Origin of the sequence: Rhizobium sp. 862_C5_N1_2 (genome assembly GCF_051811205.1) — a bacterium.
Taxonomy (GTDB): domain Bacteria; phylum Pseudomonadota; class Alphaproteobacteria; order Rhizobiales; family Rhizobiaceae; genus Rhizobium; species Rhizobium leguminosarum.
Genome location: NZ_JBPWPT010000002.1, coordinates 460,806 through 576,148 on the forward strand (window position 1 = coordinate 460,806; position 115,343 = coordinate 576,148).

The window sequence follows — 115,343 nt, forward strand, 5'->3', positions numbered from 1 at the left end:
CCTGCACGATCGGCGGAGCCTGGTCTACTGGACGCAGGATGCCGGCAAGCTCGAGCGCAGCGAGATAACCGCTCTCCCATGCCTTCCCGTCGGCTGCGAGATTGAGCAGCGCAGCGTTGGCGCTTTGATCGGCGAGAATCTTCGTCCTCAGTTTTCCCGCATCAAGCCTCTGCTGCGCGATGAATTCGTCGCGCGTCATCGGTGTTGCCGCGGCAACGACGTTGAACCGGAAGGGGATGAAGAGCTCCCGGCATTCGTCCGGAATTGCGCCAAGCTTCATGTAGAGATCGTAGAGCCCCTGATACAGCGCATCGAGGGCCTGTGGACCGGCGTCGAGCTTTCCCCGCATCTCCGGCATTGCGCTGTAGACCCGCTCCTTGAAGGCCTCCCACGCGCGGTCATGCATCTCACGCAGGCCCGGGTAGGTCGCCACATTGAAGCTGAGTCCGGTGAACGAGCCAGCCGGCATGTCATAGACATAGCCAGGCGCCAGGATCGTGCCCGTGACATTGGCCTGCGATTCCAGACTTGCCCACGGCACGTCCTCGCCATTGCCGGGCTGGGTGCCGCCACGCAGGTTGGTTTGGAAAGTCACATAGGGTAGGTTGTAGATAACGGCATTCGTCTGGAGTTCCGGAATGCCGTAGGTGAAGTAAACATAGGGCGTGTCGACATTGGTCAGCGACTGGAACGAGATTCCGTAGGTTCCCGTGTCGCCGGCGAGCAGAACCCGGGGGCCGCCAAGCCCAATGGTGACGTCTGGCTCCAGCGCTCGCTCGATCAGATAGCGATAGGGCTCGATCGCGCTTGCTCCGTCGGGATTGATGACCTTGACGTCGTAGAGGCCGTGCGGCGCGCCGGTAAAATCGAAGGTCGCCCTGATATGGGTCGAATCAATGACCTCGTAACGTGCGGGTTCGTACTCCGCGATGCCGGGTCGAACGAGCTTAACGATGGCGGTCTTTGAGAACTTGGCGCCGTAGACGTCAAAGGTGACCCAGCGGCTGTCACCGCCTCTGTCGACCTCGACGCGGCTGATCGCGAAGGGTGCGATCTCGGCGAGCAGCGTGACCGCCGTGTCATTCTGCGGCTCGCTATGGCCACGAACCACGACATAGTATTCGCCGGCTTTGGTCGACGCGATGACTGCCGTCTGGTCGGCACGCAACGGATCCTGGTACATGGCATCGAAGAGGCTGCCGGTCGGCACGTCGCCGTAGCGAATGAACAGTTCGTTCGACGAGTTCGGATCGGATCCGGTCAATCGGACCTTCAGGGTTTCTCCCTGCGGAACGACGACGCGGAAGACGCGCACCTGATCTGTGCTGAGCGTCGTCTGCAAAGGCACGCCGACATGCATTTCATCAACGGTGACGGACAATGCATTGAGGGAGGGTGCGGTGTTGTTTTTCTCGGCGGCTGCGTTGAAGGGCCCTTCATAGACTTCGTTGTAGATGTCCGTGCGGACGATCAGCCGATATTGCCCGACTTTGCTCGCGGGCAGGGTGACTGGGAGGCTCGATGGGTAGCTCTCGTTGGTCAGAAGCGATCCGGTAAATCGCTTGGTTCCGAGAAGCCGGTCGTTGATATCCCACACCGCGTCCTCGGACAGATAGACGGCGTCCGTCCAGGATCCTTGCGCCGGATTGGCGCCCGGGTTGCGAACGCTCCAGCTGATCTCCACCGTTTCTCCCGCCTTCGCGGTCGACGGTGTCACGACATTATTGTCGACGACGAGATCCGACGGCGGGGGCAGCTCGAAGATGACCGGCTGGGCGCTGGCCCTTGCATTGTTTGTTTCGAGCTTTCCTTCGAACACGGCGCTTCGGCCCGTGGCGCTCGTCGGATCGGTGACGACAAACACGTAATATGTGCCTTCGAGACCGGCAGGCGCCTTGAGATCTTTCGAAAGCGTATAGCGCTGGCCGGCAGGAAGGCCGCCGGAATGGTCAAAGGCAGCGATGAAAAGATCGGCATCGAGGTCCAGATGCTGGTCGCGGGAGAGATAGACAAGGTCTGACCATTGGCCCTGGGAAGCACGCACGTCGCCCCGACCGGCGTTTTCGACCGTGAAGCTCACCGTGAAGGACTGTCCGACCGTGGCATGTTCAGGTGCCGAGACCGCTGAGACGATCAGGTCGGGCGGATCCCGAAGGTCGATGACGAGCGGCTTTCCGGTGGCATTGTTGCCTTCGCCCTGAAACTCGGGGACTGACCCGCCGTCCGGAACGAGGCCTGGCAGGTCGGGCGCGATCGTGCTTGGAAACGCGAATGAAAGATCCTGCGTGGACCGGGCGTCGGTTTCGACGATGATGTGGAAACCGCCCTCGATGAACTCCGGCAGGTCAACGTCCAGGAACGCGCTGTAACTGGCGCCGATGCTAAGCTTCCCTCTCCGCTCGAACGAGCCTAGCTCATAGTCTCCAGTGTCGAGCGAGCCGTCGCGTGACAGGAAAACACGATCGATCCATCCACCCTGCCGGGTTTCGCGCGTCCCGGCATTTTCGACCTGCCAGGAAATTCTGACCGTATCGCCTGAGATCGCCGAAGCAGGGATCAAGAGGTTGCTGACCTTCAGGTCCGGTTCGCGATAGGTGACGGCAATGTCCTGCCGCGTAATGTTATTGGTATTATTGGTCCCTTCGAACACCGATTCGAGATAATGGACCCGCACCTGGTCATCACCGGCCTTTGCCTCATCGAACTCTTGACTGACGGCTGTTCCTGCAGGCTCCGCATCGGTCAGCACGTAGATATAGTAGGGTCCCTCTGTGCCGGGCGGCAGGACAACGTCCGCACTTTCAGTGTAGCTTGCACCCGAACGCAACCCGCTTGCGTTGCTGTGGACATAGGTTGTCAGCAACTCCGCGCGCGGCGATGTATTGGCGCCGGAGCCGTTCTGGAAGGTCGGATTCCAGACCGGATCGCGCGAGAACCAGACCGAATCGATCCAGTAGGCGGTATCCGGCCAGACATCTGCGCCCTCATTCGTGACGGTCCACTTGATAGTAGTCTTTTCCCCCGAGAAATTCTCTGCCGGCACTTCGATCCGCGTCACCTTCAAATCGGCCGGATTGCGCGTGATCGTTGAGGAGGTGACGGCGCTGTTGTTGAGTTCGTTCGTCTCCGCGATGTGGCCGGTCCCGTCGGGATAGCGGGCATCGACTTCGACGATCAGATACATGCCCTGGATGGCAGGCGACAGGTTGTAGGTGCGCTCGGACGTTGCCGTTGCGCCGACCGCCAGTCCTCCGCTGCGCTCGAACGTTTCCAGCAGCCATTCCTTGGCGCCCGTCTCGCCGAGCGTCGGGCGGTCCGAAATCCAGACCCGTTCGCTCCAGCTCACTTCGCCGGTATCGCCCGGGCCGGCGTTTCCGACCGTCCATTTGACGGTATACTGGCCGCCGGCCTCAATCTGCGTCGGTCCTTCGAGCGATATCACCTTGAGGTCGGGCCGCTTGGCGATCGTCTCGGGACCGAGGACCTGGATCTGGCGCGCCTTATAATTGTTGTTGTCGAATTCGAAGGGATCGTCGGGATTGGTGTTGGTGGCGAGCGTGTCCTCGAGGACAACGTCGTAGGCGTCGCTCCAGGGCGTGATGAAGTAGAGGCCGGACGCAAGATCATCAGGGAGCTTGACCTTGATGATCTGATCGTAGCCTTGCCCGACGGGCAGCGCGCCGGTGTGCGCCACCGTTCCGAGCAGAATGCCGCCATTCTTCGACGGGTTCGGGCGGGTGCGATCCTTGGTCAGCCACACCGTATCGACCCAGCTGGCCTTGTCGGTCATGGCCGAGCCATTGTTGTTGACGGTGAACCTGACCTCGATTTCCGAACCGGCGACGGCCTGAACAGGAGCAACGACGCTGCCTGTCACCAGATCCGAAAGCGGCTTTGGTTCGACAAAAAACGCAAAGGCGCGCTCGTTGTTTGCGTCGTTGGGATATTCCTCGACCTGGTCCGTCGCATCGGTGCGGATGATCAGATAGGCGTCGCGCCGGAAGCGGATCGGTATTTCGATCGGTCCGGTGCTTGTCGTGTAGCGACCGCCTGGATCAAGCGCCAGCCCGTTGTCATAGGTGCCGACCAGCGTGTCGCCGGCGTCGATCTTGTTATCCAGGGACAGATAGACCTGATCCTTCCACTGGCCCGCCGTCGGCACGGTTCCCTGGTTGATGATGGTGAATTGAATGGAAGCCGTCGCTCCCGCCGGCACGCGCGCTGGAACGATCGCAGCATCCACCTGCAGGTCGGCTCTCGGCTTGAGCTGAACCCTTATGGTGCCATCGTCGCCCGTGCTGTTGTTCGTCGCAGCCGCGCCGTGTTCGTAGAGGAAATAGGTCGGCTCGGGGATGGTCGCATCATCGGCCGTCGGTACCAATGCGTTGGTGACGATGAAGGCGCGGTAGCTGCCCTCGATCTTGTCCGGCAGGCGGAAACGCTCTGTTCGCGTGTAGGACTGACCGGGGGCGAGTTCACCCTCATAGGCAAAGGTTCCGACCTGGATGTCGGGCATACTTGCGCTCGAGAGCGGACGCAGCACGATGCGGTCGCTCCAGGTTCCTTTCGCCACGCCTTGGCCAGTGTTGGCGACCGTCCAGGAAATATCGATCATATCGCCTTCGACGGCCAGTTCAGGGACCTTGATCTCTGTGATTGTCAGATCCGGGCTAGGAGCCAGGGCGATATCGATGACATTGGATGTCTTCTCGTTGTTTGCAGTATAGACGAACTCGTAGACACCGCCCGTCCGGGCAACGACCCTGTAAGGGCCCGAAAGCCCGTTCGGCAGGACGATCTCCGCCGACCTCGGGTAGCTGGCATCCTTCGCAAGGACACCGAGATGGACGAAGCGTGCCTCGGCGATCTCGTTGCCCGTATTATCAATCAATGTGATCGTGTCGACCCACTGGTCATTGTCCGTGACGCCGATGCCCTGGTTCTTGACAGTCCAGCTGACCTTGAGCCTGCCTCCGCTTGTTGCCGTCGGCTCAACTTCCACGTCCGTGACGGTCAGGTCGGCATAGGGAATGGGCACGATGTCGATGGGATGTCCCGGCGTGGCTGCATTGTCGGCTTCCGATCCGTTCTCGAACACCGCTGAGCGGGCGTCGGTGCGCACAAACAACGTATAGCGTTGCGAAAGGTCGCCAGGCAGGACGATCACCTCGCTGCGGGCATAGTGATCACCGACCGTAAGTGCTCCGTCATGCTCGAACTCGGCCAGAACCACATCATCGCTGTTGCCGAGAACAGCATCCTGCGACGCGACGATCGCGTCATGCCAGGACAGCATCTGTCCGATGCCTGTACCATGGTTGGTGACCGTCCAACCGACCGTGATGCGACCCGGATCACCGACTGTCAGGGTTGGCGCCGAGACATTGCTGACCGAAAGGTCGGCAAATGGCGCGAGCGTGACACTGAGCGGGCTGCTCGCGCTGTTATTGCCCTCGGCCTCGGGTTCACGCACGAGATTCTGCAGATCCGTGACCACCACCAGTCGGTAGGTGCCTGCAGCGGAAAGCGGCACCAGGACTGTGGCTTCACCGTCATACTGCTGCGAGATGCCCAGCCCGCCGGCATGGCTTATCTCGGCAAGCTTGATCGCATCCGCATTCAAGGTCTCGCCAGAGGAGAGGTAGAGAGTGTCGGTCCAATTGCCGAGTGCCGGTCCAGTGCCGGCGTTGCGCACATTCCAGCGGACCTGGATTATACTTCCCGAAACGATCGCGGCAGGGGCCTGAACGTTTGAAACAACAAGGTCAGGATGGGTGAGCGTGAATGCGGAGCTGCCCGCATTGTTGTCCTCCCTGTCGATCTCGTAGACCTCGCGACCCGCGTCCGCGACGACCAGAATGCGATAGCCGCCATCTGTGGCATCGGGAAGGGTCGCCTCGATCGATGCGGTGTAGCTTGCGCCGCGGGCGAGATCGAAAGTGCGCCGCAGCTCGCCAATCAAGATGGCGTCCGACAAGGTTCCGGTCTTGGAAATATAGACCTGGTCGGTCCATGGCGAACGAGCATCGCCTTCACCATCGTTGCGAACGGTCCATTCGATCTTCTGCCGCTCGCCGGGTACGCCCGCTGCCGGCGCGCTGACGCTTGTCACGGCGAGGTCGGCCGCCGGCGTTGACGACACGGCAATCGCCGATAGCGATCGGCCAATATTGTTTTCGGTCGCCTCGCGTTCATAGACTTGCGCCTGCGCGTCCGTGACGACGAACAAAAAGAAACTTCCCTGGATGCCGTCGGGCAGGCGCACGCTTGCCCGTCCTGCATAGGTGCCGTCTTTGGCGATTGCGCCGGTATGGGCTACATTGGCGAGGATACGATCGGAAGCATCGAGCGTGTCGTTAGCCGACAAGATGATCCGGTCGGTCCAGGCCGTCACATCGGTGGCATTTTCGCCCTGGTTGCGCACTCTCCACGAGATATCGATCAATTCGCCGCTGCGACCGGTAACCGGGGCGGATACCGCCTCGACGACGAGATCCGACGCAGGGGACTGCAAATCAATCGAAACGGGAACGCCAGTGTTGTTGCTCAGCGTGTCAGGTTCGATGTTCGCGCCTGCGGTGTCAGTGCGCACCGTCAGCAGGTAGCCGCCGTCGCGGCGTGAAGGAAGCGTGATCGTCTCCTTGCGCGAATATTCTCCCTCGGGAGCGAGTCCTCCCGCCCTGTCAAAGCTTGCAATTACGGTGTCATCGTCATTTCCCCATATCGCATCGCGGCTGAGGATGACCGTGTCCTTCCAGGCCGTCGCGCCCGTGGCGACCGGTCCCTTGTTGGCTACGGTCCATTCCACCTCGATCTCTTGCCCTCCGATCCCGATAGCGGGGGCCGAAAGGCTGGTGACCGCGAGGTCGGGATAGAGCCTCGACTGCGACAACACTTCCACGAAAGCGTTGTTATTTGTCTCCGCGTTGGCCCCATCGGCTGCTTCGATGATACCACCGCTACCGTCCTGATTACGATCCGCCGTGACAGTGATGACGAGCGTGCCGGCGCCCTTTGATCCGTGCGGTAGTTGTATACTCTGGCTGCGCAGTCGGCTCTGTCCGCTTGCCAGCGGGCCATTCCCTGCCGCGGCCGGATCGTAATATGCAAAAGTCGTCGACACCGTCTCCCCAGTCGCGGCATTGACCACAGCAATCTGCGTATACCAGCCTGTCGACACCGCGAGCGCGCCGGCGTTTATTTCCCTCCATTCGATCGTGACCGCCCCGCCGGCCTGGACATCCGTGGTGACGACACGGAGATCGGCAATCCTGAGGTCCGGCGCCGATGCGATCGTCAGCTGCGCCAGGTTGTTGGCTTCGGCCGTTCCGGTCGAATTGGTCTCGGCAACCTGATTGCCGGAGTCCGCCGTGATCTCGAAGGAAAATTCGCCAGCGCTTGCCAATCCGGAGGGCCATGTCAGGCTGTGATGGCGCGTCTGGCTGGCACCGGCCGCAAGGCCGGCCTGGCTCTCGAACGCGACATTTTCGACAAGGACAGTCTGTCCTGTGGAGAGATTGCGAATGCGGATCTGATCAGCCCAAGCGTTTCCGACGGGCAGAGTGCCGGTGTTGCGGACGGTCCAGGTGAGATTGACCGTGTCACCTGGACGCCAACCCGTAGGCGGATTGACCCCGATATCGTCAACGACGAGGTCCGCGCCGGGGCCGTCTCCTGATGAAGGAATGGGAGCAGGCGTCGTATCGGTGACCTTCTGGATGGCGAAGGTGAGGTCGAGGGGACTGTCGGGATTGGAGACATAGCCTTCGACGGCGAGCGTGTAGGTTCCCGACAGGGCGAGCGTCTCGACGTCGCGATCGCCGAAGCCTTGCGACCAGACGTCTTTGCCGAAGGGATCGATGAGGCGCCAGTTGATGGAGCCGGTGCCGTCCCGCCAGTCGAAGTAGAAGCGCTCACCGGCGGCAGCATCGAAACTGTAGAGCAGCGTCTCGCGGCCGGTGGGAAGATTGGCCGAGACCGGCTGGCCCGATGTGATCGGATCTGCGGCGGCAAGATCGAGCAGGCGGAAATCGTAGGAGCCGGTGGCGTCGTAGTCGGCGTCGACGGTGAGCGTGTAGGATCCGGCCAGCAGTTCCAGCACGGGGTTGGAAAGGCTGCCTGCACCCGAATTGGCGAGGGAGCGGGGGATGTCGAACTCCAGACCGCGCGGGCCGACGAGGCGCCATTGCAGGCTCGGAGCTTCCGTCAGGCTGTCGAAATAGAAGCGGCCCGCCGTTGCGAGGTTGAAGGTGAAGCTGTTCTTCTGGCCGGCATGGGTGATCTCGCCTTCGGCCTTGGCACCGATCGTCATCGGCTTCGTCGTATCGGTGACCTTCTGGATGGCGAAGGTGAGGTCGAGGGGACTGTCGGGATTGGAGACATAGCCTTCGACGGCGAGCGTGTAGGTTCCCGACAGGGCGAGCGTCTCGACGTCGCGATCGCCGAAGCCTTGCGACCAGACGTCTTTGCCGAAGGGATCGATGAGGCGCCAGTTGATGGAGCCGGTGCCGTCCCGCCAGTCGAAGTAGAAGCGTTCACCGGCGGCAGCATCGAAACTGTAGAGCAGCGTCTCGCGGCCGGTGGGAAGATTGGCCGAGACCGGCTGGCCCGATGTGATCGGATCTGCGGCGGCAAGATCGAGCAGGCGGAAATCGTAGGAGCCAACCGAGGGGCCATTGCCCTGCACCCGCAAGCGATAGATGCCCGGCACCTGGAGCAGGAGCGTGGCATCACTTCCAATCGTCCACGCATCGGAATTGGCGAACGAGCGGGAGGAGACAATGTCGCCTTGTGGACCGACAAGATCCCAGACCAGGTCAGGCGTGTTGCTCAGGGCATCGAAGAGGATTTGTTTTGGCTGGGTGACGCTGAATACATAGTCGTCCTGCTCTCCCTCTGCGGTGATCTCCCCTTGTTTGGTCTCACCCAGGACGAGCTCTGCGCCGGTTGGCGCCGGCAGCTCGACATGGCCTTGCGAGGTGACGGTGAATGTATATTGCAGCGCCCCGGTGGCATCGACTTGGCCTTCGAAGAGAAGGGTATAGACGCCCGTCAAACGAAGGGTGAGGGACGGGCTGTCGTTGAAAAAGTCACTATGGACCTGGCCGCCATAGGGGTCGATCAACCGCCAGTACGGATTGCCGGCGGTGAGGGCCTGCCGATTGAGCAGGATCTGGTCGCCGGCCTGAGCGCTGAAGCTGTAGATCGCTGTCTCGTTTCCCGAGGCGAGCGTCCCAGGGACCGGCTCGCCCCGGATAATCGGATTTGCGGCGGCCAGGTCGAGCAGGCGGAATGCGTAGGAGCCGGTGGTGTCGTAGTCGGCGTCGACGATGAGCGTGTAGGATCCGGCCAGCAGTTCCAGCACGGGGCGTTCGGAAGAGCCGGAGGCGTCCGAATTGGCAAGGAAGCGGGGGTTGTTGAACTCCAGGCCGCGTGGCCCGACGAGGCGCCATTGCAGGTTGGGATCGTTCGTCAGGCTGTCGAAATAGAAGCGGCCCGCCGTTGCGAGGTTGAAGGTGAAGCTGTTCTTCTGGCCGGCATGGGTGATCTCGCCTTCGGCCTTGGCACCGATCGTCATCGGCTTCGTCGTATCGGTGACCTTCTGGATGGCGAAGGTGAGGTCGAGGGGACTGTCGGGATTGGAGACATAGCCTTCGACGGCGAGCGTGTAGGTTCCCGACAGGGCGAGCGTCTCGACGTCGCGATCGCCGAAGCCTTGCGACCAGACGTCTTTGCCGAAGGGATCGATGAGGCGCCAGTTGATGGAGCCGGTGCCGTCCCGCCAGTCGAAGTAGAAGCGCTCACCGGCGGCAGCATCGAAACTGTAGAGCAGCGTCTCGCGGCCGGTGGGAAGATTGGCCGAGACCGGCTGGCCCGATGTGATCGGATCTGCGGCGGCAAGATCGAGCAGGCGGAAATCGTAGGAGCCGGTCGCGTCGTAGTCGGCGTCGACGATGAGCGTGTAGGATCCGGCCAGCAGTTCCAGGACCGGGTTAGAAAGGCTGCCTGCATCCGAATTGGCGAGGGAGCGGGGGATGTCGAACTCCAGACCGCGTGGCCCGACGAGGCGCCATTGCAGGTTGGGATCGTTCGTCAGGCTGTCGAAATAGAAGCGGCCCGCCGTTGCGAGGTTGAAGGTGAAGCTGTTCTTCTGGCCGGCATGGGTGATCTCGCCTTCGGCCTTGGCACCGATCGTCATCGGCTTCGTTGTATCGGTGACCTTCTGGATGGCGAAGGTGAGGTCGAGGGGACTGTCGGGATTGGAGACATAGCCTTCGATGGCGAGCGTATAGGTTCCCGACAGGGCAAGGGTCTCGACGTCGCGATCGCCGAAGCCTTGCGACCAGACGTCTTTGCCGAAGGGATCGATGAGGCGCCAGTTGATGGAGCCGGTGCCGTCCCGCCAGTCGAAGTAGAAGCGCTCACCGGCGGCAGCATCGAAACTGTAGAGCAGCGTCTCGCGGCCGGTGGGAAGATTGGCCGAGACCGGCTGGCCCGATGTGATCGGATCTGCGGCGGCAAGATCGAGCAGGCGGAAATCGTAGGAGCCGGTGGCGTCGTAGTCGGCGTCGACGGTGAGCGTGTAGGATCCGGCCAGCAGTTCCAGCACGGGGTTGGAAAGGCTGCCTGCACCCGAATTGGCAAGGAAGCGGGGGTTGTTAAACTCCTGTCCGCGCGGGCCGACGAGGCGCCATTGCAGGCTCGGAGCTTCCGTCAGGCTGTCGAAATAGAAGCGGCCGGCCGTTGTAAGGTTGAAGGTGAAGCTGTTCTTCTGGCCGGCATGGGTGATCTCGCCTTCGGCCTTGGCACCGATCGTCATCGGCTTCGTTGTATCGGTGACCTTCTGGATGGCGAAGGTGAGGTCGAGGGGACTGTCGGGATTGGAGACATAGCCTTCGACGGCGAGGGTGTAGGTTCCCGACAGGGCGAGCGTCTCGACGTCGCGATCGCCGAAGCCTTGCGACCAGACGTCTTTGCCGAAGGGATCGATGAGGCGCCAGTTGATGGAGCCGGTGCCGTCCCGCCAGTCGAAGTAGAAGCGTTCACCGGCGGCAGCATCGAAACTGTAGAGCAGCGTCTCGCGGCCGGTGGGAAGATTGGCCGAGACCGGCTGGCCCGATGTGATCGGATCTGCGGCGGCAAGATCGAGCAGGCGGAATGCGTAGGAGCCAACCGAGGGGCCATTGCCCTGCACCCGCAAGCGATAGATGCCCGGCACCTGGAGCAGGAGCGTGGCATCACTTCCAATCGTCCACGCATCGGAATTGGCGAACGAGCGGGAGGAGACAATGTCGCCTTGTGGACCGATAAGATCCCAGACCAGGTCAGGCGTGTTGCTCAGGGCATCGAAGAGGATTTGTTTTGGCTGGGTGACGCTGAATACATAGTCGTCCTGCTCTCCCTCTGCGGTGATCTCCCCTTGTTTGGTCTCACCCAGGACGAGCTCTGCGCCGGTTGGCGCCGGCAGCTCGACATGGCCTTGCGAGGTGACGTTGAATGTATATTGCAGCGCCCCGGTGGCATCGACTTGGCCTTCGAAGAGAAGGGTATAGACGCCCGTCAAACGAAGGGTGAGGGACGGGCTGTCATTGAAAAAGTCACTATGGACCTGGCCGCCATAGGGGTCGATCAACCGCCAGTACGGATTGCCGGCGGTGAGGGCCTGCCGATTGAGCAGGATCTGGTCGCCGGCCTGAGCGCTGAAGCTGTAGATCGCTGTCTCGTTTCCCGAGGCGAGCGTCCCAGGGACCGGCTCGCCCCGGATAATCGGATTTGCGGCGGCCAGGTCGAGCAGGCGGAATGCGTAGGAGCCGGTGGTGTCGTAGTCGGCGTCGACGATGAGCGTGTAGGATCCGGCCAGCAGTTCCAGCACGGGGCGTTCGGAAGAGCCGGAGGCGTCCGAATTGGCAAGGAAGCGGGGGTTGTTGAACTCCAGGCCGCGTGGCCCGACGAGGCGCCATTGCAGGTTGGGATCGTTCGTCAGGCTGTCGAAATAGAAGCGGCCCGCCGTTGCGAGGTTGAAGGTGAAGCTGTTCTTCTGGCCGGCATGGGTGATCTCGCCTTCGGCCTTGGCACCGATCGTCATCGGCTTCGTCGTATCGGTGACCTTCTGGATGGCGAAGGTGAGGTCGAGGGGACTGTCGGGATTGGAGACATAGCCTTCGACGGCGAGCGTGTAGGTTCCCGACAGGGCGAGCGTCTCGACGTCGCGATCGCCGAAGCCTTGCGACCAGACGTCTTTGCCGAAGGGATCGATGAGGCGCCAGTTGATGGAGCCGGTGCCGTCCCGCCAGTCGAAGTAGAAGCGCTCACCGGCGGCAGCATCGAAACTGTAGAGCAGCGTCTCGCGGCCGGTGGGAAGATTGGCCGAGACCGGCTGGCCCGATGTGATCGGATCTGCGGCGGCAAGATCGAGCAGGCGGAAATCGTAGGAGCCGGTCGCGTCGGCCGATCCACCGACAGTCAGAGTATAATCTCCGGCAACAAGATCGAGTAGTGCGGAACGAGAGGTGGAAGCGTCCAGGTCGTTGAATGGATGATCTGTCCCTTCGGAACCGCTCGGCCCGGTCAAGCTCCACGTCAAATCACTATTTTCTAGAGAGTCGAAGTAGAGCTGTGTGTGTTCAGCCAGGTGGAACGTGAATTTGTCGGTCTCACCGGGGATATCTATCGACCCATGGACTGGCAAAAAATCAGCCGAAAGAAGCAGTCGTGGCTCAAGACTTTCGAATATGATGCCCGCAGTTTCGCGTGGCTCCGCTGCACAGTTTTTCTTTCTATTGTTTTCTTTCGATGAGGGCGAGTTGGAGGCTGACGACATGGCGTGGCCCGAACAACTGGTGCCCAAATGTTTAAGGCGAGTTGCAATATTCATTTACGCCCCCCGCGCAATGAGATCGATACAACCACTCCGGCTCACAATTACGTTATCGTATATTCTAGATACTAGATATATATATATTTCACCTTTAGAGGTATCGGGGGTGGATAGTGCTACCTCCTGGTGCGATCGGCACAACCAAAGGTTCTTGCAGATGGCGGCGAGCACATCGCAGAAGCCAAGCGTGCGGCTGGCGAAGATGGTACGAAAGGTAACGGAGAACTGAGTGGAACAAGCGGCGCGGAGTTATCGAGCGATGAACGGACAAGCCGCGTTGGCGTTGTAGATCGGGCTTTCGGCGTCCTGGGCCCACTTCGCGACCCAGTCCCTGTCTTCCATCCGATAAAGGTTACACATTGTGGGCCATCTGCTCCGCTTGAGCTCAGTGGAGGACAATCTAGCGTTTGGCGCTGATTTCGCTAGTCGAGCCGGAAGACCTCGGCATTGTCCTGCCGTTCGCGCAAACCCTTGTAAGATGGATGACGGAGTTTCCCGTCTGTCGTCCAGGCGCGAAACTCGATCTCGGCAATCAGCGTCGGTTCGACCCAGACGATATCGGCACTTCCGGAATAGGGCAGGGGCGGCTGCTTTCGCTTCCAGCGCAGCTTGTCCAGCATCTTCCGCAATCGGATGGCCTCGGTTTCCTTGAAACCCGTGCCGACGCTTCCGACGTGAACGAGATCAGCTCCGCGATTGGCGGCAAGCACCAACGACCCGAAGCCGGCAGGCGACGCCGACCTCTCATAGCCGACAATGAAGAAGGCCTCGCTGTGGACGCATTTGATCTTAACCCAATCCCCGGTCCGGCCGGAACGATAGGGCCGATCGAGGTGCTTGCCGACGATGCCTTCCAGGCCGAGACGGCAGACATGCTCAAGCAGGACGGCTGGTTCGGTGTCGAATGTTTCCGACAGCCGAATGGCTCCGTCTTTGCCGTTCAACGTGTCCTCGAGGAGATGCCGGCGCGATCGGTATTCGACACCGCGCAGATCGTGTCCGTCGAAATAGATGAGATCGAAAGCGTAGAAGATGGCGTCGGAGGCCCGGTTGCCGGCTTGTTTGCCGGATGCGCCCAGCGATTGCTGCAACAACCCGAAATCCGGCCGGCCCTCTCCATCAAGCACGACAGCCTCGCCGTCGATGATCATCGTCGCCGGCCCGAGCCTTCGGGCGGCCTCTACGATCGCCGGAAACCGGTGCGTCCAGTCATGGCCGCCGCGGGTGAGGACCCGGATACCCTGCGGCTCGATATGAACGGAAAGGCGATAGCCATCCCATTTCAGCTCCCAACTCCATTCTTTCCCTTTTGGAGGATGGCTCTTCAATTGCGCCAACGCGGGTTCGACGCGGTCTGGCATGGGATCGAAAGGCAGCTGTGGCTGGGCCGGATTTCGCTTGCCTCGCGGCTTTGATCGGATCGGAGCCTCGGTGTCACGAAGGAGGGGTTTTGATCTCGGAGGCTTGGTCATGCCGACAGTTCAGCAGAAAAATCTTAAAGACACTGTGACGATGCCGACTTGTCCCCGCAATTCACACAAAGGGAGTAGCGCTCTGACACGCTCCGAAAAAAACCTTCAACCGCTACCCACCTGATTCTCCTGAGTATTCTTCCGATTCCTAATGTTCAGGATAATATTCCCATCCTCCGGTTGCTTGACTCTTCAAGTCGGCGGGAACAGATAGAGAACATCCGCATTTTGATCGACATGATGTCGGCCGCCAACACGACCTTGAAGGGAGCCGTGAACGATGACTGCTGCCCGTGAACGGGTGATTTCCGATCTGCGCGAGCGCATCGCCTCGCTGGAAGGCGTGTCGACCCGGAAGGCCGGCTGTCTTTCCTTCGGGGTGCCGGAGATAGATGCAGTCCTGCCGGGAGGTGGCCTTGCCTATGGCGCCCTGCACGAATTTGCTGGTGGCGGGTCGGGCACGGTGGATGGTGCGGCGGCAGCCCTTTTCGCAGCCGGCATCGCGGCCCGCACCAAAGGTCCTGTGGTCTGGTGCCTGACGCGGCCGGATCTATTTTTCCCCGCACTCGCTGAGGTCGGGCTGCATCCCGACCGGGTGATCTTCGTCGAGTCCGACAAGGAAGAGGACGTGCTCGCCAATATGGAGGAGGGGCTTTCCTTCGGTGGGCTCGGAGCCGTCGTTGGTGAACTCGTTCGCTTGCCAATGGTCGGCTCGCGCCGGCTGCAGCTGGCGGCCGAGCGAACAGGCACGATGGCGCTCGCGGTCCGACGCTGGCGACGGCAGACGGAGGCGAATGATTTCGGGCAGCCGACGGCCTCGACCACAAGGTGGCGGGTCAGCGTCATGCCGTCGGAGGAATTGCCAGTGCTAGGTGTCGGAAAGTCCCAATGGTTGCTGGAATTGATGCGCGTGAAAGCGGGTGAATGTGATGAGTTTCTCGTGAGGGCGTGCGATGACAAGGGTCGTCTCGATCTATCTTCCGGATCTGCCAACGGATCGTATTCGTCGCGCCGATCCATCCATTCCGCCTGAACAGGCAATCGCCGTGATTGCAAGGAGCGGCTCGAAACGCTGGGTATCGGCCGCAGACACCGCCGCCCGAAAAGCCGGCGTTCATGTCGGCATGCCTGCGGCGAAAGCGCAGGCGCTGTTCCGTGGCCTGATGCTGGTCGATGCGGATCCTGCAACGGATGCCGCAGCACTCGAGCGGATCACGCTCTGGGCGCTGACGCTTTATTCCCCTGTTGTCGCAGTCGATGGGATCGACGGCATCGTCATGGACACAGAGGGTGCCGATCACCTGCAGGGCGGCGAGTTGCCGATGGTGACGAGGATCGCCAATCAGTTCCTGGCCAGGAAGCTCACGCCCCGCGTTGCTGTCGCCGACACCTGGGGCGCGGCGCATGCCTGCGCGCGCGCCATCAGCGGTGAGACGGCCATCGTCCCGATCGGTGAGACCGTGCGCGCCGTCGAGAAGCTGCCGATATCGCTGCTGCGCCTTCCCGGCGCGGTCGTCAGCGACCTTCGCACGCTTGGCTTCCAGACCATCGGCGAATTGGCCAATACGCCGCGCGCGCCGCTGACGCTTCGTTTCGGTCCGGAGATCGGCCGGCGGCTCGATCAGATGTTCGGCCGCTTGTCCGAACCGATCGATCCGATCCGCACTGCCGAGTTGATCGAGGTCTCCAGAGCCTTTGCCGAACCGATCGGTGCTGCCGAAACGATCAACAAATATGTCGGCCGGCTCGTCATGCAACTGATCGAGGAACTGCAAAAGCGCGGCCTTGGCGTTCGCCGTGCGGATCTGATCGTCGAGAAGGTCGATGGGACCAGGCAGGCAATCCGCGTCGGGACGGTCAAACCGGTGCGCGATGTCGCCTGGCTGACGAAGCTGTTTCGCGACCGCACGGAAAAGATCGAGCCCGGCTTCGGGATCGAGAAGCTGACGCTCGTCGCCGTCATGGCTGAGCCGCTGGAGGAGCGCCAGAAATCCTCGTCGCTGGTCGAGGATGACGTCACCGACGTCACGCCGCTGATCGACATTTATGGAAGCCGTGGCCAGCGTGTTTATCGGGTGGCGCCCGTTGCCTCCGACGTGCCGGAGCGCTCCGTCCAGCGGATCGGTCCTGCGGCCGATCCGGTCGAGGTCACCTGGGTCAGCCATTGGCGCCGGCCGGTCCGCCTGCTGGCGCGTCCCGAGCTGATCGAGGCCATCGCCTTGCTGCCGGACCGCCCGCCTGTCTCCATCACCTGGCGTGGCAAGCGCCGCAAGGTCAAGCGGGCCGATGGTCCGGAGCGGATTTTTGGCGAGTGGTGGCAGCGCGACGCCGAGATGGAGGCGGTACGCGATTATTTCGTCATCGAAGACGAGGCTGGCGAACGTCTCTGGGTCTTTCGTTCCGGTGACGGCATCGATCCCGAAACCGGAAGCCATCGCTGGTTCATGCACGGAATCTTCGCATGAGCTATGCCGAGCTGCAGGTCACCACCCATTTTTCCTTCCTGCGCGGGGCAAGCTCGGCGCAGGAACTGTTCGGGACCGCCAAGGCTCTCGGCATCGAAGCCCTCGGCGTCGTCGACCGCAATTCGCTGGCCGGGATTGTGCGGGCGCTCGAGGCATCGCGGGCGACCGGTTTGCGGCTCGTCGTCGGCTGCCGGCTCGATCTGCAAGACGGCATGTCGGTGCTGGTCTATCCGACCGATCGGGCTGGCTATTCCCGGCTGACCCGCCTTATCACCCTCGGCAAGTCGCGCGGCGGCAAGAACAACTGCATCCTGCACTGGGACGACGTCATCGCCTATGCCGAAGGAATGATCGGCATCCTGGTGCCGGATCTGCCGGATGACGCCTGTGCGATCCAGCTGCGCAGGATGGCCGAGGTGTTTGGCGATCGGGCCTATGTGTCGCTCTGCCTGCGGCGCCGACAGAACGACCAGCTGCGGCTGTATGAAGTTTCCAATCTCGCCACGCGCTTCAAGGTGAAGACGGTCGTCACCAATGATGTCCTCTTTCATGAGCCAGGCCGTCGGCAGTTGCAGGACATTGTCACCTGCATTCGAACCCACACGACGATCGACGATGTCGGTTTCGAGCGCGAGCGCCATGCCGATCGATACCTGAAGCCGCCGGAAGAAATGCAGCGGTTGTTTCCGCGATATTCCGAGGCCTTAGCGCGAACGATGGAGATTGTCCGTAGGTGCACTTTCTCGCTCGACGAACTCACCTACCAATATCCGGACGAGGCGATCGTGCCGGGCAAGGATGCCCAAGCGTCGCTTGAGCATTACGTCTGGGAGTGCGTGCCCGATCGCTATCCGGAGGGGCTGCCGCCCGATGTGTTGAAAACCGTGCGGCACGAACTCGATCTCATCCGCACCATGAAATACGCCCCCTATTTTCTCACAGTCTTCTCGATCGTGCGCTATGCGCGGTCCCAGGGCATTCTTTGCCAGGGCAGGGGTTCGGCAGCCAACAGTGCCGTCTGCTATATCCTTGGCATCACCTCGATCGATCCCTCGACCAACGACCTACTGTTTGAGCGTTTTGTCAGCCAGGAGCGGGACGAGCCGCCGGATATCGATGTCGATTTCGAGCACGAGCGGCGCGAGGAGGTGATTCAGTGGATCTACAAGACCTACGGCCGGGAAAAGGCGGCCCTCTGCGCGACCGTAACCCGCTACCGCGCCCGCGGCGCAATCCGCAACGTCGGCAAGGCGCTCGGCCTGCCGGAGGACGTGATTAAGGCGCTGTCGTCGGGCATGTGGTCCTGGTCGGAGGAGGTTTGTGACCGCAATGTCCGCGAACTCAATCTCAATCCAGACGACCGGCGTCTTGTGCTGACTTTGAAGCTCGCACAGCAATTAATGGGCGCGCCAAGGCATCTCGGCCAGCATCCCGGCGGTTTTGTCCTCACCCATGATCGGCTCGACGATCTCGTGCCGATCGAACCGGCCACGATGAAGGACCGTCAGATCATCGAATGGGACAAAGACGATATTGAAGCGCTGAAGTTCATGAAGGTGGACATCCTGGCCCTTGGCATGCTGACCTGCATGGCCAAGGCCTTCGATCTGATCCGCGAACACAAGGACCGCGATCTCGACCTGTCGAAGATCGAGCAGGAGGATCCCGCCACTTATGCGATGATCCGCAAGGCCGATACGCTCGGCACCTTCCAGATCGAAAGCCGCGCGCAGATGGCGATGCTGCCGCGGCTGAAACCGCGAACCTTCTACGACCTCGTGGTGCAGGTCGCCATTGTCCGGCCCGGTCCGATCCAAGGGGATATGGTGCATCCCTATCTGCGCCGGCGCGAAGGCAAGGAGGCAGTCGAATACCCGACGCCGGAACTCGAGGCCGTGCTCGGCAAGACGCTGGGCGTGCCGCTGTTTCAAGAGTCGGCGATGAGGGTCGCGATGGTCTGCGCCGGCTTTACCGGCGGCGAGGCCGACCAGTTGCGCAAGTCGATGGCGACCTTCAAGTTCACCGGCGGCGTCTCGCGGTTCAAGGACAAACTCGTATCGGGCATGGTGAGGAATGGCTACACGCCGGAATTCGCCGAAAAGACGTTCTCCCAGCTCGAAGGTTTTGGCAGCTATGGCTTCCCCGAAAGCCATGCAGCCTCCTTCGCACTGATCGCCTACGCATCGAACTTCATCAAATGCCATTACCCGGATGTCTTTTGCGCAGCCCTTTTGAACAGTCAGCCGATGGGCTTTTACGCGCCTGCCCAGATTGTCGGTGATGCGATCAAGCATGGCGTCGAGGTGCGGCCAGTCTGTGTCAACCGCTCGCGCTGGAACTGCACGTTGGAGAGGATCGGCAGCACCGATCGGCATGCTGTCCGGCTCGGTTTTCGGCAGGTGAAGGGATTGGCAATGGTGGATGCGGCGCGGATCGTGACGGCGCGCATGAACAGTCCTTTCGCGTCTGTTGATGACATGTGGCGCCGGTCCACCGTGCCGACGGAAGCGCTTGTTCAGCTGGCAGAGGCCGATGCATTCCTTCCATCGCTGAAACTCGAACGGCGCGATGCCATCTGGGCAATTAAGGCGTTGCGCGACGAGCCACTGCCCTTGTTTGCAGCCGCGGCTGAACGCGAGATGGCGGCAATTGCAGAGCAGCAAGAGCCGGAGGTGGCGCTTCGGCAAATGACGGACGGGCACAACGTCATTGAGGACTACAGCCATACCGGGCTCACCCTGCGGCAGCACCCGGTTGCCTTCCTCCGCACGGACCTTTCAGCACGCAACATCATCACCTGCGCAGAGGCGATGAATGCGCGGGACGGTCGGTGGGTTTACACGGCTGGTCTCGTCCTGGTCCGGCAGAAGCCGGGATCGGCCAAGGGTGTCATGTTCATTACCATCGAGGACGAAACGGGGCCGGCCAACATCGTCGTCTGGCCGACACTGTTCGAAAAACGGCGGCGGGTGGTGCTGGGGTCCTCGATGATGGCGATCAATGGCCGAATCCAGCGGGAAGGGGAGGTCGTGCATCTCGTGGCACAGCTACTGTTCGACCTGTCAGCGGACCTCGTCGGTCTGGCTGATCGGGATAGCGAGTTCAAGCTGCCGACCGGGCGCGGCGACGAGTTTGCCCACGGCGGCGGCGGGCCGGATTCGCGAGACAGGCCGAAGCCGGTGGTCCCGCGGGACTTGTTCACGCCCGATCTTCATATCGATACGCTGAAGGTGAAAGCGCGGAATTTTCATTGATACGTGGGATGGAATAACGGGCCGACGGTTCGTATTAGTTCAAGGCGACGCTTCCGCCTGAACCTTATTGAGCCAAAGGATATCGGAAGCGAAGGATCTCGGTGACGGCAATCTTCTCAGCTACTTCCGCGCCCGAACTAGCGGATCATTTTCTCAAGCTCATCTTTCAGGCGTTCGATCCTTTCAAGACCAGTGGTATCTGAGAAGCGTCAAAATCATTTTTCAATCGGCCACACGTGTAATCTCACAGTGAAACGACCAACGCCATGTTTTAGGGCCCGAATGCGCACTACTTAAAGTCCCGTGGACTTGCCCCGAAATGCTTTTTAAAGCGGGACGAGAAATGCGCCTGACTGACAAACCCACAGCTATATCCAATTTCGCCCAGGTTGATCGGTCTGTTTGACGTCCTGGCATGTTGCAGCAATCGACAGGCCTCCATCAGCCTGATTTCCATCACCACGTCGCCGAATGTTGTGCCGTGCCGATGGAAGACGCGGTGAAGATATCCGACCGATATGCGGTGCGCTCCTGCGACGCTTGCGGGACTGAGGTTCGGATCGCGAAAATGCGCGCGCACGTAGGACATCAGCCGGTCGTACATGACCGAGACCAACGATTGACGATCTCTCATCATCAGATCGCTTTCTGGGTGCGTCTCTATCATCAGACAGATGAGGTCGGTCAGCGTCTGTTCCAGCTTCATGCTGTCGCCGCCGCCATCAAACTTCAGCAGTTGCGCGCCCATCTGGGCGACAACGGGCACAAGGAACGGGTTTGCAAAATTCTTGGTGCCGCAGATATCGTCGATCTTGTTCACGCGTGATCGCAAGGCAGCACAGGAGATCTTGAGGGTTACGTTTTCGGATTGGTCAGGCACATCGATCCTGTACCCTTCGGCAGAGTTCAGAAGGAAAACGCTTCCGGGCAGCACGACGCCTGCTCGTCCATTTTGTTCGAACGCCATTCGCTGACGTGTGGGGAACAGGAAAACGAAGTTCTCCGACTTGTCACGCTGTGCCGCAGACTTGTGCCGAACCACTTTTTGAGCATCTGCTTTAAATTGCGACAGGCCGATCGATGGAAATTGTACTTCATAAAGTTCGCCCCGGACTTTGTCTGCCGACAATGGGACGATATCCAAGTCGTAATACACGGAAGACATGTATTCTTGCCAGGCGCTGAGCTTGTTTGCGCTCTGAAGTTGTTCAGTGTTGTAATGATGGACAATTGGCATGATAGGCACCCCGCCTGAAACCATGAACAGTCGCAGTATGTCTCAATTTACACGCAAGGAACATGCCGCTTCCCAAAGTCGTCCGACATGAGCATTCATCGTTCACTCTCGGAACAAAGTGCGGTCTGTCTCAGGCAATACGCAGCCGCGTTGCCGCGATAACGTTCCCTCCACTGCAAAAATGCAGCGCGGGCTCCAAGGTGGGCCAGCGGTCAAAAATCGGGGGACTATCATCATGCTGAAGGATATTTCGCGCCGCACCGTGCTGAAAACGCTGTCGGCCGGCGTTGCCGCCTCGACCTTTCCATCACCCTTCGTGCGCCGCAGTTTTGCGTCGGAACCCATCCTGCTGGGCTTGCCGATCTCGCAGACGGCAATGGCCGGTGTGGCCGACCATCAGGACTATCTGAACGGGACGACCCTTGCGCTTGAGGAGATCAACGCGGCCGGCGGCGTTCTCGGCCGCGAGATCAAGCCCGTCGTCGTCGATTTCGACGTGCTGTCGCCCGAAAGTGGGCGCGTCGCGATCAACAGCCTCGTCGATGCCAAGGTGCATGCGATGTCCACGGCGTTTACCTTCACGCCTATTCCGCTGGCCGATGCTTCCGCCGGTTACAAGGCGCCGTTCCTCTGGGGTCTGACGCAACGCGCGATGACCGATGCGCTGGTCAAGAACCCGGAGAAGTACCGCCACATCTTCCAGACGGATCCGTCCGAAGTGCACTACGGCTACACCTTCCCCATGTTCCTGCAGACCATGCAGGACAAGGGTGTCTGGAAACCGAAGAACAACGGTGTCCACATCGTCCAGGAACAGATCGCCTACAACCAGACGATCTCCAAATGCCTGCAGGCGGCGCTGCCGAAGAGCAAGTTCGAACTCGCGGGCATCACCGATATCCAGTACCCTGTGCAGGACTGGGGACCGGTCATCCAGGACATCAAGAAGATCGGCGCCGGCGCCGTGATGATCGACCACTGGGTCGCCGCCGAATATGCAGCCTTCGTCAAGCAGTATCAGGCCGATCCGCTGGAAGGCACACTCGTCTATCTCCAGTACGGACCTTCCCAGCCGGAATTTCTCGAACTGTCCGGTCCCGCTGCCGAAGGGTTCGTCTGGAGCACTGTGCTCGGCGTCTATGCCGACGAGAAGGGCAAGGAGTTTCGAGCGAAGTACCAGAAGCGGTTTCCCGGAATCATGGGCCTTTGCTACACAGGCAATGGCTATGACACGACCTACTACCTCAAGGCGGCCTGGGAAGCGGTCGGCGATCCATCGAAGTTCGAGGCGGTCGCCGACTGGATCCGCACCAATCCCTATCGTGGCGTCTGCGGCTACATGAGCATGGGCAATGCCTTCCAGGAATGCGCCCACTATCCTGACAACGGCTACGATGTCACCGCGACGGATCTCGAAAAGGGCATGGCCCAGTTGTTCTTCCAGGTGCAGGACGGCGAACACAAGATCATCTATCCCGACGCGCTACAGGAAACCGAAATGCGCGCCGCACCATGGTGGTGATCTAGGGGGTGGTGAGCATGGCCTTGAACACCCTACAGGGCACCCTTTTCGCCTGCGAGAACATCACACTCGAACTCGGTGGACGCCAGATTCTCAACGGCGTCTCCCTTCATGTCGATCCCGCCGAAGTGCTCGGGGTCATCGGCCCGAACGGCGCCGGAAAGACCAGCCTGTTCGAGGTCCTCTCGGGGCGCATGCAGCCGAAATCAGGGCGGGTGATCTTCGATGGCAAGGATGTTACGTCCCTGCCATTGCAGAAACGGGCAAGGCTGGGGCTTGGACGGACATTCCAGACGCCCGTCGTGCCGGAAGAACTGACGGTCGCTGCGGTGTTCAAGGCGGCCAGGCAAGCCTTTGTGCCGTATCTGACGCCTGATGATGCCGAATGGGGCGCCGAACTGGTCGGCTTCCATGAGCCCGGCAACACGATTGCCGAACGTCTCGACACGCTCAACCGGCGTAAGCTGCTGATGGCCTGCCTGCTGATGCGGCGGCCGAAGCTGCTGCTGATGGACGAGCCGGCGGCAGGCCTGATCAACTCCGAAATCGACGAACTGGACGAGATCATGCGGGTTCTCGCCAAGGAGCTGGGCATCGCGATCATCATCGTCGAGCACCGGATCGAGCTTCTGGAAACCATCGCCGACCGGGTGATGGTGATGGATGCGGGCGACGTGATCTCGCAAGGCTCGCTGGCGGACGTGCTCGCCGACCCCAGGGTGAACGAGGCCTATTTCGAGACTGTCAGGGACGAGGCCGCAGCATGACGACGACAATCACTGCGCCGTACATTGCTCATCGGGAAATTCTGAATGTTGGCGGGCTTTCCGCTGGATGGGGGCCGATGCGCGTCATCCACGACCTCGATCTGAAAGTCTATGCGGGAGAACGCGTTGGTCTCGTCGGCCTGAACGGTCATGGCAAATCGACCCTTTTCCAGGCAATCGCCGGACTGACTGGCTGGCAACGCGGCTCTATTCTTCTTGACGGGCATGAGGTCGGCCGAACCCGAAGCCAGGGGCCGGGACGCTACACGCACCATATCGTCCGGCGGGGCTTAGCACTGATCCCGCAGGGTGACGAGATTTTCCACGGGCTGACGGTCGAGGAACATCTCGATAGCGGCGCTTTTACGCCGCGCGCCTGGTCCGAGCGAAAGAAGCGCAAGCAAGGCATTCTTCAGATCTTCCCACCGCTGGAAAAGCTGATGGCAACGCCGGTCGGACGCCTGTCGGGCGGCGAGCGGCGCATGGTGTCGATCGGCCGTGGGCTGATGGCGGACGCGATCCTCTTTCTGGTCGACGAGCCGTCGCTTGGCCTGGCGCCCAAGATCGGCAAGTCGGTGATCGAGGCGCTGATGGCGGTCGAACTCGGTGACAGCGCGATGGTTATTGCCGAGCAGAACGTTGCACTACTGGAAGGCAAGGTTGATCGGATCATCGGCATGCACGCCGGCAAACTCAAAGGCGAGGCATCGATCATGAAGAGTCTCACCGGGCATGGAGCGCATTGATGGATCTCGGTTTCATCGTTTCCAACGCTCTGACGCTCGCCTGCATCTACGGCACCATCGCCATCGGCATATCGTTGACCTGGTCGAGCCTCGGTCTCGTCAATATGGCCTACGGCTTCATCTTCGCGCTTTCGGGCTATGGTGCATGGCTCGCAAGCGTCTATCTTGCGCCGTCCCCGCCTCTTGTCATGGCGGCGGGTATCCTCACAGGAGCAGTCGGCGGCGTGTTCGTCTGCCTGGTTGCGTTCATCCCCGTCCATGACAAGCCGAATTTTCCGATCCGGGCTCTGATTGCGACCCTTGCGATCAGTCTTGCCGGCAATCAGATCCTGCTGTGGATGTTTGGCCCGAGGGCCAAATCGCTGCCGCAACTGTTCGGACGCGGGAAGGTCGATCTCTTCGGCGTCGTTCTGACGGCCGACAAGATCGGTGCGTCGCTTTCCGCCATCGCGCTTCTGTCGCTGATCCTGCTCTGGATGCGCTCCAGCCGGCGGGGCCTCGAGATACGCGCGATGATGATGAACCCGCATGCCGCCGCCATTGTCGGCATTGGGGTGCGCCGTACGGCTATTTCTGTGATGGCGCTGACCGGCGCGCTCGCCGGACTTGCCGCCGTGCTTCTGGCGCAGACCTACTATGTCGCCCCTTTCAGCGGCATCACCCCAATGGTCAAGGGATTGAGCATCGCGCTCGTCGGTGGGTTGGGCAGCGTGCCGGGTGCCGTGATCGGCGCCATTCTTCTCGGGTTCAACGAGGCGCTGACTTCGTCGCTGCTCGGCGGACAATATGTCCTCATCACCCAGTTCCTGCTGATCATCGTAATTCTTCTGTTCAGGCCGCGCGGCATCGCCGGCATCCTCGACAAGGCACGGGAGGCCTGAAACATGACCGAAGCCCATATCGCCCCGCCGCCCATGTGGATCGACCCGCTCGGCTGTTTCGACCCTGAGAAGGAGACGCGTCAGGTCGCGACCAATCCCTGGCAGTCCCACCAGTCGACCTGGAACGAGACGACCGCCTTCAAGCCTGAAATGCACAAAGTCGGCCGGTTCAATTTCTTCTACAAATGGCCGGGCCACGGCGAGCGCCTCTGGCACCGCACCCGATACTGGCCGACGCGCCGGCGCATGCTCAACATTTCCGGCGGCTACAATGCCAAGACCATGCGCCGCGAGAAGACCATTCTCGACAAGCGGCCGATCTGGTGGTCGATGGCCTTCGTGCTGTTTCTTCTCATGCCTTTCTTGGTGCCGGCAGGCTCCTGGAACACGGTCATGACAGCCATGTCCGTGATGGGTATCTACGGCGCGATCAACCTCTGCTGGATGCTGGTGATCGGAACCGCCGGCATCTTCTCGCTCGCGACCTATGCCGTGGTCGGGGCGGCGGCCTACGGCTCGGCTTATGCGGCGATCCAGCTTGGGCTACCGTTCTGGACATTGCCGCTGATGGGCACGGCAATCGGCCTTGCCTTCGGCGCCGTCATCGCCTTTCCCGCCATGCGGCTCGATGGCTTCTATTATGCGCTGCTGACCCTCGGTGTCGTCGAACTCTGCCGCGTCTATGTGGTGCAGTCGCGGCAACTGGGGTCGGCGACGGGCGGCCTCTATGGCGCGCCCAGCTACCTGCCTAACGGTCTCGGACAGGAAGGGCAATTGCTGCTCGGTTACTACGCCTGTCTGGCGCTCCTGCTCGCCGCTTTGTTCGTCTATCGCTTCGTCAACGGCAAGCGGCTCGGCCGGGTGTTGCGGATGGCGCCGGAGAAGAAGGAGGCTTTCGCGCAGGCGGTCGGCGTCGATTATCTGCGCGCCCGCGTCTGGGTGTTCCTGATCTCGTCGGCAGCACTCGGCTTCATCGGCGGCTTCTATGCCATTCATTTCGGCGGTGCCTCGCCCAATCTGTTTTCGTTCGACACGTTGCTTCTTTCGCTGGCCATGCTGGTGATCGGCGGGATCGGCCGCTCGGAAGGCGCGGTCGTCGGAACGATCATCGTCGTCTTCATCGACCGGGTGCTGATCGATCTTGGGCCGCTGCGCTTCATGCAGATCGGCGCCATCATGCTGATGGTCGTCCTGTTCCTGCGCGGCGGCCTGTTCGGGATCAAGGATCAGTTCCGCACCTGGCGCGCCAAGAAACGCAGTGAACGCCGCGCGACGCGCGCGGAGAAAGGCGGAGAAATGCTCCCCGAAGAAGCCACCGAAATCCACGACAAGGACCAGATCTACTTCCGCCGCTTCGACAAGATGCAGCGCGATTTCCTCAAGCGCCTGATCTCCGACGCGGTGATCGAGGAACATCGCACGAGGCCGCTCGGCCAACACTCCGAAGCGCTGGAGCGCCTGCTCAACTATTTCCGCCGTCAGGGGCAGATCGACAAATACGCGATCATGGTGATCGAGGAGTTCAAAGCCTACCGGATCGTGGCACTGGCCGGCCATCGCGGCACAGCCCCGCGCCTCGTCGAGGACCAGACCTATGCGACGCCGGACGAGGCCTATCACGCGCTATTCCTGCGCCGTGTCCAAGACCTGCTCGAAACCTGAACAGACAATCACTGACGTTATGACGCAGACTTTTTGAATGGAGTGCCGGTCCATGGCCGAACAGAAAATCTTTGGTTACGCAGACAGGATCTCGGTACGGCCGGGCGATGATATCGGCTTCTTCGTGCATGCCGACGGTACGACCCGCGTCGAGGCGCAGCTTGTCCGGCTGGTGCATGGGGATATCCATCCAGCAGGCCCCGGCTACAAGGAAGAGGAGATCGCAAACCCGCAGAATGGCAACTGGACCGTGCGCAAGCAGTTCACACAGGTCGGTTCCTTTCTGACGGTCGATGATCCGGCAGGGCATCTGGCGCCGAAGGGTAGCTTCACGCTCGCGGCCTTCATTTACCCGAACAAGCCGGGCGGGGGCGAGCGGCAATGCCTGATGGGCCGCTGGGACGCCTACAACAACCGTGGCTACGGGCTCTGGATCAATCCGGCGGGGTTGCTGGAGTTCGGCTATGGCGACGGACGCGAGGTCGATTATGTCGATGCAGAAGTGCCGCTGATGAAGAGCCAGTGGTACTTCGTCGCAGCGACCTACGATGCATCGACCGGCAATGCGACGCTCTATCAGGAAAGCGCCGGGACACGCTACAACAGCCTGATCGGCAAGGTCGCCGGCATCGATTTCCGTTCTCATGTGTGCGAGACACTCCGGTTCAAGCCGCTCAATCCGCCGGAGGTGCCGTTCCTGTTGGCAGCGGCGCAGGACTGGCACAGTCTGCGCGGAACCTTCAAGACGCAATGCTACAATGGCAAGCTCGACCGCCCCTCCGTGTTCGACCGCGTCCTGTCGCGCCAGGAGCTGGATGCCTTCCGCATTTCCGGCAAACCACCAGCCAATGGATGTCTCGCAGCCTGGGATACGTCGCTCGGCTACACGGATAGGGGCATCGGCGACCGGGTGATCGATACTGGGGCCCATGCGCTGCATGCCGAAGGCTATAACCGGCCGGTTCGCGGACAGACCGGCTTCAACTGGGCGGGCCGCAACGACTGCTTTCGTCTGTCACCCGGCGAATATGGCGGCATCGAATTCCATGACGATGCGATCATTGATTGCCGCTGGGAAAAGACTACATCCTTTACCGTGCCGGATGTCCGCTCCGGAGCCTATGCCTTCCGCCTGCGCGTCGGCGACGGCAAGGGCCTGCGCGAGGAATACATCCCCTTTTTCGTGCGTGCCAAGACACCGAAGGCGCCAATCTGCTTCCTCATTCCGACCAGCAGCTATCTCGCCTATGCCAACGAGCATCTGACCTTCGACGCCGAAATCATGCAGCCGCTGGCCGGCCAGTCGCCGATAATTTCCGAGATCGACATCGAATTGTACCAGACGAAGGAGTTCGGGCTGTCGCTTTATGATCATCATGCCGACGGGGCAGGGGTGTGCTATTCCTCCTATCTCCGTCCGATCCTCAACATGCGGCCAAAGGCGCGCATGTCGTCGATGGGGGTCACCTGGCAATTCCCGGCCGATCTGTCCGTGATCGCCTGGCTCGATCACATGGGTTACGACTATGAGGTGATCACCGATGAAGACGTTCAGCGCGAGGGCGTGGCCGCACTGGAACCCTACACAGTCGTTCTGACCGGAACCCATCCGGAATATGTCTCCGAAGAACTGATGGACGCCACGGAAGACTATGCGGCCGCCGGTGGACGCCTGATCTATCTCGGCGGCAACGGTTATTACTGGAATGTATCCTACAGACAGGACGAGCCGTGGTGCGTCGAAGTGCGCAAGCTTAACTCGGGCATGCGCGCCTGGCAGGCCCGGCCGGGCGAATATTATCTCGCGACCTCGGGCCAGAAGAGCGGGATCTGGAAGGATCTCGGCCGTCCGCCGCAAAAAGTCCTCGGCGTCGGCTTCATCTCCGAAGGCTTCGATTCCGCGCGGCCCTACCGACGCATGCCGGATAGCTGGCACCGCCGCGCCGACTGGATGTTCGAAGGGATCGAAGGCGAAATCCTGGGCGATTTCGGTCTGGCGCATCATGGCGCTGCCGGTCTCGAAATCGACCGCTATGATCTCACGCTTGGAACTCCGCCGCACGCCTTGATCGTCGCCTCTTCCGGTGGCCACAGCGACAATTACCAGACCGTTGTCGAGGAGGTTCTCTATCCCTATCCGGGGCTGATGGGTTCCTACGACTATCGCATCCGCGCCGACATGGTCTATTTCACGACGCCGGAAAACGGCGCGGTGATCTCCACCGGCTCGATCGCCTTCAGCCAGTCGCTTCCTTACAATAATTTCGACAACAACATTTCCAAGCTGCTTGGGAATATTCTGACGACTTTTGCAAAGAAAGGAAGGTTGCCAGGTTCGAACTGGACGTTGGAGGAGAAGCAGTGGCGCTGAGTGGAAACAGAAACAACGGCTGAGAGCGGCTGGCACAGGGTTTGTCGGTCTCACGTCCGATACCTACATCCTTTTAACCACAGAGATTGAGGAAGAACCCGATTAACTGCAAAACGACAGCGGTCTGCTTAGGATTACGCCCTCCGGTTTGGGGAGGACGCAACCGACTGATTTTTCGCGATTCCCATAACCCACATATGAAATTCCCTTCCATAGGGCTTTTCAAACGCGGCACGATCCCAGGCAAGGCAGTAGCTTTCGGGGAGCGGAAGGCGGATGTCGAAAGGAACGACAAGAGTACCAGCTCGCAACTCGTCCTCGATCATCGAAACCTGAGCTAGAACGAAGCCGTGCCCGTTGACAGCAGCATCGATTGCGTTGCTCGACAGCGCGAAAAAAAGGCCTGAAAGCTTTTCGTTCACAGATGCACCAACGAGTTGCGCCCACTCGCTCCATTGCGGAGGCCGGCTGTAGCCCCCGCCTGGCGCAGCCGCAAGCCGAATACGAGGCTCAGAGTGAGGGCGATCTCAATCGCCAGATCGGAATAGCGTGGCTGGCCACCGCGCGTCCAGCGCTTCGGCGCTCGCCACGACGAAAGCTCGTCCTCTGTCATCCACAGCATCAGGCTGCCACGCCGGTGAAGTCCCGCCTCGTATTCCGCCCAGCTCGTAATCTTGAACTTCATCTTGCTGATACGATGGCGGCGTGCGGCATTGCGTTTGAACGGCATCGCTGAAAAGACCGACTATTGCGATTGCCGATCACATACGCCACCGCGATTAACGATCTGCGCACCAAGGCCCATCAAAGACTGAAATCCGTTCATCATCGACCGATGCACCAACGCCGTTAGGAGCCCAAGTATCTTCTGGCTCATGAAGCGGATGACCAGATCGACGCAGTCGGCTGATCCCGCGTTACCTCTGGGGGCTCAGCAGCGAACCTTCATTCGTGAAGTCTGACGGCCAAGTCATCCAAACCGCCACAGAAAGGAATTATCCATGACAGGAATAGCGGGCGTCGTTGTGTTCAAAGCCAAGCCGGGCCTGGGCGAGGAAGCAGCAAAAAGAATCGCGGCAGCACTTCCCGCGGTCGAGGCGGAAGCAGGCACGACGCTCTGGCTCGTCCTGCGCTCGAACGCCAGTATGGACACGATCTTCCTCGTCGACCTCTTCGACAGCGAAGGAAGTCTCAACGCCCATATGACGGGCAGCGCCGCAAGCCAGATTTTCGCGACCGTGCCCGAGTTGCTGGCCGCAGAACCCCAACTCCATCCGAGCACAGTGATTGCGTCGAAGCCAGCAGCATAGCGCGCTTGGAGGCTCGAATCCCGTTTTTCCGGCCCACATGCGAGCATCAAAAATCGGCCAGACAAATATTTCTCCGAAGCCGCGTTACCTCGGGGGAACTTGCATCGAACTTCCATACAGACAGGTCGAACCCGGCCGTCGTCGCCAGCAATTGAAAGTGCTGTCTTAACCTTCAGGAGAACCAATATGTCCGATCGTCTGATGTCTACGCTGGTGGCTGGTGCCTTCGCCGCCGCCTTCGGTACGCTTGCCGTCGTCCCGGCCCATGCCCAGGACTTCACGGAGCAGCAGAAGAAAATTCAAGCCGACAACACCGTCAAGGTAAAGTCTGGCAAGGTCGAGCCTTGCTTCGGCGTCGCGCTCAAGGGCCAGAACGATTGCTTCGCAGGTGCCGGTACGACCTGCGCGGGCACCAGCGCCGCCGACTACCAGGGCAATGCCTTCAAGCTGGTTCCGACCGGCACTTGCACGGGCATCTCGACCCCGAATGGCGCAGGCAGCCTGAAGCCAAAGGTCTAATAGCCTTCCGGCCGGGCCCCGAAGGCCCGGCCATCCCCAACGTATCGGCCCTGTATAAGTCAAGGTGAACGCATGCCGGAACGAACCCTTAAAACCTCGCAGACAATGATGCCGAAACGCGCCGGCGTCGGCCTGAAGGCTGAGCACTACCGGACGATCATGCAGACCTCGCCCGATGTCGGCTTTTTCGAGGTGCATGCAGAGAACTACATGGGTGCAGGTGGCCCACCTCATCGTTACCTTTCAGCGATCCGCGAGCGCTATCCGCTGTCGCTCCACGGTGTTGGTCTGTCGATCGGCGCGGCCCGTCATCTGGACAATGACCATCTCGCCCGCCTGAGACAGTTGATCGACCGGTACTCCCCGGCGCTTTTCTCCGAGCACCTCGCCTGGTCGAGCCACGACGTCGGCTTTCTCAACGACCTTCTTCCTCTACCCTATACGGACGAGACACTCATGCGCGTCGTGGAGCATGTCGATCAGGTGCAGGAAGCACTCGGGCGCCAGATGCTGCTGGAGAACCCTTCCACTTACCTGGCCTTCGCCGAAAGCACCTGGACAGAGACCGATTTCATTGCGGATATTGTCCGACGGACCGGATGCGGTCTCCTGCTGGACCTGAACAACATTCACGTCGCCTGCGCCAATCAGGACTGGAACCCGATCGTCTATCTCAATGCCTATCCCCTTTCTCATGTTCAGGAGATCCATCTGGCCGGTTTCGCGCCCGACGCCGACGAGGAGGGCCGCCCGCTGCTGATCGACGCTCATGACCGTCCCGTTGCGGAAACCGTCTGGGGTTTGTTCGCCCATACGATCGAGCGCATTGGCCCGGTTCCAACCTTGATCGAATGGGATGCCGGTCTGCCTGACTGGCCGACACTGAAGGCCGAGGCGGAGCGCGCTGAACTGATCATGGCCGACATCGGCAACATTCACCGGCGTGCAGCCATCCCGGCCCACGCATGCTAACTCCGCAGGAGGGCCGTATGTCGATACCGAGAATTACCGGCTCCATTCGCAAATTGACTGCGAGCTTGGCGAACTCCGAACACGATATTGGCATGGACGGGTTCGCCGACCGGCAAGCCGACTTCGCCAGAGCACTGCTACGTCCGGAATTACCCATCCCGTCAGGTCTGGTCGGTCCGGACGGACTGCCAAGCGTCAAGCGGTTCGCCGTCTACCGCAACAATGTCGTGGTCGGGTTGATCGAAACCCTGAAGGCGGCGTATCCTGTGGTCCACCGCCTTGTTGGCGAGGAATTCTTCGCTGCCATGGCGCGTTTATATGTGTTGGCGGAACCGCCGGCCTCTCCGATCATGCTCGACTACGGATCTGGCTTTCCCACCTTCATCTCAGGCTTCGAACCCGCAGCTGTGCTCCCCTATCTCGGAGATGTTGCCCGGCTCGAGCGGGCATGGGTGGAAGCATACCACGCAACCGAAGCAACGCCGCTGTCACCTTCTGTTCTCAGTCAGCTGCAGCCGGGCGACCTGCCAGCGCTACGGTTCGCCCTTCATCCATCCGTTCGCATCGTAAGGTCTGCTTTCCCGATCGTGAGCATCTGGCAGGTGAACATCGATGGCGTTGAAGATGCGCAAATCGATCTGGATGAAGGCGGAGAGGATGCGCTCATCGTTCGTCCCGAAGCGGATGTCGAGGTTCGGCGTCTACCAGCGGGTACCACCGCTTTCATGGAGGCTCTGCAGGCAGGTTCGCTAATCGTCGATGCGCTCAGGCAGGGGTTGTCCGCCAGTCCGCGTTTCGATCTTGCCGGTACGCTTCATGGCATGATCGAGTCAGGTGCAATCATCGGCTACCATATGCGGCCGATCCGACCGTTGGAGATCGCATGAATTCGCAACCGACATTGGTGAGCAAAATCGTCGCGACCATCCATCAAGCGCATCTCCATTTCAGTATGATCGCACGATGGATCGCACCGCCGGTGTTGCGCATCACCCTGGCGCTTCCCTTCCTTCGCTCCGGCTTCACACGATGGGACGGTTTCCTATCCCTGTCGCCGGGCACGCTGTTTCTGTTTGAGGAACAGTTCAGGCTTCATATCTTCGGCGGCGAGTATGCCTTTCCCGTGCCGGACCAACTCGCGTTGTTAACCGCGATTGCAGAGATCGTGTTGCCGATTCTGCTGATCGTCGGCCTCGCAACGCGCTTTGCCGCACTCGGCCTGTTGGTCATGACAGGCGTGATCCAACTGGTGTTTCCGGATGGCTGGGCCAACTTCCACCTCTACTGGGCAGCTTTGGCCCTGGGCGTCATTGCGGTTGGCCCCGGCGCAATTTCCGTCGATTGCGGGGTCAGACGCATGGTCAATGACTTCCGTCCGTCGGGGTCGACATGGTAATGCCCTGCTGTAAGATCATGTTTAACCGGCTCGCGCCTGTGAGGGTGCGGGGATGAAGGATGAAAAGCGCAAGCGCCTTACCGTTGTGACCTCGGTTGGGCAGCGCACCCGAACGAAAGAGAGAGATCGTTTGCAGGACGAGGAGACCGCCGCATCCCGCGACCTCGACTGGACTATTCTCATGGCGCGTACGCAGGATGGCGATACCGTGGCCTATCTCCGTCTTCTTCAGGAAATCACGCCCTATCTTAGATCAAGGGTCAGACGGTGGCATAGGGACCCTTGGGACATCGAAGATACAGTGCAGGACATCTTGCTTACCCTCCATTCGATCCGGCACACCTACGACCCTTCGCGTCCGTTCGGTCCCTGGCTCGTTGGTATCGCCAATCGTCGCGCCGTCGACCGACTGCGCCGACGTGGTCGGCAAACGCAGCGCGAGGCTCCACTCACTGCCGAACACGATGCGGCAATGGCGCCCGATGAAAACGATGGCACGCCCGACAAACACAAACTGACTGAAGCCATCAAGGTTTTGTCGCCGATCCAGCAGAAGGCCGTCGATCTCCTGAAACTCAAGGAAATGTCGTTGAAGGAGGCCTCCGATGCTACCGGGCTATCGGTGGCATCCCTGAAAATGGCAACGTATAGGGCACTTCAGAATTTGCGTGCCCTGCTTTCGGATCGGAGGGATTCGTGATGGAGACGTCGGACTTGATCCATTCCCTCGCCACCAATGCAACCCCCGTCAGGCGTCTTCGGCCGCCGCTGCTCCGCGCGATGGGATGGCTTCTGATCGCCGCAGTGATCATGGGCCTTATGACGATTAGTCATGGCGTCCGGCCGCAATTCACCGAGCGCATGCAGGATGCCGTATTCGCCATTAACATGATCTCGTCGCTGCTGACCGGGGTTCTTGCGACCATCGCCACCTTCTTTGCCAGCCTGCCGGACCGACCCCGCCGATGGCTTCTGTTACCGGCCCCGCCGCTCCTCGTGTGGCTGTCAACCATCGGCTATCAGTGCTTCGCCGGCTGGGTGCCCGTTCCGCCCGGAGCTATCACGGTCGAAGCGGCATCCGGTTGCCTCGCGACACTCGTCCTGACCAGCCTGCCGCTATCGCTTTTGATGCTGGCGATGCTGCGTTACACGGCTGCACTCCGGCCAACGTCTGTCATTCTCATGGGAAGCCTTGCGGTTTCGGCAATCACCGCGACGGCTCTGTCGATGTTCCATCCGCTTGATGCCACAGCAATGATCCTCGGATGGAATCTAGGCACGGCGGTTCTGTTCCTTGCGGGCGCCGCGATCGTCAATCGGAAAATGGGAAGCTCGATCGATTAGCGGAAGGTCCGACCGCCAATATGATGATGCCAGTGGGCACACGAGCGAATGCTTCGTCAGGGCGGCCTCTGAAAGGCGACTATGTTGAAAAGCAGATCGACAGCCTGATTACTTATCTCGAACGGGTTAATGCCAGTCCGAGAAGGGCGCGTTTCTAGTGACCAGCCGGCGTCCTTGTAGAAAAGGTTCCGCACGATCAGAGCCCCGGCCAACATCGGTTCTTGGCTCCTGAAACCAAAGGAGCCATTCACCGCGAGTCACCGACATCCTGAACCGACTTATGCCCGTGCCCCGCCCCGTGGCTTTCGTGACGAAGGGGCTCGACACGACAGGTTCAAGCGTTTCGACATATGCCCAAACGCTTCCCTCCCGTATTCCGCTGATGAGCGCCTTCATCGGCATCGGCGGACCGTGTATCGCCCGTGAGCTCGCCAACCGCCTGCCGACGGCCTGCATCTACGCCTGTGAGGACATCTCGGTCGCCGAACAGTTCGCGGCGATCATGCAAACGGACTATTACCGTCTGTCGATAACGACGGACGTTGCGGGCGTCGAAGCCTGCGCCGCGCTCAAGAATTTCTTTGCGATCGGCGTCAGCGCCATGCAGACCCGCTATCCCGATCAAAAACGTGCGGACGGTCAGTCCAAAAATCCCACGGCGGCCGCCTTCACGCAGGCCAGTTTGGAAATGGCGAGGCTCTGCGAAAGGCTCGGGGGCCATACAGCCACGGCATTCGGGCTGGCCGGTCTCGGCGATCTGCATGTCACGGTCGGCGGAGGGCGCAACAGCCGCCTTGGGCAAGGGCTGGGAACCGGTCGCACGGTCCCAGATGTGTTGTCCAGCGACTTGCTCGGCGAAACGGTAGAAGGCGTGGATACTGCGCGAGTTCTGGCAATCATGGCGCCGGATAAACCCGGCACCAAAAGCGAAAAGGCCCCTTATTTCCCGCTCGCATCTGCCATTATGGATGCCGTTCTTCAGGAGAAACGTTTCTCATTGGATTTTTCACGCCTCGTTGTTGGGTAGCCACCGGCCTTTGGTCAGTTAGAAAAAAACTTCTTCCGGGAAAGCCCGGCGATTGTGCCCCGGTATGTTTGGAGAATGCGGCGGTTATCGGTTTTGCGGCGGCCCAATCAGTGTTCTGCGAGATTCAAGACCGAGCTGACGAAAGACCTCGAACGACCAGTGGTCCTTTCGAACTGCAAGAACTGTTTTTGGCTCGGACAGTCGAAAGCTGCCGCAACGATTCTCAGGAGAAAGACAATGAAGCTTGCCATTGCAGGAGACAGCGCCGGTGAAGGCCTCGCCAAAGTTTTAGCTGATTATCTGAAATACCGCTTTGACGTGCACGAAATCTCGCGTGTGAACGAAAGCGCCGATCACTTCTACGCCAACCTCTCCGACCGGGTCGCTTCGAGCGTCTTAAACGGAACCTATGACAGGGCGATCCTTGTCTGCGGCACCGGCATCGGCGTCTGCATTTCGGCGAACAAGGTCCCGGGGATCAGAGCTGCGTTGACGCACGACACTTATTCCGCCGAGCGGGCAGCCCTTTCCAACAACGCCCAGATCATTACCATGGGTGCCCGCGTCATCGGGACCGAGCTCGCAAAGTCAATCGCCGACGCGTTTCCTGCCCAGACTTTTGACGCAAAAGGCCGTTCGGCCGGAAGTGTCAAGGCGGTAGACGAGCTGGATGCGAAGTATAATGCCCGATGAATGGCAACACGGCGACCTCTGAGCGACCCTGTATCGCCGTCGCTTCAGCAAGACCTATATCGTCAACAATGGCTGTGACCTCGAACTCGCGACGTCACATCTTGCCGACGCAAAGGCGTATCTGTTTGCCTTCGGCAAGCCGTTCATCGCCAATCCGGATCTGGTGGATCGACTGCAAAGCGGCGCGCCGTTGACAGACATGAACCCGGCTACGCTCTACGGCGGCGGTGCTGCTGGCTACACCGACTATCCGAAGCTTGCCGCAACGCTTGGCGCGTCAGCGCTTTTGGGCCGCACTTCGGTGCGGCCCCGTCCAGTTCTAAGCTATGAAATTTGAGCTTTCCAGCTGTCTTTCATCCAAAGTCGGAGCGCCACTACTGCACCTTGATCACGACCTTGCGATCACGACCTTGCCCTTCGCACGGCCTGTCTCAACATAGGCCAAAGCCTCTGGCGTCTGATTGAACGGGAAAATCCCGTCCACGACGGGGCGAATAGCGCCGCTATCGATCAACCCGGCGATCTGCCCGAGTTGCCGACCATCGGCGCGCATGAACAGGAAGGAGTAATGCACGCCGAGGCTCTTTGCTTTGCTGCGCACGCTGCGGCTCAATAGCCGGACGACAAGCTTTAGGAGCGGGTTGAGCCCGAGAGCTTTGGCAAAGGTCGGGTCCGGTGGGCCAGAAATCGACACGAGTTGGCCGCCTCGCTTTAGGATGTTCAGAGATTTCGCGAGCGTCTTCGGATCCTGGCTGTTCAGCACGACATCGTAGCCTGAGAGCACCTTTTCGAAATCTTGGCTCTTATAGTCGATCACTACATCGGCGCCGAGGCTTTTAGCAAGAGCAGCGTTCTTTGCGCTTGTCGTTGTCGCGACCGTTGCCCCCAGATGCTTGGCAAGCTGGATCGCGATCGTGCCGACGCCGCCAGAGCCCGCCTGAATGAAGACCTTCTGACCCGGCTTTACCTTCGCGACATCGACGAGAGCCTGCCATGCCGTCAGCGCGACCAGCGGGATGGACGAGGCGTCCTCCATCGTCAGCGTGCTTGGCTTGAGCGCGGCATCGCCTTCGTGAATGGCGATCAAATCCGCAAACGTGCCGATGCGGTGATCCCTCGGGCGTGCATAGATCTCGTCGCCGACCTTGAAGCGGCTGACGCCGGGGCCGACCTTGATGACAGTCCCGGCGACATCATGGCCAAGCACGAAGGGCGGACGGTAAGGCAGGAAGATCTTGAAAGCGCCGTCCCTAAGCTTGCTATCGAGCGGGTTGACGGATGTGGCATGAACGCGAACGAGGATGTCGGCGTTCTGAACCTGCGGATCTGGCAGGTCGACAAGGCGCAGCGCGCCATTCTTCTTGTACTTCTCGACGACATAAGCTTTCACTGGAATCTCCGGTCTTTTGGTTCGTTGCTGGCAAGGCTTTGATGTTGCAGTGCGGTGCGCGCAGGTTCAGGTATGTCGGCAGAAATGACGGCCCGTGTGACCTCATCCGAACACTCAGGGAGCTGAATCAGACTCAAGAGGCCGGTGATTGTGCAAGACCCGCCAAGACGCGTATTGCAGTCTTGCCAGCCCGCAGAATGCGGCCCGACGACTCTTTATCGACCGCACGTGCGAGTTGGAGCGTCCCGATCAGCGTCGCAAAAATCACGCATGCCACATCCTCCCTTGCTTCGACCTTTGCCGGCAGCGCTTCGGCGAGCAGGAGCACAAGGACGTGGGATTGTTCGGCATACATGCCGCGCGTCTCCTCCGGCTGCCGTGCAAGCTCCGGCAGAAGTGCAGCGGAAGCGCAACCCAATCCAGGATTATCCCGGTGTTCCGGCGAGAGGTAGAAGTCGATCACGCTGTCGAGCCCGCCTTCGTCCAGCATCCCGCGCAGCCAGACTGCCTGCTTGCTCAGGGCATCAGACAACGTTTCCCGGACGAGATCGGCCTTCGAGGGAAAGTGGGGATAGAAGGCGCCGTTGGTCAGGCCGGCATCCTTCATGATTGTCGCGAGACCCGAGCCTGCGATTCCATCCGTGCGGAACCGCTCGATGGCGACATCGATGATCCTGCGGCGTGACGTGTCTTTTCGGCCTTTTTCATATCGCATGACGCGCCCTTCAAATCTTTATGGAATTACGGTCATAATATCGCGGGATGAGCTTATCGCAACGGGTCTCTTTCTCTGACGAAAGCTAGAGATTGACATCGACAACCGTGCGGCCCTGAACGTGTCCGCCCAGAATGCTCTCGGCGACGCCGGGGATCTGCGCCAGACCGATGACGGTCGTCGTGCGCGCGAGCTTTGCAAGATCCAGATCGTGGGCGAGACGTGCCCAGGCTTCCAGACGCACTGCCTGCGGGGCATTGACCGAGTCGATGCCGGCAAGGGTGATATTGCGCAGGATGAACGGGAGTACCGTGGCGGGAAGATCACGGCCCTGGGCAAGCCCGCAGCTGGTCACGACGCCACGATACTTCGTCTGTGCCAGGACGTTTGCCAGAGTATGACTGCCGACACTGTCGATGGCGCCGGCCCAGCGTTCGGACCCAACAGGGGCTCCCGGTTCCGACAATGTGTTCCGATCGATGACCTCTGCCGCTCCGAGTTCCCGCAGATAGGCTGTTTCCTCAAGTCGGCCCGTGGAGGCGATGACGCGGTATCCAAGCCCCGAGAGCAGTGCAATGGCGATGGATCCGACACCGCCATTGGCTCCCGTCACGAGGATGTCGCCCTTGTCCGGCGTGATCCCGCCATGTTCGAGTGCCAGCACGGACAGCATCGCCGTGTAGCCAGCAGTCCCGATGGCCATCGCATCCTTCGTGGAGAGGGATTCGGACAGCTTGACGAGCCAGTCGCCGTTCAACCTTGCCTTCTGCGCATATCCGCCGTGATGGGTCTGGCTCAGCCCCCAGCCATTGGCAACCACCCGGTCGCCAACTTTGAAGTCAGGATGGGAGGACGCTTCCACCGTTCCGGCTAGATCGATGCCGGGTATGAGCGGAAACGTCTGGATCACCGGCACCCGCCCGGTCACGGCCATCCCGTCCTTGTAGTTCACGTTCGAATAATCGACGGTTACCGTCACGTCACCATCCATCAGATCGGCCTCGGTCAGGTCTACGATCGTCGTGGAGAGCGTGTCGCCATCTTTGGAGGCCAGCAGAGCTTTGAACGTCATTGTTTTTGTCCTTTTGAAATCAGTGGCGGCGAAGCAGTTTATCCGGCCACGCGATAGCGTTCGGCGGCATGCTGCTGGCGAGTGTTGGGAAGCATGGCCTGGCGGGCCGCCTGATAGGCATCCCACTGCGCTGCGTCTGGAAGCGGTGGAATCGTCAACGCCTCGCGGCGATCATAACCAACGAGGGCTGCATCCACCAAGTCGGCGATCTCCATGACGCCGGTCATCGTGTTGACGTCGATGCCGGAGTGCTCCCAGATTTCTGTCCGCGTGGCGGCGGGAAGCACAGCCTGGACGTAAACGCCCTTTGGACCGAGTTCGAGGCTGAGACCCTGCGACAGGAACGTGACGAAAGCTTTGGTAGCGCCATAGACGGTCATGCCGAACTCGGGCGCGATACCGACGACCGACGAGACGTTGACGATGGCCCCGGTCCCTGCTTCCGCAAAACGCGGTGCCACCGCGCTTGCAAGGCGAAGGACGGCCGTAGTGTTCAGGGCCACGAGACGAGCCATGTCCTCGGCCGTCTGATCGAGGAAGCCGCCGCGAAGATTGCCGCCAGCATTGTTGATGAGAACGCCGATCGTGTGATCCTCGCGCAGGCGGGTCTCCACCGTCTCAAGGTCGGCGATCTCGGTGAGGTCGGCCTGAATGATGTCAATCGCGACGCCGGTTTCTTCGTGCAGACGCGCCGCAACGGCATCGAGGCGGGTCTTGTTACGGGCCACGAGAACGAGATCATGTCCGCGGCGAGCAAACCGCTCCGCATAGACTTCGCCGATACCGGTCGATGCGCCGGTGATGAGAACAGATGGACGGTGGGACACAATAGTTACCTCGCTTGGATCAAAGGTTGTAAACATGATGATTATTTTCCCGGCATGCCGAACTGCTGGCGCAAGGCCTTGTCGAACATCGTCGCAGGCAGCAGGCGTCGCAGCAGGCTGACCTGCCACGCGACCTTGCCGACGGTGTAACGTTGCCGATGGCGCTTGGCCGTGGCCGCCAGAACCACTGCTCTCGCCACGTCCTCGGGCGTATCAGCCGTGAGCTTCGACTTCTCGTAGAAGTCATGCACCCAGGCACGCCCCGCGTCATACTCCGCCATCTTGGCATCCGGTTCCAGCGAGCTGTGGTCGAAACTGCCCTGGACGGTGCCCGGCTCGATCAGCGAGACGCGGACGTTGAAACCGCGGATTTCGTGGTCGAGCGACTCCGAATAGCCTTCGAGTGCATACTTGCTCGCTGCGTAATGTGCCGAGTACGGCGCCGGCACGAATCCAAGCGCCGAACTCATGTTGACAATGCGACCTTCTCGACGGCGGCGCATAGACGGCAACACGGCGTTGGTCATCCGCATGACACCGAACAGGTTGACATTAAACAGGCTCTGAACCTGAGCGATGGAGGACTCTTCGGCCCCGCCAAACATCCCCAGGCCGGCGTTGTTGACGAGAACGTCGATACGTCCGGTGCTTGAGAGAACGGTCGAAACGAGTGACGCTACAGAGGCCTCATCGGTCACGTCACAAGCCAGCATCGAAAGCTGGCTCGAGCTATCGGTACTCGGCTTGCGGCTCGTTCCAAAGACGGTGAAGCCGGCTCGTGCCAGGGCCTCGGCACTCGCGCGACCGATACCGGACGATGCTCCAGTTATCAGGGCTGTCCTTTTGGAATTCAAGGTCATCGCTGTCTTCAAACCTCTGAGTTTTTACCATCGGCGCAACATTGCATTACGATCACTTATACATATTACAATCGTAATGCAATGAAGGAAATTGCTAAGGGTGAGGATGAGTTACGAAAAACGGCGGGAAGGGCAACTCGCAGCCGTCATCCGAAGGCGGTTTCCGCCGAACGGAGAGCACAGGAAATCCGGATCAAAACGTCTGGCGACAGAGGGATACCCTCAACGTCAAGCCAATGAGATATCGAAGTTTACAATTGACCGGGGGTCAGTTTCGCAGCCAATCAAGAGTCGAGAGACATGGCGACGTTGGCGATGACGATCTCGGTCGCTGCCTGGAGGAAGGCCTTCTTCGGCGCGTTCTCGTTATCTGTGACGGTGGTTAGGAGAAGAAGTCGACCTTATAACACGCTGCCCAGGGAGAGCTCCCTACGTGCAACATCCAAGATGTCTTCCCTTTACTTTGAGCGTAATGTACGATCGAAGCATACAAGATCGATCTCACGACCTTGTGTACGGACAAGCTAAAACGGTTGACGACCCGAAGTCACTTCGGCACGGCATAATCGCAAGAGGTCATACGGTGGATCAGGTGGCACATATCTCAGGCGAAATCGACAGGGCATCGCCCGAGCCCTACTATCTCCAACTGTCGCAGCTGATCGAAGTCGCAATCGATCGCGGGATCTATCGGCCTGGAGACAAAATCCCGGGTGAGAGCGAACTGTGCCGTATTTATGATTTGGCGCGTTCTACCGTTCGCGAAACCTTACGCGTGCTCGAAGACCGCAATCGTATTCGTGTGGTCGCACGTCGCGGAGCGTTCGTTGTCGACCCCAAGGGGTCCGGCTGGGTCCTTCAGGTCGCGGACGGCTTTTTCGAGGGTGAAGTGCACAACAATCAGAGAAGTGTCGAAACCAGGGTGCTCGAAGCCAAGCTTGCACCTCCGTCCGGAGCTGCCGCCCGGGCGCTTAACAGGTCGCCGGAGACGAACTGTCTTCTGCTGCGCCGGCTCCGTCGCCTCGACGGGAACCTGGCCCTCTACTCGATCAATTACCTGCTTCCTGAATTTCACGACACGATCCTGAAGAGCGAGGTGATGGAACCCCATGGTTCCCTGAACCGGGTTCTCAAGGCGAACGGCTACAGAACGTTCGGGGCGAGGCGTACCGTGGAATCGATCGGCGCGCCTGGGCATGTCGCTAAACTACTAGAAATTTCCGAAGGCACTCCGGTGCTTCTGATCACCTCCGTCTCTTGGGATCAGGACCAAAAGCCCTTCGATTTCTACACCTCCTGGGTACGGACCGACATCGTCAAGGTGACGGTTGAGGCATCCGCCAGCATCGGCGTTTCCTGAGCCGTCAATAGGTTTTCCAAGTTTCCTAACGAGAGCCAAGAAAGAATTCCCTTGACCTCGCATATTTGTCGTGGCACGGTCTGTACGTACAAGATGGACAAGAACGACAGATCACGCTGATCTGTCGTTACGGTCCGCCACTACGGAGGGGTAGCGTACACTTGGAGGAGAGCCTAGCAGCGTGTGCCCGAACGGCAACGCGGCGGAAGGCGAATGCTCATCCAAACTTTCCGAAGAAGTCATCGCTCCGCATCGCCATCGCGGACGGAGCGCTGGGATGGCCGCCATGTCAATTCGGCATCTGGGCGGTTGGAGCAGGAAACCTGAGGAGGAATCGATGCACTTGAAGAAACTTATGGCCTCGGCATCTGTGGCGCTCATGGCCACATTGGGCGCGGCTCACGCAGAAACGACGCTGACCATCGCGACGGTGAACAATCCTGACATGGTCGTGATGCAGAAGTATTCGGCTGAATACGAGAAGGAAGCGGGGGTTAAGCTGAACTGGCTCGTCCTCGACGAAAACACACTTCGCCAGCGTGTCACAACCGATATCGCGACGAAAGGCGGTCAATTCGACATCATTACCATCGGCCTCTATGAAACCCCGATCTGGGGCAAGCAAGGTTGGTTAAAGCCGTTCGACAATCTGTCCGCAGACTACGATGTCGACGATATTCTGCCAAGCGTCCGAGACGCCCTGTCGTATGAAGGTCACCTTTATTCGGTGCCGTTCTACGCAGAAAGCGCGATGACCTTCTACCGTAAGGATCTCTTCGAAGCGGCTGGTCTCACCATGCCGGAAAACCCGACCTGGACCCAGATCGCCGAATTCGCGGCCAAGCTCGACAACAGGGAAACGGGCGTCCATGGCATCTGCATCCGCGGTCTGCCGGGCTGGGGTGAGAACATGGCTCTCCTGGGCCTCGTCGGCAACGTCTTCGGCGGCGTGCAGTTCAACATGGATTGGACTTCCGGCGTCAACAGCGAAGCCTGGAACAAGGCGATCCAGTTCTATGTGGACCTCGCCAACAAGTACGGTCCTCCCGGCGTCGTCGGCAACGGCTTCAATGAAAACCTGAACCTTCTCGCCGAAGGCAAGTGCGCCATGTGGAATGACGCCACCGTCGCCGCCGGCCTTCTCTTCGATCCGAAGCGTTCGAAGGTCTCCGACAAGCTCGGCTTTGCCCAGATGCCGATTGAGACCTGGGACAAGGGTGGTGCATGGCTGTGGGCATGGTCGCTCGGCATTCCGTCGTCCTCGCAGCATGCAGACGAAGCCCAGAAATTCATCGAATGGGCGACGTCGAAGAAGTACATCGACATGATCGGCGAGAAGGAAGGCTGGGTCACCATTCCTCCCGGCACCCGCAAGTCGACCTATGCGAACGAAAATTACATCAAGGCCGCTCCGTTCGCACTGCCAACCTTGAAGGCCATCGAAAGCGCGAAACTGACCGACAACACGGCTGCTCCGAAGCCCTACGTCGGCATCAACTTCGCGATCATCCCAGAAATGCAGGCGATCAACAACTACCTCGGTCAGCAGATCGCCGCCGCTTTGACTGGAAAGATGTCGGTCAAGGACGCTCTCGATGCTTCGGCTGCGAACTCCGACAAGATCATGAAGAAGGGTGGTTACATCAAGTAATCCTTCTGCGCAGACCTGCGGCGGCCATCGTCGGCCGCCGCAGGTTTTCTTGATCTCGAGGGAGGATTTAATGGCTTCGACCACCACACCAATACCTGTTCCCGCACGTGCGAGAGCCGGGCGCGTCATGAAAACCTGGCCCCTCTTGCTTCCATCTGTGGTGGTTCTGGCGATCTGGGCCTTCGTGCCGCTCGTACTAACGCTCTGGTACTCGTTCCAAAACTACAATCTTCAGATGCCGCCAGCGGTATTCGGGGGTCTAATCAACTACGAGTTCCTGTTTACTGACTCCGACCTGCCCCTTGTGGTCCTGAACACGCTGATCATGGTGTTCGTGCCGCTGGTCGTCACCGTAGTGCTCGGAACCGCGTTTGCAGTCATTTACGATGGCCCATTTCCCGGTCAGCCGATCGCGCGCATTCTCGTCATCACACCCTTCTTCGTGATGCCCACCGTCGCGGCGCTCGTCTGGAAAAACCTGTTCTTTCATCCGGTTTGGGGATTGTTCTCATGGCTGCAGCAGTCGCTGGGGATGCAGCCCATCGACTGGTTCTCCAGTCACCCCATGACTGCGATTATCATCATCATTTCGTGGGCATGGACGCCCTTCGCGACGCTCATTCTTCTGACCGCGATGCAGTCCTTGGACCGCGAACAGATTGAAGCCGCGCGTATGGACGGTGCCAAGAGCATAGCGCGGTTCTACTACGTAGTGCTTCCCCACCTCTATCGACCCATCGCCGTGCTCGTGATGCTCGAGACCGTCTTTTTCCTCTCCACCTACGCGGAAATCTACGTGACCACGATGGGCGGACCAGGATCGGCGACGACCAACATTCCCTTCTACATCTACTCGCGGGCGCTGATGGGATTTGACGTCGGACTGGCGTCCGCAGCCGGGGTCTTCGCGATCATCATTGCGAACATCGTTGCTTTCTTCTTCGTTCGCATCATGTCGGAGCAAATCTGATGGCCAACTCCCAACAAAAGCGCCAGGACAAGGTCCGCATGGTCCTCGGATGGATCGTCGGCATCATCATGGCCTTCCCTGTTTTCTGGATGGGACTCGCGGCGTTCAAGACGGAGCAGGACGCGGCCGCGATCCCGCCCAAGCTGTTCTTCTCTCCGACCCTGGAAAACTTTGTCGAGATGAATGAGCGCGTGAATTATCTTCACCATGCTCTGAATAGTGTTCTGGTTTCCGGGACGTCGACCCTACTCGCGATCCTGCTTGCCGCCCCCGCAGCTTATGTCATGGCGTTCTATCCGACCAAGAGAACCAGATCGCTCATGCTCTGGATGCTGTCTGTCCGGTTCATGCCTGCGGTCGGCGCTCTTATCCCGGTGTACCTCATCCTGGTGTACCTCCGCATGATCGACACGCTGAGTGCGCTGATCCTCATCACCTGCCTCGCCAATCTGCCGCTGATCGTCTGGATGCTGTTCTCCTATTTCAAGGAAGTCCCGGCTGAAATCCTCGAGGCGGCTCGCATGGACGGTGCCGGGCCGATCACCCAGCTCCGGTACCTGTTGATCCCGTTAACGGCTCCTGGCATCTCCTCGACAGCGTTGCTTGGAATGATCTTGGCTTGGAACGAGACCTTCTGGTGCATCAACATCACAGCAACGAAGTCCGGCACCCTCGCGTTGGCTATCGCCTCGTTCGCGAATTCGGAAGGTCAGTTCTGGGCCAAACTCTCCGCGGCGTCGATCGCATCGGTAGCCCCCATCCTCTTCTTCGGTTGGATCACCCAGCGCCAGCTCGTGCGCGGACTGACCTTCGGTGCCGTGAAATAACAGGAAACGAACATGTCCACTCTTGAATTGCGTAACATCCACAAGTCCTACGGCGCTGTGAACATCATCAAGGACGTCAGCCTGAGCGTCCACGACCGTGAATTCGTCGTCCTCGTCGGTCCGTCGGGATGTGGCAAGTCGACCCTGCTTAGGATGATAGCGGGCCTTGAGGAGATCACCGGAGGTGAGCTCACGATCGACGGCGAACTTATGAACGACGTGTCCGCAGACGCCCGCGGCCTCGCAATGGTGTTCCAGAGCTACGCGCTCTACCCGCATATGTCGGTGTCCGATAACATGGGCTTCGCTCTCAAGCTCGCCAAGGTCCCCGAGAGCGAGCGCAATCAGAAAATCCTTCAGGCCGCCAAAATCCTTCAACTCGAGCACCTGCTCGAGCGCAAGCCCAAGCAATTGTCCGGCGGCCAACGGCAGCGCGTCGCGATTGGCCGAGCGATCGTCCGGCAGCCCAAAATCTTCCTGTTCGACGAGCCGTTGTCGAATCTCGATGCGGCATTGCGCGTCCAGATGCGCATCGAACTCGCGGAACTGCATCGCAGGCTCAAAGCGACGATGATCTATGTGACGCATGACCAAATCGAGGCGATGACCATGGCGGACAGGATCGTCGTCCTGCGTGATGGTGTCATCGAACAGGTCGGCACGCCGCTCGAACTCTACAACACCCCCGCGAACACCTTTGTGGCAGGCTTCATCGGCTCGCCCAAAATGAACCTCGTCGAGGCACGCGTCACCGAGGTCGAGGGCGGCAACGCCAAACTCTTCATCAACGGCGGTTCGACCCTCAACGTCGCAGCGCGGCCGGGCTTGAATGTCGGAGAGACCTTGACCGTCGGTCTGCGGCCGGAGTCCATTGGACCAAGCGAGACAGGCACGGTGACGGGCGTCGTCGATGTCGTCGAGCACCTCGGCTCCGAAACACTGTGCTACATCAATCTCGGTTCCGGCCCTTTGCTGACCGCCAAGCTCGATTCTGCCGCACCGGTCGCGGTCGGAGACACGATGAAAGTTGGGGTGCTCAAGGGCAAGCCGATTTTGTTTGCCCAATCAGGCGAGGCTTTGTGAGATCGCTGAACCAGCGAAGCAACTGGAAACGCCCATCGGAATTAGTGGCGGAGCCGCCCGGAGAGACAGAGAATGAGAGCCATCCAAATCACAAGCGGTCACAAGATCAGCGTGATCGAATGCACCAAGCCGACGGTCGACTCCGACGAAGTTTTGGTGAAGCCTAGCTGCTGTGGCATCTGCGGAACCGATCTGCATATCCTGCACCATGGCTTCGTCGGAACCAAATACCCCTGCACGCCCGGCCACGAATTCGCAGGACGGGTCGTGGAGGTTGGACGCGACGTCAAGCACCTCAAGGAAGGCGACTATGTCGCCGTCGACCCGAATGTGGTCTGCGGCACCTGCCGTTGGTGCAAAGAAGGACGACCCAACCTCTGCATCCATCTGACCCCCATCGGTGTCGGTCGGCCTGGCGCGGCGGCGGAATATGTCGCTGTGCCCGGAAAGAACGCCCTAAAGGTGAAGGAATGCGTTGGCGATGGTCCCGCCGCGTTGATTGAGCCTCTGGCCTGCGCGCTTCACGCGGTGGAATCCTCTCGAGGCGTCGCCGGGCGAAATGTCCTCGTCATCGGTGGCGGGACGATGGGTCTTCTCATTGCGCTGTCGGCCAAGGCTCAGGGCGCGGGAGCGATCTCGATCTCTGATCCCTCCACCGCCAAGCTGGAGATTGCCCGGAAAGCGGGCATCGCCGACGCCAGAATCCCCGGTGAATTCGAAGGAAGCCACTTCGACGTCGTGTTCGAGGCCGCAGGCGTGCCGCGTGCGCTTGCTCAGGGCATCGAGCTTTTGGAGAAGACTGGGACGCTGGTGCAGGTCGGCGTTCATGATGCGGATAAGACTGTGCCGATCAACCCCTTCCTGCTCTACGAACGCGAACAGACATTCGTCGGCTCGAACTCCTGCGCCGCGATGTTTCCGACTGCCGTGGACCTCATCGAGGACATCAAGGCTCAAACTGAGCTGATGATCGGCGAGCCCTTCAGTGTTTGGGATTTCGAGGCGGCCGTCGATAGCATGAGCCAGGGTAAATCGATCAAGACCCAGCTCAAGTTCGATTGATGGTGCGGATGCCTTGTGGGTGCAAGTCAACCTGCGGCATCCATAATAGCGTCGCCGCTTCGGCATTGGGTCGGAGTCTTGGTTCCTGTTTAAAGTTTAGGCCGGGTGCGAAATGTCGATCTGCGGTATCGATATGGGAACGACCAATCTGAAGGTGGCGCTCTTCGACGACGCCAATCGGATGATATGGATCAAGTCGGTACCGACGCCTCGGATCGAGGATCGTTTTGGGGTCGCCACAGATGTGCGGAAGCTCGTCGAGATGGTCGAAGACTTGGTGATTGAGGGCTGGGCTGAGACAGGCCGCCGAGGTCCAATTCTCGCGATCTCGACAGCCGGGGTTGGCGAGGACGGCGTCTATGTCGGCGAGAACCTTGAGCCCATTGCCTACTCCATACCTTGGTTCGACATGCGGGCGAGCGCCGAAGCGACCGAGCTTGCGCAAAGCGACGCCGCCACGCCTTCCGCCGGGATCGAGATGGAGCCCACCCGAACGGCCGCCCTATGGCTGTGGACATCAAAGATAATGCCGGAGACGAGCCGACAGGCAGATCGGTGGCTCTGCCTTACGGACTATCCTCTTGCGAGATGGGCGAAGAAGGACTTCGTCAGCGACACGCTCGCGTCGAGGACGGGATGCTTCAACCCCAACACGCGCGAGTGGATCGAGCCTCTGCTTCGAGAGAGTCGTGCACCCGCGCTGCCACACGTCGTTTCGGCGGGAACGGTAATCGGCACGATGAAATGCGAGCGGCTTCTCTCCAGCGGAGCCGTGGACGCCAACACGCTCCTCGTAGCCGGCGGACATGATCATCCTGTCGCCGCCCACGCGATACACAAGCTCGCGGCGGACGCCCGCGTCGACTCGATGGGCACCGCGAACGTCATCTACGGTGATGCTCCGAGATTTAAGACAACGGCATTCGATCCCCAGATCGCGTTTACCGCGTCGATCGAGGGGCCTGAGAAGGTCGGTTGCCTTGGAGTTTTCGAGTTCACCGGGGCGGTCAACAAATTCTCCGGCGGCATGGAGGCCATCAGGCGCGAAATGGCGCTTCCGAAGATTTCGGGAACACCGGGCGATCCCGCACTCAGTCGGTTCGCGACTGAACGGCATCTCCTTGAGTGGGCGACCTTTAATGCGCGCCGCATGCTGGAAAAGCTTGAGCGATATGGCGTGCCCCAGGGACCTGTCTATGCCACTGGCGGCTGGAGCCGATCGCGGGCGCTGCTGGAATTGAGGGCAAGCATATTCGGCCGTGAGATATACGTGCCGGAAGAGAGGGAGCTCTCAGTCCTGGGTGCAGCTCTGTTCGCAGCGGAGGCAACGGGCCAAAAGGCTGCATTCGACACGTCGGTCTCCATCATCGAGCCGGACAGCGCGTGGATGACGGTCTACGGCGATCTCTACGGTCAGTTTCTCGAGCATAGAAACTGAGAGGCGAGCTTCGACACCCAGATTGCAAATATTTCGGAAATTGAATGGAGGAACTTGGATGTCCCAGTTCGTAAATGCGCGCGAATTCATCGTCACCGAGGCAATCGATGGCCTGATAAGAAGTTCGGGCGGCCGCCTGAGCCGGCTCGATGGCTTTCCACACATCAAGGTGGTGCTGCGCAGCGACTGGCAGCGTTCCAAGGTCGCGCTTGTTTCTGGCGGCGGTTCCGGACATGAGCCGAGTCACGCCGGGTTCGTCGGCAAGGGCATGCTCACGGCCGCTGTTTGTGGCGACGTCTTCGCCTCCCCCTCAGTGGACGCCGTCTTTGCGGGCATCCTCGCGGTTACAGGGGACGCAGGCTGCCTTCTCATCGTCAAGAACTACACCGGGGACCGTCTGAATTTCGGTCTCGCCGCAGAGCGCGCGCGGGCTCGTGGCAAGAAGGTGGAGATGGTCATCGTCGATGACGACATCGCGCTCCCTGACTTGCCGCAGGCCCGTGGTCTAGCGGGCACGCTTTTTGTTCACAAGATTGCCGGGGCTTTCGCCGAAGAAGGCGCGGACCTCGACACGGTCGCCGCCGCAGCGCATCGCGTTAATGGCGGCATCCGCAGTATCGGCATGTCGCTCAGCACCTGCACTGTGCCTGGGTCTCCGAGAGAAGCGAGAATTCCGGAAGGAATGGCCGAGCTTGGCCTGGGTATCCATGGTGAACCTGGCGTTCAGCAAGTGCCCTTCAGCGGTGCCCGGGGCGCGATCGACGCCGTCGCGAGCAAATTGGGTTCAGAAAACGAAGGGCTTCCATTGGTTGCTCTGCTGAACAACCTGGGAGGCACCTCCGTCCTCGAGATGAGCGTGCTGGCCCATGATCTCATAGGCTCCAACCTCGCGACCAGCCTTCGTTACATCATCGGACCCGCTGCGATGATGACATCGCTCGACATGAGAGGGTTCTCAGTCTCGACACTTCAGGTCACGGATAAGGATGTCCGCGCTCTGTTGTATCCGGTCGAGGTCTCTGGGTGGCCTGGGATGTCGGAGGTCGGCGAGGTTCAGACCGTTGGAATGCCAGCGCTTCTCACAACGCATGCAGCCCCGGCCTCGGACAATGCCACGGCCAGACGCATTCTCGAGAAGGCGTGCGTCACGTTGATTTCCTCCACCACGGACCTCAACGCCCTCGACGCCAAATCTGGCGATGGCGACACCGGGTCAACGCTCGCCGGAGCGGCGAACGCTTTGATCGCCGATCTCGACAAGATGCCGTTCGCCGACACCGCTGCACTTTTCCGGGCAATCAGCCAGACGCTGAGCCAGACCATGGGAGGCTCTTCCGGTGTCCTCTTGGCCATCCTCTTTGCCGCCGCCAGCGATGGCGTTTCGAAGGGACTGGACCTCGCGGACGCATTGCTGGAGGGCCTCTCCAGGATGCAGGAGATCGGCGGCGCCGGGATTGGTGACCGCACGATGGTCGACGCCCTGCTGCCTGCCTTGCTTGTTCTCAAACTCGGCCTCCCGCAGGCAGCGAAGGCTGCTCGTGAAGGCGCAAAGAACACCGCTTCGATGCTCAAGGCGCGCTCCGGTCGTGCGTCCTACGTCGGAGCGGATCAGCTCGCAGGACATGTCGATCCGGGCGCCGAGGCCGTTGCGCGCCTGTTCGAAGCCTTGGCCGATAGTCCAATTGCGTACTGAGTAAGAAAGCGGTGCCTTTTCCGAGGCACCGCCCCACCATTGCGTGGCCGAGGTCTCCATCGACCTTGCCCATCGCGGCTTCGACTTCGCTACTGCGACAACCGTGCCGATGATTAGCCTCGAAGTCCCTCACTGGCATCACCCCTCTCACTGAAGCGCGAAGAAGTATCAGCCGCATCAAAGCGAGGAGCGCCCGTCGACACGACAGAGGACTCGAGATTGAGAAAGGTCCTACAGCTGATACAAGAAACGTCATTTGGATGCCTCCCATATGAGCGCCAAAAAAACTGCGGGCGAAGGTCGCCCGCAGTTTTCCCCGGCTCTGGGAGGGAGGCCGGTTTCCGCTACACGAGCGGACTTAATCGTTGAACTTGACCGCCCGTGTGAGCTTGGCGATTTGGGCGATGGTTTCCTCGCCCTTCGTGCGTTCACGTTGCCAGATGTTGCGGCCGACGATGACGCCGCGAGCGCCCGAACGAATGGTCTGGGCGACGGCGTCGACAGTGTCGGCCGGATCCCCAGCCAACGGTCCGCCCGCGATGACCAACGGCACCTTGAGCTCCTCGACGAGACGCTTCGTGCGCTCTTCGCCTGGGAACGCGATCTTGATGATGTGCGCCCCGAGGTCGTAGGCAATACGAGCGACCTTCTCCTCAGCGACAATGACTTCCTCGCTCCTCGGCGCGCCGATGATGACGGGCTCCAGAACCAGCGGGATGTCCCAATGATCGCAAGCCGCAACGACCTTGCCGACGCGGGTACACATTTCAACACGTTCGGGATTGCTCATGTTCCAAGGGAACAGCACCTTGACGGCATCGACGCCCATGCGAACGGCCTCTTCCACCGTGGTGATGAGGCCGTGGGAGCCGCCTTCAAGTACGCGGTAGTCGTAGTATGTATCGATGGTTAGCACGCGGGTCAGATGCGGATTTGCGGCGAAGAACTTCTCAGTCTGCTTCACCTGGCCCGGAGTCATCATAAAGCCGGTGACGTCGTTGTTCGCCCAGGCAGCAAAGGGGGCCGAAGGCGTCTCCAAGCCTTCGATGCGGTCGAAAATCAAGCCATGGTCGACTGGCATAATGATCGCCACCCGATCACTTGGGAGAGTACGACGTAAACGATATTCCATCGACATTGAGATAAATCCTGTCTTGCGTTGGCACGATGCTGCCAACCTCCTCCACTCTGATCTTGTCCCTTCTGTACGGACAAGACGGACGTTGCGTATCTATGCCTTGTCTACGGAAACTGTCAAGCGCCAATTGCACTTGACGTTGCTGTCGGGTCGAAAGCGCTCGCAAATCGGGCGTCAGCGGTATAGGCAAATTTGACGTGACTCCCACCAGCAGAAAACGCGCGTAACCCGCTAAACCCCTATTTCACAGGCTGTCGGAGAGCCAGAAAACGCAAATTTTCTGAGTGTCAAAGCCTTGATTGACGCGGCCAATAGAAATACCTACTGTTCATCTTGTACGGACAAAACTGCGGGTGCACCGTCACCGGGCGGACGGGGACGTCTACGGCTCCTTTACGAGGTTTGTCCGATCGCGACGACCGTCGAGGCTTCTGGCGGAAGATGTTCGACGGGTTCGATGCCGATCCTCGCTCTGCCGGCTGAAACGCTACACGACCGCGTCCCCCCAATCTTCGGAGGAGCGTCCCAAGTCGAAGCGATCGAGGCAGCATACTTAGACTCCAAACTGGAACTCCAGCACTGACAAGGGTACCCGACATGTACCTCGAAAAGTTTAGGCTCGACGGCAAGACTGCTTTTATAACCGGAGGAGGCCGCGGCATAGGCCTGTCGACCGCGGAGGCTCTCGCCGAGGCGGGGCGCGAAGGTTATAATCTCGGACATGAGCGCCGAGGTCCTCAAGGAGGGCGGTGAGATCATGAGGTCCAAAGGCTACGACGCGGAAGCTATTGTTCTCGACGTCACCGACTCCAAGGCGGTCGCCGAGGCGGCCCGCGAGTCGAACGGTCGCCATGGGGGTGTCGACATTCTCGTGGCCAACGCTGGGATCGCCTGGCCCGACACAGGCGGCGAAGAGACGCATGGGGCGGGAGACGAGTTTATCGGCGTCCTAGCTGCCGAAATTGCGTCTGGTAAAACGATGAACGACGCGCTTAAAAAGGCGAATATGGATGCGGCCAAACTCGTTGGCACTCCGGAAACGGACCGACTTGGATGAAGTTATCAGGTGTAGGACTCCCACATCGTTCAAGGCGGGCATGTTGCGCGGCTCGATGATCCCCTACCACTTCGCAGGTTATGGCGTTGTCGCCGTGGAGCCGGGATTGTTCGGTCTCGTGCCTATTCCGGCAGTTCGCAAGGTGCTCGAAAAAGCGAGATGAACCTTTGCGGACATCTAGCGCCCAGAGATCAACGAAGTCCTTGCCGCGGCACCGATCGCGGTGATGCGTGAACTCGGCCTGCCGGAGAGATCGTCAACGTCGAGGGCGGAGCCTTCGCGCATGGTCAGCCATCGGCGCCGCGGGAGCGATCCTCATCACCCGTACGACGGCTTGTACGGAGATTTGGCGGGATGCTCCGTCTGCTTGATCAATATTTGAAATTAACCGCCTTGTGTCAGCGCCCGAGCGAAAGTTGTAGCTGGCCCCATCAGGATCTAGCGCCCGGCGTCTGGCTCCACTAGCTGTCCGCCGGGCGCACGCAGCGAGGCACAAACCTATTCGGGGGAGCAATTAATCTCTGTGCTGTCTTGGGATGGAACACTGCGAGTGCGAGCGCTGAAATTGGTCGGCATCCACCAGTTCGGCTCGTTGCCAAGCAACATCTGGAAAAAGCCGGCCGCGTATTCCGTGTCTTCACTCGCATTCTCCCGGAAGGACCACCAGCTTCGAAGATCATCAACCATCTCGCTGACATGGACGTCGATGTGAAACTCCTGGTCCATCGTCGCTGCGTAGACCGTCAAACAGAACGTCGTAGCGACATATCCTTCAGGCCAAAACCCAGCTGCCGATCTTGGGTCGATGCCTGCGGGAGCACATTCTGCGCTAATCGGCATGTCCGCTACGAGTTCGCGCAAGACAAGAGAAGGTGCAAATCGAAAAAAGTCCTGTCGCTCTACCCTCTCCTTCGGCTTCTGACGATCGATGCTTTCCAGCCAACGAACGAATGCTCCAGCCAGCTTGATGTCGTCAACGCGAAAATCGCATTCCATCGCTTTGCCGCAGAACTCGGCGTGTGACCGAAAGGCTGCCTTGAACCAGCGTAGCTGCCTTACGGCCAGTCTGAGCGGCTTGTTGGTCCCAGGAAGGTTGCGGATTGAGCGGGATAGATCAAACATAGTTGGCGCACCGTTCAAGAAGCGCAGCTAGCGCAGCGGTATCCTTCCTACGATATAGACTTAATACTTTTTCTTGAAGCGCCACCGTAAGCTCCGTCGCGGCGAAAATCACTGCCTCACGGTCGGGTTCGTCCGGGTCGGCCAGCATCGAAAGTAATCCTGCGAAAACGGCAACGACGTTTGTTCCGGAACGGGTGACAGGCGATTGGTCGTCCAACTGGTCAATCGCGATCGACCCATCATCGGCCAGCTGCAGCGTCAAACGGGCCGCAAGCTCGAAGACATCTTGAGAACGTGCTAGTTGCGCAAAGGCCCGACGACCGGCGCTTTGATTGGCCAGTGCTCTTTTGGCACCGATGTGACTCAATACGAGCTTCATCGTCTCATAAAAAGCGGCCGAAAACGCTTGCTCCGGATTCGAAGAAGCAATGACCGCGCGCAGGCTTGTGGGAATTTTCGACCTTTCGCCTAAGACGGAATGCGCAACATTGCACACAAAATGATCAAAGTTGCGGGCCACAACCTCAATCTCGTTGAGAGCGGAAAGAGCTAAACCAGATGCAGGCGCCGGGAGCCGACGTGGCGCAGTCTCTCGTACCGAGTCTCGCCCCTTTCGGAGATTATAGCGCAATACCCTCAATGCGTCTTTAAGCTGCGTTGTTTGTGGAGCGAATTCCTGCGACATCCCGACCTCCTTTGCTCATTATGCGCGTTCTAGGTCTGAAATATCATAACCCAACCCGCGCCTCGATGTCCTCTTTATAAATGTTCGAGTGGCGTCATAATCTCGCACGCCAGCCTGGCTCCCCAGACCCGTCGCATTCAATGCGGACGACGCTTGGCCAAGTTCGACTGCATCTCGCGGCGACAGTCCCTTTACCAGACCGCTAGCGAATCCGCCGTTAAAGCAGTCACCACATCCGCATGTGCACTTCACCTCGACCTCGAACGCCGGCGAGTGGAACTCCAGGCCGGACTGGTCATGGTAATAGGCGCCCTCGGCTCCCAGGGTCAGAATGATGCACTTCGCGCCCCTGCCAAGAAGAAAATCCGCGAGGTCCTTGTTATGGGTCAACCCAGAGAGCGCCCGGGCTTCCTCTTCAGAAGGAAGAAAGTAATCCGTGTAGGGCAACAGAGCTTCGACTTTAGGGAGATCGTCGGATGTTGAAGCGAAGACGTCGAGCGTTGTCGTGACACCGCGACGGCGGGCTTCAGCCATGATTTCAGCCGTACGACCACAGTCATCCATCCGGTTCATCAGGCCGACGCCGCCGACATGCAGAATTTTAGTGTCAAGAACGCGGTCTATTTCGGAATCTGATACGAAGAACGCATCGGTCGCTCCGCGCTTGTGGAGTGCCGGTCGCTGACCGTTCGGCCTAGTCGTCACGATGGAGCAGGATGTTGAGTAGCCCTCGTAGCGGCGCATCATCGTCGTGTCTACACCGAAAGACTGAAGCTTCATACGGACCCAGTCGCCCATATCGTCATAGCCCACTCCGCCGACCGCTTGTACCCGAAGCCCGTACTTGGCAGCTACGATCGCCGCGGATCCGGCCGCTCCGGATACCGCGAGTGTAAAGTCTTCCACGAAAAGCGTTTGCCCCTCTGGAGGGATTTCCGTGACGGGTCGGCAAAGGGCATCGAAAGTGTAAAAGCCGACGCAACTGAAATCAAAGGCGGCCGACATCATTGAACCCCGATCCTGTTGCCGTCACTGTCGAAGTAGTAGAGCCGGCGAGAATCAAACCCAATCGATATGGTGGAATCTATTTTTGCCCGGAAATCCCGGCCGGCTTTGATTTCAAATGTCCTCTCTGAGGTGCGGACGGATAGGTAAGTGATGTCCCCGGTCGGCTCGACACCGTAAACGACGCCTTGGAGATTTTCGCCACCAACCACGCAATCCTCCGGCCGGAAACCGAGGGTAACCTCACCCGACAGCTTAGCCGGGCAAGCGATCTTCACGCCGGGAGCCGAAAAAGCTCCACCTTGCGCCAATCCCGACACCAAGTTCATCGGGGGCGATCCGATGAACCCCGCTACGAACGTATTTGCCGGATTCGAATAGATTTCATCGGGGGTGCCGATCTGCTGAATTACGCCCTTGTTCATGATGACGATCCGATCCGCAAGCGTCATTGCCTCGATCTGGTCGTGGGTCACGTACACCGTGGTTACCTTCAGGTCGCGCTGCATGTGCTTGATCTGGACGCGCATGCTGGCACGAAGCTTAGCATCGAGGTTGGAAAGCGGCTCGTCCATGAGGAAGACTTGCGGCTGGCGAACGATAGCACGTGCGAGCGCAGCGCGCTGTCTCTGACCACCCGAAAGCGCGCCAGGCTTGCGTTCGAGAAACGGCCCGAGCTCAACCATATCCGCGGCCCGACGAACGAGGCCGTCATGCTTGTCCTTTGGAATACGCCTCATTCTCAAGGGAAACCGAATGTTCTCATAGACCGACATGTTCGGGTACAGAGCATAGCCCTGGAAGACCATGGCAACGTCTCGATCTCGGGCATCGACTTCGTTCATAACGTTGCCGTCTATGCGAATCTCCCCTCCAGTAGGTTGTTCCAGACCGGCAATCATGCGCATGGTTGTCGTTTTGCCGCAGCCGGATGGCCCCAAGAGGACGAGAAACTCCTCGTCAGCGATATCGAGACTCACGTCTTTGACACCAAAGAAGGAGCCAAAGCTCTTCACGACATTCTTAAGTTCAATAGAGGCCATGGAATTATCCTTTCACAGCGCCCATCGTGAGGCCGCGCGAGAGATGCTTCTGGATCAAGATAACGAGGATCAAGATCGGAGCGAATGCGAGGAACGAGACGAGTGCGATTGCGTTGTAGATCACCCCGTCGGAGCCACCTGTGAAGTTGGCGAGCGCAACGGACATCGTGTAGGCCTTGGAGGTCGACGCGATGAGGAGGGTGAAGAGAAATTCGTTGATTGCGAAGATTGAGGCGATCACCGCAGCCGTTATGATACCGGGGAGGCACGCCGGGATCATTATTTCCCAAAGAATGGTCAAATCTCCCGCGCCGTCGGTGCGGGCAGCGTCTTCCAGTTCTTTTGGAATATCGAGCATGTAGCTGCGAATGATCCAAGTGACGAGGCTGAGGTTGATCGCCGCGTAAATGAGCATCAGAGCCCAAACGGAATCCAGCAAACCCATATTCTTGAAAAGAAAGAAGATCGGCACCGCAACGATGGCCGGCGCCATCATCCGCGTCGACAGGATGTAAAAGCCAATGTCCTCTCGGCCGCGGAACTCATAGCGAGCCAAGGCGAAGGCTGCGGGAATCGCCAAAATCAGATCGATCACGACGGAACCTGCGACCGCAACGACTGAGTTTCTAAGATAGGACGCTATCGGCCAGTCGCTGACGAGCAGGCGCCATGCGTCCAAGCTCCAGGTGGGCCAGTAGATCGGCCTCGGCACAATGATTTCCGTTCTTGGCCTGAAGCCGATTGTCAGGAACCAGACAATGGGAACGAGACAAACGAGCGCCCATGCGACAAGGATGATGTAGCGAAGGAGGAGGCTCTCACCGCCGCTTTTTCGAATACTGGCCATGTCATGATTTCCCGGATTTGAATGCGCGCTTCACGACGGTTTGTGCGATTACGATCGTGAAGATCAGCATCAGCACCGACGCCGCGGACGCGTATCCGAAATTGAACATCCTGAAGCCCTGACGATAGATGAAGAAGCTCATCGTCTCCGTCGCACCGCCCGGTGTGCCTTGTGTCATGATGTACACGTTCGTGAACATTGTTGTGATGTCGATGCCGCGCAGCGTCACGGCAACCACGATGATAGGCTTCATCATCGGCAGTGAGATATTCCAGAAAATGCTGCTCCAGCTTGCCCCGTCCAATCGAGCCGCTTCCTCTATCTCCTCGTCCTGCCCCTGAAGGCCGCCGACAAAGATGATGAAAAGAAAGGGCGTCCACTGCCATACGTCCGCGACGATCAGTGTCAGTCTGGCGAGCCAGATGGACGCAAGCCAGTCGACGTTGTTAGAGACCACTCCGATCGACATGAGGATATCGGATATTACGCGGCCGTCATTGAACGCCAGCTTCCAGATGAACGCTACTGCCGATGGCATGAAAAGCATCGGCATCAGGAAAATGATCCGCCAGCCGCGGACAAACGGGTCGCGGTAACAGAAGAAGGCCACAGCCATCGCGATCACGGACTGCAGAGCGAGGGATATGCCGCCGATGATAGCGGTGTTCCCCAAAGCGGCCCAGAACTCGCGATCTTGAATGATCCGCGTGTAATTGCCGAGCCCGACCCAAGACCAATTGACGAACTTGACCACAAACAAGCTTTGGTACATCGCGAATAGCCCCGGATACAGGGTGATCACGAGCAGATAGGCTACAGCAGGTCCAACTAAGAGATATGGGAAGGCCTTCCTCGCCATTGCCGAACGGGGACGAGGTCTAGCGGTTATCTTGATTGGGGAGGCGGCAAACGCCGCCTCCGTTTCAAGTCGTTGAGCGGAATGTGTCTTCATCTTAGAACGGCAATGCCTTGCCTTTGCCTACATAGAGCCCCGGCTCCGCATCCGCGTAAGCGATCGGGCCGTTTCCACCGGAGAAGCCATTCTTCTCCAAGATACTCTTCCAGGCCTTTTCCCCGTTTTCGAGGGCTTCCTTGGCTGAAATCTGACCAGTGACTGCCCGGTTGATTTCATTCCCGAGTGCCTGCTCCATTTCGAACATCCCAGGAATACGGGGCGCGCACCATGCGTGCTCCAGGCTGTCCGCCCAGACCTTCATAGGTTGGCTAACCGCCCGAAGACGTTCGTTTCCGAGGACTGAACGGTAGCCTGGAGCAACGCCATTCGCATTGGCTTCGTTCATCGCCATGATAGACGAAGTCGTGAGGAACGCGAGCATAAGGAATGCGCCCTCGGGATTTTGCGACGTGGCCGCGACACAGGAGGTCGAACCGGCAATGTTCGGCGGGGCGAATACACCGCCCGAAATCCGCGGCTCGTAGATCGTAACGAAGTCATCGACGATCTTCGACTGATCAGGCCGCATGGCTTGCGTGCCGCTGTCCTGCCAGCTGATGTTTGTTGCAACCTGGCCACCAAGCCAGGCGGCACGGTTTTCACCCCAGCCGGCGCCCGATACGCCTTCGATGGCGTTTTTCTGAAGAGCCATGATGATATCCATGGCCTTCATCCCGGCATCGCTTGTCAGCTGGGGATTCCATTTGCTGTCGAACAAGGTAAGACCGGCTTGTGCCGCGATATGCTCCCACGTGTAAGTTGCCCAGAAACCACGAGCCGCCATTAAGCCCACGCCCGCCACGCCACCACCGAGCTTGTTTGCTTCGGCAGTGATGCGAATGAGTTCGTCGTAGCTCGGTACCGATTGAGCTCGATCAATGGGTCCGCCGAGTATCTTCTCGATAATCGACTTTCGCAGGTGCACCATCTGAACGTCGCAGTCGAACGGAATGCCGACAAGCTTGCCGCCGACATAGCCGTAGTTCAGACGGTAGGTGTCATAGAAGTCGTCGAGTGGTAGTTTCCATTTCTCTGCGTATTCGCTGAGATCGGCGAGAAATCCTGGCCCCGCAAAGTCTCCGAGCCAGGGCGAGAAGAACTGCAGAGCATCGAAGGAGGCATTGCCGGAAATGAACTCCGAAACCGCCTTATCGTAGAAGCTATCGTCCGGGATGGGAACCAGTTCGACCGTGATGCCCGACAGCTGTTCAAAGGGCTTAAGCCCCTCGGCCGCAGACTCCTGGTCGGCAGCGCCTACAGCAAACCTGACTGTCTTTCCGCTCTGCTCCGAGCGAACCTTTTCCCAGTCTACCGTACGAATCCAGTCCTTCGCCGGATCCCACAGTGGATCATCAGACATTTTGTAGAGCTTGCGGTAGTCCTCGCGGACATAGTCTTTAACGGAAATCTTGTCCAAAACGGATTGAACATCTGGAAGACCCGATTGCGCAAACGCGGGCAGCCTGAGGGCCGTGGCGGCGCCTGCAGCAAGCCCGAAAGCTGCGGAATGCCTCAGGAATCCGCGGCGGGATACGCCCGAACTTAAAACTGTCATGTTGTACTCCTCCCAATCTGAATAAATCAGCTGAATGCCAATGGAGGCAAGTAGGTCTGGCGCGGCCTCCACTCCGCTCCGGTAGCTCTCGCTCGTTTTCAGAGGCGAACAATTGCTATTACAAAATACAATGTGTTCATGACGCGCGCCTGTCAACCATTTTTTTGGCTGTTTGTTCGCGCGAAATGCGAACATAGTCCTTTTTAAAAGCACCTTTGTGCGCTGCAGCGATTGTTTAGGGAGCAATCGAACCGATCTATCCACTGGGTGATAAATCTTGTACAGGACAGGAAATTCAAAACTCGGCGACGCCGCGGTCGTTTGCGGAAGATGGGTGAACCCTCATGGCGTTATCCGCCCCAATTTCAAAACATCCGGAAGGAAGCTAAATGCAGACCACGTCTCCAGTTGTCATGGTTCAGACTGAGTCTGAAAGGCTGCGGGCGCGAGTGGCGTGGCTTTATCACATAGAGAATTACACGCAGAACGACATTGCTGCTCACCTGGGCATAAATCGCGTCATGGTCGTAAGGCTTCTTGCGGAAGCACGCCGCCGTAACGAGGTCCGCGTTACTATATCTTCGGCGCTTTCCGAAATGATCGCCCTTGAAAGGGAGCTAGAGGTAACCTTCGGGATAAAACAAGCAATTGTCGCACCCTTCGCAGATGCTGAAGGTGATCCGACCAAGGTGATTGCAGCAGCAGCGGGAGCGCTAATCACAGGAATAATGCATTCCGGCATGATCGTCGGTGTGGGTTGGGGGCGCACCCTCTACAACACATTGCCATTTATTGCCGGGGCCGCACTTGATGACTTCCGCGTCGTGTCGCTGCTCGGCGGCATTTCTGCCGCCCGTCGCTTTAATCCCGCAGAGTTCGCTTGGCAGTTCGCTGAGCTGTTTAAGGGAGAGGGCTTCCTTGTCACGGCGCCCGCTGTCGTCGACAGCCCGGAGACAAAACATGCGTTGCTGGAGAGATGCGGCCTTGCCGCTATCTTTGAGATGGCAGATAAGCTGGACGTCGCACTTCTCTCAGTCGGGGGCATCTCTGCGCTAACCACAAGCTATCGCACCGGATATCTGAGTGAAGCGGATCGGCGCTCATTGATAGACGCAGGCGCGGTTGGAGATATTCTTTACAACTTCATTGACAAGGACGGGAATGTCATTGACCACGAAGTCAACGCTCGGGTTATCTCGGTCAATCTCGACCGTCTGAGGCGCACGCCCGAACGCATCCTGATCTCGGGAGGGCCGGAAAAGCTGGAGGCGCTTCGGGCGTCTCTTGTTACGATCAAGCCGACCACTTTTGTGACCGACGAACAGACCGCGACCGCGCTGCTCAATTCAACAGCTGAACGCCCTGAGCGAGCGTAGACGCCAATAATTAACGGCGCGAGGCGCGAGCCGGTTCGGTAGCTGTAGTTCCGCGTGCAATCAAAGTTTATCCGAGTGTTCATCGTGGAGATAAAAGTTCTCTCCACGCACAAAAACCCATGAAATTTCGCCTAATGCAGCATCGATTAAGAACATACGTGTTGACGAAATAACAAATGTACACTACCAATCATCCCGAGTGAATTTGGGAGGAATGGAATGCCCATCAACGTTGCGCCAACCGGGCTCGCACGCGATCTGCTGCGTCGAGAGACCGACGGAAAACCTATTCGTATTGGCCTGATTGGCAGCGGGGAGATGGGGACCGACATCGTCACCCGCGTCGCACACATGACTGGAATCACGATCGGGGCAATCTGCGATCTGAACGTCGCCCGCGCCCGCGAAGCCGTCGATATCGCTTACCAGGCTGATGGCCATCATCGTGAAGCCGCAACCGCGGATCAGCTCAACTCTGTGATTGAGGACGGGAAGATTGCCATCACGGCCGATTCCGCCAATATCCTGAATAGTGGACTGATCGATGTTGTCATCGACGCCACTGGCGTTCCCGCCGTGGGCGCGGAAATCGGTTTGGCGGCCATGGAGCATGGCAAGCACCTCGTGATGATGAACGTCGAAGCCGACGTCACGATTGGTGCATATCTCAAAAGCGAGGCCGAGCGGCTCGGAGTTACCTACTCGCTGGGTGCCGGAGACGAGCCATCATCTTGTATCGAATTGATCGAGTTCGTTTCAGCGATGGGTCATCCAATCGTTGCTGCAGGCAAAGGCAAAAATAACCCTTTGAACATCGACGCCGTCCCCGACCAGTACGCCGAGGAAGCGGCTCGCCGAAACATGAACGTCCGTATGCTTGTCGAATTCGTTGACGGCTCGAAAACGATGGTGGAAATGGCCGCCATCGCAAACGCCACAGGTCTTGTGCCGGATAAACCTGGCATGCACGGGCCGGCGGCCACGCTTGACCAGTTGTCAACGGTACTCGTGCCTGAAAAGGACGGCGGCGTACTGACGAAGGTCGGAGTCGTCGACTATTCGATCGGAAAGGGTGTCGCCCCTGGCGTGTTCGTTGTTGCCGACATGTCCCATCCGCGAATCTCGGAGCGCATGGAAGATCTGAAGATGGGAAAGGGGCCGTATTTCACCTTCCACCGGCCGTATCATCTGACCTCATTGGAAGTGCCGCTCACCTGCGCCCGTGTCGTTCTTTACGGAAAACCTGACATGGTCCCTCTGTCTACGCCTGTCGCCGAGGTGTGTGCAGTGGCCAAGAAGGATCTTCAGCCCGGCGAAAAGCTCGATGCAATCGGCGAGTACTGCTATCGCGCATGGATCATGACTGCGCCTGAAGCTCGAAGTGCGTCTGCTATTCCGTGCGGCATGCTGCAAGGAGGCAAGGTCACCGCGCCGATCAAGAAGGGCGAACTGATTACTTACCGCAATGCATCGGTGGCGGAAGGCTCTCGTCTTGCAGCCTTGCGCGCCAAGCAAGACGCTCTGGTTTACGGCAGGGAGGCTTAAATGGCGAATTCAGCAAGAGCGATGAAGAGTGCCGAGACCAGCAATCTTCCCTTCATTTACAGACAATATACGCGCGAGCAGTTGCTGGACGCTCTTCGGAAGATGCACCTCATCCGCCAGTTCGAGGAAGGCGCTGAGGAAAGCTACACGCGTGGCCTCATCCACGGGACTATGCATCTGTCGATTGGCCAGGAAGCAAGCGCCATGGGCGTTTGCCTCCCGCTGACGCAACAGGATCAGATCACCTCGACCCATCGTGGCCACGGGCACTGCATTGCCAAGGGCGCTGACGTCAAACGCATGTTTGCAGAGTTCTTTGGTAAAACGACTGGCTATTGCGCCGGCCGCGGCGGTTCCATGCATATTGCAGACGTCACGACCGGCAATCTCGGCGCAAACGGAATCGTCGGGGGCGGCTTGCCTATCGCCGTTGGTGCCGCGCTGACATCCAAGCGGCTAAAGACCGGAAAAGTCGTCGTGTGCTTCTTTGGTGACGGCGCAAACAACGAAGGTGCCTTCCACGAAGCCTTGAACATGGCTTCCGTTTGGAAGCTGCCCGTAATCTTTGTCTGCGAGAACAACGGCTACGGCATGTCGACCTCGACCGCGCGCTCGACGGCAGTTGCCAATATCGCCGACCGCGCCAGTGCCTACAGCATGCCGGGGGTAATCGTTGACGGCAACGTGCTCTCCGAGGTGGCGGAAGCCACGCACAACGCCGTCGAACGTGCGAAGGGCGGAGAAGGACCATCGCTCATCGAGTGCAAGACCTATCGTTACCGCGGTCACTCCAAAAGCGACCGAAACCGCTACCGCACCAAAGACGAAATCGACGACTGGATGACCAATCGGGATCCTATCGTCCGGTTCGAAGCGCAACTGAGGGAATTCGGTTTTGCCAATGACGCAGAGCTCGATGGAATCCGGCAGTCGGTTCGCGATGAGATCGCAGCAGGTATCGAATTCGCAAAAGCAAGTCCCGCGCCTGATGTGTCTGAGTTGGCTGAGAATGTTTATACGGAGCAGGCATAAATGGACATGAGTGTTCGAGAACTCAGCTACTCCCAGGCTATCCAGGAAGCTATGGCAATTGCGATGGAAGCGGACGAGCGTGTCATTCTGATGGGCGAAGACATCGGCGTTTATGGTGGCGCGTTTCAGGTAACCGGCGATCTCATCGACAGGTTCGGCCCGGATCGCGTGATGGACACCCCGATTTCCGAGCTTGGCGGCGCAGGCGTCGCGGTTGGTGCCGCGATGACCGGACTGAGACCGATTTTCGAATTTCAGTTCTCTGATTTCGCGGCGCTGGCGATGGAGCAAATTGTCAATCAGGCAGCCAAAATACGCTACATGCTCGGCGGAGAAGTGTCAGTGCCGGTTGTTATGCGGTTTCCAGCCGGCTCTGGCACCGGGGCGGCCGCCCAGCATAGCCAGAGCCTGGAGGCGTGGTTGGGACATGTGCCGGGCTTAAAGGTTATCCAGCCTGCGACACCATACGATGTCAAAGGGATGCTGCTTGCCGCTGTCGCCGATCCAGACCCGGTCATGATCTTTGAACACAAACTTCTGTACAAAATGAAGGGTCCAGTTCCTGAAGGTCATTATACGGTCCCTCTCGACAAGGCGGAAATTCGTCGACACGGCAAGGATCTGAGCATCGTCGCGACGTCGATCATGGTCCATAAGTCACTCGATGCAGCCGAACGGCTCGCCGCCGAAGGCATTGATGTCGAAGTGATCGATCTTCGTTCGGTGCGGCCGATCGACAGGGCGACCGTGATTGCAAGCGTGAAGAAGACGACGAGGCTCCTCTGCGTCTATGAGGGCGTCAAGACGCTTGGTGTCGGTGCAGAAATAAGTGCGATGATCGCCGAAAGCGACGCGTTCGACTATCTGGATGCACCGATTGTCCGGCTTGGGGGCTCCGAAACGCCTATTCCGTATAATCCGGAGCTTGAGAAGGCTGCCGTTCCGCAAGTCCCAGACATTATCGATGCAGCGCGGGATCTTGTGAGGGGAGCGCGATAGTATGGCAACAGAAATCATCCTTCCGAAGGTCGACATGGATATGGCGACCGGCAAGATCTCGAAGTGGTATTTCAAGGAAGGTGACCGCGTCGGGAAGGGCGACGTCCTGTTCGAGATCGAAACCGACAAGGCGGCAATGGAAATAGACTCCCCCGCAACAGGCATTCTTCGAAACGTCACTGGCGAAGAAGGCATTAATATCGCGGTGGGGTCAGCAGTCGCTTGGGTTTACGAGGAGGGCGAGGAATATCAGGCCGCCCCTGAGCTGTCTTCTCCGGCCGCTTCTGGGACGGTGGAGGCTTCCGACGCGACCACCGCCAATCCGGTCGCACAAAACCATAATGTGTCAGCTGATGCCGGAACCGCAATCAGGGCTACGCCTTTGGCAAGGCGTCTGGCTCGAGAGGGCGGCATCGATTTGGGTTCCGTGGCCGGGACCGGCCCACACGGAAGGATCGTCAGCGCTGATGTTTCGAAGGCTCGCGTTGCCGAGACGACGGTTGCTCTGCCAGCGCCCGCCGGCGCTGAAAATATCGGCCAACAAGGTTCGTCTGACGCCTCTCTGAAGCTGTTTCCCGAAGGCACGTTCGATCTGCAGCCTCATACACCCATGCGAAGGACGATCGCCCGGCGATTGCTGGAAGCAAAGACAACTATTCCGCATTTCTATCTCTCGGTTGATTGCCATATCGATGCCTTGCTCAAGTTGCGAGCCGAGCTGAACGCGTCGGCGCCAGTGGCGGATGGCACGCCAAAGTATAAGTTGTCGGTCAATGATATGGTCATCAAGGCCTATGCGCTGGCCCTCGGATCGACGCCCGACGCGAACGTGTCTTGGACGGAAGAGAACGTCTTGCGCCATCATTCCGTTGACGTAGGAGTTGCCGTTTCCGTGGCGGGCGGGCTGATTACGCCGATCATCCGACATGCGGAATCCAAGACGCTTTCGACGATCTCCAATGAGATGAAGGATCTGGCTGCACGCGCCAGATCAGGTAAATTGAAGCCGGTCGAGTACCAGGGCGGCACAGGAGCGATATCGAACCTCGGTATGTTCGGGGTGAAGGAATTCGCCGCAATCATCAACCCTCCCCATTCAACCATCCTGGCTGTCGGCTCTGGGGAGAAAAGGCCCGTCGTCAACGCTCACGGCGATTTATCGAGCGCGACCGTAATGACCGTGACCTTGTCAACCGATCATCGTGCGGTGGATGGCGCTCTTGGCGCAGAGCTGATTGGAAAATTCCGAACGCTCATCGAAAACCCGATGAGCATGCTGATCTAGTTTCCTCCCAGCCTCGGGGGATCTTGCTACGACACGAACACGTCGCGACGGATCCCCCAATCTTTTCAAGGAAAACAGATGTCCTACGACGTCATCATCATCGGATCGGGTCCCGGCGGCTATGTCGCTGCTATCCGTGCCAGCCAGCTCGGCCTCAAGACCGCGATCGTCGAGCGCGAGCATATGGGCGGCATCTGCCTGAACTGGGGCTGCATCCCGACCAAGGCGCTGCTGCGCTCGGCCGAGGTGCTCGACCACGCCAATCACTTCAAGGATTTCGGCCTCGTTCTCGAAGGCACGGTCAAGCCGGATGCCAAGGCCGTCGTCGGCCGCTCGCGCGCCGTCTCCGCCCGCCTGAATGCCGGCGTCGGCTTCCTGATGAAGAAGAACAAGATCGACATCATCTGGGGCGAAGCGAAGATCACCAAGCCCGGCGAGATCGTTGTCGGCAAGGCGTCGAAGCCCGTTGTCGAGCCGCAGCATCCGCTGCCGAAGAACGTCAAGAGCGGCGAGGGCACCTATACCGCCAAGCACATCATCATCGCGACCGGCGCCCGTCCGCGCGCGCTGCCTGGCATCGAGCCGGATGGCAAGCTGATCTGGACCTATTTCGAGGCGCTGAAGCCGGATGTTTTGCCGAAGTCGCTGATCGTCATGGGCTCAGGCGCGATCGGCATCGAATTTGCAAGCTTCTATCGCTCGATGGGCGTCGATGTGACCGTCGTCGAAGTCATGCCGACCATCATGCCGGTCGAGGATGCCGAGGTAACGGCGATCGCCCGCAAGCAGCTTGAAAAGCGCGGCCTCAAGATCTTCACCAGCGCCAAGGTCACGAAGGTCGAGAAGGGCGCCGGCAGCGTCACCGCCCATGTCGAGACGGCTGATGGCAAGGTGCAGCAGATCACTGCCGACCGGCTGATTTCGGCCGTCGGCGTTCAGGGCAATATCGAGAATCTCGGCCTCGAGGCGCTCGGCGTCAAGACGGACCGCGGCTGCGTCGTCATCGACGGCTACGGCAAGACCAATGTCGCCGGCATCTATGCGATCGGCGATGTCGCCGGCCCACCGATGCTGGCGCACAAGGCAGAGCATGAGGGCGTCGTCTGCGTCGAAAAGATCGCCGGCCTGCCGAACGTCCATCCCACAGACAAGGGCAAGGTCCCGGGCTGCACCTATTGCAATCCGCAGGTCGCCTCCGTCGGCATCACCGAAGCCAAAGCCAAGGAACAGGGCCGCGACATCCGCGTCGGCCGCTTCTCCTTCGCAGCGAACGGCAAGGCGATCGCGCTCGGCGAAGACCAGGGCATGGTGAAGGTGATCTTCGACAAGAAGACCGGTGAGCTGCTCGGCGCCCACATGGTCGGCGCCGAAGTCACAGAGCTCATTCAGGGCTTCGTCGTCGCGATGAACCTCGAAACGACCGAGGAAGAGCTGATGCACACGATCTTCCCGCATCCGACCGTGTCCGAAACGATGAAGGAAGCGGTGCTCGATGCTTACGGCCGTGTGCTGAACGCTTGAGTTACCGGACGAGAGTTAGCTTCACATCGTGACGAAATGTACAGGCGGCGTTTTCGAATACCCCGGGAAAGAGAATTCAGATGGCAAGGATAACCCTCAGACAGTTGCTGGATCACGCGGCGGAGGAGGGCTACGGCGTTCCCGCCTTCAATATCAATAACATGGAACAGGCGCTCGCCATCATGGAAGCTGCGGATGCGGCCCGCGCCCCCGTCATCATGCAAGCATCGCGCGGCGCGCGCGCCTATGCTCATGACATCATGCTCAAGCACATGATGGACGCGGTCGTCGAAATCTACCCGCATATCCCGGTTTGCGTGCATCTCGACCACGGCAACGATCCGGCCAGCTGCATGACGGCTATCCAGGCGGGCTTTACCTCCGTGATGATGGATGGCTCGCTGAAAGCGGATGCGAAGACACCCGCCGACTGGGACTACAATGTCGGCGTGACCAAAAGAGTGACCGAGATGGCGCATCTCGGCGGCATTTCCGTTGAAGGCGAGCTCGGTGTGCTTGGCTCTCTGGAGACGGGCATGGGAGAGGCCGAAGACGGGCACGGCGCCGAAGGCAAACTGTCTCACGATCAGCTGCTGACGAACCCGGATGACGCGGCGAAATTCGTGCGCGAAACACGGGTCGATGCACTGGCGATCGCCATGGGCACCTCGCACGGCGCATATAAATTCACGCGCAAGCCAGATGGTTCGGTGCTGGCGATGAATGTCATCGAAGAGATCCACCGTAAGCTGCCAAACACGCATCTCGTCATGCACGGCTCGTCGTCAGTTCCAATCGAGCTGCAGGAGATCATCAACAAATATGGCGGCCGGATGGAACCCACATGGGGCGTGCCCATCGAGGAAATTCAGCGCGGCATCAAGAATGGCGTTCGCAAGGTCAATATCGACACCGACGGCCGGATGGCCATGACCGGGCAGATCCGCCGGGTCCTGCAGGAAGATCCGAGCGAATTCGATCCGCGCAAATATCTGAAGCCGGCGATGGCCGCGCTCACCAGGCTTTGCAGGGAGCGCTTCGAGCAGTTCGGCACCGCCGGCATGGCGGAGCGGATTACGCCCCTCCCTGTCTCGGCGATGGCAAAGCGCTATGCGTCTGGGGCGCTCGATCCGGTTTTCACTTAGAGTGGAATGTCGCATAACGGACACGTTAGAACATTTACCTCCATTTTGTTCGACTAGTTTAACTTCAATCCCAAATTGCCGTTTGATGACCTCCCACCGTGAACATCTTGATGTATTTCTGATCATTTGTAAGAATGAAAGGTAAATTTAAGCTGTTCCTGTCAGAGTGTCGGCACCGAGATCAACTGCTTTGGGGGGCGACATGGACAGGATACTTGCGCGATTCAAAATACAAACGAAGGTGGTGATACTGGTTCTGCCGCTGCTGATGACGATCATCGCTGTGGGCGCCACAGGACTGTATGCAACGGGGGTTTTGGAAGCCCGATTAAACGTGTCCAACGACGTGGTCCGGCTCCTCTCGGGATTTAAGGGTGTTTACGCTGGCATTACGACATTTCTTCGCGAGCCCAACGATGCCACATTCGCGCATGCCTCCGAGGTAACTACAGCACAGATCGGGGAAATCGACCGTACGGTCGAAGAAATCCCGAACGCCCAAGATGTTGCGGAATTACAGAAGGCGCAGGAAGCTACGAGAACGATCCTGTCAAACGTCAACGAGATATGGAGAATTCGGCAGGACCGGTCGCGGCTGACAGATAACATCACCAGACAACTCGACGCGCTGAACTCCCTCCAGCTGGAGCTTGGCAAGCACGCATTCAAGATCGTGGCTCAAGCAACTCAGCTTGATAGTAAAAGAAAGTCGAGACTTTCCGAGACGCTGGCCCTTCAATCAATTCTGAACGACTGCGAAGAACTTGAGACCCAACTGCGGTCGAGTGGCTGGTCCCTTCGTCCTGAAGGAGCATCTGTACGAGCTTCTTTGGAAAACTTTGCACGCAAACTGTCAAAATCTGACCGTCTTCTCAATTCATTCGGTGTGCGGGACGGGACGCGCTTAGCTGACCGAGTTTTGGCGCTCCCGAAACAAAGTGCAAATCAGGAAACCGGGGACCAGGCTGAGGAATTAGCCATTGCAAACGAGTTGGCCGGTCTATCGAAAGGATTGCGGACGCAGAGTGTGGCAGCCGTCGACCACGCAGCCACCGATCTGAACGGCTCCCGCGACGGGTCGCTCGACGCCGACAAGGTGACGAAAAAGCTCCGATCGATTGTAAGCAACAGCAGCGATGTGAAAATCGCTCTTGCCAGCATTCTGGGCGAACCGACCGAGGATAAGGTGAAGAGCGTCGAGCGGGCTCTGTTCGTCTATACTGGCGAGGCAAGCTTGGTGACTGAGTTGGCCGCGATTGATCCCTACTTCGGCGAGATCCCCGGAAAGGTTCAGGCGATCGCCGACGACTTGCGCGAAAGTGCCGCCGGACTGGAAGCCAATCGCGCCGCTTCCGAAGAGCAGTACCGCTACGCGACGGACAAAATCAATGAGATCTGGGGACAAATGGATGCATTCGCTGACTCTCAACGGCATATGGCATCGACTGAGCGGTCGCTGGCGAACTCTGTTTCACTCACATCGATGGCCGTCGGATTGCTGATCGCAACGGCATCGGGCGTTGCACTGGTGATCACGCTTAAGCGACCGATCGGGTCAATTACTGACGTCATGCGTCGTTTGGCTGCTGGTTCGTTGGACGTAGCAATTGGGGGAGAGCGGCGAAAAGATGAGATCGGTGAGATGGCGCGTGCACTTGCGGTGTTCAAGGAAAACGCTGCTCAGAAGATTGCAATACAGGCGCGTACCGAAGAGCTTCATCGATTGGCAGAGTCGGAGCGGGACTCAAACGAGCGCGAAAGAGCTTCAACCCAGAAGAACATCGAATTTGCGGTAACGTCCCTTGCGGACGGTCTTAAAAACATGGCGAACAGAGATCTGCGGAAAACTATCGAGGTCTCATTTACCGGAGATCTGGATACGCTCAGACGAGACTTCAACAGCACCATCAGCGATCTGAGCTCAACTATGCAGGACGTCCGGACGACGTCAGACGAAATTCACACCAATGGCCGGCTTCTCGCGGACGCCTCCGAAGAACTTTCTCGCAGAAATGAGCAGCAAGCAGGCTCTATCGAACAAACCGCGGCAGCAATCGAAAAGATCACCACAAGCGTTACGGAAGTCTCGGAGCGCGCAGCAAGTGCTGCCGAGATCGTGCAGCGGGTCAAGCTCGAAGCAGATGGCTCACTTGTAATCGTGGGAAATGCTATCGGCGCAATGTCCCGGATCAAGGAAGCGTCCGATCGCATAACGAGTATCGTCACCGTAATCGACGGTATTGCATTCCAGACAAATCTGCTTGCGTTGAACGCGGGAGTTGAGGCCGCCCGCGCTGGAGAAGCAGGAAAGGGATTCGCTGTCGTCGCGCATGAAGTCAGAGAACTTGCCCAACGCGCCGCGCTGGCCGCGAAAGAAATCGGAGCTCTCATTCATCATTCTACGAGCGAGGTGGACGCGGGGGTAAACTTTGTAGAACAAACTGGCCACGCCCTGGATGATATCGCGCTGAAGATTGGTGATGTTTCCCGGGATGTTGGCCAGTTGGCTCTGTCAAGTCAAAGCCAGGCCAAAAGCCTCAACGAGATCAACGACGCCGTTAGCACCATGGAAACAGTGACGCAACTCAACACCGCTATGGCCGAGGAGGCAGGCGCAGCCACTCGCCGCCTTGCCGAGCAAGTCGACGACCTCGTCCAGCTGGTAGACTCATTTGCACTGAATGAAGCGCCATTTGTTCGTACTGAGAGGGCCGCCTAGACCCGGAATTGCCAGCCTTATCGCCACACCCACAACCTAGCGCCACCCAAATGAGGATAAATTTCCCGTTGAAAATCAATGAAAATAAGAAATTCTCGGCCTTCCTTTTCGATATGGATGGGACGCTTCTGACGTCCATAGCAGCAGCCGAGCGAGTTTGGGGCGCTTGGGCGCAACGCCAAGGCCTGGATCCAATCACGTTCCTGCCGACAATGCATGGACAAAGAGCGATCGACACTATTCGTCGGCTGAAGCTTCCCGGACTGGACCCGGAGATCGAGGCTGCAAGGATTACCAAAGCAGAGATCGAGGACGTTCAGGGGGTCGTTGCGATTGCGGGAGCCGCAGAGTTCTTAGCTGCACTTCCCGTTGATCGTTGGGCGATTGTCACATCTGCTTCAAAGAAGCTCGCTCAAAGCCGACTTGAAGCCGCTGGGCTAGTCAAACCACGCGTTATCGTCACCGGAGACGATGTCGCAGTAGGCAAACCGGACCCCCAGTGTTTTCTTTTGGGAGCAAAGCGGCTGGGGGTTTCGGCTGCAGATTGTCTTGTTTTTGAGGATGTTGAGGCTGGTGTCAAAGCCGGACGCGCGGCAGGCGCCGATGTGATGGTCGTTACGGCCGCCGGTCACGGTCTCTATTTGCCGAACTTGCAAACAATAGATGATTACACCAACATCGTCCCGGTGGTCTCGGCGGAGGGCCTACTGTCGATCAAGCCTTTATCGAGTATCTGAGCGATGGGGCCATGCTGAAGGACTTTGCTGCCGCGTCGTGCCGGTCCAACTGGGCTCAAGCGCTTCGGCTCGAGCGACCTTCCACTAGTCTAGATGCACTGCTTTGGCAAATTGAATTCTAGGTTTGCGATTGGCTGCAGACAATGCAGGCATCGGAAAGAGATTTCCGTCATGGCGAGTGCACTCATGATGGCCCGGCGGAATGGCCGCAAGAGTCGGCTCAGGTGGTCCCTTTCGAAAGCGCCATCTCCTTTTTTCCCGCTTCGCCATCTGCAAACGGCGATGTTGAATGAAGGCATAGGCATGTGATCATTCTGATGGCAGGCTTGGGCAGGCGGGCCAAGATCGTAGGATTCGACCTTGTCGGAACTTTATCTCCCGCCGACATCGACGGCATGTCGGCCCTGGCCCACGCTCGCGTTGTCGTCAACGCCATCGGTTCCGCCGTTCGACAGGGGTGAAGCCGGAGTATCGTAGGATTTCTCGCACCCGCAAACGATCCAAGAGTGGACAAACGAGCCGAGAAGATTCGGACTGCATCCGATCTATCAAATGCTGGGACCAAACATTTAAGCCAACCCCAACACTGTTTTCGGATACGGCCTTTACTTTTACCTGAGCATCGCCGCGAAGGCCTCGGCGTTCACGGGCTTGCTATACAAATAGCCTTGCGCTTGTTCGCATCGTAAAAGTTTAAGCAATTGAGCCTCCTCCTTAGTCTCAACGCCTTCCGCGACCACCTTCAAGTCGAGTCCATGGGCCAATTGGATAATATTGTTCACCAACGTCATGTAATGGATCTCTGTCATCATTTTCCTTACAAAGGTCCGGTCGATCTTCAGCACATCCACTGGCAGCGTCGCCAAGTAGGAGAGGCTCGAATAGCCCGTGCCGAAATCGTCTAAAGCCACGGGCACGCCCAACTCGCGAATGGTGCTAAGCTGTTGGGAGATTTTATCCCGGTTGGTGATCAACCCGCTCTCTGTCAACTCAATAGACAATGGCCTCGCATCCTTGTTTCCAGAAGAAACCAGGGCCGCCGCGACGTCGTCTATAAGTTCGTCGTCAAGAAATTGCTTTGCGGATACATTGACGGCAATTTGCGGCGGCGACAAACCGTAGCCGGACCACGTGCTCCAGTCTTCCATTGCGCGCTCCAGCACTCCTCTGCCTGCCTCAACGATCAGGCCGGTCTCCTCCATGAGTGGAATGAACTCCGAGGGCTGGATGAGCCCGCGCTCCGGATGAATCCATCGGACTAGCGCCTCGGCGCCGATGATGTTGCCCGTTTTCAAGTCTACTTTAGGCTGGTAGTAGTTGATGAACTCGTCGCGAGCCAGTGCGCGTTTGATATCACCCACCTTTGCTGAGCGCTCCTCCGAGTTCCGTAAGTTGGCTGCCGCTGGCTCGCCAGTCAGCTCCTCCAAATGCTTAGCCATCCTCATCATTTCGATGTGGCTCATCACCGCCTTGCCCAGCAGCTTGAGCTGCTCGATTTGCACCACGGTCAACTCTCGAGGGATCGTGTCCATCACGCAAAAGCTACCGATGCTCCCTTCATCGTCTCCATCGAGAGGAATGCCCGCGTAGAACCTGAGTTGGGGGCCTTCTGTCACGAACTTCCTGCGCGCAAAGCGCTCATCCTTGCTTAGGTCGTTTATGATCAAGCCTTCGTTGGCGTTGTCTACTACGTGCGCACAAACCGTCTCCTGGCGTGCGAGCCTAGGAGCGACTGGACCGAACGAGCCCTTCGCGAACTGCCAATCGGCGTCGACCAGGGAGACCATCGACAAGGGTGTGCCAGCGATCTGGGCGGCCATCTTGGCGTATTGGCTCAATATTGGATCTTCTTTCTCGTCAAGCACGCCGTAGCTTCTCAACCGAGCCAGCCGCCTTGCCTCAGAGGGTGAGTTCTTTGTTTTGCTTTTCATTAACCACCTCCAGTCTAATCAATGGCCTTAACAATGTCCCGGCGGATCGAATGAACCAGCATCGCTCCAAAGCCCGCGGCAGGCTGGCCGCGGGTCATGATTTGGTGGATGAGATCAAAGGAATCATCTCCGACAGCCGACCTACGGATACGCCGTGGAATTTTTTGACGGCAAGGCTTCCGCATTGAAGTGTTTGATATTCATATTTCCCGTGGTTCAAATTAAACGGTCAAAAACAGAACGGTTCCCCAGCGAGACCAAGACGCCGCGTGTTGTGAAGTCGCAGCGTCGCACCACGCCCCTCGCATTTGTGTTCTTCGACATCAAATGTCTGGCCTCCCCAATCTCATCGACCGTGTGCTCAGTTGTCCCTCACGAGACCACCAACCGAGCGGTATTCGAACGCGCCCTTTGATGAGATCGCTGCAATTGGCTTTTCGTTGGTCGACAACGTCAATAATCTTGCCCGCAGGCCCTCCAATAAATTGGTGACGTAAACCATATCGTTGCGCTTGGATTGCAGCGCCGCTGGAGCTTCGGCGTCGGGGTTTGACACAGGGGGCAAACCCTTCACCGGACGGAAAAGCGGTAACTTGATGACGTGGGACATTTTCGGTTCTTTCGTGAATGGTCGTTGATATGAGGAACCAGGACGAACCAAAGCTACGGGTAACGCCGTGAAGAAGGCGAAATCTAAGGTCACGGTTTATAGGGCCAACTCCACGATTGATGTCAGGCGAGCCGCTACTAGAATTCTTCCCATTCGCTAGCCAGGGCGGCGTTTCCGTTGAACGAGTGGTTGATTTTTGCAATCATTTGGAGTGCGGGAGAGGCGCTCGGTCGCGCATTCGTCACACCGGGGGCCACTAAGCTCTGCTTAAAGGTAACCTCAGTTCCTATTTTGAACTGACGGACAAGCTCGAACAGGGCATCTGCTTCTCTCGCCAGACTGTGAGCTGCCGCTGTGGCTTCCTCCACCATGGCCGCATTCTGCTGAGTGCCTTGATCCATGGTGTTGACGGCAGTGTTGATTTCCCGCAGGCCAATCGCCTGCTCCTTGGACGCTTGGACGATAGCCCCAACGTTGCCGTCTACCTGCTGCACCTGAGCGACAATCTGATGCAAGGCTTTACCGGTCTCAGCAACGAGCGAGACGCCGCTCTTCACATGGGTATTGGAGGCGTTAATGAGTCCCTTGATTTCCTTGGCGGCCTTTGCGGAACGCTGGGCCAGTTCGCGAACTTCCTGGGCAACGACGGCGAAGCCCTTGCCTGCATCGCCTGCGCGCGCGGCTTCGACACCTGCGTTGAGCGCTAGAAGGTTTGTTTGAAATGCAATTTCATCGATAACGCCGATGATGGTACCTATTTCCGAGGCGGACGATTCGATGCTGCCCATTGCAACAACCGCATCACGCACGACGATACCTGAGTGTTCGGCGTTCTCCCTGGTCTGACGAACGAGTTGGCCTGCCTCCTGGGCCCGATTGCTTGAATCAGCAACGGTCGTCGTGATTTCTTCGAGTGCTGCCGCAGTCTCTTCGACCGAGGCTGCCTGCTGTTCGGTGCGCTTGGACAGATCGTCGGATGCCGACCGGATTTCCTGAGCTCCCGCGGCGATCGAACGCGCGTTCTCGGCAACCTTGTGCATGGCATCGCGCAGGTTTGCGACAGCACAGTTGAAGTCGACACGCAGCTTGTCGAGAGAGGTGATGAAGGGACTTTTGATTTCGCGTGTCAGGTCGCCGGCTGCCAGCGCCTGCAACGCATCGGCGAGCTGATTGACCGCATGGCTCGTCTGCTCCGCAAGAGCGCTGCGTTCCCGGGCTTCTTCCTCGAGCCTCTGGCGTTCGGTTATCGTCCTTTTGGCTTCGGCATCTGCCTCCCGCTCGGCCTTCTTGAAAATGGTGTCCCGGAGCGTGGCGACAGCGCGCGCGAGCGTGCCGATCTCATCGCCACGTGCTTCGAGATCGTGGTCTCCTTCCGGGTTACCCGCGGCCATCGCCTTCAGAGATTGCTGAAGCCGGGAGAGAGGACCAATAATCGAGCGGGCTGCGAGGACAGCGGCGATGAGCGAAAGAACGGCCGCAATTCCCAGCGCAGTGAATGCCAAGGACTTGAAATGGCTTGCTGTGTCGCGGACCTCGCCACCGACAGATTTGTTCAGCGCTTCTTGATAGTCGATGAACTTGTTGATGGCGCCGAGCCAAGCAACGAAGAGCGGACGCGCCTGTTCCAGCAGTACCCTACGCGCGGCGCTGCCGTCCCCTTTATTCTGAAGCGATATGATTTCGGCGACCAAGGGATTGGTCTTGGCCTGAATGTCCGCGATTTCGGCGAGGATCGTCTTTTCCTCATCTGTTGCACCAGCTAGGGATGCAACCATCTCCGCCATGCGTTTCTCGTTATCGGCATACGATGCCGCGAGCTTCTCGATGAGAGCTACGGCCTGCATGCGCTCAGCCTCAGAGGTCACTAGGGTGACGTCGCGTACGGCGATCGCTCTATCGTGCACGCTTCCGCGATAGTTGATGGCATATCGCTGCTTGACGCTGTTCACGTCGTTGATAGTGGCAAGCTTGCTGTCGATTTGAGCAACTTGTCCAGTTGAGTAGGCAGTCAAACCTACCATCAAGCAGAAAAGGAATCCGAAACCGGTGGCCAAGCGAGCTGCGAGCCCGAAACTTTTGAAGTGGTGCATTATGTCCTCCGATCGATGAACTGGAGGAATTTAGCCTCCTTGCTCGCTTCGATTTCAAATCATATGGCGTGAAGTCATTGTATTAACTAGGGTGAATGAATTTAAGTACGATTTACACCCGAAGTTAAATTAGAAATATTCTCAAATAATTTTGCACGTTCCCTTCTTTAATCTATAATAACCCTCTTTTATACGTTGATGCAAAAGGTATAGTTTGATCGATAAGAATTTATTAAAACGAGAAATCGAACCTTCTGACAGTTTCGGAATCCGGATATCTTTGCGCAAATTGACATTCAGACTGGTGGGAAATGCACTTGTCCCCAATACCTGACCGAGATCGCGGCCGCGACTTTGCGCCGAGCACGCAGACCCGTACGCATGTCGTCGCAATCCATCCGACCTCCGGATCCGGCAGGCTACTCTATGCCCGCGTCGTTGCGGTCGGCGTTCCGAGTCGATGTCTAGCAGAACGGCCAGTGGACGTGGGAGCGTTGCGCGCCTGATGTGGGGCCCTGCGACCGAGGAGCGAACCGCTCGCCTAGGCGTTCATCCTGGCGTCGCTTAGAGTATGACGTGCGTCTACCACAGGGTTTGTGTCGGCGATTGCATTGCGTGCCTTAGAAGGCCACATCGCCGCACTATTGGCAGCGACGCTGCAATTATGTAAAGCGCCTACCACTCCACACTCATGCCACCCCCGCGAGCTGGTGATAGACCCCGTCGAAGGGCCGGTGGCTCTCTGTCGCATCTGTATTGGAAAGGGGGGCATTACCCGTCGGACGCATGGGTTGAAAGTGCGTCGGAGGACAGCCCACCATTGCTGGCAAATTCTGATCGGAGAACTACTCCCATTCAAAGCCCATTTCTGTGCTTTTGCTTCTGCGTTTGTTGGGGAGTTTCGCCATAAACTGACCTGTACGTTGCCGAAAAACGCCCGGCGTGAAAGAAGCCCCACTTCAGGCAGATCTCCCGGATGGTTTGTCGGTTGTAGGGGTCGAGAAGGTCTTTTCGAACCGCCTGTAGTCGCAATTTCCTCAAGTAGTTGGCCGGCGTTGCTTCCCTGAACGTCCGGAAACCGTTTTCCAATGTCCGAACTGACACATTGGCAGCATGAGCCACCATCGAGATTGTAATTGGTTTATTAATGTTCGCGTGCATGAAATCTATAGCGCGACGAATGTGCCAAGGCGCCGGCGCAAAGGTCGTCTTTTCCAATTGCTTTGAGAAACGGTGGGGCATTGATCGCACGACCACATGACCGAGCGCTTGTGTTAGGTTGGTCATTGCGATCGGAGAATGGAGCAAGACACCGTCTCCGCGCATTCCAGATATTATGGTCTCGACTAGATTCTTGAGCACATGTCCAGAGGGGCTGTATTGGTCAACTTGAGGCAATAAATCAAGCGATCCACTTACCGGCGCCTCGAGCAGTTCGCCGACTGTCTGTGATATTACGCTCGAGTCCAGATGAAGCTTTTCTGATCGATGAGGGGTACCCTGTACGAAGAAACGATCTACCTCATGATTTTGGCCGAGCAGAAGCTGGCCGGGCAAAGCTGTGGTTGTGATTTGCCCTCGTGTTATCCCGCAGATTCCATCTCGTGGGACCATAATCGTGAGCCATTTCGGTGTGCCCGATGTCGCCGAGAGATGCCACGCCCTATTGCAAGACATCTCGCTGAGGGTCAAAGTCCCATTCGACCAAGCGTTGGCGCTCCAAGCGAAGTCTTTAATGTCATCAGTCGAGGATCCCTCAAAAGGAGCAATTTCGACCAAAGTTTCCAACATGCCTTCGAAGTTTTTTCCGGCCCATCTGGGGGGCAACGCTGAATCATTGAACATGATATGCCCTGCATGTTTTGAGAGCGAACAGGCATGAGATGTGGGTTTCGCCCTGTTTTTCGTTTGGACGTTCGCGATCCGCCAAGGCGCGCGGATTTACGCCGAACCTGGCAGCCTCGTGCTGAAGCGGTAGGACGCGAGACGACCTAAGCATCGCGGTGGCCGGTAAGCTGGATTCCACTCCGAATAGCGTGACCGTCATGTGATGGCGTCTTGTTTTTCAGGGTTACCCCGAGATTTGAGTTTTATGATTGGACTCTATTGAGATCAAGAATCGGGCGCCTTCGAAAAGTGTCGAAGGCGCCCGATCATTCAGGCCGCGCGGTAGGATGCCAGCCAATGTGCGTAGGGGGCGGGCAATGTCCAGGACGGACGCTCGACACCGAGCTTGCGCGCGGCTGTGTAAGGCCAATGCGGATCGGCGAGTATCGCCTTGCCGATCATGACCAGGTCGAGCTGTCCGCTGCGGATGAGTTCGTCCGCTTGCTCCGGCTGATTGATATTCCAGCTCGCCGAGCCGGGGAGGCCCGTGGCCTTCCGGACCCGGTCGGCGTAGGGCGCAACAAACCCGGGACCCCACGGAATGTTGGCCGTCGGCGTCGAAAAGCCGAGGCTGGTGTCGAGGAAATCGAGGCCGGCTGCCTTGAATTTCCCAACAAGATCGATCGCGTCTTGCAGGGTTTCTTCGTCACGGCCATCAAACTCGATAACGCCGAAGCGAGCCGTCAGCGGACGATCCTCGGGCCAGACCTCACGAACGGCCGCCAGCGTTTCGAGGAGAAAGCGTCCGCGGTTTTCGGCACTGCCGCCATATTCGTCGTCGCGCTGGTTCGAATGCGACGAGAAGAAGTTCTGGCCGAGATACCCATGGGCAAAATGCAGCACGAGCCAACGGAATCCAACGTCGCGCGCGCGGATCGCCGCAGAGACAAAATCCCCACGAACGCGATCGATGTCCGCTTTCGTCATCGCCCGTGGTACCTTCCGCAGACCGCCGCCGAACGCAATGGCGGAGGGTGCGATGGTCTCCCAGCCGCGCGGGTCGTCCTCGGCGATATGATCGTCGCCTTCCCAAGGGCGGTTGGCGCTGGCCTTGCGGCCGGCATGGCCGATCTGGATACCTGCAACCGCGCCGGCTTTTTCGATGCTTGCGACGATCGGCGCAAAAGCCTCGGCCTGGTCATCGTTCCAAAGACCGGTGCAGCCCGGTGTGATCCGGCCCTCGGGAGAGACCGCTGTGGCTTCGACATTGACGAGGCCGGCGCCACCACGCGCCAGGCTCGCAAGATGGACGTTGTGCCAGTCGTTGGGGACGCCATCGATCGCGGAATACTGGCACATGGGGGAAACCGCAATCCGGTTTCGGAGTGTCACGCCTTTCAGCGTGAATTGGTCAAATAAATGGGGCATTTGGTTCTCCTCAATAAGGGAAGCAGATTTTCTGCATGGACTTGCTTACGCCGGCTGCCGCACGTATTACCCCGTGCAGTCGATCCATTGGGTTTTACAACGCTGGCTTATATTAGGCGGTACGGTAGCGGGGTGCTGGTTCACCGGTCTGCGTTGCTGCGAACAGCTTGGACCGGGCTTCGTCGAACGTGTCCCAGAGAGTTGCGTCGGCAACGGATGGCAGCGTGATGTCTTCGCCGCTGTCGAACCCTGCCAGAGCAGCATCCACCAGATTTTCGGACGTCATCACTGCAGCCTGGTTGAGGGACGCCAACGGGATTCCCGACAAATCCCAGAGTTCGGTTGCCGTAGATGCCGGCATGACGAGTTGCAGGCGGACATTGGTTCCAGCCAATTCCTGTTGCAGGCCGCGGCTGAAGTTCATCACATAACCCTTGGTGCCGCTGTAGATCGCACTGATCGGCAGTGCGTGGAAGGACAGCACCGAAGCAACGTTGATAATCGCGCCCTCGTCGCGGCGGAGGAATTCCGGGAGAACGGCGTGCGTGAGGCGTGTGAGCGCGATGACGTTGAGTGCGATCATCGAGGCCGCGTCTTCCTCAGAGGTCTTGGCGATGGGAGCCAGCGTCGCGTTACCGGCATTGTTCACCAGAAGCGTGATCGCCGCATTGGCCTTCAGCACCTTTTCGACGCGCGCGAGGTCGGCGTCTTTCGTGAGGTCGGCTTCCACCACCTCAACCTTGGTGCCGTGGGCAGCACCCAGTTTGTCCGAGAGCGCCTTCAGGCGTTCAGCGCGCCGAGCAATAAGGATAAGGTCATAGCCCCTTTCAGCGAGGCGTTCGGCGTAGACGGCGCCGATGCCGGCAGAGGCGCCTGTAACGACAGCAATGGGCTTGAGCGATGATGCAGACATGTGAAGCTCCTATTTTGTTGAGTGCTCAAGTTTAAGTATGGCCAGGTTTTTCCCTTGTCAATGGCTGAGTGCTCAACTATTTTGGCGTGATGGGTAACAAACTTTCGATTGACGATGCAGCCGAGGCGCTGCGCACGGGCAGACTGAGCCCGCCGGAGCTCCTGTCCGAACTCGTGTGCACCAACACGTCTCTTCGGCGCGCGTCACGGCGGCTGGGCCAGCTTTACGATGATGCGGTAGCGCCAACCGGGCTGAAGGCTACTCAAGTCGGGCTTCTGACCCAGATAGCCGCGTTGCGCGAGGGTGGCCATACATGGCCTACCTTGCAATCGCTCGCCGAGCGCCTTGCCGTCAGCATTTCCGCTTTGACCCACGCGCTTCGCCCGCTGGTCCGGGACGGGCTCGTCGAACTCGTGCCTGACGAACATGACGGCCGAACGAAGCACGCGATGCTGACGGGATCGGGCGAGCACCGCATGCATGAGGCGTTGGTCCATTGGGCTGACGCCAATCAGCGCGTTGAGGTCGTACTCGGTCCTTCCGCGGCTGTGCTCCGCACGCTGGCGGATGATGTCGCCTCTCCGGAATTCCTGGAAGCCTATGAGGCGCGTCGCAGTCTGAAAGACTGACCGCCGTCCCGAGCTCGGTGAACGCCTTTCGCTTGGGACAGGTGGTGTCGTGGCTTGTTCTCAATCTGACGAAAGCGAAATGCCGGCGGCCTAATCACCGGCGGCGCTGGGTGTTGGCGCGTTAAACGCCCGCTCAAAATCATCCGATGCCAGGAACGTCAGGACCGCTCTCAATTCGGCTGCCTTCTCTGGCCCAAAGGCGGCCTCAAAGCTATCCTGGGCCGTTTTCCACAGGACCAATGTGTCTTCGAACTTGCGTGTCCCCGCTTGGGTAAGACGAATCCGACGGGCACGACGATCTTGAGGATCGACGATCAACTCAAGATAGCCGCTGCGCTCAAGCGGCTTCAACGTATGGCCAAGCGCAGACTGGTCCATGACCATGTCCTCGGCGAGTTCCCGCATCGTAGGCTCGCCAAGTGAGACCAAATGGGTCAACAATCCCAGCTGAGTGGCCCTCAGGCCGCTCGGTGCGATGATGCTGTCGTAGAGTTGGCCCATCCGCCGCGTGGCCTGCCGCAAAACGGTGTTGTTGCAATAATTCGGGTCGACACTGGCCTTCTTCTTCAACCGACAGACCTCCTTTGAGCCTCGGACACAGGCGATTGTTTTCTCTTTTTCACTAGCCCTATTTCGTCGTCTTGACAAGATAGCCGCATATGCCATAGATAATTTATCGGCATATGCCGTTAATTTGAAGTTGGTTTGGCCAGGAGCTTCCCAATCCGTTGAAGGGGTTGCCCCGGACGGATCGGCTCCGGGAGAGTTCGACCAAACCGATCAACACAAAGGAAAAGCAGATGAGCATTGTACGTATGGGTAGCGCTGTCCTCGCGATGGGATTGGCGATGGGGCTGGCGCTGGTGGCACCGACGGGGGCCTCCGCGCAGAGCAAGGGCAAAGTTCTGGTGGTGATGTCGAGCGCCCATCAGCTCGAACTTCGAGACGGCAAGACCTACAAGACCGGCTATTTCCTGAATGAACTCGCCGTTCCGCTGCAGCAGATCGTCGATGCTGGTTACACGCCTGTGTTTGCCAATCCGAACGGCGATACGCCGCAAATGGACTCGAACTCGAACCACAAGAACTATTTCGGGGGCGACGATGCCAAGCGTGCCGAGGCGGAGGTTTACATCAACGGACTCGACAGCCTGAAGCAACCGCTTCGCCTCTCGGCGGTTCAATCTGAAGGCGTTAGCGAATTCGTCGGCGTCTTTATTCCCGGTGGGCATGCGCCGATGCAGGACCTGGTCCAGGATAAATCGCTCGGACAGATACTGCGCGCGTTCCATGACGCTGGCCGGCCGACGGGTATTATCTGCCATGGCCCGGTGGCGCTCCTGTCCACGTTGCCTGACCCGCAGGCTTATCGTGTCGCGCTCGGCGCGAACGACGGCACCCAGCTGCAATCGCTCAGCCAGGGCTGGCCTTATGCCGGCTATCGCCTGACAGCGTTCTCTTCCGCCGAGGAAAAGCAGGTCGAAGGTGATGTACTGCTGGGCGGCTATGTGGTGTTCTACCCTGATGAGGCGCTGGCCTCGGCCGGGGCCGTTGTGCAGAACGCGTCGGCACCCTGGGCCAGCAATGTTGTGATCGATCGCGAACTGATCACCGGCCAACAACCGATGTCCGACGCGGCGTTCGGCACAGCGTTTGTCCAGGCCCTGAACACACAGGTCGCCCAGAATTAATAGCGCGGGCGGGCGACGATCCGGCGGCTAACGCGTCGGCTCTTTGCCCGCCGGCGTTCGCGCTGGCCAGTCATCATGCTCGGGACTCCCCAAATGACACTAAGAAACCACTTTGATCCTGTTCAGGGCACGCAGAAAAGTTCCATAAAAAAGCGGTTATCCCACGAAGTCGAAATAACGGGTCGAGGGTTCTAATCCCTTCAAGGCGACCAACCTTCCAAATGAGTGGGTGCCGCTTCTAGTTCCAAGCTTCTCAACTAACGGATCCAGCCCGCTAATAAACACAGACAACGATATGAATACCGTTATAATGCGAACGCCTTAATTCGCTTCCGGCACATCTCAGTAAACTCTTGCCGTAGCTGCGCTTCCAGCGCCGGCGGCATTCGCCTTTTGAAAATCGGACAACAGGCGCGACGCGCCGTTCGCCAGCAGGCTGACATCGTTTCCGATGGCGACGAAGGTGGCGCCGAGTTCGAGGTAGCGTTTGGCAAACGACTGATCGGCGGTGAGGATGCCGGCGGCCTTGCCATGCGACTGGATACGGATCAATGCCGCTTCCACTGCCTGTTGCACCTCTGCATCGCCTGGTCTGCCGAGGTGGCCCATGTCGGCGGCGAGATCGGCCGGTCCAATGAAAACACCATCCACGCCGTCGGTGGTTGCGATGTCATCAAGTGCGGCCAACCCAGCGCGGCTTTCGATCTGTAGCAGCAGGCAAATCTCCTCATTGGCCGTCTGCAGATAGTCGGGGATACGATTGAAGGCCGAGGCACGGGCAAGTGCGGCCCCGACGCCTCGCACGCCTTGCGGCGGGTAGCGCACCGCGCGCACCATGGCTCTTGCCTGGTCGCCGCTCTCGATCATCGGCACCAGCACCGTCTGCGCGCCGATATCAAGGATCTGCTTCAAGAGCCAAGCTTCTCCGATCGGTGCCCGGATGACCGGGTGGCTCGGCGAGCCCTTGAGGGCCTGCAATTGTGCCGTCATCAGCGGGATATCGTTCGGGGCATGCTCTCCGTCGATCAGCAGCCAGTCATAGCCGGAACCTGCACAGATCTCGGCCGTATAGGGGTTGGCGAGCGCCAGCCAGAGGCCGATCTGCGGGCGTTTCTCGGCCAAAGCCGTCTTGAACGTGTTCTTGGGCGCGGGCATCGGCACTCTCCTATGCGAAGTAGCTGCTGACTGTTCCATAGGGTCCGAAATCGGCGACGATGGTGTCTCCGTGACGTGCCTCGATCGGTCGGATGAAGGATCCGGCGAGTACGATCTGGCCGGCCTCGACGCCATCACCATATTGTGCCAGCCTGTTGGCAAGCCAGGCAATACCTCGCGCCGGCTGATTCAGGACACCGGCACCCAGGCCGGTTTCCTCGACCTCGGCGTTGCGGCTGACGATTGCACCCATCCAACGCATGTCGACGGTGTCGGGCCGCGCCATGCGCCCGCCAAGCACGATGCCGGCATTGGCCGCGTTGTCGGAAATCGTGTCGACGATGGTGCGGGCCTTCTTTGTTTCGGGGTCGACCCTGAGGATGCGCGTATCAAGGATCTCCAAGGCCGGGGTGATGTAGTCCGTGGCATTCAGCACGTCGAAGACGGTGACGCCGGGGCCTTTCAGGGGAGCCTTCATGATGAAGGCGATCTCCGCCTCGATCCGGGGCTGGATGAAGCGATCGGCGGGAACCGTCGCACCGTCCTCGAACAGCATGTCGTCGAATAGCACGCCGGAATCGGGAGTGTCGATGTTCAGCGCATATTGCATCGCCTTCGAGGTAAGTCCGATCTTCCAGCCGATCACCTTGCGCCCGGCTGCGATCTTCTTCTTCACCCAGGCCGACTGCACGGCATAGGCGTCGTCCATCGTCATGTGCGGATACCTGAGCGATAGAAGCTCCGTCTGTTCACGCGTCCGCTCGGCGATACCGAGACGCTCTGCCGCCTGCGTGATCTCGTCGGATGTCAGCATCTCACACCTCGTCAGCGATCGTGTTGCGCAAGATGCCGATGCCATCGGCCTCGACCTCGACGAGGTCGCCGGGCTTCAGCCAGATCGGCGGATCGAAGCGTGCACCAGCACCTGTCGGCGTACCGGTGACAATCACATCGCCGGGAACGAGCGTGGAGAAGGTCGATATGTAGTTGATGATCTTGCGGAAGGAGAAGATCATCCGGCTGGTGCGATCGTTCTGGCGCACCTCGCCATTAACCCGCGTCTGAAGCTTGATGTCGGCAAGCTGGCTCTCGTCGCAATATGGCACGAGCCAGGGCCCGATCGAGCCGGTGCGGTCGAAGTTCTTGCCCTGGGTGACGTTGAATTTTGCGTGGCGGACCCAGTCGCGGATCGTGCCTTCGTTGCACAGCGACAGCGCAGCTATGTGGGAGAGCGCCTCAGCCTCGGGGATGCGCCGGCCGCCCTTGCCGATGACGATGACGATCTCGCCTTCGTAGTCGAGCTGCGGGCTTTCCGGTGGGCGGATCAGCGGCTGGCCGTGGCCGGTGAACGAGCGCGGGAAGCGGATGAACAGGGAGGGATTGGAAGGGGCCGCCTGCCCATCCTTGTATTCTTCGTTGCGGTCGGGGAAGTTCACGCCGACGCAGATGATCTTTTCCGGAGCGGGCACCGGGATTTCGTAGCGGATCTCCGAGACCGGGAAATCGGGCTGCAAGCCCGCAGCTTCCTCGGCGACCGCCAGCAGCGCGCCGGCCGCGATCACCTCACGCAACGTTTGCCACTTGGTGCCATGGCGCGCGAAAAGATCGACGATACCGTCTCCGGCAAGCAAGCCGTATCCGGTGTATCCGTTGCGAGAAAAGTTGACAAATTTCGGGCGGGACATCGTTCTCTCCATATTCAGTTCAGCCGATGCCACCGAGGCAGACATATTTGATCTCGGTGAATTCCTCGATGCCATATTTCGAGCCCTCGCGGCCGAGACCCGACAGTTTGACGCCGCCAAACGGCGCTTCCGCTGTCGAGATCAGCCCAGTATTGACGCCGACCATGCCGTATTCCAGTGCCTCGGCCACACGAAATACCCGAGCGAGATCTTTGGCGTAGAAGTAGGAGGCGAGGCCGAACTCGGTGTCGTTGGCCTGCTGGATCACATCTTCCTCATCCTTGAAGCGGAAGAGCGGCGCCAGCGGACCAAAGGTTTCTTCTCGTGCGACCGCCATATCTTTCGTGACATCCGTCAAAATGGTCGCTTCGAAGAAGGTGCCGCCGAGCGCATGTGGCTTGCCGCCCTGCAGGATCTGCGCACCCTTGCCCAGGGCATCGGCGATATGCTCTTCAACCTTGGCAAGGGCCGCCTTGTCGATCAGCGGTCCAAGGATCACGCCCTCGTCAAAGCCGTTGCCGGTCTTTAGCTTGGCGACCGCAGTCGCCAGCTTTGCCGCAAAAGCGTCGTAGACGCCGTCCTGCACATAGATGCGGTTGGCGCAAACGCAGGTCTGGCCGTTGTTGCGATATTTGGCAATGAGCGCCCCTTCGACCGCCGCGTCGAGATCGGCATCGTCGAAAACGATGAACGGCGCATTGCCGCCGAGCTCAAGGCCGAGCTTCTTGATGGTCGGTGCGCTCTGCTTGTAGAGTTCGGTGCCGATTTCGGTGGAGCCGGTAAAGGTCAGCTTGCGCACGACGGGGTTCGAAGTCATTTCGCCGCCGATCGCCGTGGCGGAGCCCGTGATGACGCTGAAGACGCCCTTCGGCAATCCGGCGCGTTCGGCCAGGATAGCAATCGCGATCGCCGAGAACGGTGTCTGCGAGGCGGGCTTCAGCACCATGGCGCAACCGGCTGCGAAGGCAGGGCCGGCCTTGCGGGTGATCATCGCATTGGGGAAGTTCCACGGCGTGATTGCCGCGACGACGCCGATCGGCTGCTTCATCACCATGATGCGTTTGTCGGGCTGGTGGCCGGGGATCAAGTCGCCATATATGCGGCGGCCCTCTTCGGCGAACCATTCTACGAAACTTGCGCCGTAGACGATCTCGCCGGTCGCCTCGGCCAGGGGCTTGCCCTGCTCCAGTGTCAGGATGCGGCCAAGGTCTTCCTTGTTCTCGATCATCAGGTCGAACCACTTGCGAAGCACCGCGCAGCGTTCCTTTGCTGTGCGCGCGGCCCAGCCCTTCTGCGCCACGCGGGCGGCCTCGATGGCCGTCCTGGTCTCGGCAGCACCCAGCTTCGGCACATATCCGATGATCTCTCCGGTCGCCGGGTTGTTCACCTCGATCGCGTTAGAGGGATCGGCTGTGATCCATTCGCCGGCGACAAGTGCCGCTTGATGGAAAAGTGAAGGGTCTTTCAAGAGCATGATCACGGTCCGATCGGTTGATGGTGAGGGGATAGGCAGCTCGGCCAAGCCAGTTTAGCGGCTGAGCCGCCCGGTCGTCACGGCGCGACGATCGGCTGCGCCTTCAGGACAGAATCCACCACTGGTGCTCCGACAAAAAGGCTGCCTTCCTCGAACCAGGATTTCGGCGCCGGCGCACCCCAGAGTGTCTGGCGCTGCGGGTCCTTGAGGTCCCACTTGATCGGCTCCAGATCGGGATCGACGGTCTGATAGTCCGAGCAGTATATTTCAATGCGATGCCCGTCCGGATCGCGAATGTAGAGGAAAAAAGCGTTGGAAATGCCATGTCGTCCCGGCCCGCGCTCGATATTCGCAAGCCAGCCAGTGGTCGCCATCAGGTCGAGCAGGTCGATGATGTTAAGCGGCGTTGGCACCCAGAAAGCGGTATGATGCAGGCGCGGGCCGCGACCGTTGGTGAAGGCAATGTCGTGAACGCCGCCCTTACGGTGTGTCCAGGCGGCCCAGAGCCTGCCCGTTTCCTCGTCGGCGGTGTATTCCGTCACCCGGAAACCGATCTCATTATAGAAGGCAACGCTCTCGTCGACATTCGGCGAAAAGCAATTGAAATGGTCGATCCTCAGCGGCTTTACGCCCTTATAGAGGGCGTATTGCTGATGGATCGGCGGTAGCCGATCCATTTTCGAATAGAATTCCAGCGGAATGCCATGCGGATCGCGGGTCCGGAACGTGCGCGACTGGTAAGGCCGTTCGATCCATTCTACAGGCAAGTCCTTGCCCTTGAAGAAATGCTCCGCCTTGTCGAGGTCCTCGTCGGAATACACCTTGAAGCCCAGGTCCCCGGCTTCAGCAGTACCGGCTTGCTTCAGGATGATGCAGTGATGCCCGCGCTCTTCGAGTGCGCGCAGATAGATCGTGTGCGCTGTTTCATCGGTCACCTGCAGGCCGAGCGTATCGACATAAAAGGCGCGAGACCTGGCAAGATCGGTCACGGCAAGCTCGATATGGCTGAGGCGCACGATGTTGAAGGGCGGGTAGAGATTGGGTGTGGGCAAGGGCATGAAGGGTTCCTCCGAAGTTTTAAATGTGCGCCGTGCGGTCAGCCGCCGAGCTTCTGGATCGCATGCGCCGTGGTAGCAAAGGCAACGTTCTTGGTTTCCATGTAGAAATCGAAGGACCAGTCACCGCCGTCTCGTCCGATGCCGGAATTCTTGACGCCGCCGAAGGGTGTCGGCAGGTGGCGCACATTTTCCGAGTTCACCCAGATCATTCCGGCTTCCAACGCATCGGCAAAACGGAAGGCGCGGGTGACGTCCGAGGTCCAGAGATAACCGGTGAGGCCGTACTGCACGTCATTGGCAAGCGACAACGCGTTGGCCTCATCCGTGAAGGGGATGGCGGTCAGCACGGGACCAAAGATTTCCTCCTGGGCAATGCGCATCCGGTTATTCGCCCCGGTGAACAGGGTCGGAGAGACATAACATCCGCCGCCCGGCCCATCGAATTTCGCGCCGCCGGCGGCAAGCGTCGCACCGTCCTCTTTGCCGATCGCGATATATTCCAGCACCTTTTTTTCATGGATGGGATGTATCAATGGACCGATGACGGTTTCGGGATCGAGCGGATGGCCGACCTTGATGCGCTTGGCCTTCTCAGCGACCATCGCGGTGAATCGCTCGTAGATGCTCGCTTCGACCAGCAGGCGGGAGGACGAGGTGCAGCGCTCGCCGTTCAGCGAATAGATCATGAAGACGGCGGCGTCAGCAGCGCGCTCCAGATCGGCATCGGCAAAGACGATGACGGGGTTCTTGCCGCCGAGCTCGAAATGCACGCGTTTAAGCGTATCGGCACCCTGTTTCATGATCATCGAGCCGGTCCGGCTCTCCCCGACAAAACCGATTGCCTTGATGGCAGGATGTTCGGTCAATGCCTTGCCGGCGTCCTCGCCGAAGCCGTTGACGAGATTCCAGACACCCTTGGGCAAGCCCGCCTCTTCGGCGATCTCGACCAGCAGCCGCGCCGTGAGCGGTGAAAACTCCGCCGGCTTGTGGACGATGGTGCAGCCGGCGGCGAGTGCCGGTGCGATCTTCCAAGTCGACAGCATGAACGGCGTGTTCCAGGGCGTGATGACGCCGACCGGTCCGATCGGTGCGCGGCTGGTGATGTTGACCTGGCCGTTCGCACGCAAGCTCTTTCCATCTCGAGCATCTGCGGCGCGATCGGCGAAGAAACGGAAATTTTCTGCGCCACGCAGCGCAGCCTTTGCCATGAATTTCAGCGATTGGCCGGTATCCATGCATTCCGTAAAGGCGATCTCCTCGGCGCGCGCGACGATGGCATCAGCTATTTTGTGCAGCAGCGCCTTGCGAGCATCGCCCGGCATTGCCGCCCAGGTCGGGAAGGCCGCCTTTGCCGCCTTCGCTGCCCGGTCCACATCCGCCGCCTTGCCATGTGCGGCCGTTGCCAGCACCTTCAGATCGACCGGAGATATGACATCGAAGGTCGCACCGTCGGCGGCCGGAACCGCTTCGCCATCGATATGGTTCAGCACGCCTTGCTCACGGAAGCGGGCCAAATAAGCCTCTGCCTTCGCAATGTTGTTTTCAAATGTCGACATTTTCTTCTCCGATATTGCTGATCTTGCAGCGCCGGAAACGAGGCAGCTGTGCAACGTTTCGCTGTCTGTCGCGTCTGGGTTCTTGCTGGGCGGCCTAGCTATTTGTTTTGCGAAGGCGCGGATGAATGGCGTTCTTCTTCCAGCTGAGCGCGGGGTCGATCTCGCGGATTTCGAGGGTTAGCGCAAAGTGCGGCGTCTGGAAAAGAGTATCCAGGTGCTGCGTCACCGCGTGGAAGATTGCCTCGCCGGTCCGGCGCTTGTCATCCTCGCTGCGCCCCTTGCCGATACGGAAGGACATGTCGATGAAGGCGTTTTCAGTAAGAAGATCTGCGATCGCATAGGCTTCGCACCGAATGGCGCGCACCCGCACCGCGCCGACCTCGAACAGGCCCGTTTTCAGGATTTCCGCATGAACCACGCGACAAAGCGCGTCGAAGTCCACGGTTCGATCGAGATTGGCCGAATAATCCATCGTGAAATGCGGCATCGTTCCTCCCGCGCCACAGTGACTGATATATTTAACATGTTAACAATATATGCGGCGTTGTCAACGGTGCGGGGGCGCTCGCCTCGTTGCGCGCCGCAAAAAATTGATCCATAGAACCATTATGGCCCGACACCCCCCTGAGACGAACGGCATAGTGCAGGACGCTCTTCTTCCCCGTGACACTCGCCGTTCGCTGCCGATTGCGCTGCTCCGGGCGCGTGAGGCGGTGATGGGGCATTTCCGTCCGATGCTGGCGCTGCATGACGTAACGGAACAGCAATGGCGGGTGATCCGCATTCTGGCGGAAGCCGGAACATTGGATGCCTCGGAGCTGTCGGAACGGGCCTTCATTCTTGCCCCGAGCCTGACGCGGATCATCCGATCCCTGGAGGAACGTGGCTTCATCACCAAGACCAAGGATGCTGAGGACGGTCGCCGCATTCTCCTTGAGATCACGCCCGCCGGGCTGAAAGTCATCAATGAAGTCAGCCCAGACAGCAGTATGATTTACACGGCGCTGGAGCAGCGGTTTGGTCGGGAACGGATCGATGCGTTGCTGGATATGCTCGACGAATTGGCGATGTTGCACAAGTAGTTGGACGTCTCCTATGCCTTGGTAGAGCAAGGCGGCAGACAGCTCGCCCGTTCAACCTCCGAAGCTGCCAAGTTGCGTCGGGACATGGACGTAGTTCCGGTCAAAATATAGCAACGCATTCCCATCGGGGCGGGATCTGATGCCTGCGATCCGTCCGATGAAGATGTGATGGCTGCCGACAAGTCTTGCCTCCGACAGCTCGCAATCAAACGAGACGATCGCGTCGGCGAGAGCATCCGTGCCCGAAGGCATTGCGACCCAGTCCGCAGAGGCGTAGCGCGCCTCCATATCGGCGGTTGCCCCGGCAAATTTCCCAGCCAGTTCTCTGTGGTCATGACTTAACACGTTCACGCAGAACCGGTGGTTTTCCAGAAATAGTGCAGTTTGTGCGGATCGACTATTCATGCACACGAGCAGTGTCGGCGGCTCGTCGGTCACGCTGCACATGGCAGTTGCCGTAAACCCGCCGCGCCCGGCGGGTCCGTTGGTGGTGATGACGTTGACCGGTGCGCAGACGCGGGCCATGGCGTTGCGGAACTCGGTCTTGGAAACGGCCTCCTCCATGGTCGCCTCCTATTCAGCGGCAGATTTGAACGTGTCTGCATCACAGATCGGTGGCAACCAGGTATCGCCGGTCCAGCCATTTTCGTCGTAGTCGCTCATGCAGGTATCAACCAAGGCCTCCATTTCGCGCAGTCGACCGCCACGCTCGGCTCCCTTGAGCACCTGAAGGCGGACTTCTTCCGGCGCACCGGCATAATTCAGCTCGTAGAGCGCATGCCGTCCGCCGAACTCGGTTCCAGTTGCGTCCCACAAAAGCTTCATGATCTTGATGCGTTCGATATGGCCCATATCGTTGGAGCCGCGCACATACTGGCCAAGATAACGGTTGATATCAGGATTGCCGAAATCCTTGGCCGAGGACGGCAGGTAGATCAGCCCCGAGGCGACGACCTTGCGGACTGTCTCGATGACACGGGGATAGGCTTCCGACATGAAGGTGCGGTAGGCAAGAGCGGCCTCCAGATTGGGTAGCACTGCGCCATTCGCCCATGGTATCGGATTGTAGGCCATGGCATTGGAGAAGCTCCAGAACATGTGGCGCAACGCGATGACTTCACCAAGTGCGGCCTGATTGCCGCGGAAGGCATCGCCGCCGGTCGCCCGCAAAGCCTTGGCGAGCAAACCTGCCAGAAAGTCGAGTTTGACGGCGAAACGCGTGCAGCCCTGGAAGCAATAGCCATGCATGAAGCCGGAAGCGGGGTGGAAGGACAGGATCTTCGGCGCATCGCGCAGGACCAGCACGTCCTCCCAGGGGATGAAGACGTTGTCCAGAACCAGGATGGCATCGTTCTCATCGAAGCGGGAAGAGAGGGGGTAGTCGAACGGCGTGCCGACACGATTTGCCGTTTCCTCATAGGAGACGCGGCAGAACATCTTGATGCCGGGCGCATTCATCGGGACGATGAACATCACCGACAGCGACGGGTCTTCCGTGACCGTCGCCGAGCTCTGTGCCAGGAAATTGTAGTGCGTCAAAGCAGAGGACGTCGCCACCACCTTGGCGCCCGAGACGTAGATGCCGGCGTCGGTTTCCTTGGTGATATGAACGAATACGTCTTTTACGGCATCCGCCGGCTTGTGGCGGTCGATCGGCGGGTTGACGATCGCGTGGTTCATGAAGAGAGCCGCTTCCTGGGCACGCTTGTGCCAGGCGAGTGCATTGTCCTTAAAGGGACCGTACCAGTCGGCATTGGCGCCCAGCGTATTCATCAATGCTGCTTTGTAGTCGGCGGTTCGGCCCATCCATCCATAGGACATGCGGGCCCAGTCGGCGATCGCACCCTGTTGAGCGACGAGATCGGCGGAGGACTTTGCGACACGGAAATATTTGTGGGTGTAGCCCCCAGAGCCGGTGTCGGTGGGCGATGTCAACCGTTCCTTGGTCTTTTCCGCATGCAGCGCATCGTAAAGCCTGGCGAGCGAGCGGGCGGAGTTGCGCATCGAGGGATGCGCTGTCACGTCCTTGACACGCTCACCATTGATGTAGACCTCCCGCCCGTCACGCAGGGATGCCAGATATTCCTCACCGGTGAAGGGCCGCTTGGTATCGGCCCGGAAATCTTCTGATCGCATGTCGTCCTCCCTTGATGTGAGGCAAATGCTAGTCCTTGCGTCCGCCTTCCACCATGGACAGAATAGGGAAATCACTTGTACTTTTTACGGCGGCCAGCATGAGCGACATCGTCCCAAGTTTCTTTGTTTACGGCGAACCGGATCGCCCTTTGGAGATCGGGTTTCTTCATGTCGAAACGGTGATGGCGCGCGCGAATCTCCATTCCGGCCAGGTTCGAGCCCACAAACATGATCGGATGATGCAGGTCACTTTCTGGACCAGCGGCAGCGGATCCTATTTCATCGAAGACCAACGTTTGGACTTTTTGGCGCCTGCCGTCAGCTTCGTGCCGAGCGGCGTCATCCACGGCTTCAATGTCGATCCGCTTGTCTCAGACGCGGTCGTCGTGTCGATCGCAGACAGTCTGCTGCCGTCGATCGCCGGCCAGACGACGCTGCCGCTGGATCGCCCGGTGATGGTGACGGGGCAGGGCGCGGAAGCGTTCTGGGAGAGACTTCGGCGGACCATGCAATTAATCCTGGAGGAGTACGCCGAGGAGAGAGGACAGGCCGATACGATCCTTTCACCATTGGTTGCCGCCATGCTGACCCAGATCCGACGCCTGGCGTCCGACGCGCCGATGCTGGCACAATCGCCACAACGCCTGCTTGCTGGTGACCTTCGACGGCTGATCGACCGGCATTTTCGTGAGAACTGGCCGGTTGCGCGCTACGTTTCGAGCCTCGGCACTACGCCGCATCTTCTTGCCAAGGCCGGGCACATGGCTTTCGGCCAGGGCGTGAAGGATATGATTGCCGAGCGCCGTCTGCTCGAGGCCAAGCGGCTGTTGCTTTTCACCATCCGTCCGCTCGAGGACATAGCCTACGAGGTGGGCTTGAAGGATGCCGCCTATTTCTCGCGCTTCTTCCGCACGCGGACCGGTGTGCCGCCCAGTGAATGGCGGCGGCAAAACATAGCTGGTGAGAAGAGTCGGGACGACGGATTCTAGTTAACATGTGAAATATATTGACAGGGCGATTGATCTTCGACACTCTTTCAGTTTACCGGTCTCAGGTGTTGCCGCCTTTTTGCGCTTGTGGGAGAGTCGCGCGAGACGGACATGTCGTTGACTGACACTGTTGGGAGGCAGAGTTGGAGCTCTTGAACAATCAGGCCCTGATGCAACACGCATGGGCAACCGTTCCCTATGATCAATGGACCAGTGATCTCCAATCGATCTGCGGCAACTTCAATCCGAAAGCAATGGAGAGCGGCAAGGCCGTAACGGGGGCAGCCCGGCGTATCGATGTCTGCGGTATGGAGTTCGCCCATGTTTCCAATGATCTCGATCGCGTCCATCGAGATTGGGATGACATTCGCCGAGACGCCAACGAGCACCTTTTTCTCATCATGCAGCTCGAAGGGTCCTGTGGTCTGGAGCACGTCGGCCTCCAGGCAGTCCTGGATGTCGGTGATTGCATTCTCGTCGACTCGACCCGGCCCACGACATTCCATTTCGGTGGACAGTTCAGCAATCATCTGTCGCTGCATTTGCCACGCCAGATCATGTATGCCGAAAGCCCGATCGATTTCGACATCGCCCGCAAACTCGAGGCCTTTGACCCGATGGCAATGATGCTGCGGGCGCTGGTGGCGAAGATCATGTCCAATTCGGCATCGGATGCCGCGTCCGCCAATCTGCGGCACCTGATGTTCAATGCGACGCGACAGGCCTTCGTCTCAAACGGCGACGCCATGTCCGCTCTCAACGACAGCGCTTCGCGGCGGCTGGAAATGGTCGACATACTGATCGACCGACACTTGACCGAGAGCGATCTCTGCGCCAAGTGGCTGGCGACACGGATCGGCGTATCCATCCGCACGCTGCAGCAGGATTTTCAAGGTATCGGCATGACCTGCACCACGGTCATCCGCGACAAGCGTTTGCGCCTGGTGCGTGAAAAGATCGCGCAGATCAGAGATCAAAGAAGCCCAAGGACGATCGCCGAAGTCGCCTATTCGGCCGGCTTCAATGACATTTCCTATTTCAATCGCAGCTTCAAGGATCTGTTCGACTGCGCGCCGACCGATCTGCTCAGGCCGGTGACATCAACCGCACAATAGTGCGGTTTGAATACTTGATGAGCCAACGGCCTGTTGCGTTTGAAACCAAGTCGCGGCGCGCTCCTGCCCAAGACGGCTTTCTTCTGCCCCGTCATACTCCTTCCAAAGCTCAGGGAGGAGCCAATCGTGAAGCAGTACAGTCTGTTCATCGGCGGAGCACGCATCGAGACCGCAACCTATGCCGAGGTTCGCAACCCATCGACCGGCGAAATCGTCGGTCAGATGCCGCTGGCGACGCCGGCGGATCTCGACCATGCCGTTGCCGCAGCCTCAGTCGCCTTTCGCACTTGGAGCCAGGTATCGGAAGACGAGCGCCAGGCCGCCTGTCGCGCCATTGCTGAAAAGATCGCAGCCAATGGCGAGGAACTTGCACGCCTTTTGACGCTGGAGCAGGGCAAGCCTCTCAATGGTCTCGGTTCCCGGTTTGAAATCGGCGGTGCACTTGCGTGGACACGCCATACGGCAGAGCTGAATCTGCCCATCGAAATTCTGCAGGACGACAATGAAGGGCGTGTCGAATTGCATCGCAAGCCGATTGGCGTCGTCGGTTCGATCACACCCTGGAACTGGCCGGTGATGATCGCTTGCTGGCATATCGTGCCAGCGGTGCGAGCCGGCAATACGGTCATCATCAAGCCCTCGCCGCTGACGCCACTTTCGACGATCCGTCTTGTCGAGATCATGAATGAAGTGCTGCCGCCCGGCGTCGTCAATGTCATCACCGGCGAAAACAGCATTGGTGCAGCACTTTCGGCCCATGACGGCATCGCCAAGATGACCTTCACAGGCTCGACCGAGACCGGCAAGAAGGTCATGGCGTCGGCTGTCGCGACGTTGAAACGCCTGACGCTCGAGCTGGGCGGCAACGATGCCGGTATCGTGCTTCCCGATGCCGATCCTGCGCAGATCGCCGAGGGCCTGTTCTGGGGAGCCTTCATCAACAACGGCCAGACCTGCGCAGCGCTGAAGCGCCTTTACGTGCACGACAGCATTTATGAAGACGTTTGTGCACGGCTTGCCGACTACGCCGGCAGGATCGTGATCGGCGACGGCCTTGATGAAACCAGCATTCTTGGCCCGATCCAGAACGAAATGCAGTTCAACAAAGTTCGCGAACTTGTCGATGATGCGCGCGCCAATGGCGGCCGAATTCTCGCCGGCGGCACGCCGATCGATCGGCCGGGTTACTTCTATCCGATCACGCTTGTTGCCGACGTCGACCATGGTGTTCGCCTCGTCGACGAAGAGCAGTTCGGGCCGGCGCTGCCGATCATTCGCTATACCGATATCGATGAAGTCATCGCCCGCGCCAACACCAATCCGGCGGGGCTTGGCGGCTCGGTCTGGTCGGCGGACGCCGAAAAAGCCAGGCGCTACGCAATGCAGCTCGAATGCGGCTCGGTATGGATCAACAAGCACGGCACGATCCAGCCGAACGCGCCCTTTGGCGGCGTCAAGCAATCGGGCATGGGTGTCGAGTTCGGCGCCGAAGGGCTGAAGGAATTCACCACGATCCAGACGGTGTTGAGCTGAGCCATGGCGAACTTCGACTATATCATCGTCGGTGGCGGATCGTCCGGCTGCGTGCTGGCAAACCGGCTCTCCGAGAACCCGCAAAATAAGGTTCTGCTGATCGAATCCGGTCGGCGTGACACGGACCGTTGGATCCATGTTCCAGCGACCTTCTTCAAGGTTCTCGGCAAGGGTGTCGACATTCACCCCTATGCCTCCGAGCCGGAGAAGGGCCTCAACGGCCGCCCTTGCATTACCCCGCAAGGAAACGTGCTCGGCGGCGGCAGTTCCGTCAATGCGATGATCTACATCCGTGGCCACAGGAACGACTACGATACCTGGTCGCAGATGGGGTGTCACGGCTGGTCCTACGACGATGTGCTGCCGACTTTCCGATCGCTTGAGAATAATGAGAGCCTCAGTGGCGAATTTCATGGCCGCAGCGGTGGCCTGCACGTCTCGAACCCTCGTCACCGCCATCCGCTGAGCGAAGCCTTCATTGAGGCAGCCACGCAAGTCGGCATTCCATACAATCCGGACTTCAACGGCGCCAACCAGGAAGGCGTCGGGTTCTACCAGAGCACGACGTATCGGGGACGTCGTTGGAGTTCCGCGCAGGCGTTTCTGCGCGACGCGGAGACACGGCCGAACGTCACGATCCTGACCGAACGCAAGGTCGCCCGCATCCTGTTCGAAGGTCGGCGGGCGACGGGTGTGGCGTTGCAGGACGGCACCATATTCACCGCTTCCAAGGAAATCGCCCTGACGGCAGGGGCAATCGCGACACCCAAGATCCTGCAGCTTTCGGGCATTGGCGAGGCCGAGCATCTCCGCTCTCACGGCATCAATGTGGTGGCCGACCTGCCGGGCGTCGGCGCAAACTATCAGGATCATCTCGAAGCGCCGGTTCAAGGCGAGACCCACGAGCCGATCTCCATCCTCGGGCATGACAGTGGGATTCGCGCCGCCGGACATATGGCGCGCTACCTGCTGTCGCATCGTGGCCTGCTTTCGTCGAACATCGTCGAATGCGGTGGTTTCGTGGATACGGCCGGCACCGGCCAGCCGGATGTTCAGTTCCATGTCCTGCCGGTTCTTGTGGGCTTCGTCGACCGCGACCCCGAACCCGGTCATGGTCTCAGCATCGGCCCCTGCTACCTCAGGCCGCGCTCGCGCGGCACCGTTCGTCTGAGAAGCGCCGACCCGAATGACAGGGCGGAGTTCAACGCCAATCTCCTCTCGGACCCGGCCGACCTCGATACGCTGGTGCGCGGTGTCGAGACAGCGATCCGCATTCTGGATGCGCCAGCACTTGCGAAGCTTATCAAGCGACGCGTCCTGCCGAAACGGGGGGTCGAAAATGATCCCGCGGCATTGCGCGACTACATCCGGCAGACCGCCAAGACCGTTTTCCATCCGGCGGGCACGGCGCGCATGGGGCGAGCTGACGATCCGATGGCGGTTGTCGGGGCCGATCTGAAAGTCCGCGGCGTCGAGGGTCTGAGGGTATGCGACGCGTCGGTGATGCCGACGCTGGTATCGGGCAACACCAACGCTCCGGTGATGATGATTGCGGCGCGGGCGGCCGCCTTCATGACAGGCAAGGCGATCGCCGGCTGAGGCAGAGATTCCACGATGGAAGACGTTCGCGGGGAGTGCGGACAATAACGGAAACTGGAGGAGGAAACGATGAGAATAGATATGAGGGGGCTGGTGGTCGGCCTCGGCCTGACGCTGCTTTCGGCATTCAGTGCTCATGCCGCTGCGTCCTGCGGCGACAATACCGGCAAACCGGCGACCGGCGAGCCGATCGTCATCGGGGCGATCACCGGCAAAACCGGTCCGGACGATTTTTCGAATTCGACCAGGGCGGCCAAGGCCTATTTCGACTGCTTGAACGCCAATGGCGGCATCAAGGGGCGGCCGGTCAAATATCTGGTCGAAGACGATCAGTGGAATCCGGAGACGGCCGCTCAGCTGGCCGCCAAGCTCGTCAACGACGAGAAGGCGGTGCTGATGGTCGGCAATTCGAGCTTTGTCGAATGTGGCGCAAATGCCGATTTCTACAAGAAATCCGGCATTGTCGTCGTCGCTGGCGTCGGCGTTCCTCGCGAATGCTTCTTTGCCGAAAACTACGCCGCGACGAATGCCGGGCCGCGCGTCTCTACGCTGGGCGCCATGGGCTACGCATTGGATCAGCTCAAGGCAAAGTCGGTCGTTTGCATCGGTCCGAACATCCCGAATGTCGGTACATGGTCCTGCGACGGCATTAAGTCTCTGGCCAAGGAAAAAGGCTTCACGGCCGAAACGATCCTTATGGATCCCGGTACGGCCGACTCGACCTCGATCATCCTGCAGGCGGCGGCTTCCAAGCCTGATGTCATTATCCTCGGCCTTCCCAAGGGCGTCACAATCCCGCTTCTGACCGCGGCCGAAGAACAGGGGCTCAACCAGACCATCAAGTTCCTCAGTGCCGCATCGGCTTATGACCTTTCGGTGCCCGGCACGATCGGCGCAGGCTGGGATGGAAACTTCTATGTCAACATGGAGTTCAACGATCTTGAGGCAGCGACGCCCGACAATCAGAACTGGCTTGCCGTCATGGACAAATATGGCCAACCTTCCGATCCGCGCGACACGTTCGCCCAAGCCGGATATCTTGCCGCCCGGATTGCCGAGAAGGCACTGATGTCACTTGATCCCAAGGACATCACGCGCGAAAGCACCAGTGCTGCCATCCGGCAGGTCAAGGGCTTTGCCAGCGATATTTTCTGCGCGCCTTGGTATTTCGGCGATGGTCAGCCGCGCCACAATGCAAATTCAACGACGCGCATGGCAGTCAGCGAAGGCGGTAAGTGGAAGGTGATTTCCGATTGCGCGCCATCGCCCGATCCGGAGTTGGCCGACATCCGCGCCTTTGAAAAGAGCGCCGGAATAGCTCCGTAAATCGAGGTATTACGCATCATCCCGTGGTCTGAGCCACGGGATGACGACTGCCCGCCGCCACATCGGAATCCGCGCATGACCTTCTTACCATTTCTCATATCGGGTCTCGGAATTGGGGCCGTCTATGCCCTCTCCGGCGTCGGCCTCGTCGTGCTTTTCCGCGCGACAGGGGTACTCAACTTCGCCTTCGGCGCGTTTGGTGCTATCGGCGCGCACTGCGCCTGGCAGCTTCTCGAATGGAAAATCCCGCTTGCCGTCGCTATCCTGGCGGCCGTCGTCGTGTCCACGGCCATCAGCTTCCTTTACGGGCGCATCTTTGCACCCATGCTGTCGCATCGCGATACGGTCGTGCGTGCAGTCGGGACATTGGCGCCGGCCCTGGTGCTCATCGCCTTGATGGGGATCATCTGGGGTGAACTGCCGCGTCGCCTGCAGTTTCCGACCGATCAGATGTTCGTTTCCCTCTTCGGCGTTCGCCTGACCTACACGCGTATCATCGCTATCCTGCTTGCCGTCGTCATGGTGGGCGCGATCACGCTGCTGCTCGATCGGACGCGCCTTGGCCTTGACATGCGGGCCCTGGCGAACGACCGCGACCTGAGTGCAATCCTCGGTGTTCGCATCCTCTACACCGAGACGGCCGCCTGGGTCATCACCGGCGTCTTCTCAGGTTTCGCCGGCCTGCTGCTTGCCGACCTCGTTCGCCTGCAGGGCACATTTCTGACGTTGCTGGTCATCCCGGCGATCGCGGCCGCAATTCTTGGCCAGTTGCGCTCGCTTTGGGAAACGGCCGTCGCCGGGCTTCTGATCGGCATCGCCGAAGCTGCGCTTACCCCGGTCAGTTGGATATCGCCTTATCGCGCGGCTGCACCTTTCATTATCGCGCTCGTCGCGGTCACGATCTTGGGGAGTACGGCCAAGGCCGTGTTGAAGGACCGATGATGACTTCGCAGCAGACCATACAGGCATCACCGGAGCGCGTTCCGGTGGGCCGCTTTCCCAAACAGCTTCTCCAGGTTCCCGCGACGATGGCTCTGTTTGCCGCCGTGGTCATGTGTTTTGCTAATTCCTACTGGCTGTCGGCCGCAACGTCGGCGGTGGCGCTGTCGCTGTCGGTGGCGGGGCTGGCAATCCTCTATGGGCAGCTCGGCCTCGTCTCGCTTTGCCAATTCGCGCTCGTCGGGGTTGGCGGCTGGGTAACGCTTCGTGTCGGCCACGCCTTTCACCCGCCGTTCGAAGTCAGCCTTCTGGCCGGAGGCATCGTCGCTTCCGTGGTCGGCCTTGCCTTCGGCTTGCCGGCGTTGCGCCTGAGAGGGCTCTATCTCGCCCTTGTCACGCTGATGCTCGCGGGCGCTTTTCAGATCATCATCAGCGCCTGGGGCTTTCCCGACGGCGGCGACGGCTTTCTCGGCCGTGCCGACGGTTCCGGCCGCGCCATGCTGCCCCGGCCTGGAATTGCCGAGGGAGCGGTCGCCTATTTTCTCTACGTTTGCCTTGCCGCGACGATCGCTCTGCTAATTGCGCAATGGCACAAGCTGGGGCGACCAGGCCGCGCCTGGGCTTTGATCCGCAAGGGCGAGACGGTGGCCATTGCAAGCGGAGTCAATGTGCTGACCTACAAGGCATGGGCATTCGCGCTCAGCGGCTTCCTCGCGGGCGTTTCCGGTGCACTGCTTGCCGGAAACGTCGGTCAGCTCGACGGTCGTGCCTTCGGCGCCTTCGAGAGCTTGAACCTCTTCGCGCTGGCAATCGTCGGCGGCGTCTACAACTGGTACGGGGCGCTGATAGCCGGTCTACTGCTGCGGGCGGTGCCGGCACTGCTGACCGATCTCGGCATTGATGGGTATGTGACCATCGGGATTTTCGGCGTTGCGCTGTTCCAGGCATTGGCGACGGCACCATCCGGCATTGCCGGGCAGATCGCCTCGCTGGTCACCCGGCTGCAATTCCGTTCGGCAAAGGAGAGGGCGCGATGATCGCCATCGACAATCTCGTCGTCCAGTTCGGCGGCGTCAGGCCGATCAACGAACTGACGGCGACACTCGCTGCGCCGATCGCCGGCCTGATTGGCCCGAACGGTGCGGGGAAGACAACCCTGCTCAATGTTCTCTCCGGTTTCGTCAGGCCGGCTCAAGGCAGCGTCGCATTGAATGGCGATCAACTCCTGGATCTTGCCCCGCTGCAGCGCGTGCGCGCCGGCCTCCGCCGGTCTTTCCAGACCGAGCAGGTCGTCGAGGATCTGTCGGTGTCGGGCAACCTCACCGCAATCGCAGATCACGTGGTCGCACCACTTCACCGTGCTGCGGCCGTCGATGCCGCACTTGCTTTTGTCGGCCTTCGCACCGTGGCCGATAAGTTGGGCCAGTCGCTCAATCTGTTCCAGCGCCGTTTGGTCGAACTCGGCAAATGCGTGATCGGCAATCCCAAACTCATTCTGCTCGATGAGCCCGCAGCCGGCTTGACCGAAGAGGAGGGCGGCATGTTTCGCGAACTCATATTGCGCATCCCCGCCGAAGTCGGGGCGCAAGTGCTGGTGATCGATCATGACGTCGAGCTCATTCGCGCCATGTGCAGCGAAACGATGGTGCTCGACTATGGAAAACTGCTGGCGTTGGGGCCGACGGAAATCGTGCTTGCCGACGCGAACGTCCGCCGCGCCTATCTGGGGGAACTCTGAGATGGCAGCGATCTCATCCGTGGTCGTCGAAAACCTCGCGGTCGAGCGCGGTGGAAAAAGGGTCATTCATGATCTCTCCTTTGCGATACGGAGCGGAGAAATCACCGCGTTACTGGGTGCTAACGGTGCAGGCAAGTCCAGCACAGTCATGGCGCTGGCTGGCGTCCTGCCTGTTGCTCGCGGCGCGATGCGGCTCGACGCGATGTCACTAAACGGCCTTTCGCCTGATCGCATCCGCCGGGCCGGTCTCGCGCTGGTGCCGGAGGGGCATCGGGTGCTCGGCCAGCTCTCGGTGGAAGACAACATTCTCGTTGCCGCGCTCGGCGGCTCGCCATCCGCCCGCCGCGAGGGGCTCGAAAGAGCCTATGAGATATTTCCCGAACTTGCCCAGCGCAAACGCCAGCTGGCTTCCGATCTCTCAGGGGGGCAGAAGCAGATGGTTGCGATGGCACAGGCATTCATCGCCAAGCCGGGCTTCATGGTGGTCGATGAGCTTTCGCTTGGGCTGGCGCCGACTGTCGTCAAACGGCTGGCCGAAGCGCTGAAGATGGCGGCCCAAAACGGCATTGGTGTGCTTCTTATCGAACAGTTCGCCAATCTTGCTCTCGATCTTGCTGACCACGCGATGGTCATGGAGCGCGGTCGGCTGGTCTATGACGGTGCCTCCGCAACGTTGAAGGCCAATCCCGAAATCCTGCATGGCGCCTATCTCGCCAGCTGATCTCAAGGAGCGATGATGACCTTTGCCAACGATCTTTTTGCCGGCCGCACGGTCGTTATTCCCGGCGGAACATCGGGCATCGGGGCTGCGACGGCTGATCGTTTTGCCGAGCTCGGTGCCCACGTTGTCTGTTGTGGTCTTGGCGCCATGACCGGGCCGCGCAGCGAGCGCATCGAGAGCCGGGAAATCAATGTCCTTCAGCCCGGCGCTCTCGACGATTTCTTTGCGACCCTCGATCAGATCGACGTCCTTGTAAACTGCACCGGCGTCAGCCGGGATCGTGACGAATGGGAGAAGAAGAAATTCGACGAGGTCATCGCAATCAACCTGACGTCGGTCATGGATTGTTGTCGCCTGGGTCGTGGCCGGATGAAATCCGGATCGTCCATCATCAACATTGCCTCCATGTATTCGACGTTTGGCGCGGCCGACCGGCCAGGTTATTCGGCGAGCAAAGGGGCGATCGTCCAATTGACCAAGTCGTTGGCGCAGGAATTTGCGGCGGAAAATATTCGCGTCAACGCTGTCGCGCCGGGCTGGATCGTAACGCCGCTGAGCCGGGCATTGTTCGCCGATGATGTCGTTTCGGCGCCGATCAGAAACCGCATACCGGCGGGACGATGGGGCGAGGCGGCGGAAGTCGCCGACGCGATCGTCTTCCTGTCGTCCGAGGCAGCACGCTACATAACCGGCGTCTGCCTGCCGGTCGACGGCGGCTACCTGACCTCATGAGGAAGACACCATGGAACCGGTTTTCTCATCCGTTAAAGTCGCAGGGGGAAGGGATTTTCCGAGCGTTGCCCGCAGCTTGTTCGGCAATGTGCGGCTCGATTTTCAATCGGGTGACGAAGATCAAAGCCGGCTGTTGTCGGCAATGCTCGGCACCTGCCGCCTGACGCTGCTGGAAGCCGATACGCACACGGTTTTTGGCGAACGCGTGACCCTCGGCTCGGACTCTCCCGATGCCATCAAATTGGTTTTCCAGACACATGGCTTTTCGTCCCTCAGCCAAAATGGCCGTAGCGTTCCCGTCGGCGCCGGCGCGAGCATCATGTATGATCCAAGCCGTCCCTATGAGCTGACCAACAGAACGGCTGTCCGCCTGCTTCTCCTGCAATTGCCGCGTCGCGCGCTTCCAGTTCAAGCGGTCAACCGGCTGATGGAGCCGTTTGTCGCCATGCCCGAACATGCGGGGATGCAGCGCATCCTGCTTTCGCTAATGGATTCGACAATCCGGGAGATCGGCAGGTTGGACGACACGGCGCGTGCCAGCCTCGGCCAGACGATGATCGAACTCGTTCGTACCATGATCGGCGATCCGCAGCGGGAACGATCAAGCGCCCATTCCCTTGACCTGCTGCGACGGCGTGTGAAAGACTTTGTCTCGGACCACATCTCGCGGCCCGATCTCGATGTCGGCATGATCGCGCGCCGTATGGGTTGTTCCATTCGCTACGTCTATCGTGCATTTGAGGCCGAGGGCACGACGCCGGCCGACTATATCTGGAGCCTGCGGCTGGAAAGAGCCGCGTCCCGACTACGGGACGCTACATGCCGCCCGGGCGAAATATCGGAGATTGCCTTTGCGCTTGGGTTTTCTTCGAGCGCGCATTTCTCCCGGGCGTTTCGTGGCCGCTATGCGTTTTCGCCCTCCGATTGGCGAAAGGGCGGCGCGGCGTGAATTCGCGAGGCCGCCACGCGTTTATCGCATTGCGTCCGCCACACGCAGCGTGTCGGTGAATTGTTCGAAGCGCCGGATCTTGCCGTCTGCGACGCTCCAGACGTGAACGACACGCGCCTTGAAGGACTTGCCGGTCTGTCTGTAAGTCCCGGCATAATCACCGATTCCGATCACGTCGCTGTCTGCATCCAGCAGCCGTTCGAGGGCGAACGTGTAGCCGTCGAAGGCTTCTCCGAGTGCGAAGAAAACGTTTTTGAAAACCTCTTGCGGACCGACATAGGTGCCGGCACAGGGAAAGCCATCCATTTCCGTCCATCGGCAATCGGCGGCGATGTCGGCAAGCATGCCGTCCATATCCCGGCGCGCGTTGGCGTCGTAGTGTGCCTTCACGATTTCATAGGCTGTGCGCATTGTTCTGCCTCAAACTGGTTCCTGCCCGGGGAGATAGTAGGTCATCGATGCCTTGCGGATGAAGGCGCCGGCCGGGCTGTTCTGGATATGGCCATCACCAGTGATGCCAAGGAATTTGCCTGTCGAACGCATATCTTTGAAATTGTAGAAGAATGTCGAGGCGACAGCGATCTTGAATTCCCGGAAGGTGAAGATGTACTGGTCCTCGTCGAACTTATAGGTGGTCGTCAGGTCGACGTCCCCGTGCCCGCGTTGCACGCCGACAAGGCATTGCCATGCATAGCGTTGCGACGAGAGATAGGTATGTTCGTAGACGTGGTTCGGGCTATAGCTGAAATGTGCTCTCAGCCCGATCAGGTCGCGGCTTTCGGCCGGCACCGGTCCGCTGACCGCACCGCCTTCGAGAATACCGGGCCGAAAAATCTGCGCCACCTGCGGCTCTCCGACGGATTGCTCCTTTTCGCGAACCACCGAATAGATCGAGAGAACGCGGCGGCTCGAAACGTTCAGGATCAAGGTCTCGGCTTCTTTGGGTCGACCCGCGAAAATGACTTCGACGAAGAAGGTGTCGGGCGCAACCTCGATGACTTCGACCTTGTCGGTTGCGCTGTCATCGCCGTCCGACCATTGCACATTGTCGTCGTGGAAGGTGAGTTCGAGCTTGCGGCCATCGTCAAAGGCGATCGTGTGAGATGAGCTGGAAAGGGCATTCGTCGCTGGCAGACGGTTCGCGTCGATCCCATATGCGAACTGATCGTAGGTTTTCCAGTCTTTCGGATTCTGGTTCATTATTGTCTCCTCCTCAGGTGAATGCGAGCGTGGGTAGATCGACGGTCCCGGCTCCGCCGTCGACGGTCAGGATGGCGCCGTTGACCATCGCGGCTTCCGCCGAGGCCAGGAAGCAGACTGCATTGGCGACATCCTCAGGCGTTGCGGGACAGCCAAGCGGCACGTCCTTCGTCACAAGTGCATAAGCGTCCTCGATGCTCTTCAGCTTGAATTTTTCCATGATGAATTCCATCTGCTCGTCGGCCATTGCCGTCGTCACCCAGCCGGGGCAAACGGTGTTGGTCCTGACGCCGAGGCGGCCATAGTCTCGAGCCAGCGACTTCGCCAGGCCGATACAACCGTGTTTCATGGTGACGTAGCCTGCGGCATCCGGGCCAGCAAAAAGCCCCGCGATCGAGGCAAGCACGACGATGTTGCCTTTGCTCTCGATCAGGTGCGGCAGGGTTTCGCGCGCGCTGACGAAGGCCGTATTGAGATTGAGCCTGATGGCCAGATCCCAGGTCTCGTCCGACATGCTGACTGTGGGGCCGACACCGTGGCCGCCGGCATTGGCCACGAGAATATCCAGTCCGCCAAACTGCTCGGCGACGGCTACGGCGGCAGCCTTCATGCTGGCGCCATCAGCTGCATCGGCTACAACGACGGTGGCTCCGATCTCTTCGGCAACGGCGTGAAGTGGGTCCGGACGCCGCCCCACGAGCGCGACGTTTCCGCCTTCCAACCGAATGCGGCGCGCGACCGCCGCTCCAATCCCTGTTCCTCCGCCCGTAATCAAGGCGGCCTTGTTCTTGAAGCGCATGATATCTCCTCTCACCCTTGAAGAATATCATGGCCGAAAGCGGCGCAGCCGTCGTGTCCATGTCTGCAGTTAGTTTTGACTGAGAGTGCACAGAGCTGGGAGTGGTCGATGACAATGTCCATTGGCCTGCTAGCGCATAAGTCGGAACCGTCTGCGCTCGTCATCGCAAGAACGGCTGGTGCGCCGGATCCATATAATTCGAAGCGCGGAGAAAGCTTCGAGCCTAGGCGCTCGAAAGCCTAGGTCCGCTACTAGTAGCGGTTCCCACGCTTTCGGCCGACAATGGCAGGATCGATTTATTAATTGGCGGAATTTCCCAATGATGAACGGTGTTGGCACAAGTAAAAATTGCTGGATGGAGGCTGTTCGCGCAATAGTGTTAAAGCATGGTTAAGTTCCATAAATCAACGTTATGCCGTGAATTTCGGTTTATCCGACTCTTAGCTTATCTGAGTTGTCGCCGCCGGTTTAGATTCCTTCAGGAGCATCGGCTGAGTCGTACCGATTGAACGATTGCTCCGAGTCTTTCTCGCAACACCTAAGCGGGAATTGTAATCTTGGACGGATTTGGCTCGATTAGAGCGATTCAGTTGCGGTATCCGTAGGACTCCAAAGCGATTTGCGCGGGCGGGACAGCTAGAGACAGCACGTCCGCATCTCCTAAAGCAGGACCTTGATGAACGCGGATATGATAGCCGCCTGGGCGGTGGAAAATGGATTCCATGCGATGGATTCCGGGAATTATCGTCGCCATGACAATGCAGGCGTGATCACGATCGAGATAAAGAGGATGTCATTCCTCCTCATCGATGAGAGGCAAGGATTGCGACCGCGCCTCATATCGCGGTTGTTCAAAGACTTTTCCCTCACAAGCGGGAGCGGCCGCTTGCAGGGTCTTCTTCGTGACCGCAATCCCACTCATTGAGCGCTGACGCTGTCACCACAGCCCAGCCAATTCAGGTGGCGGATCGTGGCTGACGCCGATGAGCACCGTCGCAAACCTTCAACACTTTCAATATTTCTTCTTGAGAGCGATCTTGTTGCCGCGGGGTCCGCTCACGACCGGTGTTCGGTCGCGATTTTCTGTAAGCAGGTTCCGCCAGCGTTCCAGGCGATCGGCGACCAGGGCACCGCTTGCGACAGCTGCCTGAACGGCGCACCCCGGTTCATGGGCATGGGTGCAGTCGCGAAAGCGGCAAAGCGGCGCCAGTTCGGTTATTTCAGCAAAGAGGGTGTCGATACCGTCGGTAACATCACTCACGTAAAGCGTTCTTATTCCCGGGGTATCGATGACCCAGCCGCCGCCTGAAATTGCATGCAGGGATCGTGCGGTGGTTGTGTGTCGGCCCTGCGCGTCATATTCGCGGATGGTGCCTGTCTTTTGCTTTGTGTCAGATTCAAGCACAGTCATGGTGTTCACCAGTGTTGATTTTCCGACACCAGAAGACCCCACCAACGCAACCGTTTGGCCGATGCCGCACCAGGGCCTCAACAGGGAAACGGATCTTCCAAGGTCGGATCGAGAAGGAGTTTGGTAGCCGCGTTACGACGCGCCGCTTGGTAAGACGGAAATCCAAAAAAATAAGGTGCCGGAGAAGAGCCCGACAAAGCGCTTTTACCAATCGCTATTTGTGATCAAGGACGCTGGTAGAAAAGGAAACGCGATAACGGAATCCGCTGCAGGACGGGTTCCAAACCAAAACAATGAAGAGTATCGGAGAAATCAGCATAGCGGCCGCAAAGCGGGATTTCGGGAGTCTCGTCACGCTAAGGGCGGACTAAGGGCAGCCGCAGGAGCCTCAGCATAGCCGCCGGCAGGGAGGCGGGACCGACTGCCCCCTCCCGTGCGTTCCGTGTGGATGGGCGGCATGGCATTTGGGCGCCAGTCTCGCCGGCGTCTTCGACCAGGTCGTGAAGTACCTGCACCGATAGGGCAACGGGGCGGTTTAGGAGGTGGAATGGCTACCCGCTACGGTCTGCCCAGTTCAACAGGCGAGAAGTCCCCGTTTATAAAGGAACACATCATCGATTCCGCTTGGTCAGCGGATATGTCATGGCCTTCAGAGAGTCGCCTGAGAATTGAAGCAAGTGAGAATTTAGTCATGGAACACTCCTCTTAGGGAGCCGCCGTGACTGGGAGATGGGGAGATTCGACCATACTTTGCCAGCTCACGGCGGCAAATGGTCAAATTCAATAGATGACGACTGCCGCTCCTAAATGGAGCGCCACCAAACGCTGAAGCTGTTATTGATCAGGTCAAAATGGATTGCTCAAGAGGAGGCCCATGAGCACGGCTCTTGCGCTTGGAAGGGATCGAGCCATTGCGACTTCCCGACAAACGTCTCAAATCCGCAGGATGTTCATCGTCCGTTCGTTCTAAGCGCAGGATTTCTAACTGCTCTTGTTCCGACCCCAATACGTCGGGGAAAAACGCCACCGATGGCGCGATGATCATTGAGGGAGGTGTAGTATGAGTTGGTCGTGGCAATCGGTCGGATCGCCCGTTCAGCAGCATTGTTGTCGATCTCGATACTGCCGTCATCCAGGAAGCGGCAGGACGCAAGACGGTAGCTTGACTGGCCGCGCATGGTCCGTCCTTGTGGAAAATCGTACCCTGCGGCCCGGTTTTGTATTTTTTCTGAATGCGATAGACCTTGAAATACCGTGAGTTGCAGGCAATTTGGATGAATTTTCTCTTATTCTTAAATTCTTAAGTTGAGTGTTTTGATTAAAAATTGCAAATAGCGGTTGCCGCTACAGCTTTTGTATGTATCTTGCAACCAAGAGCCATGGAGATCAATTTGAAGTTCGGTCGACTTCTTGCGGGCCGATCTCTGACCTTGGAGAGCGAGCTTTGCTTATAACCATGCGGGCCGGGTACGCAGCAATCTTTTGAAGTCGATATAACTTGGTTGGGCGGGGATCGCATGAATATCGAGTTTTCAAAAAAATCAATTTTGATCTCGTTGCTGTCTTTAGTAGCTGTCTGTACATTTTTTATTCTTCACGATGCGGTATTTAGCGTTTGGCGTTCAATTTTTCCTCCGATTGCTGCTACGCCATCCGGCAGTCTAAAAAACTATACGCTAGATTTCAAGATTGATCTTGATGCGAACGCGGCGACCCACGATTTCCCGGATCGACGCGTGGCAGAGTGGCGCGTGACGCTTCCGAAGGCCTTCATCTACATGGAAATCGGAAAAAACGGCCAAGTGAGTGATGGTCGCCACGGGGTCTACATCGCGAAAGCTGCGGTGATTCAAAACTCTGCGGATAAGATGTTTTCGCCGGGCATTTTTGCCGACAAAAAAGATGCGAAGGATGTGGCAATAATTAGTCTTTTTGGTGCCACCGCAGGCTCACAGTTAGTCAGTGCGAACCAGTGCCTGCGCATTAATGATAGCGGCGCTTTCTACAAGACGAATTACAAGGGATTGCCCTGGTGTGACACCCGTGAGGCGAGTGATTTCCGATGCCTTGTTTACGCGCACTACAAGGGTTGGAAGGTAGAGATACTTATGCCTAGACGCCACTACAACGGCGACTATCAGGCTTATTGCAATGCTGTCCTAGATTTCATCGGGCAGCGTACAGATAAAATTTCTGAATTTCCAGGAACAACACATTAAGGGGATTGATCGTGTCAGAAGATGTTCACGAGGCCGCTCTGACTGAGCAGGAAATGGCAGTCTTGCAATCTTTGCTTGATGCTCATGATCGTGCTGGCTTCTATATGACTTACCAGGCGATGTTTGATAACCCCGAAGCCGCCCTCCAGGCTAGGATTTCGTCATTCTCTGGGCCTGTCGGCGGTGTAGCGCTTGGCGCTAACAGATTGCTCCAATTTGCTTTCGGATCGGATCCTGGAACGGGGGACCTTTATCCTGGCATCTACAACCTATCACAGCGCGTTGCAGCATCTGCATTCTCGGGTATCCACTCAGATCTCGATAATGGAGGATCGGGGAATATAGACGAAAACCAATTCTTCAACACTGCGGTGGATGCATGGAGCGGGCCGATTGAAAATCTATTCCCGGGCCAGTTGATAATCAAGCTTTATGAAGAGCCGACTACTATCGCAACAGTCATGGCGACGTTCGTTTCAGATTATATGGGCCAGTTGGCTAACTCTGCGTCCCTGATCGATGCCCTGCGCTCTGCAATCTCCAGCTCAAGCGTGCCAGGGATCGTAGTTTCTGCTTTGGCGACGCTAACGGCTGACATGTTTGGCAAGTCCGCGAGCGATATGCTCGCTGCTGGATACTCGGAAGTCTCAGGCCCCAACGGATACACTTTGTACGTCGACACCCACGGCAAGGTCGGCGCCGTGCTTGGAATGGATATCAACGACGCTCAGGTGATAGCGGCGCAATCGGCGGCTCACGCCGCTATGGAATTGGCATTCAGTCCTTTCGGGGGCACAGCCGCCTATGAACTCTTGCAGGAGGCTATTGGTGGCGTCATTTGGCCATCCGACTATGGCACTTTGGACCCGTCACACCTTACAGAGTCAAACACAACCAGTTTCAACGGTGACTTGCAGGGGCCGTTGACAGCGTCTGTTACACCGGGGATGGCGCACTGGAGCGGAGAGGGAACGTCAAATGCAGACATCCTTGCGGGTACGGAGCCAACACTTGGTTTTTTCGGCAACGATGTCATGCGGGCCGGGGCAGGTAATGATCTTGTGCTTGGCGGTGGAGGCAATGATGAAATTCACGGCGAGAGCGGCGACGATATTATTTGGGGTCAAGAAGATGATGACCAACTCTTTGGCGAAGGAGGCAACGATCTTATACGTGGTGGTCAGGGCGACGATCTGATCCATGCTGGCGAAAAGCCAGGCGAAGACTATACGCCGCCTGAGGACGAAGACGTACCTCTCACAATTGACGTCGGCGACGACAAGATTGATGCCGGTGCCGGAAATGACACAGTTTATATCAGCGAAGGAAAAGATATCGTTGTCTTAGGCGACGGGGATGATGAGATTTACCTTGCGGAGACAACTTCGGAAGAGCTGCCATATCAAGCGCAAGCTTCAATGCAATCCATTATTTGGGGTGGCGAAGGGGCCGATAAATTCCATTTCATGGAGAGCGCCAATTGGAAAGCCGTTATTCTTTACGCGGACAACATTACCGCTAACCTTGTTCTGAACCTTGATCAGACGAAGCTTTTTGCGGATCTCGAAAGTGAATTCGGTGACGTAAACTACGTGATCCTTAATCCGGATTACGATGACAAATTCTATAGCGGCGACGCCCTTTTGCAATTCGAAATTGGATCGAAAACAACCGGGGGAAGCCACGGATATGGATCCAATCCGGTCACGCCGGCCGGGTATGAGATCGATGGCGTTCCGGTATACAGATTCGATACCTGGACGGACGAGGTTACCGAACAGACTACCTGGAACTATTATTGGAAATCGGAGGATGGTGAACAGAACGGAATATTGTATTCGCCAGGTACGGGTGTCGGGGACGGAACGGCTTTTTCTGAAAATGGGTCGTACTATACTTCTATTAACGTCGCCAATGGATATAGCTTTCAGGTAATTGAGGGATTTACCGATGGCACGGCAGGAATTCAATTCGAGAAGAATACAGACGTCAATACATATACTGTAACAAAGGCCGATTATCAGCTTCTTGATTATACGTCAGATTATATTTCGAGCACTTTAGATGCGGATGGTTTGGATGTTCTAGTTGACGGCTTGGACTCTGTATTTACAGGTCTCGATGTATTTCCAGATCCGCTTACCGGAACTTTGGGATCACTCAAGGAAACGAATGTTGAGAATGTATTTGAACCGGCTGTCGATACTCTCATTAGTGATGAGTATGGAAATTCGAAGAAATATAGAATTGATCTTACAGCCTACCAGTTATCCAGCACAGAGCCTAATAATCCTACCAATCCGACGCCAATCAATGGCACGCCTAACGATGATACGATCAATGGCTCCTCGAACGATGATGTTATCAATAGCGGGGATGGCGACGATCTAATATCTGGCCTCGCTGGTAACGATTCAATCGATGGTGGTCTCGGTGCGGATGTCATGTTCGGAGGTGAAGGCAACGACACCTATATCGTCGACAGTGCAAGCGACGTGGTCAGCGAGACGAGCACGACGGGCGGCACCGACCTGGTGCAGGCCTCGGCGTCGTTCGTGCTGGGCAGCAATGTCGAGAATCTGACCCTGACGGGCACATCTGCGATCAACGCCATCGGCAACTCCGCCATCAACGTGCTGAGCGGCAATTTCGGCGACAATACGCTTGAGGGTGGTGGAGGCGACGACATATTGCTTGGCAGTGCCGGCAGCGACACGTACGCTTACGCCTCGGGTGACGGCAGCGATATCATCGATGACGAAGCGGGCTTCACCGACAATATCGACGTCCTCGATTTGTTAGATCTCAACGCAGCCGATCTGAGCTTCGTGCGATATGGAAATGACTTAGCTGTTGTTGTCGCCGCAACGGGTGAAATCATCACCGTCGATGAGCAATTCCGTTCAGAGACCGAGTATTGGGGTTTGGAGCGGATCGACTTTGCGGACGGAACGTCTTGGGACCGTAGCCAGATTCAAGCGGCCGCCCAACCCGACTATCTGGTGACGGTTCCCGGCACTGCCGTGGCTGAAACGTTGGAAGGTACATGGGGCGACGATGTCATTCGCGGCTTTACTGGCGACGATCTCCTGCTCGGTAGCGCCGGCAGCGATGTTTACGTCTATGCGTCGGGGGACGGAAATGATTTGATCGATGACGAGGCGGGCTTCACGGACAACACTGATGTTCTCGCGTTGAAGGACCTCAATGCCGCCGATCTTGCCTTTATCCGATATGGCAACGATCTTGCTATCAGCGTCACAGCGACCGGCCAGACCATAACGGTTGACGATCAGTTCTACTCGGCAACCGAGTATTGGGGGCTGGAACGCATTGATTTCGCCAATGGCAGTTCCTGGGATCGCAGTCAGATTCTGGCCGCGGCTCAACCGGACTATCTTGTTACCGTTGCTGGAACTGCGGTGGCCGAGACGTTGGAAGGCACGTGGGGTGATGATGTCATTCGCGGCTTTGCTGGCGATGATGAGCTACGCGGTAGCGCCGGCAGCGACATTTATGTCTTTGCATCGGGCGACGGAAACGATCTGATCGATGATGAGGCGGGCTTCACGGACAATA

89 protein-coding genes and 9 pseudogenes (2 of these 98 cut by a window edge) are annotated in these 115,343 nt (G+C 58.8%); 57 read left to right on the forward strand and 41 right to left on the reverse strand.

Annotated elements, in window-relative coordinates; translation table 11 throughout:
* The 4 genes and pseudogenes from ACD590_RS26425 to ligD all read right to left on the reverse strand — a co-directional run.
* Positions 1-12,583 carry the start of an Ig-like domain-containing protein gene (locus tag ACD590_RS26425; protein ID WP_439004049.1) on the reverse strand. It extends 17,864 nt beyond the left edge of the window, so 12,583 of the gene's 30,447 nt are visible here — the first part of the coding sequence; it begins with the start codon at positions 12,581-12,583; the stop codon falls past the left edge of the window.
* Positions 12,584-12,676: 93 nt separating this feature from the next.
* Positions 12,677-12,874, reverse strand: a pseudogene (locus ACD590_RS26430) (LEPR-XLL domain-containing protein); the annotation flags it as partial.
* Positions 12,875-13,153: 279 nt separating this feature from the next.
* Positions 13,154-13,237: pseudogene (locus ACD590_RS26435) on the reverse strand (SOS response-associated peptidase); the annotation flags it as partial.
* Between the two features lie 62 nt (positions 13,238-13,299).
* Positions 13,300-14,349: a non-homologous end-joining DNA ligase gene (ligD, locus tag ACD590_RS26440; RefSeq protein ID WP_439003733.1), complete on the reverse strand. Its 1,050-nt coding sequence runs from the start codon at positions 14,347-14,349 to the stop codon at positions 13,300-13,302.
* A 280-nt stretch (positions 14,350-14,629) separates the two neighbouring features.
* Between ligD and ACD590_RS26445 the strand changes: the two genes are divergently transcribed.
* From ACD590_RS26445 to ACD590_RS26455, 3 genes are read left to right on the forward strand one after another with little or no spacing between them, the layout of a single operon-like run.
* A complete protein-coding gene (locus ACD590_RS26445) occupies positions 14,630-15,382 on the forward strand; it encodes an ImuA family protein (RefSeq protein ID WP_439003734.1) in 753 nt (250 codons plus the stop codon).
* The gene (locus ACD590_RS26450) at positions 15,303-16,814 is read left to right on the forward strand and encodes a Y-family DNA polymerase (RefSeq protein ID WP_439003735.1); all 1,512 of its coding nucleotides are present in this window, start codon (positions 15,303-15,305) and stop codon (positions 16,812-16,814) included. The genes ACD590_RS26445 and ACD590_RS26450 overlap by 80 nt, the downstream gene beginning before the upstream one ends.
* Positions 16,811-20,068, forward strand: a complete 3,258-nt coding sequence (locus tag ACD590_RS26455) for an error-prone DNA polymerase (RefSeq protein ID WP_439003736.1) — start codon at positions 16,811-16,813, stop codon at positions 20,066-20,068. Before ACD590_RS26450 ends, ACD590_RS26455 begins: the two co-directional genes overlap by 4 nt.
* Before the next feature lie 289 nt (positions 20,069-20,357).
* Here ACD590_RS26455 and ACD590_RS26460 read toward each other — a convergent pair whose 3' ends face one another.
* A complete protein-coding gene (locus tag ACD590_RS26460) occupies positions 20,358-21,305 on the reverse strand; it encodes a helix-turn-helix domain-containing protein (RefSeq protein WP_439003737.1) in 948 nt (315 codons plus the stop codon).
* A 235-nt stretch (positions 21,306-21,540) separates the two neighbouring features.
* On the opposite strand from ACD590_RS26460, the gene ACD590_RS26465 reads away from it, so the two are divergent.
* Genes ACD590_RS26465 through ACD590_RS26490 form a run of 6 tightly spaced genes read left to right on the forward strand, consistent with a single transcriptional unit; the run spans position 21,541 to position 29,254 of the window.
* The gene (locus ACD590_RS26465; protein WP_439003738.1) at positions 21,541-22,827 is read left to right on the forward strand and encodes an ABC transporter substrate-binding protein; all 1,287 of its coding nucleotides are present in this window, start codon (positions 21,541-21,543) and stop codon (positions 22,825-22,827) included.
* Between the two features lie 17 nt (positions 22,828-22,844).
* A complete protein-coding gene (locus tag ACD590_RS26470; protein ID WP_439003739.1) occupies positions 22,845-23,594 on the forward strand; it encodes an ABC transporter ATP-binding protein in 750 nt (249 codons plus the stop codon).
* On the forward strand, positions 23,591-24,340 hold the full coding sequence (locus ACD590_RS26475; protein WP_439003740.1) for an ABC transporter ATP-binding protein: 750 nt from the start codon (positions 23,591-23,593) through the stop codon (positions 24,338-24,340). The genes ACD590_RS26470 and ACD590_RS26475 overlap by 4 nt, the downstream gene beginning before the upstream one ends.
* On the forward strand, positions 24,340-25,221 hold the full coding sequence (locus tag ACD590_RS26480; RefSeq protein ID WP_439003741.1) for a branched-chain amino acid ABC transporter permease: 882 nt from the start codon (positions 24,340-24,342) through the stop codon (positions 25,219-25,221). The genes ACD590_RS26475 and ACD590_RS26480 overlap by 1 nt, the downstream gene beginning before the upstream one ends.
* A 3-nt stretch (positions 25,222-25,224) precedes the next feature.
* Entirely contained in the window at positions 25,225-26,883 is a 1,659-nt protein-coding gene (locus ACD590_RS26485; protein ID WP_439003742.1) for a branched-chain amino acid ABC transporter permease, read from the forward strand.
* A gap of 52 nt (positions 26,884-26,935) precedes the next feature.
* Entirely contained in the window at positions 26,936-29,254 is a 2,319-nt protein-coding gene (locus ACD590_RS26490; protein WP_439003743.1) for a N,N-dimethylformamidase beta subunit family domain-containing protein, read from the forward strand.
* Positions 29,255-29,388: 134 nt separating this feature from the next.
* Here the strand turns inward: ACD590_RS26490 and ACD590_RS26495 are convergent.
* Both ACD590_RS26495 and ACD590_RS26500 read right to left on the reverse strand, forming a co-directional pair.
* A pseudogene (locus tag ACD590_RS26495) lies at positions 29,389-29,727 on the reverse strand (LysR family transcriptional regulator); the annotation flags it as partial.
* A gap of 5 nt (positions 29,728-29,732) precedes the next feature.
* Positions 29,733-29,984: pseudogene (locus ACD590_RS26500) on the reverse strand (transposase); the annotation flags it as partial.
* A gap of 271 nt (positions 29,985-30,255) precedes the next feature.
* Here ACD590_RS26500 and ACD590_RS26505 point away from each other — a divergent pair.
* The 10 genes and pseudogenes from ACD590_RS26505 to ACD590_RS26550 all read left to right on the forward strand — a co-directional run.
* Positions 30,256-30,564, forward strand: coding sequence for a putative quinol monooxygenase (locus tag ACD590_RS26505; protein WP_113544103.1), 309 nt, complete (start codon positions 30,256-30,258; stop codon positions 30,562-30,564).
* 186 nt (positions 30,565-30,750) lie between these two features.
* Complete coding sequence (locus ACD590_RS26510; RefSeq protein WP_113544104.1) at positions 30,751-31,083, forward strand: BufA1 family periplasmic bufferin-type metallophore; 333 nt, start codon at positions 30,751-30,753, stop codon at positions 31,081-31,083.
* A 72-nt stretch (positions 31,084-31,155) separates the two neighbouring features.
* Positions 31,156-32,055: an MNIO family bufferin maturase gene (bufB, locus tag ACD590_RS26515; protein WP_439003744.1), complete on the forward strand. Its 900-nt coding sequence runs from the start codon at positions 31,156-31,158 to the stop codon at positions 32,053-32,055.
* A gap of 92 nt (positions 32,056-32,147) precedes the next feature.
* Entirely contained in the window at positions 32,148-32,942 is a 795-nt protein-coding gene (locus ACD590_RS26520) for an HvfC/BufC N-terminal domain-containing protein (RefSeq protein ID WP_439003745.1), read from the forward strand.
* Between the two features lie 65 nt (positions 32,943-33,007).
* Complete coding sequence (locus ACD590_RS26525) at positions 33,008-33,451, forward strand: DoxX family protein (protein WP_408987977.1); 444 nt, start codon at positions 33,008-33,010, stop codon at positions 33,449-33,451.
* A 52-nt stretch (positions 33,452-33,503) separates the two neighbouring features.
* Positions 33,504-34,151: a sigma-70 family RNA polymerase sigma factor gene (locus ACD590_RS26530; protein WP_439003746.1), complete on the forward strand. Its 648-nt coding sequence runs from the start codon at positions 33,504-33,506 to the stop codon at positions 34,149-34,151.
* Positions 34,151-34,795: an NrsF family protein gene (locus ACD590_RS26535; protein ID WP_439004050.1), complete on the forward strand. Its 645-nt coding sequence runs from the start codon at positions 34,151-34,153 to the stop codon at positions 34,793-34,795. The genes ACD590_RS26530 and ACD590_RS26535 overlap by 1 nt, the downstream gene beginning before the upstream one ends.
* A 256-nt stretch (positions 34,796-35,051) precedes the next feature.
* Positions 35,052-35,822: pseudogene (locus tag ACD590_RS26540) on the forward strand (glycerol-3-phosphate dehydrogenase); the annotation flags it as partial.
* Between the two features lie 237 nt (positions 35,823-36,059).
* Positions 36,060-36,515 carry a D-erythrulose-4-phosphate isomerase gene (derI, locus tag ACD590_RS26545; RefSeq protein ID WP_439003747.1) on the forward strand — a complete coding sequence of 152 codons (456 nt, stop codon included), beginning with the start codon at positions 36,060-36,062 and terminating at the stop codon, positions 36,513-36,515.
* Between the two features lie 34 nt (positions 36,516-36,549).
* Positions 36,550-36,852, forward strand: a pseudogene (locus tag ACD590_RS26550) (hypothetical protein); the annotation flags it as partial.
* Positions 36,853-36,903: 51 nt separating this feature from the next.
* On the opposite strand, the gene ACD590_RS26555 reads toward ACD590_RS26550, so the two are convergent.
* The 5 genes from ACD590_RS26555 to ACD590_RS26575 all read right to left on the reverse strand — a co-directional run bounded on the left by ACD590_RS26555 (position 36,904) and on the right by ACD590_RS26575 (position 41,379).
* Positions 36,904-37,905, reverse strand: coding sequence for an NADP-dependent oxidoreductase (locus ACD590_RS26555; RefSeq protein ID WP_439020990.1), 1,002 nt, complete (start codon positions 37,903-37,905; stop codon positions 36,904-36,906).
* A 133-nt stretch (positions 37,906-38,038) separates the two neighbouring features.
* Positions 38,039-38,620, reverse strand: a complete 582-nt coding sequence (locus tag ACD590_RS26560; RefSeq protein WP_439003749.1) for a TetR/AcrR family transcriptional regulator — start codon at positions 38,618-38,620, stop codon at positions 38,039-38,041.
* Between the two features lie 85 nt (positions 38,621-38,705).
* Entirely contained in the window at positions 38,706-39,692 is a 987-nt protein-coding gene (gene acuI / locus ACD590_RS26565) for an acrylyl-CoA reductase (NADPH) (RefSeq protein WP_439003750.1), read from the reverse strand.
* Between the two features lie 38 nt (positions 39,693-39,730).
* Positions 39,731-40,555: an SDR family NAD(P)-dependent oxidoreductase gene (locus ACD590_RS26570; RefSeq protein ID WP_439003751.1), complete on the reverse strand. Its 825-nt coding sequence runs from the start codon at positions 40,553-40,555 to the stop codon at positions 39,731-39,733.
* Positions 40,556-40,560: 5 nt separating this feature from the next.
* Positions 40,561-41,379 (reverse strand): oxidoreductase, encoded by an 819-nt coding sequence (locus ACD590_RS26575; RefSeq protein ID WP_439004051.1) that lies wholly within the window; start codon positions 41,377-41,379, stop codon positions 40,561-40,563.
* 583 nt (positions 41,380-41,962) lie between these two features.
* Between ACD590_RS26575 and ACD590_RS26580 the strand changes: the two genes are divergently transcribed.
* The 8 genes from ACD590_RS26580 to ACD590_RS26615 all read left to right on the forward strand — a co-directional run bounded on the left by ACD590_RS26580 (position 41,963) and on the right by ACD590_RS26615 (position 51,463).
* Entirely contained in the window at positions 41,963-42,739 is a 777-nt protein-coding gene (locus ACD590_RS26580; RefSeq protein WP_439003752.1) for a GntR family transcriptional regulator, read from the forward strand.
* A gap of 337 nt (positions 42,740-43,076) precedes the next feature.
* The gene (locus tag ACD590_RS26585) at positions 43,077-44,390 is read left to right on the forward strand and encodes an ABC transporter substrate-binding protein (protein ID WP_439003753.1); all 1,314 of its coding nucleotides are present in this window, start codon (positions 43,077-43,079) and stop codon (positions 44,388-44,390) included.
* Between the two features lie 127 nt (positions 44,391-44,517).
* The gene (locus ACD590_RS26590) at positions 44,518-45,360 is read left to right on the forward strand and encodes a carbohydrate ABC transporter permease (RefSeq protein WP_439004052.1); all 843 of its coding nucleotides are present in this window, start codon (positions 44,518-44,520) and stop codon (positions 45,358-45,360) included.
* Positions 45,360-46,187: a carbohydrate ABC transporter permease gene (locus ACD590_RS26595; RefSeq protein ID WP_024320410.1), complete on the forward strand. Its 828-nt coding sequence runs from the start codon at positions 45,360-45,362 to the stop codon at positions 46,185-46,187. The genes ACD590_RS26590 and ACD590_RS26595 overlap by 1 nt, the downstream gene beginning before the upstream one ends.
* A 12-nt stretch (positions 46,188-46,199) precedes the next feature.
* Positions 46,200-47,270 carry an ABC transporter ATP-binding protein gene (locus tag ACD590_RS26600; RefSeq protein ID WP_439003754.1) on the forward strand — a complete coding sequence of 357 codons (1,071 nt, stop codon included), beginning with the start codon at positions 46,200-46,202 and terminating at the stop codon, positions 47,268-47,270.
* A gap of 72 nt (positions 47,271-47,342) precedes the next feature.
* Positions 47,343-48,332, forward strand: coding sequence for an alcohol dehydrogenase catalytic domain-containing protein (locus ACD590_RS26605; protein WP_439003755.1), 990 nt, complete (start codon positions 47,343-47,345; stop codon positions 48,330-48,332).
* Positions 48,333-48,444: 112 nt separating this feature from the next.
* A complete protein-coding gene (locus tag ACD590_RS26610) occupies positions 48,445-49,770 on the forward strand; it encodes an FGGY-family carbohydrate kinase (RefSeq protein WP_439003756.1) in 1,326 nt (441 codons plus the stop codon).
* 58 nt (positions 49,771-49,828) lie between these two features.
* A complete protein-coding gene (locus ACD590_RS26615) occupies positions 49,829-51,463 on the forward strand; it encodes a dihydroxyacetone kinase subunit DhaK (protein WP_439003757.1) in 1,635 nt (544 codons plus the stop codon).
* 358 nt (positions 51,464-51,821) lie between these two features.
* Here ACD590_RS26615 and ACD590_RS26620 read toward each other — a convergent pair whose 3' ends face one another.
* Positions 51,822-52,601, reverse strand: coding sequence for a class I fructose-bisphosphate aldolase (locus ACD590_RS26620; RefSeq protein ID WP_439003758.1), 780 nt, complete (start codon positions 52,599-52,601; stop codon positions 51,822-51,824).
* A gap of 295 nt (positions 52,602-52,896) precedes the next feature.
* Between ACD590_RS26620 and ACD590_RS26625 the strand changes: the two genes are divergently transcribed.
* The 3 genes and pseudogenes from ACD590_RS26625 to ACD590_RS26635 form a co-directional block, all read left to right on the forward strand.
* Entirely contained in the window at positions 52,897-53,184 is a 288-nt protein-coding gene (locus ACD590_RS26625; RefSeq protein WP_439003759.1) for a hypothetical protein, read from the forward strand.
* 138 nt (positions 53,185-53,322) lie between these two features.
* Entirely contained in the window at positions 53,323-53,658 is a 336-nt protein-coding gene (locus ACD590_RS26630) for an SDR family oxidoreductase (protein WP_439003760.1), read from the forward strand.
* Positions 53,659-53,731: 73 nt separating this feature from the next.
* Positions 53,732-53,984 (forward strand): annotated as a pseudogene (locus tag ACD590_RS26635) (acetyl-CoA C-acyltransferase); the annotation flags it as partial.
* Positions 53,985-54,156: 172 nt separating this feature from the next.
* Here ACD590_RS26635 and ACD590_RS26640 read toward each other — a convergent pair.
* The 7 genes from ACD590_RS26640 to ACD590_RS26670 all read right to left on the reverse strand — a co-directional run bounded on the left by ACD590_RS26640 (position 54,157) and on the right by ACD590_RS26670 (position 61,065).
* Positions 54,157-54,780 (reverse strand): hypothetical protein, encoded by a 624-nt coding sequence (locus ACD590_RS26640; protein WP_439003761.1) that lies wholly within the window; start codon positions 54,778-54,780, stop codon positions 54,157-54,159.
* Positions 54,773-55,465, reverse strand: coding sequence for a hypothetical protein (locus tag ACD590_RS26645; protein WP_439003762.1), 693 nt, complete (start codon positions 55,463-55,465; stop codon positions 54,773-54,775). The genes ACD590_RS26640 and ACD590_RS26645 overlap by 8 nt, the downstream gene beginning before the upstream one ends.
* 18 nt (positions 55,466-55,483) lie before the next feature.
* Complete coding sequence (locus ACD590_RS26650) at positions 55,484-56,470, reverse strand: carbohydrate kinase family protein (RefSeq protein ID WP_439004053.1); 987 nt, start codon at positions 56,468-56,470, stop codon at positions 55,484-55,486.
* Positions 56,470-57,513, reverse strand: a complete 1,044-nt coding sequence (locus ACD590_RS26655; protein ID WP_439003763.1) for an ABC transporter ATP-binding protein — start codon at positions 57,511-57,513, stop codon at positions 56,470-56,472. Before ACD590_RS26655 ends, ACD590_RS26650 begins: the two co-directional genes overlap by 1 nt.
* 4 nt (positions 57,514-57,517) lie before the next feature.
* Positions 57,518-58,108, reverse strand: a complete 591-nt coding sequence (locus ACD590_RS26660; RefSeq protein ID WP_439003764.1) for a carbohydrate ABC transporter permease — start codon at positions 58,106-58,108, stop codon at positions 57,518-57,520.
* Positions 58,109-58,361: 253 nt separating this feature from the next.
* Positions 58,362-59,312, reverse strand: coding sequence for a carbohydrate ABC transporter permease (locus tag ACD590_RS26665; protein ID WP_439003765.1), 951 nt, complete (start codon positions 59,310-59,312; stop codon positions 58,362-58,364).
* A gap of 1 nt (position 59,313) precedes the next feature.
* Entirely contained in the window at positions 59,314-61,065 is a 1,752-nt protein-coding gene (locus ACD590_RS26670) for an ABC transporter substrate-binding protein (RefSeq protein WP_439003766.1), read from the reverse strand.
* 194 nt (positions 61,066-61,259) lie between these two features.
* Here ACD590_RS26670 and ACD590_RS26675 point away from each other — a divergent pair, with 194 nt between their 5' ends.
* The 10 genes and pseudogenes from ACD590_RS26675 to ACD590_RS26720 all read left to right on the forward strand — a co-directional run.
* Positions 61,260-62,246, forward strand: a complete 987-nt coding sequence (locus ACD590_RS26675; RefSeq protein ID WP_439003767.1) for a sugar-binding transcriptional regulator — start codon at positions 61,260-61,262, stop codon at positions 62,244-62,246.
* 219 nt (positions 62,247-62,465) lie between these two features.
* A complete protein-coding gene (locus tag ACD590_RS26680; protein ID WP_439003768.1) occupies positions 62,466-63,791 on the forward strand; it encodes an NAD(P)H-dependent oxidoreductase in 1,326 nt (441 codons plus the stop codon).
* Positions 63,792-64,823, forward strand: a complete 1,032-nt coding sequence (locus ACD590_RS26685) for a thiamine pyrophosphate-dependent dehydrogenase E1 component subunit alpha (RefSeq protein WP_439003769.1) — start codon at positions 63,792-63,794, stop codon at positions 64,821-64,823.
* Entirely contained in the window at positions 64,824-65,822 is a 999-nt protein-coding gene (locus ACD590_RS26690; RefSeq protein ID WP_077988412.1) for an alpha-ketoacid dehydrogenase subunit beta, read from the forward strand. It abuts the gene before it with no gap.
* A gap of 1 nt (position 65,823) precedes the next feature.
* Positions 65,824-67,107, forward strand: a complete 1,284-nt coding sequence (locus ACD590_RS26695) for a pyruvate dehydrogenase complex dihydrolipoamide acetyltransferase (RefSeq protein ID WP_439003770.1) — start codon at positions 65,824-65,826, stop codon at positions 67,105-67,107.
* 78 nt (positions 67,108-67,185) lie between these two features.
* Positions 67,186-68,628, forward strand: a complete 1,443-nt coding sequence (gene lpdA / locus ACD590_RS26700; protein ID WP_439003771.1) for a dihydrolipoyl dehydrogenase — start codon at positions 67,186-67,188, stop codon at positions 68,626-68,628.
* Between the two features lie 80 nt (positions 68,629-68,708).
* Positions 68,709-69,773 carry a class II fructose-bisphosphate aldolase gene (fba, locus tag ACD590_RS26705; RefSeq protein ID WP_439003772.1) on the forward strand — a complete coding sequence of 355 codons (1,065 nt, stop codon included), beginning with the start codon at positions 68,709-68,711 and terminating at the stop codon, positions 69,771-69,773.
* 202 nt (positions 69,774-69,975) lie between these two features.
* The gene (locus ACD590_RS26710; RefSeq protein ID WP_439003773.1) at positions 69,976-72,492 is read left to right on the forward strand and encodes a methyl-accepting chemotaxis protein; all 2,517 of its coding nucleotides are present in this window, start codon (positions 69,976-69,978) and stop codon (positions 72,490-72,492) included.
* 113 nt (positions 72,493-72,605) lie between these two features.
* Complete coding sequence (locus ACD590_RS26715; RefSeq protein ID WP_439004054.1) at positions 72,606-73,229, forward strand: HAD-IA family hydrolase; 624 nt, start codon at positions 72,606-72,608, stop codon at positions 73,227-73,229.
* A gap of 296 nt (positions 73,230-73,525) precedes the next feature.
* Positions 73,526-73,690 (forward strand): annotated as a pseudogene (locus tag ACD590_RS26720) (agmatinase); the annotation flags it as partial.
* A 150-nt stretch (positions 73,691-73,840) separates the two neighbouring features.
* Here the strand turns inward: ACD590_RS26720 and ACD590_RS26725 are convergent.
* From ACD590_RS26725 to ACD590_RS26750, 6 genes are all read right to left on the reverse strand, one after another.
* Complete coding sequence (locus ACD590_RS26725) at positions 73,841-75,160, reverse strand: sensor domain-containing phosphodiesterase (RefSeq protein ID WP_439003774.1); 1,320 nt, start codon at positions 75,158-75,160, stop codon at positions 73,841-73,843.
* A gap of 361 nt (positions 75,161-75,521) precedes the next feature.
* Positions 75,522-75,770: a hypothetical protein gene (locus ACD590_RS26730; RefSeq protein ID WP_439003775.1), complete on the reverse strand. Its 249-nt coding sequence runs from the start codon at positions 75,768-75,770 to the stop codon at positions 75,522-75,524.
* 137 nt (positions 75,771-75,907) lie between these two features.
* The gene (locus tag ACD590_RS26735) at positions 75,908-77,860 is read right to left on the reverse strand and encodes a methyl-accepting chemotaxis protein (protein WP_439003776.1); all 1,953 of its coding nucleotides are present in this window, start codon (positions 77,858-77,860) and stop codon (positions 75,908-75,910) included.
* An 855-nt stretch (positions 77,861-78,715) separates the two neighbouring features.
* A complete protein-coding gene (locus ACD590_RS26740) occupies positions 78,716-79,705 on the reverse strand; it encodes a helix-turn-helix transcriptional regulator (protein ID WP_439003777.1) in 990 nt (329 codons plus the stop codon).
* 312 nt (positions 79,706-80,017) lie between these two features.
* On the reverse strand, positions 80,018-81,115 hold the full coding sequence (locus tag ACD590_RS26745; RefSeq protein WP_439003778.1) for an NADH:flavin oxidoreductase/NADH oxidase: 1,098 nt from the start codon (positions 81,113-81,115) through the stop codon (positions 80,018-80,020).
* Between the two features lie 112 nt (positions 81,116-81,227).
* Entirely contained in the window at positions 81,228-82,028 is an 801-nt protein-coding gene (locus tag ACD590_RS26750) for an SDR family NAD(P)-dependent oxidoreductase (protein WP_439003779.1), read from the reverse strand.
* A gap of 89 nt (positions 82,029-82,117) precedes the next feature.
* Between ACD590_RS26750 and ACD590_RS26755 the strand changes: the two genes are divergently transcribed.
* A complete protein-coding gene (locus ACD590_RS26755) occupies positions 82,118-82,657 on the forward strand; it encodes a MarR family winged helix-turn-helix transcriptional regulator (protein ID WP_439004055.1) in 540 nt (179 codons plus the stop codon).
* A 90-nt stretch (positions 82,658-82,747) separates the two neighbouring features.
* Here ACD590_RS26755 and ACD590_RS26760 read toward each other — a convergent pair whose 3' ends face one another.
* On the reverse strand, positions 82,748-83,227 hold the full coding sequence (locus ACD590_RS26760; RefSeq protein WP_439003780.1) for a MarR family winged helix-turn-helix transcriptional regulator: 480 nt from the start codon (positions 83,225-83,227) through the stop codon (positions 82,748-82,750).
* Between the two features lie 230 nt (positions 83,228-83,457).
* Between ACD590_RS26760 and ACD590_RS26765 the strand changes: the two genes are divergently transcribed.
* Entirely contained in the window at positions 83,458-84,348 is an 891-nt protein-coding gene (locus ACD590_RS26765; protein ID WP_439003781.1) for a type 1 glutamine amidotransferase domain-containing protein, read from the forward strand.
* A gap of 342 nt (positions 84,349-84,690) precedes the next feature.
* Here ACD590_RS26765 and hpaI read toward each other — a convergent pair whose 3' ends face one another.
* The 7 genes from hpaI to ACD590_RS26800 form a co-directional block, all read right to left on the reverse strand.
* Entirely contained in the window at positions 84,691-85,503 is an 813-nt protein-coding gene (gene hpaI / locus ACD590_RS26770; protein ID WP_439003782.1) for a 4-hydroxy-2-oxoheptanedioate aldolase, read from the reverse strand.
* Between the two features lie 10 nt (positions 85,504-85,513).
* Entirely contained in the window at positions 85,514-86,317 is an 804-nt protein-coding gene (gene hpaH / locus ACD590_RS26775; protein WP_439003783.1) for a 2-oxo-hept-4-ene-1,7-dioate hydratase, read from the reverse strand.
* A 1-nt stretch (position 86,318) separates the two neighbouring features.
* A complete protein-coding gene (locus ACD590_RS26780) occupies positions 86,319-87,188 on the reverse strand; it encodes a fumarylacetoacetate hydrolase family protein (RefSeq protein WP_439003784.1) in 870 nt (289 codons plus the stop codon).
* Positions 87,189-87,207: 19 nt separating this feature from the next.
* Positions 87,208-88,662: an NADP-dependent succinate-semialdehyde dehydrogenase gene (gene gabD, locus ACD590_RS26785; protein ID WP_439003785.1), complete on the reverse strand. Its 1,455-nt coding sequence runs from the start codon at positions 88,660-88,662 to the stop codon at positions 87,208-87,210.
* 77 nt (positions 88,663-88,739) lie between these two features.
* Positions 88,740-89,720: a 3,4-dihydroxyphenylacetate 2,3-dioxygenase gene (gene hpaD / locus ACD590_RS26790; RefSeq protein ID WP_439003786.1), complete on the reverse strand. Its 981-nt coding sequence runs from the start codon at positions 89,718-89,720 to the stop codon at positions 88,740-88,742.
* A gap of 38 nt (positions 89,721-89,758) precedes the next feature.
* Positions 89,759-91,276: a 5-carboxymethyl-2-hydroxymuconate semialdehyde dehydrogenase gene (gene hpaE, locus ACD590_RS26795; RefSeq protein ID WP_439003787.1), complete on the reverse strand. Its 1,518-nt coding sequence runs from the start codon at positions 91,274-91,276 to the stop codon at positions 89,759-89,761.
* A 94-nt stretch (positions 91,277-91,370) separates the two neighbouring features.
* Positions 91,371-91,763: a 5-carboxymethyl-2-hydroxymuconate Delta-isomerase gene (locus tag ACD590_RS26800; RefSeq protein ID WP_439003788.1), complete on the reverse strand. Its 393-nt coding sequence runs from the start codon at positions 91,761-91,763 to the stop codon at positions 91,371-91,373.
* Between the two features lie 121 nt (positions 91,764-91,884).
* On the opposite strand from ACD590_RS26800, the gene hpaR reads away from it, so the two are divergent.
* Entirely contained in the window at positions 91,885-92,358 is a 474-nt protein-coding gene (gene hpaR, locus ACD590_RS26805) for a homoprotocatechuate degradation operon regulator HpaR (RefSeq protein ID WP_439003789.1), read from the forward strand.
* Positions 92,359-92,409: 51 nt separating this feature from the next.
* On the opposite strand, the gene ACD590_RS26810 is transcribed toward hpaR, so the two are convergent.
* A complete protein-coding gene (locus tag ACD590_RS26810; protein ID WP_439003790.1) occupies positions 92,410-92,922 on the reverse strand; it encodes a flavin reductase in 513 nt (170 codons plus the stop codon).
* Between the two features lie 9 nt (positions 92,923-92,931).
* Positions 92,932-94,494: a 4-hydroxyphenylacetate 3-hydroxylase N-terminal domain-containing protein gene (locus ACD590_RS26815; protein ID WP_439003791.1), complete on the reverse strand. Its 1,563-nt coding sequence runs from the start codon at positions 94,492-94,494 to the stop codon at positions 92,932-92,934.
* 53 nt (positions 94,495-94,547) lie between these two features.
* On the opposite strand from ACD590_RS26815, the gene ACD590_RS26820 reads away from it, so the two are divergent.
* The 11 genes from ACD590_RS26820 (at position 94,548) to ACD590_RS26870 (ending at position 106,135) form a co-directional block, all read left to right on the forward strand.
* Positions 94,548-95,483 (forward strand): helix-turn-helix domain-containing protein, encoded by a 936-nt coding sequence (locus ACD590_RS26820; RefSeq protein ID WP_439003792.1) that lies wholly within the window; start codon positions 94,548-94,550, stop codon positions 95,481-95,483.
* Between the two features lie 170 nt (positions 95,484-95,653).
* Positions 95,654-96,598: a helix-turn-helix domain-containing protein gene (locus tag ACD590_RS26825; protein ID WP_439004056.1), complete on the forward strand. Its 945-nt coding sequence runs from the start codon at positions 95,654-95,656 to the stop codon at positions 96,596-96,598.
* Positions 96,599-96,724: 126 nt separating this feature from the next.
* Positions 96,725-98,131 (forward strand): aldehyde dehydrogenase family protein, encoded by a 1,407-nt coding sequence (locus ACD590_RS26830; RefSeq protein WP_439003793.1) that lies wholly within the window; start codon positions 96,725-96,727, stop codon positions 98,129-98,131.
* A 3-nt stretch (positions 98,132-98,134) separates the two neighbouring features.
* Complete coding sequence (locus ACD590_RS26835) at positions 98,135-99,730, forward strand: GMC family oxidoreductase (RefSeq protein ID WP_439003794.1); 1,596 nt, start codon at positions 98,135-98,137, stop codon at positions 99,728-99,730.
* Between the two features lie 69 nt (positions 99,731-99,799).
* Complete coding sequence (locus ACD590_RS26840; protein WP_439003795.1) at positions 99,800-101,056, forward strand: ABC transporter substrate-binding protein; 1,257 nt, start codon at positions 99,800-99,802, stop codon at positions 101,054-101,056.
* Between the two features lie 75 nt (positions 101,057-101,131).
* Complete coding sequence (locus ACD590_RS26845; protein WP_439003796.1) at positions 101,132-101,998, forward strand: branched-chain amino acid ABC transporter permease; 867 nt, start codon at positions 101,132-101,134, stop codon at positions 101,996-101,998.
* On the forward strand, positions 101,995-103,032 hold the full coding sequence (locus ACD590_RS26850) for a branched-chain amino acid ABC transporter permease (RefSeq protein ID WP_439003797.1): 1,038 nt from the start codon (positions 101,995-101,997) through the stop codon (positions 103,030-103,032). The genes ACD590_RS26845 and ACD590_RS26850 overlap by 4 nt, the downstream gene beginning before the upstream one ends.
* Positions 103,029-103,733, forward strand: a complete 705-nt coding sequence (locus ACD590_RS26855) for an ABC transporter ATP-binding protein (RefSeq protein ID WP_439003798.1) — start codon at positions 103,029-103,031, stop codon at positions 103,731-103,733. The genes ACD590_RS26850 and ACD590_RS26855 overlap by 4 nt, the downstream gene beginning before the upstream one ends.
* A 1-nt stretch (position 103,734) precedes the next feature.
* The gene (locus tag ACD590_RS26860; protein WP_439003799.1) at positions 103,735-104,454 is read left to right on the forward strand and encodes an ABC transporter ATP-binding protein; all 720 of its coding nucleotides are present in this window, start codon (positions 103,735-103,737) and stop codon (positions 104,452-104,454) included.
* Positions 104,455-104,469: 15 nt separating this feature from the next.
* Positions 104,470-105,186, forward strand: a complete 717-nt coding sequence (locus tag ACD590_RS26865; protein WP_439003800.1) for an SDR family NAD(P)-dependent oxidoreductase — start codon at positions 104,470-104,472, stop codon at positions 105,184-105,186.
* Positions 105,187-105,196: 10 nt separating this feature from the next.
* On the forward strand, positions 105,197-106,135 hold the full coding sequence (locus ACD590_RS26870; protein WP_439003801.1) for a helix-turn-helix domain-containing protein: 939 nt from the start codon (positions 105,197-105,199) through the stop codon (positions 106,133-106,135).
* Between the two features lie 21 nt (positions 106,136-106,156).
* On the opposite strand, the gene ACD590_RS26875 is transcribed toward ACD590_RS26870, so the two are convergent.
* Genes ACD590_RS26875 through ACD590_RS26885 form a run of 3 tightly spaced genes read right to left on the reverse strand, consistent with a single transcriptional unit; the run spans position 106,157 to position 108,134 of the window.
* Entirely contained in the window at positions 106,157-106,546 is a 390-nt protein-coding gene (locus ACD590_RS26875) for a nuclear transport factor 2 family protein (RefSeq protein ID WP_018495591.1), read from the reverse strand.
* 9 nt (positions 106,547-106,555) lie between these two features.
* Positions 106,556-107,335: a MoaF C-terminal domain-containing protein gene (locus ACD590_RS26880; RefSeq protein ID WP_439003802.1), complete on the reverse strand. Its 780-nt coding sequence runs from the start codon at positions 107,333-107,335 to the stop codon at positions 106,556-106,558.
* 13 nt (positions 107,336-107,348) lie between these two features.
* Positions 107,349-108,134: an SDR family NAD(P)-dependent oxidoreductase gene (locus tag ACD590_RS26885; RefSeq protein ID WP_439003803.1), complete on the reverse strand. Its 786-nt coding sequence runs from the start codon at positions 108,132-108,134 to the stop codon at positions 107,349-107,351.
* Between the two features lie 676 nt (positions 108,135-108,810).
* Here ACD590_RS26885 and ACD590_RS26890 point away from each other — a divergent pair.
* Positions 108,811-109,059 (forward strand): hypothetical protein, encoded by a 249-nt coding sequence (locus tag ACD590_RS26890; RefSeq protein WP_439003804.1) that lies wholly within the window; start codon positions 108,811-108,813, stop codon positions 109,057-109,059.
* An 87-nt stretch (positions 109,060-109,146) separates the two neighbouring features.
* Here the strand turns inward: ACD590_RS26890 and rsgA are convergent.
* Both rsgA and ACD590_RS26900 read right to left on the reverse strand, forming a co-directional pair.
* Positions 109,147-109,638: pseudogene (gene rsgA / locus ACD590_RS26895) on the reverse strand (ribosome small subunit-dependent GTPase A); the annotation flags it as partial.
* A gap of 857 nt (positions 109,639-110,495) precedes the next feature.
* The gene (locus ACD590_RS26900; RefSeq protein ID WP_439003805.1) at positions 110,496-110,723 is read right to left on the reverse strand and encodes an IS66 family transposase; all 228 of its coding nucleotides are present in this window, start codon (positions 110,721-110,723) and stop codon (positions 110,496-110,498) included.
* A 339-nt stretch (positions 110,724-111,062) separates the two neighbouring features.
* Here ACD590_RS26900 and ACD590_RS26905 point away from each other — a divergent pair, with 339 nt between their 5' ends.
* Together ACD590_RS26905 and ACD590_RS26910 are read left to right on the forward strand one after the other, a co-directional pair.
* On the forward strand, positions 111,063-111,764 hold the full coding sequence (locus tag ACD590_RS26905; protein WP_439003806.1) for a hypothetical protein: 702 nt from the start codon (positions 111,063-111,065) through the stop codon (positions 111,762-111,764).
* Positions 111,765-111,775: 11 nt separating this feature from the next.
* Positions 111,776-115,343, forward strand: the 5' portion of a protein-coding gene (locus tag ACD590_RS26910) for a calcium-binding protein (protein WP_439020992.1). The gene runs 608 nt beyond the window's last position; the window shows 3,568 of its 4,176 coding nt (coding positions 1-3,568); the start codon lies at positions 111,776-111,778; its stop codon lies beyond the right edge, outside the window.

Bases quoted from the DNA above. Each gene is read 5' to 3' on its own strand.
- ACD590_RS26535 (WP_439004050.1), top strand. From the start codon at position 34,151: ATGGAGACGTCGGACTTGATCCATTCCCTCGCCACCAATGCAACCCCC.
- ACD590_RS26730 (WP_439003775.1), bottom strand. From the start codon at position 75,770: ATGTCCCACGTCATCAAGTTACCGCTTTTCCGTCCGGTGAAGGGTTTG.
- ACD590_RS26840 (WP_439003795.1), top strand. From the start codon at position 99,800: ATGAGAATAGATATGAGGGGGCTGGTGGTCGGCCTCGGCCTGACGCTG.
- ACD590_RS26465 (WP_439003738.1), top strand. From the start codon at position 21,541: ATGCTGAAGGATATTTCGCGCCGCACCGTGCTGAAAACGCTGTCGGCC.
- ACD590_RS26815 (WP_439003791.1), bottom strand. From the start codon at position 94,494: ATGCGATCAGAAGATTTCCGGGCCGATACCAAGCGGCCCTTCACCGGT.
- ACD590_RS26905 (WP_439003806.1), top strand. From the start codon at position 111,063: ATGAATATCGAGTTTTCAAAAAAATCAATTTTGATCTCGTTGCTGTCT.
- ACD590_RS26765 (WP_439003781.1), top strand. From the start codon at position 83,458: ATGAGCATTGTACGTATGGGTAGCGCTGTCCTCGCGATGGGATTGGCG.
- ACD590_RS26645 (WP_439003762.1), bottom strand. From the start codon at position 55,465: ATGTCGCAGGAATTCGCTCCACAAACAACGCAGCTTAAAGACGCATTG.
- hpaI (WP_439003782.1), bottom strand. From the start codon at position 85,503: ATGCCCGCGCCCAAGAACACGTTCAAGACGGCTTTGGCCGAGAAACGC.
- ACD590_RS26855 (WP_439003798.1), top strand. From the start codon at position 103,029: ATGATCGCCATCGACAATCTCGTCGTCCAGTTCGGCGGCGTCAGGCCG.
- derI (WP_439003747.1), top strand. From the start codon at position 36,060: ATGAAGCTTGCCATTGCAGGAGACAGCGCCGGTGAAGGCCTCGCCAAA.
- ACD590_RS26860 (WP_439003799.1), top strand. From the start codon at position 103,735: ATGGCAGCGATCTCATCCGTGGTCGTCGAAAACCTCGCGGTCGAGCGC.
- hpaR (WP_439003789.1), top strand. From the start codon at position 91,885: ATGGCCCGACACCCCCCTGAGACGAACGGCATAGTGCAGGACGCTCTT.
- ACD590_RS26865 (WP_439003800.1), top strand. From the start codon at position 104,470: ATGACCTTTGCCAACGATCTTTTTGCCGGCCGCACGGTCGTTATTCCC.
- ACD590_RS26605 (WP_439003755.1), top strand. From the start codon at position 47,343: ATGAGAGCCATCCAAATCACAAGCGGTCACAAGATCAGCGTGATCGAA.
- acuI (WP_439003750.1), bottom strand. From the start codon at position 39,692: ATGACGTTCAAAGCTCTGCTGGCCTCCAAAGATGGCGACACGCTCTCC.
- ACD590_RS26680 (WP_439003768.1), top strand. From the start codon at position 62,466: ATGCCCATCAACGTTGCGCCAACCGGGCTCGCACGCGATCTGCTGCGT.
- ACD590_RS26890 (WP_439003804.1), top strand. From the start codon at position 108,811: ATGAACGCGGATATGATAGCCGCCTGGGCGGTGGAAAATGGATTCCAT.
- ACD590_RS26780 (WP_439003784.1), bottom strand. From the start codon at position 87,188: ATGTCCCGCCCGAAATTTGTCAACTTTTCTCGCAACGGATACACCGGA.
- ACD590_RS26525 (WP_408987977.1), top strand. From the start codon at position 33,008: ATGATCGCACGATGGATCGCACCGCCGGTGTTGCGCATCACCCTGGCG.
- ACD590_RS26725 (WP_439003774.1), bottom strand. From the start codon at position 75,160: ATGAAAAGCAAAACAAAGAACTCACCCTCTGAGGCAAGGCGGCTGGCT.
- ACD590_RS26630 (WP_439003760.1), top strand. From the start codon at position 53,323: ATGAGCGCCGAGGTCCTCAAGGAGGGCGGTGAGATCATGAGGTCCAAA.
- hpaH (WP_439003783.1), bottom strand. From the start codon at position 86,317: ATGCTGACATCCGACGAGATCACGCAGGCGGCAGAGCGTCTCGGTATC.
- ACD590_RS26670 (WP_439003766.1), bottom strand. From the start codon at position 61,065: ATGTTCGCATTTCGCGCGAACAAACAGCCAAAAAAATGGTTGACAGGC.
- ACD590_RS26570 (WP_439003751.1), bottom strand. From the start codon at position 40,555: ATGTTTACAACCTTTGATCCAAGCGAGGTAACTATTGTGTCCCACCGT.
- ligD (WP_439003733.1), bottom strand. From the start codon at position 14,349: ATGACCAAGCCTCCGAGATCAAAACCCCTCCTTCGTGACACCGAGGCT.
- ACD590_RS26850 (WP_439003797.1), top strand. From the start codon at position 101,995: ATGATGACTTCGCAGCAGACCATACAGGCATCACCGGAGCGCGTTCCG.
- ACD590_RS26875 (WP_018495591.1), bottom strand. From the start codon at position 106,546: ATGCGCACAGCCTATGAAATCGTGAAGGCACACTACGACGCCAACGCG.
- ACD590_RS26505 (WP_113544103.1), top strand. From the start codon at position 30,256: ATGACAGGAATAGCGGGCGTCGTTGTGTTCAAAGCCAAGCCGGGCCTG.
- ACD590_RS26475 (WP_439003740.1), top strand. From the start codon at position 23,591: ATGACGACGACAATCACTGCGCCGTACATTGCTCATCGGGAAATTCTG.
- ACD590_RS26835 (WP_439003794.1), top strand. From the start codon at position 98,135: ATGGCGAACTTCGACTATATCATCGTCGGTGGCGGATCGTCCGGCTGC.
- ACD590_RS26445 (WP_439003734.1), top strand. From the start codon at position 14,630: ATGACTGCTGCCCGTGAACGGGTGATTTCCGATCTGCGCGAGCGCATC.
- hpaD (WP_439003786.1), bottom strand. From the start codon at position 89,720: ATGCCCTTGCCCACACCCAATCTCTACCCGCCCTTCAACATCGTGCGC.
- hpaE (WP_439003787.1), bottom strand. From the start codon at position 91,276: ATGTCGACATTTGAAAACAACATTGCGAAGGCAGAGGCTTATTTGGCC.
- ACD590_RS26755 (WP_439004055.1), top strand. From the start codon at position 82,118: ATGGGTAACAAACTTTCGATTGACGATGCAGCCGAGGCGCTGCGCACG.
- ACD590_RS26650 (WP_439004053.1), bottom strand. From the start codon at position 56,470: ATGTCGGCCGCCTTTGATTTCAGTTGCGTCGGCTTTTACACTTTCGAT.
- ACD590_RS26615 (WP_439003757.1), top strand. From the start codon at position 49,829: ATGTCCCAGTTCGTAAATGCGCGCGAATTCATCGTCACCGAGGCAATC.
- ACD590_RS26710 (WP_439003773.1), top strand. From the start codon at position 69,976: ATGGACAGGATACTTGCGCGATTCAAAATACAAACGAAGGTGGTGATA.
- ACD590_RS26450 (WP_439003735.1), top strand. From the start codon at position 15,303: ATGACAAGGGTCGTCTCGATCTATCTTCCGGATCTGCCAACGGATCGT.
- ACD590_RS26590 (WP_439004052.1), top strand. From the start codon at position 44,518: ATGAAAACCTGGCCCCTCTTGCTTCCATCTGTGGTGGTTCTGGCGATC.
- ACD590_RS26715 (WP_439004054.1), top strand. From the start codon at position 72,606: ATGGATGGGACGCTTCTGACGTCCATAGCAGCAGCCGAGCGAGTTTGG.
- ACD590_RS26665 (WP_439003765.1), bottom strand. From the start codon at position 59,312: ATGAAGACACATTCCGCTCAACGACTTGAAACGGAGGCGGCGTTTGCC.
- ACD590_RS26900 (WP_439003805.1), bottom strand. From the start codon at position 110,723: ATGCGCGGCCAGTCAAGCTACCGTCTTGCGTCCTGCCGCTTCCTGGAT.
- ACD590_RS26735 (WP_439003776.1), bottom strand. From the start codon at position 77,860: ATGCACCACTTCAAAAGTTTCGGGCTCGCAGCTCGCTTGGCCACCGGT.
- ACD590_RS26695 (WP_439003770.1), top strand. From the start codon at position 65,824: ATGGCAACAGAAATCATCCTTCCGAAGGTCGACATGGATATGGCGACC.
- ACD590_RS26585 (WP_439003753.1), top strand. From the start codon at position 43,077: ATGCACTTGAAGAAACTTATGGCCTCGGCATCTGTGGCGCTCATGGCC.
- ACD590_RS26675 (WP_439003767.1), top strand. From the start codon at position 61,260: ATGCAGACCACGTCTCCAGTTGTCATGGTTCAGACTGAGTCTGAAAGG.
- ACD590_RS26655 (WP_439003763.1), bottom strand. From the start codon at position 57,513: ATGGCCTCTATTGAACTTAAGAATGTCGTGAAGAGCTTTGGCTCCTTC.
- gabD (WP_439003785.1), bottom strand. From the start codon at position 88,662: ATGCTCTTGAAAGACCCTTCACTTTTCCATCAAGCGGCACTTGTCGCC.
- ACD590_RS26620 (WP_439003758.1), bottom strand. From the start codon at position 52,601: ATGTCGATGGAATATCGTTTACGTCGTACTCTCCCAAGTGATCGGGTG.
- bufB (WP_439003744.1), top strand. From the start codon at position 31,156: ATGCCGGAACGAACCCTTAAAACCTCGCAGACAATGATGCCGAAACGC.
- ACD590_RS26870 (WP_439003801.1), top strand. From the start codon at position 105,197: ATGGAACCGGTTTTCTCATCCGTTAAAGTCGCAGGGGGAAGGGATTTT.
- ACD590_RS26520 (WP_439003745.1), top strand. From the start codon at position 32,148: ATGGACGGGTTCGCCGACCGGCAAGCCGACTTCGCCAGAGCACTGCTA.
- ACD590_RS26750 (WP_439003779.1), bottom strand. From the start codon at position 82,028: ATGTCTGCATCATCGCTCAAGCCCATTGCTGTCGTTACAGGCGCCTCT.
- ACD590_RS26880 (WP_439003802.1), bottom strand. From the start codon at position 107,335: ATGAACCAGAATCCGAAAGACTGGAAAACCTACGATCAGTTCGCATAT.
- ACD590_RS26490 (WP_439003743.1), top strand. From the start codon at position 26,936: ATGGCCGAACAGAAAATCTTTGGTTACGCAGACAGGATCTCGGTACGG.
- ACD590_RS26740 (WP_439003777.1), bottom strand. From the start codon at position 79,705: ATGTTCAATGATTCAGCGTTGCCCCCCAGATGGGCCGGAAAAAACTTC.
- fba (WP_439003772.1), top strand. From the start codon at position 68,709: ATGGCAAGGATAACCCTCAGACAGTTGCTGGATCACGCGGCGGAGGAG.
- lpdA (WP_439003771.1), top strand. From the start codon at position 67,186: ATGTCCTACGACGTCATCATCATCGGATCGGGTCCCGGCGGCTATGTC.
- ACD590_RS26460 (WP_439003737.1), bottom strand. From the start codon at position 21,305: ATGCCAATTGTCCATCATTACAACACTGAACAACTTCAGAGCGCAAAC.
- ACD590_RS26845 (WP_439003796.1), top strand. From the start codon at position 101,132: ATGACCTTCTTACCATTTCTCATATCGGGTCTCGGAATTGGGGCCGTC.
- ACD590_RS26510 (WP_113544104.1), top strand. From the start codon at position 30,751: ATGTCCGATCGTCTGATGTCTACGCTGGTGGCTGGTGCCTTCGCCGCC.
- ACD590_RS26690 (WP_077988412.1), top strand. From the start codon at position 64,824: ATGGACATGAGTGTTCGAGAACTCAGCTACTCCCAGGCTATCCAGGAA.
- ACD590_RS26595 (WP_024320410.1), top strand. From the start codon at position 45,360: ATGGCCAACTCCCAACAAAAGCGCCAGGACAAGGTCCGCATGGTCCTC.
- ACD590_RS26575 (WP_439004051.1), bottom strand. From the start codon at position 41,379: ATGACCTTGAATTCCAAAAGGACAGCCCTGATAACTGGAGCATCGTCC.
- ACD590_RS26825 (WP_439004056.1), top strand. From the start codon at position 95,654: ATGCAACACGCATGGGCAACCGTTCCCTATGATCAATGGACCAGTGAT.
- ACD590_RS26480 (WP_439003741.1), top strand. From the start codon at position 24,340: ATGGATCTCGGTTTCATCGTTTCCAACGCTCTGACGCTCGCCTGCATC.
- ACD590_RS26810 (WP_439003790.1), bottom strand. From the start codon at position 92,922: ATGGAGGAGGCCGTTTCCAAGACCGAGTTCCGCAACGCCATGGCCCGC.
- ACD590_RS26745 (WP_439003778.1), bottom strand. From the start codon at position 81,115: ATGCCCCATTTATTTGACCAATTCACGCTGAAAGGCGTGACACTCCGA.
- ACD590_RS26530 (WP_439003746.1), top strand. From the start codon at position 33,504: ATGAAGGATGAAAAGCGCAAGCGCCTTACCGTTGTGACCTCGGTTGGG.
- ACD590_RS26470 (WP_439003739.1), top strand. From the start codon at position 22,845: ATGGCCTTGAACACCCTACAGGGCACCCTTTTCGCCTGCGAGAACATC.
- ACD590_RS26640 (WP_439003761.1), bottom strand. From the start codon at position 54,780: ATGTTTGATCTATCCCGCTCAATCCGCAACCTTCCTGGGACCAACAAG.
- ACD590_RS26455 (WP_439003736.1), top strand. From the start codon at position 16,811: ATGAGCTATGCCGAGCTGCAGGTCACCACCCATTTTTCCTTCCTGCGC.
- ACD590_RS26600 (WP_439003754.1), top strand. From the start codon at position 46,200: ATGTCCACTCTTGAATTGCGTAACATCCACAAGTCCTACGGCGCTGTG.
- ACD590_RS26820 (WP_439003792.1), top strand. From the start codon at position 94,548: ATGGACAGAATAGGGAAATCACTTGTACTTTTTACGGCGGCCAGCATG.
- ACD590_RS26610 (WP_439003756.1), top strand. From the start codon at position 48,445: ATGTCGATCTGCGGTATCGATATGGGAACGACCAATCTGAAGGTGGCG.
- ACD590_RS26885 (WP_439003803.1), bottom strand. From the start codon at position 108,134: ATGCGCTTCAAGAACAAGGCCGCCTTGATTACGGGCGGAGGAACAGGG.
- ACD590_RS26560 (WP_439003749.1), bottom strand. From the start codon at position 38,620: ATGCGATATGAAAAAGGCCGAAAAGACACGTCACGCCGCAGGATCATC.
- ACD590_RS26685 (WP_439003769.1), top strand. From the start codon at position 63,792: ATGGCGAATTCAGCAAGAGCGATGAAGAGTGCCGAGACCAGCAATCTT.
- ACD590_RS26485 (WP_439003742.1), top strand. From the start codon at position 25,225: ATGACCGAAGCCCATATCGCCCCGCCGCCCATGTGGATCGACCCGCTC.
- ACD590_RS26800 (WP_439003788.1), bottom strand. From the start codon at position 91,763: ATGCCGCATTTCACGATGGATTATTCGGCCAATCTCGATCGAACCGTG.